At 70.7% G+C, this 85,383-nt stretch carries 85 protein-coding genes, 3 tRNA genes and 3 pseudogenes; 29 read left to right on the plus strand and 62 right to left on the minus strand.

All coding sequences use genetic code 11. The features are described 5' to 3' along the window. Positions 1–348 precede the first annotated feature (348 nt). A complete protein-coding gene (locus tag J4573_RS49980) occupies positions 349–1,263 on the minus strand; it encodes a tyrosine recombinase XerC (protein WP_208263519.1) in 915 nt (304 codons plus the stop codon). Between the two features lie 152 nt (positions 1,264–1,415). Between J4573_RS49980 and J4573_RS56505 the strand changes: the two genes are divergently transcribed. The 3 genes from J4573_RS56505 to dprA are packed head-to-tail and all read left to right on the plus strand — an operon-like array spanning position 1,416 to position 4,813. Beyond that, positions 1,416–2,129 (plus strand): YraN family protein, encoded by a 714-nt coding sequence (locus tag J4573_RS56505; protein ID WP_208263520.1) that lies wholly within the window; start codon positions 1,416–1,418, stop codon positions 2,127–2,129. After that, positions 2,130–3,671, plus strand: coding sequence for a YifB family Mg chelatase-like AAA ATPase (locus tag J4573_RS49990; RefSeq protein ID WP_208263521.1), 1,542 nt, complete (start codon positions 2,130–2,132; stop codon positions 3,669–3,671). It abuts the gene before it with no gap. After that, a complete protein-coding gene (dprA, locus tag J4573_RS49995) occupies positions 3,668–4,813 on the plus strand; it encodes a DNA-processing protein DprA (RefSeq protein ID WP_208263522.1) in 1,146 nt (381 codons plus the stop codon). The genes J4573_RS49990 and dprA overlap by 4 nt, the downstream gene beginning before the upstream one ends. 683 nt (positions 4,814–5,496) lie before the next feature. Here the strand turns inward: dprA and J4573_RS50000 are convergent. Beyond that, positions 5,497–5,811 (minus strand): DUF2469 domain-containing protein, encoded by a 315-nt coding sequence (locus tag J4573_RS50000; protein ID WP_208263523.1) that lies wholly within the window; start codon positions 5,809–5,811, stop codon positions 5,497–5,499. Positions 5,812–6,091: 280 nt separating this feature from the next. On the opposite strand from J4573_RS50000, the pseudogene J4573_RS50005 reads away from it, so the two are divergent. Next, positions 6,092–6,439, plus strand: a pseudogene (locus tag J4573_RS50005) (VanZ family protein); the annotation flags it as partial. Here the strand turns inward: J4573_RS50005 and J4573_RS50010 are convergent. The 11 genes and pseudogenes from J4573_RS50010 to ffh form a co-directional block, all read right to left on the minus strand. Beyond that, a complete protein-coding gene (locus J4573_RS50010) occupies positions 6,395–7,189 on the minus strand; it encodes a ribonuclease HII (protein ID WP_243774888.1) in 795 nt (264 codons plus the stop codon). The pseudogene J4573_RS50005 and the gene J4573_RS50010 sit on opposite strands and share 45 nt — an antisense overlap. Positions 7,190–7,273: 84 nt before the next feature. Continuing rightward, the gene (locus tag J4573_RS50015) at positions 7,274–7,423 is read right to left on the minus strand and encodes a hypothetical protein (RefSeq protein WP_208263525.1); all 150 of its coding nucleotides are present in this window, start codon (positions 7,421–7,423) and stop codon (positions 7,274–7,276) included. A 14-nt stretch (positions 7,424–7,437) separates the two neighbouring features. Further along, entirely contained in the window at positions 7,438–8,316 is an 879-nt protein-coding gene (gene lepB, locus J4573_RS50020) for a signal peptidase I (RefSeq protein WP_208263526.1), read from the minus strand. 1,057 nt (positions 8,317–9,373) lie between these two features. Then, complete coding sequence (lepB, locus tag J4573_RS50025) at positions 9,374–10,303, minus strand: signal peptidase I (RefSeq protein WP_307797528.1); 930 nt, start codon at positions 10,301–10,303, stop codon at positions 9,374–9,376. Positions 10,304–10,515: 212 nt separating this feature from the next. Next, positions 10,516–10,869 carry a 50S ribosomal protein L19 gene (gene rplS / locus J4573_RS50030; RefSeq protein WP_208263528.1) on the minus strand — a complete coding sequence of 118 codons (354 nt, stop codon included), beginning with the start codon at positions 10,867–10,869 and terminating at the stop codon, positions 10,516–10,518. Between the two features lie 131 nt (positions 10,870–11,000). Beyond that, positions 11,001–11,567: pseudogene (gene trmD, locus J4573_RS50035) on the minus strand (tRNA (guanine(37)-N(1))-methyltransferase); the annotation flags it as partial. 408 nt (positions 11,568–11,975) lie between these two features. Further along, a pseudogene (locus J4573_RS50040) lies at positions 11,976–12,221 on the minus strand (tRNA (guanosine(37)-N1)-methyltransferase TrmD); the annotation flags it as partial. Further along, complete coding sequence (gene rimM, locus J4573_RS50045; RefSeq protein WP_208263529.1) at positions 12,221–12,733, minus strand: ribosome maturation factor RimM; 513 nt, start codon at positions 12,731–12,733, stop codon at positions 12,221–12,223. The pseudogene J4573_RS50040 and the gene rimM, both read right to left, overlap by 1 nt. 149 nt (positions 12,734–12,882) lie before the next feature. Then, positions 12,883–13,125: an RNA-binding protein gene (locus tag J4573_RS50050; RefSeq protein ID WP_151568089.1), complete on the minus strand. Its 243-nt coding sequence runs from the start codon at positions 13,123–13,125 to the stop codon at positions 12,883–12,885. Between the two features lies 1 nt (position 13,126). Further along, entirely contained in the window at positions 13,127–13,600 is a 474-nt protein-coding gene (rpsP, locus tag J4573_RS50055) for a 30S ribosomal protein S16 (protein ID WP_208263530.1), read from the minus strand. 195 nt (positions 13,601–13,795) lie between these two features. After that, complete coding sequence (ffh, locus tag J4573_RS50060) at positions 13,796–15,367, minus strand: signal recognition particle protein (RefSeq protein WP_208263531.1); 1,572 nt, start codon at positions 15,365–15,367, stop codon at positions 13,796–13,798. A 311-nt stretch (positions 15,368–15,678) separates the two neighbouring features. Between ffh and J4573_RS50065 the strand changes: the two genes are divergently transcribed. Then, positions 15,679–16,356: an RNA polymerase sigma factor gene (locus J4573_RS50065; protein WP_307797529.1), complete on the plus strand. Its 678-nt coding sequence runs from the start codon at positions 15,679–15,681 to the stop codon at positions 16,354–16,356. 51 nt (positions 16,357–16,407) lie between these two features. Then, entirely contained in the window at positions 16,408–17,496 is a 1,089-nt protein-coding gene (locus tag J4573_RS50070) for a hypothetical protein (RefSeq protein ID WP_208263532.1), read from the plus strand. 73 nt (positions 17,497–17,569) lie between these two features. On the opposite strand, the gene J4573_RS50075 is transcribed toward J4573_RS50070, so the two are convergent. From J4573_RS50075 to smc, 9 genes are all read right to left on the minus strand, one after another. Further along, positions 17,570–20,101 carry a [protein-PII] uridylyltransferase gene (locus J4573_RS50075; protein ID WP_208263533.1) on the minus strand — a complete coding sequence of 844 codons (2,532 nt, stop codon included), beginning with the start codon at positions 20,099–20,101 and terminating at the stop codon, positions 17,570–17,572. Between the two features lie 8 nt (positions 20,102–20,109). After that, positions 20,110–20,448: a P-II family nitrogen regulator gene (locus tag J4573_RS50080; protein ID WP_208263534.1), complete on the minus strand. Its 339-nt coding sequence runs from the start codon at positions 20,446–20,448 to the stop codon at positions 20,110–20,112. A 2-nt stretch (positions 20,449–20,450) separates the two neighbouring features. Continuing rightward, entirely contained in the window at positions 20,451–21,830 is a 1,380-nt protein-coding gene (locus J4573_RS50085) for an ammonium transporter (protein WP_208263535.1), read from the minus strand. A 325-nt stretch (positions 21,831–22,155) separates the two neighbouring features. Continuing rightward, on the minus strand, positions 22,156–23,319 hold the full coding sequence (gene ftsY, locus J4573_RS50090; protein ID WP_208263536.1) for a signal recognition particle-docking protein FtsY: 1,164 nt from the start codon (positions 23,317–23,319) through the stop codon (positions 22,156–22,158). A gap of 117 nt (positions 23,320–23,436) precedes the next feature. Beyond that, positions 23,437–24,372, minus strand: a complete 936-nt coding sequence (locus J4573_RS50095) for a DivIVA domain-containing protein (RefSeq protein WP_208263537.1) — start codon at positions 24,370–24,372, stop codon at positions 23,437–23,439. A 4-nt stretch (positions 24,373–24,376) separates the two neighbouring features. Continuing rightward, positions 24,377–25,576, minus strand: coding sequence for a globin domain-containing protein (locus tag J4573_RS50100; protein WP_208263538.1), 1,200 nt, complete (start codon positions 25,574–25,576; stop codon positions 24,377–24,379). Between the two features lie 238 nt (positions 25,577–25,814). Continuing rightward, a complete protein-coding gene (locus J4573_RS50105) occupies positions 25,815–26,249 on the minus strand; it encodes a globin domain-containing protein (protein ID WP_208263539.1) in 435 nt (144 codons plus the stop codon). A 157-nt stretch (positions 26,250–26,406) separates the two neighbouring features. After that, positions 26,407–27,231, minus strand: coding sequence for a glycoside hydrolase family 16 protein (locus J4573_RS50110; protein ID WP_208263540.1), 825 nt, complete (start codon positions 27,229–27,231; stop codon positions 26,407–26,409). A 192-nt stretch (positions 27,232–27,423) separates the two neighbouring features. Beyond that, positions 27,424–31,098, minus strand: coding sequence for a chromosome segregation protein SMC (gene smc, locus J4573_RS50115; RefSeq protein WP_208263541.1), 3,675 nt, complete (start codon positions 31,096–31,098; stop codon positions 27,424–27,426). Positions 31,099–31,369: 271 nt separating this feature from the next. Here smc and J4573_RS50120 point away from each other — a divergent pair, with 271 nt between their 5' ends. Then, entirely contained in the window at positions 31,370–32,263 is an 894-nt protein-coding gene (locus J4573_RS50120) for an alpha/beta hydrolase (protein ID WP_208263542.1), read from the plus strand. A 128-nt stretch (positions 32,264–32,391) separates the two neighbouring features. Here J4573_RS50120 and J4573_RS50125 read toward each other — a convergent pair whose 3' ends face one another. The 9 genes from J4573_RS50125 to rsmD all read right to left on the minus strand — a co-directional run bounded on the left by J4573_RS50125 (position 32,392) and on the right by rsmD (position 38,684). Continuing rightward, a complete protein-coding gene (locus J4573_RS50125; RefSeq protein ID WP_208263543.1) occupies positions 32,392–32,589 on the minus strand; it encodes a hypothetical protein in 198 nt (65 codons plus the stop codon). Positions 32,590–32,766: 177 nt separating this feature from the next. Then, on the minus strand, positions 32,767–33,069 hold the full coding sequence (locus J4573_RS50130; protein ID WP_208263544.1) for an acylphosphatase: 303 nt from the start codon (positions 33,067–33,069) through the stop codon (positions 32,767–32,769). Positions 33,070–33,084: 15 nt separating this feature from the next. Next, a complete protein-coding gene (gene mutM / locus J4573_RS50135) occupies positions 33,085–34,026 on the minus strand; it encodes a bifunctional DNA-formamidopyrimidine glycosylase/DNA-(apurinic or apyrimidinic site) lyase (protein WP_208263545.1) in 942 nt (313 codons plus the stop codon). Next, positions 34,019–34,867 (minus strand): ribonuclease III, encoded by an 849-nt coding sequence (rnc, locus tag J4573_RS50140; RefSeq protein ID WP_307797530.1) that lies wholly within the window; start codon positions 34,865–34,867, stop codon positions 34,019–34,021. The genes mutM and rnc overlap by 8 nt, the downstream gene beginning before the upstream one ends. Before the next feature lie 300 nt (positions 34,868–35,167). Then, positions 35,168–35,347, minus strand: a complete 180-nt coding sequence (gene rpmF, locus J4573_RS50145) for a 50S ribosomal protein L32 (protein WP_208263546.1) — start codon at positions 35,345–35,347, stop codon at positions 35,168–35,170. Positions 35,348–35,350: 3 nt separating this feature from the next. Next, positions 35,351–35,941, minus strand: coding sequence for a YceD family protein (locus J4573_RS50150; RefSeq protein ID WP_208263547.1), 591 nt, complete (start codon positions 35,939–35,941; stop codon positions 35,351–35,353). A gap of 85 nt (positions 35,942–36,026) precedes the next feature. Further along, the gene (gene coaD, locus J4573_RS50155; protein WP_208263548.1) at positions 36,027–36,506 is read right to left on the minus strand and encodes a pantetheine-phosphate adenylyltransferase; all 480 of its coding nucleotides are present in this window, start codon (positions 36,504–36,506) and stop codon (positions 36,027–36,029) included. Between the two features lie 86 nt (positions 36,507–36,592). Beyond that, entirely contained in the window at positions 36,593–38,032 is a 1,440-nt protein-coding gene (locus tag J4573_RS50160; RefSeq protein ID WP_208263549.1) for a penicillin-binding transpeptidase domain-containing protein, read from the minus strand. 70 nt (positions 38,033–38,102) lie between these two features. Then, entirely contained in the window at positions 38,103–38,684 is a 582-nt protein-coding gene (gene rsmD / locus J4573_RS50165; RefSeq protein WP_208263550.1) for a 16S rRNA (guanine(966)-N(2))-methyltransferase RsmD, read from the minus strand. A 147-nt stretch (positions 38,685–38,831) separates the two neighbouring features. Here rsmD and J4573_RS50170 point away from each other — a divergent pair, with 147 nt between their 5' ends. Beyond that, entirely contained in the window at positions 38,832–39,725 is an 894-nt protein-coding gene (locus J4573_RS50170; RefSeq protein ID WP_208263600.1) for a hypothetical protein, read from the plus strand. A gap of 65 nt (positions 39,726–39,790) precedes the next feature. On the opposite strand, the gene J4573_RS50175 is transcribed toward J4573_RS50170, so the two are convergent. From J4573_RS50175 to J4573_RS50195, 6 genes are all read right to left on the minus strand, one after another. After that, positions 39,791–41,581: a serine/threonine protein kinase gene (locus J4573_RS50175; RefSeq protein WP_208263551.1), complete on the minus strand. Its 1,791-nt coding sequence runs from the start codon at positions 41,579–41,581 to the stop codon at positions 39,791–39,793. Positions 41,582–41,811: 230 nt separating this feature from the next. Beyond that, positions 41,812–42,693 carry a HEAT repeat domain-containing protein gene (locus J4573_RS50180; RefSeq protein ID WP_243774889.1) on the minus strand — a complete coding sequence of 294 codons (882 nt, stop codon included), beginning with the start codon at positions 42,691–42,693 and terminating at the stop codon, positions 41,812–41,814. 34 nt (positions 42,694–42,727) lie between these two features. Beyond that, on the minus strand, positions 42,728–42,808 hold the full coding sequence (locus J4573_RS56865; RefSeq protein WP_372443047.1) for a putative leader peptide: 81 nt from the start codon (positions 42,806–42,808) through the stop codon (positions 42,728–42,730). A gap of 125 nt (positions 42,809–42,933) precedes the next feature. Next, complete coding sequence (locus J4573_RS50185; RefSeq protein ID WP_208263553.1) at positions 42,934–44,373, minus strand: MFS transporter; 1,440 nt, start codon at positions 44,371–44,373, stop codon at positions 42,934–42,936. A gap of 116 nt (positions 44,374–44,489) precedes the next feature. Beyond that, positions 44,490–46,679 carry an ATP-dependent DNA helicase RecG gene (gene recG, locus J4573_RS50190; RefSeq protein WP_208263554.1) on the minus strand — a complete coding sequence of 730 codons (2,190 nt, stop codon included), beginning with the start codon at positions 46,677–46,679 and terminating at the stop codon, positions 44,490–44,492. Between the two features lie 32 nt (positions 46,680–46,711). Continuing rightward, positions 46,712–48,307 (minus strand): DAK2 domain-containing protein, encoded by a 1,596-nt coding sequence (locus tag J4573_RS50195; RefSeq protein WP_307797531.1) that lies wholly within the window; start codon positions 48,305–48,307, stop codon positions 46,712–46,714. A 371-nt stretch (positions 48,308–48,678) separates the two neighbouring features. Here J4573_RS50195 and rpmB point away from each other — a divergent pair, with 371 nt between their 5' ends. Further along, complete coding sequence (rpmB, locus tag J4573_RS50200; RefSeq protein WP_208263556.1) at positions 48,679–48,873, plus strand: 50S ribosomal protein L28; 195 nt, start codon at positions 48,679–48,681, stop codon at positions 48,871–48,873. 94 nt (positions 48,874–48,967) lie between these two features. Here rpmB and thiD read toward each other — a convergent pair whose 3' ends face one another. The 3 genes from thiD to J4573_RS50215 all read right to left on the minus strand — a co-directional run bounded on the left by thiD (position 48,968) and on the right by J4573_RS50215 (position 52,149). After that, a complete protein-coding gene (gene thiD / locus J4573_RS50205; protein ID WP_208263557.1) occupies positions 48,968–49,783 on the minus strand; it encodes a bifunctional hydroxymethylpyrimidine kinase/phosphomethylpyrimidine kinase in 816 nt (271 codons plus the stop codon). Between the two features lie 98 nt (positions 49,784–49,881). After that, the gene (locus J4573_RS50210; RefSeq protein WP_208263558.1) at positions 49,882–51,123 is read right to left on the minus strand and encodes a hypothetical protein; all 1,242 of its coding nucleotides are present in this window, start codon (positions 51,121–51,123) and stop codon (positions 49,882–49,884) included. Between the two features lie 102 nt (positions 51,124–51,225). Continuing rightward, on the minus strand, positions 51,226–52,149 hold the full coding sequence (locus tag J4573_RS50215; RefSeq protein WP_208263559.1) for a thiamine-phosphate kinase: 924 nt from the start codon (positions 52,147–52,149) through the stop codon (positions 51,226–51,228). Between the two features lie 120 nt (positions 52,150–52,269). Between J4573_RS50215 and J4573_RS50220 the strand changes: the two genes are divergently transcribed. Both J4573_RS50220 and J4573_RS50225 read left to right on the plus strand, forming a co-directional pair. Continuing rightward, positions 52,270–52,503: an Lrp/AsnC ligand binding domain-containing protein gene (locus J4573_RS50220; protein ID WP_208263560.1), complete on the plus strand. Its 234-nt coding sequence runs from the start codon at positions 52,270–52,272 to the stop codon at positions 52,501–52,503. Positions 52,504–52,516: 13 nt separating this feature from the next. Beyond that, on the plus strand, positions 52,517–53,005 hold the full coding sequence (locus J4573_RS50225) for a DUF3515 domain-containing protein (protein ID WP_307797532.1): 489 nt from the start codon (positions 52,517–52,519) through the stop codon (positions 53,003–53,005). 7 nt (positions 53,006–53,012) lie between these two features. On the opposite strand, the gene J4573_RS50230 is transcribed toward J4573_RS50225, so the two are convergent. The 6 genes from J4573_RS50230 to J4573_RS50255 form a co-directional block, all read right to left on the minus strand. Further along, the gene (locus J4573_RS50230; protein WP_243774890.1) at positions 53,013–53,567 is read right to left on the minus strand and encodes a hypothetical protein; all 555 of its coding nucleotides are present in this window, start codon (positions 53,565–53,567) and stop codon (positions 53,013–53,015) included. Further along, complete coding sequence (locus J4573_RS56510; protein ID WP_208263561.1) at positions 53,564–53,761, minus strand: ferredoxin; 198 nt, start codon at positions 53,759–53,761, stop codon at positions 53,564–53,566. The genes J4573_RS50230 and J4573_RS56510 overlap by 4 nt, the downstream gene beginning before the upstream one ends. After that, a complete protein-coding gene (gene cyp51, locus J4573_RS50240) occupies positions 53,758–55,086 on the minus strand; it encodes a lanosterol 14-alpha demethylase (protein WP_208263562.1) in 1,329 nt (442 codons plus the stop codon). The genes J4573_RS56510 and cyp51 overlap by 4 nt, the downstream gene beginning before the upstream one ends. Continuing rightward, positions 55,083–55,862: an SDR family oxidoreductase gene (locus tag J4573_RS50245; protein WP_208263563.1), complete on the minus strand. Its 780-nt coding sequence runs from the start codon at positions 55,860–55,862 to the stop codon at positions 55,083–55,085. Before J4573_RS50245 ends, cyp51 begins: the two co-directional genes overlap by 4 nt. Continuing rightward, positions 55,862–56,743, minus strand: coding sequence for a cytochrome P450 (locus tag J4573_RS56515; RefSeq protein WP_307797533.1), 882 nt, complete (start codon positions 56,741–56,743; stop codon positions 55,862–55,864). Before J4573_RS56515 ends, J4573_RS50245 begins: the two co-directional genes overlap by 1 nt. Before the next feature lie 331 nt (positions 56,744–57,074). Next, complete coding sequence (locus J4573_RS50255) at positions 57,075–57,644, minus strand: TetR/AcrR family transcriptional regulator (RefSeq protein ID WP_307797534.1); 570 nt, start codon at positions 57,642–57,644, stop codon at positions 57,075–57,077. Positions 57,645–57,742: 98 nt separating this feature from the next. On the opposite strand from J4573_RS50255, the gene J4573_RS55820 reads away from it, so the two are divergent. Beyond that, the gene (locus J4573_RS55820) at positions 57,743–58,324 is read left to right on the plus strand and encodes a class I SAM-dependent methyltransferase (RefSeq protein WP_208263597.1); all 582 of its coding nucleotides are present in this window, start codon (positions 57,743–57,745) and stop codon (positions 58,322–58,324) included. Here the strand turns inward: J4573_RS55820 and J4573_RS50265 are convergent, their stop codons facing one another. From J4573_RS50265 to J4573_RS50275, 3 genes are all read right to left on the minus strand, one after another. After that, positions 58,325–58,813 (minus strand): GNAT family N-acetyltransferase, encoded by a 489-nt coding sequence (locus J4573_RS50265; protein WP_208263566.1) that lies wholly within the window; start codon positions 58,811–58,813, stop codon positions 58,325–58,327. 76 nt (positions 58,814–58,889) lie between these two features. Next, on the minus strand, positions 58,890–59,114 hold the full coding sequence (locus J4573_RS50270; RefSeq protein WP_208263567.1) for a hypothetical protein: 225 nt from the start codon (positions 59,112–59,114) through the stop codon (positions 58,890–58,892). A gap of 222 nt (positions 59,115–59,336) precedes the next feature. Next, a complete protein-coding gene (locus J4573_RS50275) occupies positions 59,337–60,797 on the minus strand; it encodes a hypothetical protein (protein ID WP_208263568.1) in 1,461 nt (486 codons plus the stop codon). On the opposite strand from J4573_RS50275, the gene J4573_RS50280 reads away from it, so the two are divergent. Together J4573_RS50280 and J4573_RS50285 are read left to right on the plus strand one after the other, a co-directional pair. Further along, positions 60,796–61,125 (plus strand): hypothetical protein, encoded by a 330-nt coding sequence (locus tag J4573_RS50280; RefSeq protein ID WP_208263569.1) that lies wholly within the window; start codon positions 60,796–60,798, stop codon positions 61,123–61,125. The two genes, J4573_RS50275 and J4573_RS50280, sit on opposite strands and share 2 nt — an antisense overlap. A gap of 145 nt (positions 61,126–61,270) precedes the next feature. Next, on the plus strand, positions 61,271–62,113 hold the full coding sequence (locus J4573_RS50285) for a helix-turn-helix transcriptional regulator (protein WP_208263570.1): 843 nt from the start codon (positions 61,271–61,273) through the stop codon (positions 62,111–62,113). 9 nt (positions 62,114–62,122) lie between these two features. On the opposite strand, the gene J4573_RS50290 is transcribed toward J4573_RS50285, so the two are convergent. From J4573_RS50290 to J4573_RS50300, 3 genes are all read right to left on the minus strand, one after another. Next, positions 62,123–63,574, minus strand: a complete 1,452-nt coding sequence (locus J4573_RS50290; protein WP_208263571.1) for an MFS transporter — start codon at positions 63,572–63,574, stop codon at positions 62,123–62,125. A 71-nt stretch (positions 63,575–63,645) separates the two neighbouring features. Further along, positions 63,646–64,443, minus strand: coding sequence for an aminoglycoside phosphotransferase family protein (locus J4573_RS50295; RefSeq protein ID WP_208263572.1), 798 nt, complete (start codon positions 64,441–64,443; stop codon positions 63,646–63,648). A 22-nt stretch (positions 64,444–64,465) separates the two neighbouring features. Continuing rightward, positions 64,466–65,071 (minus strand): TetR/AcrR family transcriptional regulator, encoded by a 606-nt coding sequence (locus tag J4573_RS50300; RefSeq protein ID WP_208263573.1) that lies wholly within the window; start codon positions 65,069–65,071, stop codon positions 64,466–64,468. A gap of 91 nt (positions 65,072–65,162) precedes the next feature. On the opposite strand from J4573_RS50300, the gene J4573_RS50305 reads away from it, so the two are divergent. Continuing rightward, positions 65,163–65,789 carry an FMN-dependent NADH-azoreductase gene (locus J4573_RS50305; protein WP_208263574.1) on the plus strand — a complete coding sequence of 209 codons (627 nt, stop codon included), beginning with the start codon at positions 65,163–65,165 and terminating at the stop codon, positions 65,787–65,789. Here the strand turns inward: J4573_RS50305 and J4573_RS50310 are convergent. Then, positions 65,677–66,933 carry an MFS transporter gene (locus J4573_RS50310; RefSeq protein ID WP_307797535.1) on the minus strand — a complete coding sequence of 419 codons (1,257 nt, stop codon included), beginning with the start codon at positions 66,931–66,933 and terminating at the stop codon, positions 65,677–65,679. The genes J4573_RS50305 and J4573_RS50310 overlap by 113 nt on opposite strands. A 56-nt stretch (positions 66,934–66,989) precedes the next feature. On the opposite strand from J4573_RS50310, the gene J4573_RS50315 reads away from it, so the two are divergent. From J4573_RS50315 to J4573_RS50335, 5 genes are all read left to right on the plus strand, one after another. Beyond that, positions 66,990–67,526 carry a CGNR zinc finger domain-containing protein gene (locus J4573_RS50315; protein WP_243774892.1) on the plus strand — a complete coding sequence of 179 codons (537 nt, stop codon included), beginning with the start codon at positions 66,990–66,992 and terminating at the stop codon, positions 67,524–67,526. Between the two features lie 191 nt (positions 67,527–67,717). Further along, positions 67,718–68,848 carry a Cmx/CmrA family chloramphenicol efflux MFS transporter gene (locus J4573_RS50320; RefSeq protein ID WP_208263576.1) on the plus strand — a complete coding sequence of 377 codons (1,131 nt, stop codon included), beginning with the start codon at positions 67,718–67,720 and terminating at the stop codon, positions 68,846–68,848. 51 nt (positions 68,849–68,899) lie between these two features. After that, positions 68,900–69,091, plus strand: a complete 192-nt coding sequence (locus tag J4573_RS50325) for a hypothetical protein (RefSeq protein WP_208263577.1) — start codon at positions 68,900–68,902, stop codon at positions 69,089–69,091. Next, complete coding sequence (locus J4573_RS50330) at positions 69,091–69,678, plus strand: TetR/AcrR family transcriptional regulator (protein ID WP_208263578.1); 588 nt, start codon at positions 69,091–69,093, stop codon at positions 69,676–69,678. Before J4573_RS50325 ends, J4573_RS50330 begins: the two co-directional genes overlap by 1 nt. A 264-nt stretch (positions 69,679–69,942) precedes the next feature. Next, the gene (locus tag J4573_RS50335; RefSeq protein WP_208263579.1) at positions 69,943–72,216 is read left to right on the plus strand and encodes a glycosyl hydrolase family 18 protein; all 2,274 of its coding nucleotides are present in this window, start codon (positions 69,943–69,945) and stop codon (positions 72,214–72,216) included. Positions 72,217–72,257: 41 nt separating this feature from the next. On the opposite strand, the gene J4573_RS50340 is transcribed toward J4573_RS50335, so the two are convergent. From J4573_RS50340 to J4573_RS50355, 4 genes are all read right to left on the minus strand, one after another. Beyond that, on the minus strand, positions 72,258–73,616 hold the full coding sequence (locus tag J4573_RS50340) for an FAD-binding oxidoreductase (protein ID WP_208263580.1): 1,359 nt from the start codon (positions 73,614–73,616) through the stop codon (positions 72,258–72,260). A gap of 10 nt (positions 73,617–73,626) precedes the next feature. Continuing rightward, entirely contained in the window at positions 73,627–74,436 is an 810-nt protein-coding gene (locus J4573_RS50345) for a tetratricopeptide repeat protein (RefSeq protein ID WP_208263581.1), read from the minus strand. Further along, a complete protein-coding gene (locus J4573_RS50350) occupies positions 74,429–75,628 on the minus strand; it encodes an MFS transporter (protein WP_208263582.1) in 1,200 nt (399 codons plus the stop codon). Before J4573_RS50350 ends, J4573_RS50345 begins: the two co-directional genes overlap by 8 nt. Positions 75,629–75,701: 73 nt before the next feature. After that, on the minus strand, positions 75,702–75,923 hold the full coding sequence (locus J4573_RS50355) for a hypothetical protein (protein WP_208263583.1): 222 nt from the start codon (positions 75,921–75,923) through the stop codon (positions 75,702–75,704). Positions 75,924–76,100: 177 nt separating this feature from the next. Here J4573_RS50355 and J4573_RS50360 point away from each other — a divergent pair, with 177 nt between their 5' ends. Together J4573_RS50360 and J4573_RS50365 are read left to right on the plus strand one after the other, a co-directional pair. Then, complete coding sequence (locus J4573_RS50360) at positions 76,101–76,763, plus strand: winged helix-turn-helix domain-containing protein (RefSeq protein WP_208263584.1); 663 nt, start codon at positions 76,101–76,103, stop codon at positions 76,761–76,763. Further along, positions 76,760–77,938 carry an MFS transporter gene (locus tag J4573_RS50365; protein ID WP_208263585.1) on the plus strand — a complete coding sequence of 393 codons (1,179 nt, stop codon included), beginning with the start codon at positions 76,760–76,762 and terminating at the stop codon, positions 77,936–77,938. Before J4573_RS50360 ends, J4573_RS50365 begins: the two co-directional genes overlap by 4 nt. Before the next feature lie 26 nt (positions 77,939–77,964). Here the strand turns inward: J4573_RS50365 and J4573_RS50370 are convergent, their stop codons facing one another. Beyond that, entirely contained in the window at positions 77,965–78,594 is a 630-nt protein-coding gene (locus J4573_RS50370) for an HNH endonuclease family protein (RefSeq protein WP_208263586.1), read from the minus strand. A gap of 297 nt (positions 78,595–78,891) precedes the next feature. Here J4573_RS50370 and J4573_RS50375 point away from each other — a divergent pair, with 297 nt between their 5' ends. Then, positions 78,892–79,851, plus strand: coding sequence for a hypothetical protein (locus J4573_RS50375; RefSeq protein WP_208263587.1), 960 nt, complete (start codon positions 78,892–78,894; stop codon positions 79,849–79,851). Here J4573_RS50375 and J4573_RS50380 read toward each other — a convergent pair. From J4573_RS50380 to J4573_RS50395, 4 genes are all read right to left on the minus strand, one after another. After that, complete coding sequence (locus tag J4573_RS50380; protein WP_208263588.1) at positions 79,795–80,880, minus strand: ornithine cyclodeaminase family protein; 1,086 nt, start codon at positions 80,878–80,880, stop codon at positions 79,795–79,797. The two genes, J4573_RS50375 and J4573_RS50380, sit on opposite strands and share 57 nt — an antisense overlap. Positions 80,881–80,910: 30 nt before the next feature. Next, a tRNA-Tyr gene (locus tag J4573_RS50385) sits at positions 80,911–80,997 on the minus strand. Between the two features lies 1 nt (position 80,998). Further along, a tRNA-Leu gene (locus J4573_RS50390) sits at positions 80,999–81,075 on the minus strand. A 1-nt stretch (position 81,076) separates the two neighbouring features. Then, positions 81,077–81,153: transfer RNA gene (locus J4573_RS50395), tRNA-Leu, on the minus strand. Positions 81,154–81,450: 297 nt separating this feature from the next. Here J4573_RS50395 and pqqA point away from each other — a divergent pair. Genes pqqA through J4573_RS50425 form a run of 6 tightly spaced genes read left to right on the plus strand, consistent with a single transcriptional unit; the run spans position 81,451 to position 85,126 of the window. Further along, positions 81,451–81,591, plus strand: coding sequence for a pyrroloquinoline quinone precursor peptide PqqA (gene pqqA, locus J4573_RS50400; RefSeq protein ID WP_208263589.1), 141 nt, complete (start codon positions 81,451–81,453; stop codon positions 81,589–81,591). 3 nt (positions 81,592–81,594) lie between these two features. Next, positions 81,595–82,473 (plus strand): pyrroloquinoline quinone biosynthesis protein PqqB, encoded by an 879-nt coding sequence (gene pqqB, locus J4573_RS50405; protein ID WP_208263590.1) that lies wholly within the window; start codon positions 81,595–81,597, stop codon positions 82,471–82,473. A gap of 5 nt (positions 82,474–82,478) precedes the next feature. After that, a complete protein-coding gene (gene pqqC, locus J4573_RS50410) occupies positions 82,479–83,192 on the plus strand; it encodes a pyrroloquinoline-quinone synthase PqqC (protein ID WP_208263599.1) in 714 nt (237 codons plus the stop codon). Then, positions 83,189–83,446, plus strand: coding sequence for a pyrroloquinoline quinone biosynthesis peptide chaperone PqqD (gene pqqD / locus J4573_RS50415; RefSeq protein WP_208263591.1), 258 nt, complete (start codon positions 83,189–83,191; stop codon positions 83,444–83,446). Before pqqC ends, pqqD begins: the two co-directional genes overlap by 4 nt. Continuing rightward, a complete protein-coding gene (gene pqqE, locus J4573_RS50420) occupies positions 83,443–84,585 on the plus strand; it encodes a pyrroloquinoline quinone biosynthesis protein PqqE (protein WP_208263592.1) in 1,143 nt (380 codons plus the stop codon). Before pqqD ends, pqqE begins: the two co-directional genes overlap by 4 nt. A gap of 58 nt (positions 84,586–84,643) precedes the next feature. Further along, positions 84,644–85,126, plus strand: coding sequence for a hypothetical protein (locus tag J4573_RS50425; RefSeq protein WP_208263593.1), 483 nt, complete (start codon positions 84,644–84,646; stop codon positions 85,124–85,126). Positions 85,127–85,383 lie beyond the last annotated feature (257 nt).

Consider the following 85,383-nt stretch of genomic DNA (forward strand, 5'->3'; position numbering starts at 1 on the left):
CCACCCCCCCCCCGGGGGGAAAGAGGCCCCCGTGGCCCTCTAGCCACGCCACCCCCGCCAGAAGCAGCCCCGCACCGCCACAACCCCTCAACAGACGCACACCGCCGCAGCCCCCCTAACAGGCGCCCCCGCAGCCCTGACGGGCGCACCCCCACAACCACTGACAGGCGGTCGCCTACAGCCCCAGGCGACCGCACACGCACGTACGGTCGCCCCACTCACGGGCCGCCAGCCACACACGGCGGGGCACTCATGCACCCGTGCCATTACAAGGTTCCTCGGCGCTGGCGAGACACCACGCACTGCAGCGCCACCAAGGATCGACGCGCGCAACGAAATCGCGTGCGACTAGTCGGAGCCGCGGGGATGTGCCTGGCGGTGGACCTGCTTAAGCCGTTCGGCCGATACATGCGTATAGAGCTGGGTGGTCTGAAGGGAGGCGTGACCAAGAATCTCCTGCACGCTGCGAAGGTCGGCGCCGCCCTCCAGCAAATGGGTGGCCGCGCTGTGACGTAGCCCGTGCGGGCTCAAGTCAGGAACTTCCCCCACCTCGGCTATCCGGTTGTGGACGATCCGCCTGGCGCTTGTCGGGTGCAGCCGACCGCCTCGCGCGCCCAGGAAGAGCGCTGGCCCGCTCTCATCGTTGGCCAGCACCGGCCGTCCCACCCGCAGCCAGTCCTGCACCGCCCGGACGGCGGGCTCTCCGATGGGCACCGTGCGTTCGCGACCACCCTTGCCCAGCACGCGCGCGGTCAGACGCCCCATGTCGAGGTCATCAATATCCAGCCCGCAAAGCTCGCTGACCCGTACACCCGTGCCGTACAGCACCTCCAGGACCGCCCGGTCCCGCAAGCCGAGCGGACCGTCCGGGTCGGTCCCGTCCAGCAGCCGCCCCGCCTCGTCCTGCGCCAGGACGGCCGGTAGGTCGCGCACCTGCTTGGGCGTGCCGAGCAACGGTCCGGGGTCCTTGGCCATCAATCCCCGCCGGTACAGGTGGTGGGTGAAGGCTCGTGCGGCGGCTGTACGACGCGCCAGCGTGGCGCGAGCCCTGCCCTTTGCATGCTGCTGGGCCAGCCACCCGCGAAGCACCCCGATGTCCAGCTCGCTCGGCCCCTGCACACCCACATCATCCGCGTACCGGCAAAGGTCGTTCAGGTCGCCCATGTAGGCGCGCAGCGTGTGGGGCGAGACGCCCCGGTCGGCCCGCAGATGGCGCTCGAACTCGGCCAGGGCCTCGAGCGCCCAGCCGTCGTCACTGGTCACGGTCGCCACGCTGCGCGAACGCCCGCGGCAAAGCAAGCACCGCAAGCCGGTTTCGGCCGATAAGCCGGTTCCTCGAAAAGTTATCCACAGAACGGGATTCGGCTTCCTTCGGCTCGCCGCCCCCGGCAACGTCAAAGGCGGAGGTGAGCCCGATGAACGCGAACACGAGTCTCGGCCGCCGCGGTGAGGACGCTGCGGCCCACTACCTGAACCTGATCGGCTGGAAGGTCGTCGATCGCAACTGGCGATGCCGCCTGGGAGAGATCGACATCGTCGCCCACGACGGCCGCGCACCCGTCGTCTGCGAGGTCAAGACCCGAAGCAGCGACCAGTTCGGCAGCCCGTTCGAGGCGATCACACACGAGAAGGCCGTCCGGTTACGCCGCCTAGCCTGGCGCTGGGCAGCCGAGCACGGCGTCCCCGGCGCCTCGATCCGCGTCGACGTCCTATGCCTGATCCCCGCACCCAATCCGGGCGCCCGGCGATCAGACCGGGTCATCCCAACTCAGAACCGGAGCGCTCACGCACGCAACCGGGGCGTCCCCGCACCCTGCGGCGGTGTCCCCGCCCCAAGACCACCAGGCTACGCAGGCCGCCTAGCCGCAAGCCACCCACACGAGAGCCGCCTAGACGAAGCACGCTCGACGTCACCCCGTTCAGCAGCAGACCCGCCGAGCACGGATCGGTCAAGCACAGGTGAGCCAAGCACGGGCCTGCCGGACCCAGGTTGGTCGAGCACGGACCAGCCAAACGCGGGTGAGGAGCCGGGTCGGCCGAACGCGGGTCGGCCGGGCAAGGGGCGGGCGAACGCGAGCCTGCCGGTCGTCGATGGCTTCGAGGTCGAGCACATCCGGGAGGTGATCTGAATGGCGCTCGCCAAGACCCGTTCCGTGGCCCTGGTCGGCGTCGAGGGGTTCGTGGTGGACGTCGAGGCCGCGATCACCAGTGGCGTGCCGGGCCTGCATCTCGTCGGCCTGCCCGACGCCGCGCTGAACGAGGCGCGCGACCGCGTGCGGGCAGCGATCTTCACATCGACCAGCGAGGACTGGCCCAATCGCCACGTCACCGTGTCGCTGTTCCCCGCGAGCCTGCCCAAGCGTGGATCGATCTTCGATGTGGCCATCGCGATCGCGCTGCTGGCCGCCGCCGAGGCCATACCGGCGCGGGCGTGCGCCGACCTGGTGATGATCGGCGAACTGGGGCTGGACGGCAGGATCCGCGCCGTTCCCGGCGTCCTGCCCGCCGTGCTCGCCGCCGCGAACGCCGGTTACGGAGCGGTGGTCGTGCCTCAGGCCAACGCCGCAGAAGCCGACCTCGTGCCAGACCTCAAGGTGATCGGCGCCGCCTCACTCCGCGCCCTCCTCTGCCACCTGCGCGACGAACCGCCGCCCGCAGAGGACGAGGAGGAGACACCCGACTCACCAGCTGCCCGCGTGCGCGACCAGCGCCCAGGTCTCGACCTGGCCGACGTCCGCGGCCAAGCAGAAGCACGCCGAGCACTCGAGATCAGCGCGGCCGGAGGACATCACCTCTACTTCTCCGGCCCACCCGGCTGCGGCAAGACAATGCTCGCCGAACGCCTCCCGACCCTCCTCCCATCCCTAGAACCAGAAGCAGCCCTGGAGGTCACCGCGATCCACTCCGTGGCCGGAGCACTCCCGCCCGGCCAACCGCTGATCACCAAACCGCCGTTCTGCGCCCCACACCACACCGCCACCCGCGCGGCCATGGTCGGCGGAGGCTCCGGTCGCGTCCTGCAACCCGGCGCCGTCTCACTAGCCCACAGAGGCATCCTCTTCCTCGATGAAGCACCCGAGTTCATAGGCGGCGTCCTGGACGCGCTCCGCCAACCTCTTGAGGAGGGCGAGGTCCGCATCGCCCGTTCCGAAGGCACCGCCTCGTTCCCAGCCGCCTTCACTCTCGTCCTCGCTGCCAACCCATGCCCCTGCGCCGCCGCCAAAGACGTGGACTGTTCGTGCGCACCATCCATCAGGCGCCGATACCTAGCCCGCATCTCCGGCCCGCTCCTCGACCGCATCGACCTGAAGCTCGAACTCCACCCCGCCACCCGCGCCGAGCTCCGTTACGACCTGGAGTTCGCGGAGTCCAGCGACGTGGTGGCCGAACGGGTCCTGATGGCACGCCAGCGCACCGCCGACCGGCTGTCGGACACCCCCTGGCGTTCCAACTCCGCGATCCCAGGCCCCGAACTGCGCCGCCGCTTCACTCCCCCACCTGAGGCGATGAAGTCGGCTGACGATGCGCTCTCGAACGGCACGCTCAGCGCTCGTGGCCTGGACCGCGTGCTGCGCGTCGCCTGGACCATTGCCGACCTGGCCGGTCGCGACCTCCCGAACGCCGACGACGTGGGCGGCGCGCTCGCTCTCTGGAGCGGGAGGCGTCCATGAACGACCGACTGGCCCGCGCGACCCTGACCGCGATCGCCGAGCCCGGCGACACCCTCATGGGCCGCCTGATCCATGCCGCCGGCCCGACCGGCGCCCTCGAAGCCGTACGTACGACCCAACCCCCAGAGGAGCTGACGACCAACCGGCAAGAGCTCAAACGCCTCATCACCCGCTTGGAGTCGTGGCGCATCAAGCTCTCGGCCTGCGATCCCGCCGCCGACCTGGCCATCGCCGAACGACTCAACATCCGCCTCGTCTGCCCAGGCGAGCCCGAATGGCCGACCACCCTGGACGATCTGCATCACGACCGCCCGTACGCTCTCTGGATCCGCGGCTCAGGCGATCTCCGCTACACCTGCCTGCGTTCGGTCGCCGTCGTGGGTTCCCGCGCAGCCTCCGCGTACGGCATCCGTGTCGCGTCCGAGCTGGCCTCCGAGCTCGCCGAGCAAGGCTGGGCGGTCATCTCGGGCGGCGCCATGGGCATCGACGCCGCAGCCCACCGCGGCGCCCTGGCCGTCGACGGCCCCACAGTCGCCGTCTTCGCCAACGGCGTCGACGTCCCCTACCCGGCCTGCAACGACGGCCTCTTCACCGAGATGGCGGCCCGTTCGCTCCTGGTCAGCGAGTCGCCCCCGGGCGTACACCCCACCCGCCTGCGCTTCCTGGTCCGCAACCGAGTCATCGCCGCCCTGTCCCGAGGAACGGTCGTGGTCGAAGCAGCCCGCCGCAGCGGCGCCCTGGGCACCGCCTCCTGGGCCCGCAAACTAGGCCGAGTCCTCATGGCCGTCCCCGGCCCCGTCCACTCGATCGCCTCCGTCGGCTGCCACAGACTCATCCGCGAGGACGCCACCCTCGTCACCTGCCCTGCCGAGGTCATCGAAGCCGTGGGCCGCATCGGTGCCGACCTGGCCCCCGAACCCGCAGCTCCAGTCCTGCCCCGCGACAAACTCGACCAGACCACCCGAGCCGTACTGGAGGCCATCCCCGCCAGAGGCCCCACAGGCCCAGCCCAGATCGCCGCCAAGGCCGGCGTAGACCTCCCCACCGTCAACGGAAAGCTGGGCCTCCTATCAGCCGCCGGCTTCGTAGAACGAGCCCCCGGCGGCTGGCGCCTAACAAAAACCGCCAAATCCCGCCAGTAGCGCCCTCGCTAACCAACGCACCGCCGTCGCCATGCACTCCTACCAGTCAACGCGCGCCGAACCCTCACCGCCAGGTACGAGGCGCGGCGCGGGCCCTCAAGACGCGTCACGCCCCCACGGCTAGGTGGGAGAACACGGCACGGGCCGCTCAAGACGCGCCGCGCCCTGACCGTCCTGGTGAGAGCGCGGCGGGCCACTCATGAGGCGCCGCGTGCTGATGCGCCCGAGCCCGCCTACGTGAGATTGAGCTGGTCGAGCGCGAGGCTTTGGCCAGCCAGGCACAGACGTGTGGCTCTTGGCACGGTGTTCCTTGGAGCGGAGCTTGGGGCGGGCGCAGCTGGGTCTGGGTGTGAAGGCGTTGGGCCTCGGGCGTTGAACCTCGGGCGTCGCGCGTCGCGCGTCGCGCGTTGGGCGTCGCGCGTTGGGCGTCGCGCGTTGGGCGTCGCGCGTTGGGCGTCGCGCGTTGGGCGTCGCGCGTTGGGCGTCGCGCGATGGGCGTCGCGCGTTGCGGCCTTGGGCGTTGCGGCCTTGGGCGTTGCGGCCTTGGGCGTTGCGGCCTTGGGCGTTGCGGCCTTGGGCGTTGGGTGTTGAACCTCGGGCGTCGCGCGTTGCGGCCTTGGGCGTTGGGAGTGTGGGGTGAGGCGCTGTGGGCTCGAGTGGAGGGGGCCTCCAGGGCTCGGGGATTACTGGTCGGCGGGGAGTTCTAGGTCGCTGGTGGCCAGCTCTTCTACGTTGACGTCCTTGAAGGTGACCACGCGGACGTTCTTGACGAAGCGAGCCGGGCGGTACATGTCCCAGACCCAGGCGTCCTGCATGGTGAGCTCGAAGAAGACTTCACCGTTGTCGGTGTTGCGGACCTGGAGGTCCACGGAGTTGGTGAGGTAGAACCGGCGCTCGGTCTCGACGACGTACGTGAACAGGCGCACGACGTCGCGGTACTCGCGATAGAGCTGCAGCTCCATCTCGGTCTCGTACTTTTCAAGATCCTCAGCAGACACCGCTTACCCCCTCGGCCACTCGTTCCGGCTCGCCCCTAGAGACGTTAGCCAGCTCCACCCGTAGAGGGTATGGGAGATCCCGGACCAGCACCCAGAGTAGTCGGCCGATCCGGTCCAGGAAACGATCTTGAGGAGGAGTGGTATTGGGGCGAATGGTCCATGGGGATCGCTGCATGGGCCTTCGAGTAAGGGGTAAAGACCTGGCGGCGCGCAGGCGGTGGGCGGAGGAGCGGACATGGACACGCAGGTCGAAATGAACCAACCCGGGACGGCGGTCGGGATGCCCCGGTGGTTCATCACCGGGCTGCGGGTCCTGGCGGTTCTGGCGGCGCTGGCGTTCCTGGCCGCCTTCTCGTACGTGGCGTACAAGATCACACTCACGCCCGTTCATGATCATGGGCAGGCGGGTGGCAACACCGATCCGGGCAAGTCGCTGCGGTTCTACCTGGACCGGCCGACGAAGGAGACGATCGTCCAGGTCGGCGGCAACCTCATGCTGCTGGCGCCGCTCGGGATCCTGCTGCCGGTCGTGTCCACGAGGCTGCGGGGGCCGCTCAGGCTCGCGCTGGTCAGCGGGCTGATCTCACTGACGATCGAGACCGCCCAGGGGCTGTCCGTGGACGGGCGCGCTTTCGACATCGACGACGTCATTCTCAATACCGCGGGCGTCGTCATCGCCTATCTCTTCGTCGGGCGGAAGGTCTCCCGGCTGGTTCGGGGCCGCGACTAGCCGGGCGGCGCGGCCGACGTTGACGAACGAGAAGCGGTGCTCGGGGCATGGGCCGTGTTCGGCCAGCGCGGCGGTGTGCTCGCGCGTGCTGTAGCCCTTGTGCACGTCGAAGCCGTAGTCGGGATAGACCTTGTGCAGGTCCTTCATGATCCGGTCTCGGGTGACCTTGGCGATGATCGAGGCGGCGGCGACGCACGCGGCCACCTGGTCGCCCTTGATCACGTTCAGGCTCGGAACCTCCAGGCCCGGCACGCGGAACCCGTCGCTGAGCACGTACGCGGGACGGCGATCAAGCGCCACCAGCGCGCGGCGCATGCCGGTCACGTTGCACCGGTGAACGCCGATCCGGTCGATGTCGTGGCACGGGATCACGATCGCGCTCCAGGCCTCGGCGCGCTCGACGATCTTCTCGTACAGCATCTCGCGGCGGGCCGGCGTGACGAGCTTGGAGTCGGTCAGCCCTTCGATCTTGCCCTTGGCGCCGCGCCGCAGGATGACCGCGCCCACGACCAGCGGGCCGGCGCACGCGCCCCGCCCCGCCTCGTCGACCCCGGCCACCGGGGTGAAGCCCGCGTGCTCCAAGGCCCGTTCGTAGGCGTGGAGACCCGCGTCCCGGCGCGGCGTGTAGCGGAGGGGACGACCGTTCATGCTTCGAAGCGTACGTGGCCACAAACCCGCAAGGCCCCCCGAATCCCCCGTTCCGCAAGGGCGGATCGGGGGCGGGCCTCGCCATCAGCGCAAACGCCGTTCAGCCTCGGCAACGTCTGCGACGGTTGCCCGGTCAGCCGCAGTGACGTCTGCGGCGGCGTTCGCCCCGTTCAGCTTCAGCCGCACGGCGTCCGCGGCGTTCAGCCGCACGGCGTCCGCGGCGTTCAGCCGCACGGCGTCCGCGCCGTTCAGCTTCGGCGGCGTTTGCGGCGGCGGTTGAGGAGAGCGACCGGCGTTGCGCCGACAAGCCCCAGCGCGAACGGAGCTGAGGGCGCCAGAGCAGCGTTCACGCCGGGCTGATCGAAGGTCTTGGGGATCGGCAGCGTGCCCATGTGGTTGAACGGCCAGACGATCACGAACGCGCGCCCGATCACGCGATTGATCGGGATCGTTCCGCCGCCCGGATCCTCGCGGTGGTTACGGGAGTCGTACGACACCTCGCGGTGATCTCCCATGACCCACAGCTCGCCCTTGCCGACAGTGACCTCGAACGGGATCTCCGACGGCTTGTTCTGCTCACCGGTCTGCGGGTCGGTGTAAAGGTAGGACTTCTCATCCAGCGGAACACCGTTCACCGTGACCCGCCCCTGCGCGTCGCAGCACTTCACCCGATCGCCCGGGACTCCGATGACCCGCTTGATGTAGTCCTTCTCCCCCGGCACGATGCCGAACGCGCTACCGAGCCAATGGAAGAACTTCGACACCGGGTTGGACGGCTTGGAAACGTTCGCCTCAGGGCTCTGGTCCCAAGAGTCGACGCCGTTGAACACCACGACATCCCCGTGCTTGATGTCCCGCGTATGGAAGACAATCTTGTTGACCAGCACGCGGTCGCCGACCTGGAGGGTGTTCTCCATAGACCCGGACGGGATGTAGAACGCCTGCACGGCGAACATCTTGATGAGCAGCGCCAAGGCCAGCGCGACCCCGATGAGGACCGGCAGCTCTTTCCAGAACGAGCCCTGCTTCTTCCTACGTCTCCCCCGGCTCGGCGGAGCATCATCCGCGTCGCCAGAGGCCACAGCCGACTCTTCTTCAGGTGCCGTGTCCTCGGCCTCGGAACGCACGATTCCCCGCTCCCCCTCGCCTCAGTCCCGCCAACATCCTGACACGAAAGGTCCACCCCCCAGGCCCACCATCCCTACCAACACCCGACCAATCCACCCCCACCCAACCCCACCGCCGCAAAGCCCAGCCCCACGTTCCTGCCGCAGGCCTGCCCGCACTGCTCCACCTCACTGGCTGGGCACACCCGCCCCGTGCAGCGCACGGCCGCTCGACCGCGAATCGCACCATCGCTTCGTCCCCGCGCCTGCATGGCGTCTCCTCCCCACGACAGTCGCCGTGGCTGCCCGTACCGTCGTGCTGTAACGGCACCACGCAGTGGGTCTCCGCCGCGTGCCCGCCATGCATCCGCACCCCGCTTCCCCCGCTGCACCGCCCCAACATGCTCCACGCCACCACGCACCGTGCCCCCACCCGGAGCAACGCACCTGGGCGCATCTTCAAGGTGTTGTGCACAGCCGCCCAACGCGCGTGCTTGTCTGCTCCGCACCGTCGCGCATGTCTCCGGCGTCGGCGAGCCCGGCCAGATCGCGTGTGGGTGTCGTGTACGCCCGCGTGGCTGTGCACCACCGTGCCTGCGCGCAGCAAGCCGACGCGCCCCGCTGGGAGCCTGTACGCCGCTCTACCAGCGCGCCCCGTGCAGACAGACATCGCCACCCTCGCGTCTGCCGCACCGCCGTACACCGTCGCACGCAGGGACGCCGTCGCGCGCACGAACGCCGCCGCGCGTGCGCCGTTGCCCACGCTCGCGTCTGCCGCACCGCCGTACACCGTCGCGCGCGGACACCGCTGCGCGCACGAACGCCGTGGCGCGCACGAACGCCGTGGCGCGCACGAACGCCGTGGCGCGCACGGACGCTGTTGCGCGTACGGACGCCGTTGCGCGTGCGCCGCCGTGTCGAGTGAGCCGCTCTGCCGACCCGTGACTATGCCGATCCGCGACCGATCTGGAACGCCCCAAGCCAACCGGGTGGCCACGCCGCTCATGTTCGGCTGCGGGGCTGGCCGGCCTTGGCCCTGCCGCGCTGACGCGCGCCGGAAGGGCGGGTGCGTGCCGGGTTAGGGGGTTCGGCGGCGGGGGCGTAGGCGGCGGTAGAGGAGGGTTACGGGGAGGGCGCCTATGAAGCCCAGGGCCAGTGGGGTGGCGGGGGCCAGGGCGGCGCTCAGGGCGGGCTGGTCGAAGGTCTTGGGGATCGGGAGGGTGTCGATCCGGTTGAGGGGCCAGACGATGACGAAGGCGCGGCCGATGACGTGGTCGATCGGGATCGTTCCGCCGCCGGGGTCGCCGCGGTGGGCGCGGGAGTCGGAGGAGACCTCGCGGTGGTCGCCCATGACCCAGAGCTGGCCGGGCTGAACGGTGTGGTCGAACGTCTCGTTCGACGGCTTGTTCTGCTCGCCGGTCTGCGAGTCGGTGTAGAGGTAGGACTTCTCGTCGAGCGGGACGCCGTTGACGGTGATGCGGCCCTGGGCGTCGCAGCACTTCACGCGGTCGCCGGGGATGCCGATGACGCGCTTGATGTAGTCCTTCTCGTTGGGCGCCACACCGAACGCGCTGCCGATGGCGCGGAAGAACTTCGAGACGGGGTTGGACGGCTCGGCGTAGTCGACCTCGGGGTCCCACGAGTCCAGGCCGTTGAACACCACGATGTCGCCGCGCTTGATGTCGCGCGTGTGGTACACGATCTTGTTGACCAGGACGCGGTCACCGATCTGCAGGGTGTTCTCCATCGACGCGGACGGGATGTAGAACGCCTGCACGGCGAAGGTCTTGATGAGCAGCGCGAGGACCAGGGCGACGCCGATGAGGACCGGCAGTTCCTTCCAGAACGAGCCCTGCTTCTTCTTGCGCTTACGGCGGCCGCGGAAACCGAGGGCGCCGGAGGACGTGTCGTCCTGCTTCTCTTCGGAGGACGACGAATCCGCGGTGTCCTCGCTCGAGGTCACGGTCTGCTGCTCATCGGGCACCGCGCCCTCGGCTTCGGATCGCACGTCTCTCCGATCGTCCTCATCTGTCATCAGAGCGAAAGCCTATCGGCGCCGGGGCCCGCGCACCGTGCGCACGGCCGTGTCGTGCAGCAACACTTGCCTCCACCCCCGCTCTCCAGGGACCTGTTCGAGGCCCGCAAAGGGCAACGCCCCGGTCACCTCGAAGGGTTCCCGGGGCGTTCGCGGCCACGTTCCCGCCGGGGCGGGAGGGTGGCTCAGAAGTCGCGCTTCTCCTTGATGCGCGCGGCCTTGCCGCGCAGGTTGCGCAGGTAGTAGAGCTTGGCGCGGCGGACGTCACCGCGGGTGACGACCTCGAGCTTCTCGATGTGCGGGCTGTTGAGCGGCCAGGTGCGCTCGACGCCGTACCCGCCCTTGCTCACCTTGCGCACGGTGAAGGTCTCGCGGGCGCCGCCGCCCTGGCGCCGGATCACGACGCCTTCGAAGATCTGGACCCGGGTGACCTTGCCCTCGGTGATGCGCGCGTGGACCTTCACCGAGTCGCCGGGACGGAAGTCCGGGTGGTCGGCGCGGAGCGCGGCGTTCTCGATCTCCTGGATCAGGGTGTGCATGACAGGCGTTCCTCATGGGTCGAACGCGGACATCGAGAGGCCCCGGTGGAGCTGAGATGGGGGGCGTCGCGCCGCGTGATGCTGATCTATCTTGAAGTCTGCGCGCCGCGTGTGAGAAACACGGCGACGCTCTAGTGTGCCATATCTTCGCCGTCAACCGGAAAACCGGCATCCCGCAGGACCTGGCGATCATGCTTGTCCAGCGCGTCGGGGTCCAGGCGAGCGGCCAGCTCCGGACGGTTGGCGGCCGTACGCCGCAGAGCCTCGTCCCGCCGCCACCGCGCGATCGCGCCGTGGTTGCCCGACAGCAGGATCTCCGGAACGGCCCGCTCCCGCCAGACCGGCGGCTTGGTGTAGACGGGCCCCTCCAGCAGGGATTCCATGGCTCCGGGGGCGAACGAGTCGTCCGTCACAGAGTCGGCGTTGCCCAGAACCCCAGGAAGCAGCCGCCCGATGGCCTCCACCATGACCAGCACGGCCACCTCACCCCCGGCCAGCACGAAGTCCCCGAGGCTGACCTCGTCCACGATCATCCGGCCCCGAGCCTCGGCCACGACCCGCGAGTCGATGCCCTCGTACCGCCCGCACGCGAACATCAACCACGGCTCCGCCGCGTACTCCACCGCCAGCGCCTGAGTGAACGGCCGCCCGCTAGGAGTAGGAACGATCAACCGAGGCGCCCGCCCCGCCGGAAGATCCTCCGGGCCGCCCCCTGAGCCGCCGAGCTCGCCGCCCGCTGGGCCGCCGAACTGGCTGCCCGCTGGGCCGCGGAGCTCGCCGCCCCCTGGGCCGCCGAGCTCGCTGCCGACTGGGCCGCCGAGCTGGCTGCCCGCTGGGCCATGAGCCGGGCCGGCGGCCGCGCCGCCGGACGGGCCGACCGCCGAGTGCTCTGCCGGGCCGTTCGCCTGACTGCCTGCTCGGCCCTGAGCCGAGCCGCCCGCCATGCCGCCCGCCGCGTGGCTCGCTGAGCCCTCGGGCGGGCCTCCGGTCGAGGAGTCTGCCGAGCCGCCTGCTAGGCCCTCCGGCTTGGTGCCCGCTGAGCGGCTGGGCTGGATGCCCGCTTGGTCTTGCGCTGGGCTGACGGCCGTGCCGCCTGAACGGTTGGCTGGCGCGCCGTCCGGGAGGGGCGGGGCTAGGGCGTCTAGGGCTTCGCCCCAGGGTTCGGGCTTCATGACCATGCCGGGGCCGCCGCCGTAGGGGGTGTCGTCGACGGTGCGGTGTTTGTCGTGGGTCCACTGGCGGAGGTCGTGGACGTGGACGTCCAGGAGGCCGTTGCGGCGGGCCTTGCCGAGGAGGGAGACCTCCAGCGGGGTGAAGTACTCCGGGAAGATCGTGATGATGTCGAATCGCATCAGGCGTCCAGGAGGCCCTCGGGCGGGGCGATGACCAGGCGGCCGGCGGCCACGTCGACCTCGGGGACCAGGGCGGCGACGAACGGGACCAGGGCCTCGCCGCCGTCTGCTCGGTCGATCACCAGGAGGTCCTGGCCGGAGTGGCGGATCTCGGTGACCACGCCGACGGGGGTGCCGGTGGTCGTGACGACGTTGAGGCCCACGAGTTCTTGGTCGTGGAAGTCGTCGGGGTCGTCGGAGGTGGCGATCTCGGTGGGGTCGACGACCAGCCAGGTGCCGCGGAGGTCTTCGGCGGCGGTGCGGTCATGGACGCCGGTGAACGTCAGGAGAAGGCGGCCCGAGTGCCACCGGATGCGTTCGACGGTGAGCGGGCCGGTCGTGGCCGGGTCGGTGGCCAGCTCGGTGCCCGTGGCGAACCGCGCGTCGGGCTCGTCGGTGCGGACGTCGATGGTCAGCTCGCCGCGGATCCCGTGCGGGCGCCCGATTCGGCCGACCACAAGCTGGTCTTCCATCACATCACTTACCTGGAGAGATCGTCTGGAAACAGGAGACCGGCCCGGCGGCTGGGCCGTCGGGCCGGTCGTGAAGCCTGGCGGACGGAACGGCCGGGGCCGTCCGTCCTCGAGGTACGTCGATCATGCGGGCCGGCAGGCCCGCACGGTCAGCGGACCTCGTTGACGTCGAGCAGGTCCACACGCACATAGCGGCCTCCGGAGAGGGCGCTGATGACGGTGCGAAGGGCCTTGGCGGTGCGTCCGCTGCGGCCGATGACCTTGCCGAGGTCCTCGGGGTGCACGCGCACCTCCAGGACCCGGCCACCCCTGATGCGGCGGGCGCGGACCCGGACGTCGTCCGGGTGCTCCACGATGCCGCGCACCAGGTGCTCGAGCGCTTCTTCGAGCACGTCAGTCCTCGCTCTTGGCTTCGGTGTTCTCGTCGGCGGCCGGCTCCTCGGCCTTCGCCGTGTCGTCGGCCTTCTTCTTGGGCTCGGCCTTCTTCTTGGACTTGGTCGCCGTGGCGGCGGCCTCGTCCTCCTTGAAGGCCTCCTTGACGGCGGCCTCGAAAACGGCCTTCTTGTCCGGCTTGGGCTCGGCCTGCCTCAGCGTGCCCTCGGCACCGGGCTCGCCCTTGAACTTCTGCCAGTCGCCGGTGACCTTGAGGAGGGCCATGACGGGCTCGGTCGGCTGCGCACCGACGCCGAGCCAGTACTGCGCGCGCTCGGAGTCGATCTGAATGAGCGACGGCTCCTGCTTCGGCTGGTAAAGGCCGATCTCCTCGATGGCCCGACCGTCACGCTTGGTGCGGGCATCGGCGACGACGATCCGGTACTGCGGGTTCCGGATCTTCCCCAGACGCTTGAGCTTGATCTTGACTGCCACGGGTGTGGTGTTCTCCAGACTTAATACAGGGCTGAGCGGGCCTCGCCAGGTGGGGAACACCGGCACCGGCCGCTCAAAGGACTCCGGGCCGCGCAAGACGAGAGAGGGCGCCTGTACGGTTCCGGGATTTCCAGCCTGCCATTCTGCCAGACGATCGAGCCAAAAGCGCAATCGAGCGATGACACGCGGCCACGTCTACTTCTTTTTGCGTCCCTGCAGCTTGCCGAGGTCGGGCATCTGGAAGCCGGGAGGCAGCTGACCACCGCCGAGACCTGGGGGAAGCTGGCCGCCGAGGCCCGGAGGCAGCCCCTGCGGGGCGTCGGCGGCCGCCGGCTGGTCCGCGCCCTTCTGGGGGCCGCCGGCGCGCTTGCGCGGGTCTCCGCTGCGCTGCTTGCCCTTCTTGTTCTTGGCGTTCTTCGCGGCCTTGGCCGCTTTGCGCCGCCCCGGCATGCCGGGCAGGCCCATGCCGCCGGCCATCTGCCGCATCATCTTCTGCGCGTCGAAGAACCGCGTGACCAGGCTGCTGACCTCGCCGACCTGAACGCCCGAGCCCTTGGCGATGCGGGCCCGCCGCGAGCCGTTGATGATCTTCGGGTTGGAGCGCTCGCCCGGGGTCATGGAACGGATGATCGCCGCGACCCGGTCCAGGTCCTTGTCGTCGATCTGGCTGACCTGCTCGCGGACCTGGCCCATGCCGGGCATCATCCCGAGCAGGTTCCCGATCGGCCCGAGCTTGCGGATCATCATCATCTGCTCGAGGAAGTCCTCGAGGGTGAAGTCCTCGCCCGAGGCGAACTTGGTGGTCATCTTCTCGGCCTGCTCGGCGTCGAACGCCTGCTCGGCCTGCTCGATCAGGGTGAGGATGTCACCCATGTCGAGGATGCGACCGGCCATCCGGTCGGGGTGGAAGACGCTGAAGTCCTCGAGCTTCTCACCGGTCGAGGCGAACATGATCGGCCGGCCGGTGATGTGCCGCACCGACAGCGCGGCGCCGCCGCGCGCGTCGCCGTCGAGTTTGGTGAGCACGACGCCGTCGAAGCCGACGCCCTCCATGAACGCCTGGGCGGTGTTGACCGCGTCCTGGCCGACCATGGCGTCGACGACGAACAGGATGTCGTCGGGCTTCACCGCGTCGCGGATGTCGATCGCCTGCTGCATCATCTCGGCGTCGACGCCGAGCCGGCCGGCGGTGTCGATCACCACGATGTCGTGCTGGGCGTGCTTGGCCTGCTCGATCGAACGGCGCGCCACGTCCACCGGGTCGCCGACGCCGCTGCCGGGCTCGGGCGCGAACACCTGGACGCCGGCGCGCTCGCCGACCACCTGAAGCTGCTGCACGGCGTTCGGCCGCTGCAGGTCGGCGGCCACCAGAAGGGGCGCGTGGCCCTCGGCCTTCAGCCACTTGGCGAGCTTGCCCGCCAGCGTGGTCTTGCCCGCGCCCTGAAGACCCGCCAGCATGATCACCGTGGGCGGGTTTTTGGCGAACCGGATCCGGCGCGTCTCGCCGCCGAGGATGTTGATGAGCTCCTCGTTGACGATCTTGACGACCTGCTGGGCCGGGTTGAGCGCCTGCGAGACCTCCGCCCCGGCCGCCCGTTCCTTGATCTGGGCGATGAAGTCCTTGACCACGGGCAGCGCGACGTCGGCCTCGAGCAGCGCGACACGGATCTCGCGGGCAGTGGCGTTGATGTCGGCCTCGGAGAGCCGGCCCTTGCTGCGCAACGACGAGAAGACCGTCGTCAACCGGTCGGAGAGCGTCTCGAACACGTGTCTGGACCCGTCCTTGGAAAGCTTCTGGGATCGCCTATCAGACTATCGGGTCACCGGCCGCCTCCCGCCCGATCATGACCGCGCCCCGTCTGCGGATCCTGAACGTCCTCTGACCGCAGACCCTGAACGCCTTCCGTCCATAGATCTTGGGCGGGGCTGTCCACTGGGCTCGGGGGTGGCGGAGTGGTGCGGTGGACCAATGTGGCCGTGGCCCTTTTCCGAATGTGGGCGGGACATCCTGGACTGGACATACGCTGGTTCGTTCAAGGCCCCCTTAATCATGCCGAGAAGGACCCCCAGGTGAAGACGTGGCCGCGCCTGCACGGGCGCCCATGAACGGACGGGTGACGACCCGGGTCGAGCCGTACGACCAAGGCCTCGAACAGGCGCTGAGCGCCGCCCAGGCCGGGGACGAGGGCGCCTTCCGCATGCTCTACCGGGACCTTCAGCCCAGGCTGCTGCGCTACCTGCGCGCCCTGGTCGGCTCGGACGCCGAGGACGTGGCCGGGGACGCCTGGCTGCAGATCGCACGCGACCTTCACACCTTCACCGGCGACTACGACAAGTTCCGCGGCTGGGCGTCCACGATCGCCCGGCACCGCGCCCTGGACCATCTGCGGCGCCTGAACCGGCGGCCCGACACCAGCATGCGGGTGGACGACCTCACCGACCTGATCGGCCAGGACGACACCGAACGCGACGCGCTGGACCGCGTGTCGACCGACGCGGCCGTCGCGCTGATCGGCGCGCTCCCCCGCGACCAGGCCGAGGCGGTGCTGCTGCGGGTGGTCATGGGCCTGGACGCCAAGCAGGCCGGGCAGGTGCTCGGCAAGCGCGCCGGGGCCGTCCGCACGTCCGCCTACCGGGGCCTTCACCGCCTGGCGGAACGATTGCGCGAGCATGATCACGGCCTCGCGGGCGAGCAGGATCGGAGCCGAGCCGGCGAACACGATCACGGCCTTGCGGGGCGGCCCGTCGATGAGTGACCGCGGGACAGGTGTGACACGAATCCTGACCACGACGCTGAGGGGAGTGAGATGAGTACGGACAGCCGGGATTTCGACCGATTCACCGCCGAGCGCATGCTGGGCGGCGAACCAGCCGTGCCGCCGTCCTCCCTCGACCCCCTCGCCGACCTTCTCGCCGCCGCGTCTGCCCCCGGACGCGAGGCCGAGCTCGCCGGTGAGGAGGCCGCCGTGGCCGCCTTCCGCGCCGCACTTTCGCCGCACGCCCTGTCACCTCAGGAAAGCCGGTCGAACAGACTCCCGTTCGGCCGGTTCTTCACGGCGAAGGTCGCTGCTGTCGCTGTGGCCGCCACGGCGGCCGGTGGGGTCGCCGTCGCGGCGACCACCGGCGCCCTGCCGATCCCCAGCGTCACCGACCCCGGCGGGCCGACCACCACTGTGAGTCCGGCCACATCGGGTTCCTCCCGGGGAACGGCCGCTCCGACCAAGGGTGGGAACGGTACGAACCCCACCTCCAAGCCCACGCCGGGAACGCCTCAGTCCACCCCGGCCGCGCTTTGCCGCACTCTCGCGTCCGGTTCCCTCAAGGACGGCGCCCGCGCCCTGCGCTCCCCCGCGTTCGCGGCCCTGGTGGCCGCCGCGGGCGGCGCGCAGAACGTTCCCGCCTACTGCCAGAAGGTCCTCAAGCCCGGCCAGGCCCATGGCAACGGTGACAAGGGCAACAACGGCAAAGGCAAGGGGAACAACGGCAAGGCGGGCGAGAACGGCGACAACAAGGGCGGCGACGACACCCCTAAGAAGGACGACGACAAAGGAGACGGCGGCGGGAAAGGGAAAGGCGGCGGGAACGGCTTCGGCAGCGGAGGCGACGGTGGGCACGGCGGCCACTGGCACGGTCCTCGCTGGGGAGACGACTCCCAAGGGGACGGCGACGACCAGCGCGCCCCCGGCACCTATGACCGCCCAGACCGAACCCCCGGCCAGCGCCCCGGCCACCACGGGTTCCGGCCCGGATTCCACCTCCCCCGCATCGCACCCCGCGTTCCCCACGTCCCCGGCACCTGGCAGCAGCAGGAGCAGCGCCGGGCCGAGCAGCCCGCAACGAAGCGGCACTCAGCGAAGCGGCACTCAGCGAAGCAGCAGCACCGCTCAGCGGGCTGACCCCTAGACCGGCGGAGAGGCGGTCGTGCCCCCGTGGCCGCCTCTCCGCCTTCCACTCCCCTAAACACATGGGTTATGTGGTCAGGGCGTTGAGGACTTCCTGCCGGACCGCGGCCAGCGAGTCCGGGTCGGTCAGGGCCTCTCCCGAGTCGTCCACGACGTAGAAGACGTCCACCGCCTCCGCGCCGAGCGTGTCCACCTGCGCGGCACGCACCTGAAGCCCGCATTCGCCAAGGGCCTGCCCGATCCGCCAAAGGAGCCCTGGGCGGTCGTGGGCTCGGACCTCTACAACGGTCGCGGTGCTGGAGGCGTCGTCCACGATGGTCACGCGCGGCGGAGGTACGGGCACTCCTGGACGAGGCCGTACCGAACGCGCACGACGTTCCAGGCGGGCGGCCACATCGAGACGGTCAGCCAACATGCGCCGCAGATCCGCCTCCAAGGCTGCGGGCTCGGGCGGGTTGCCGTACTCCGGAACGGCTGTGAAATCGAGCACAGCCGTTCCCTCACCGGCCGAGGCCGAAGGGGCCGAGGAGGACGAAGAGGACGCGGAAGCCGAAGATGCGGAGGATGCAGGAGAGGCCGAGGAGGCCGAGGAGCTGCGCACGCTCCGGACCACCAGCCGGTGCAGGGCGAGGACCCCGGCGGCCCTCCAGAGCAGGCCTGGACGGTCAGGGGCGGTGATCGTGATCCGCGATCCGGCGACCCGTACGCCGGCGCCGTCGAAGCGCGCCAAGGCGAGCTGTTCGGGCGCCAGGATCGGCGGCGGTGGCGGGGTCCCTCCGGCGAGGGCGGCGGCCACGCGGCGGGTCAGTTCGGCGATCTGGCGGGCCTTCCAGCCGCCCCACGCGGCGGGCCCGGTGGCCTGCCCGTCGGCGACCGCGATCGCGGCGAGGAGCTCGACGACCTCGCGCTCGCGGCCCGGGACAGCGGAGACGGCCTTGGCGACGGTCTCGACGGTCACGGGATCGTCGAGGTCGCGGCGCGTGGCGGTCTCGGGCAACAGCAAATGCTGCCGTACGAGCAGCTCAAGGACCTGAACGTCCTCGTCGTCGAAGCCCAGCCGTTCACCAAGATCGCGAGCCACCACGGCGCCGGTGACCGAATGATCGCCGGGCTGTCCCTTGCCGATGTCGTGCAGCAGCGCGCCGATCAGCAGAAGGTCGGGACGCGCCACCTCACGGGTGAGCGCGGCAGCGCCCGCGGCGGCCTCCACCAGGTGGCGGTCGACGGTGAAGCGATGGAACGGGTTGCGCTGCGGACGGTTGCGGACCCGTTCCCAATCAGGCAGCAGCCGCACGATCAGGCCGACCTGGTCCAGGGACTCCCAGACGCCGATCGCGGCCGTTCCCGCGCCCAGCAGCGCCACCAGCGCGTCGCGGGCCTCGGCGGGCCACGGAACGGGAGGGAGCGCGGCACGTTCGGCCAGCACGGTCAGCGTCGCGGGCGCTAGCGGCAGGCCCTCCTGGGCGGCGGCCGCGGCCATGCGCAACACCAGCGCGGGGTCGGAGAGGCCGGCGCCGCGAGCGAGGACGACCTCGCCCTCCTGCTCGACCGCGCCGTCTGCGACGGGGGTACGGGCCGTGGCGCTGGAACGGGAACGCCGTGGCGCGCAGAACCGGTCCACGCGCCGCCACAGATCGTCCTCGGCGTAGCTGATGGTCCGGGCGGCCTCGGTGATCGAACGGAGCAGGGCGTCGGCGTCGGGCATCCCGAGGGCGTGCGCCACCGCCTCCTGCTCCTGCATCACCAGGCGGTCGGTGCCCCGGCCCGTGGTCTCGTGCAGCGCGTGCCTGATGTCCAGGAGAAGGTCATGGGCGCCTCGTACGCGCGCGTCGGGGGCGGACGCCACCCAGGACGTGGCCACGGCCTGCATCACGTGGACGTCCCGAAGGCCTCCGTGGGCCTCTTTCACATCCGGTTCAAGGAGGAACGCCAGCTCCCCCTGCGTCTCCCAGCGTTCGCGGCACATCACGCCCAGCTCGGCCAGGCGCCGCCGCGCGTCGGCCCGCCAGTCCGCCAGTACGGCGGCACGCAGCTCGTCGACCAGGGCGCGGTCACCGGCGATGCGCCGCGCCGACAGCAGCCCGAGGGCCGCCTTCATGTCCGTACGGGCGACGCTCCGAGCCTCCTGAACGGTGCGGACCGAGTGATCAAGCCGCAGTCCGGAGTCCCAGATCGGATACCAGACCCGGTCCGCGATCTCCGCGACGTCCGGCCTGCCCCGGTGCACCAGCACCAGGTCCAGGTCTCCCCCGGGCGTCAGCTCGCGCCGCGCAAGGCTCCCGACCGCGACCAACGCCACATCCGCAACATCAGCCGCCTCCACAGCGCCAACGCCCGCAAAGCCAGCGCCCGCAGTGTCAGCGCCCACAGCGCCAACGCCCGCAAAGCCAGCGCCCGCAGTGTCAGCGCCAGCGGCAACAGCGCCCGCATCCGCAGCGTCGGCGTCCGCAGCTCCGGTGTCCGCAGCGCCAGCGGGACTCGGGGTCAGGAGGGAGGACAGCCAGGCGTCCAGTTCGTCGGCGCGAGAGGCCCGCGCAGCCGCGAGGGCTGCGCGGGCCGTTTCGCTCGTTCCCCCGGACGTTCCGTGAGCGAGAACCACTCGACTCCCTACAGGGCCTCGGCGCCGGTCTCGCCCGTGCGGACGCGGACGATGGTGTCCACCGGGACGGCCCAGACCTTGCCGTCGCCGATCTTGCCGGTCTGGGCGGCCTTCACGATGACGTCGATGATGTCGTCGGCGTCCTCGTCGTCGACCAGCACCTCGACCTTCAGCTTGGGCACCAGGTCCACCTTGTACTCGGCGCCGCGGTAGACCTCGGTGTGGCCCTTCTGCCGGCCGTAGCCGCTGGCCTCGCTGACCGTGAGGCCCTTGACGCCGAAGGTCTCCAGCGCCGCCTTCACCTCGTCGAGCTTGAACGGCTTGATGACCGCCGTGATGAGCTTCACCCTTATGCCTCCACCTTCTTCGTCGCGGCCGAGCCGGCAGAGCCCGCCGAGCCGGAGCCGGATGAGGCGGCCGATTCGCGCACGGTGCCCGTGCCGCCGCCGATGCCCATGCCGGACGGACCGAGATCGTACGCGCTCTCCGCGTGCGTGCTGACGTCGATCCCGTTGACCTCGTCCTCGGGATCGACGCGGAACCCGATCACCTTGTCGATGATCTTGCCGAGGACGAACGCGACGACGAACGAGTAGAGCCCGACGGTGAGCGGGGCCACCGTCTGCCAGCCGAGCTGCTGCAGGCCGCCGCCGTAGAACAGGCCCTTGTGCTGCTGCGGCAGGAACGGGTAGGCGGCGATGAAGCCGAGCGAGACCGCGCCGACCAGACCGCCGACCAGGTGCACGCCGACGACGTCGAGCGAGTCGTCGAAGCCGAGCTTGTACTTCAGGCCGACCGCGTACGCGCAGATCGCGCCGGCGACGACGCCGAGCAGCACCGCGACCCAGGTGTCGACGAAGCCGCACGCCGGGGTGATCGCGACCAGGCCGGCGACCGCACCCGAGGCCACGCCGAGCGTGGTGGCGTGCCCGTCGCGCAGCTTCTCCACCACGAGCCAGGCGCCGGCGGCCGCGGCGGTGGCGACCTGGGTGTTCATGAACGCGAGGGCGGTGGTGCCGTCGACCGCGAGCTCGGAGCCGGCGTTGAAGCCGAACCAGCCGAACCACAGCAGGCCCGCGCCGAGCAGCACGAACGGCATGTTGTTGGGCCGCATGGGCTCCTTCGGCCAGCCGCGCCGCTTGCCGAGGACCAGGGCCAGCGCCAGGGCCGCCGCACCGGAGTTGACGTGCACGACCGTGCCGCCCGCGAAGTCCTCGATGCCCTTGGTGAACAGCCAGCCGCCGCCCCACACCCAGTGCGCGACGGGGAAGTACACCAGCGTCGCCCAGGCGACCGTGAAGACGACCCACGCGCCGAACTTGGCGCGGTCGGCGATCGCGCCGCTGATCAGCGCGACGGTGATGACCGCGAAGGTCAGCTGGAACGCCGAGAAGACCAGCTCGGGCATGTTGTCGGTGATCGCGGTCGGGCCGGAGGTGATCAGGCCTTCGTAGACCGACGTCGCCGTGCTCTTCAGACCCCAGTCGGAAAGGCCGCCGATGAAGTTGTTGAGGCCCGAGTGACCGTTGGTGCTGAACGCGATCGAATAACCGTAGAAGACCCAGATGATGCTGACGGTGACGATGCTGACGAACGACATCATCATCATGTTGAGGACGCTCTTGGCCCGTGCCATGCCGCCGTAGAAGAAGGCCAGACCGGGTGTCATGAGCAGTACGAGGGCGGTGGCCGCCAGCATCCAGGCGGTTGTACCGGTATCGATTTTCATCTCGAAGAGAGCCCTCCTCGGCACGGAACGTTGGGAATGCTCAGAGATTCGAGGAGGGCCGTTTCACCTGGAGGGCTCTCGTGTTTCAAGGGTGTGAAACCCCGTCACATGATGTTTCGGCGGTGTTTCTGAACGCTCACTCCATTACCTCGGGGATACCGCGAGCGGCCGGAAGGGGCTCGGTGTTGCCCATGTTCTGCCTGTGACCAGAACGACCGACGCCCCGGCGGCTATGAGGGCCACCGGGGCGTCAAAACGCAACTGCGCCGGAACGATCAGTCAGAGTCGCGGTCAGACATCACCGAGACTCAGACATCACCGAGACTCAGGCGTCGCCGAGGATCGCGTCGACGAACGCCTCGGGCTCGAACGGGGCGAGGTCGTCGGGCCCCTCGCCCAGACCGACGAGCTTCACCGGGACGCCGAGCTCGCGCTGCACCTGGACGACGATGCCGCCCTTGGCGGTGCCGTCGAGCTTGGTCAGCACGATGCCGGTGATGTTGACGACCTCGGCGAACACGCGGGCCTGCTGCATGCCGTTCTGCCCGGTCGTGGCGTCCAGGACGAGCAGGACCTCGTCCACCTCGGCCTGCTTCTCGACCACGCGCTTGACCTTGCCGAGCTCGTCCATCAGCCCGGTCTTGGTGTGCAGGCGGCCGGCGGTGTCGACGATCACCGCGTCGACCTTGTCGTCGATGCCCTGCTTGACGGCGTCGAACGCGACGCTGGCGGGGTCGGCGCCCTCTTCCTTGCGGACGACCTTGGCGCCCACCCGCGCGCCCCAGGTCTCCAGCTGGTCGGCCGCCGCCGCGCGGAAGGTGTCGGCGGCGCCCATCACGACGGTGCGGCCGTCGCCGACGAGCACGCGGCCGAGCTTGCCGCAGGTGGTGGTCTTGCCGGTGCCGTTCACCCCGACGACCATGATCACGGCGGGCTTGTTGCCGTGCCGCTCGGTCTTCAGCGACCGGTCGATGTCGCCGCCGATCTGCTTGACCAGCTCCTCCTTGAGGAGGGCGCGCACCTCCTCGGGCGTACGGGTGCCGAGCACCGCGACCTTGGTGCGCAGGTCCTCGGTGACCTGACGGGCCACCGCGACGCCCATGTCGGCGCCGATCAGGGTGTCCTCGATCTCGTCCCAGGCGTCGTCGTCGAGCGTGTCGCGCGACAGCAGGCCGAGCAGGGTCTTGCCGAAGCCGCTCTGGGAGCGGGCGAGGCGGGCCCGCAGCCGGACCAGGCGCCCGGCGCCCGGCGGCGGCTTCTCGATCTCGACCGGCGGCGCGGCGGGCGTCGGCGGTGCCCGCTCGATCGTGGGCGCCGCCTGATCCTCCTTCGGGGGCGCGGTGGTCGTGCCACCCGGCAGGATGTCGGCGGGCCGCTCCGCGGGCTCCACGGGCGGGGTGGGCTTGCGGCGGCTGGGCCGCAGAAGTGCGATGCCCCCGATGATCAGGGCGAGGGCGGCCAGCCCGGCGATGAGGATCAGATATTCCATAGCGATCCCAGTTTTCCAGACGGCCGCCCATGCACCGAACAAGGTCGAGCAACCGGCTGCTTGCTCGGCCGAATCGTGATCAACTCTTCACGGTCCGTTCCAAGGCCCGTTGAGAGCTCAGCGGGCCGGGGGTTGGGTGGGAACGGGCAGCGCCGACCGCTCTGAGTTCTCCCACTCGTCGACGTTCTTCAGGAGCGCCTCCAGGTAGGACCGCAGGTGCGTGCGGTAGACGTCGCTGTAGGTCCGCAGGTAGGCGATCTCCCGTTCCATGGCCTGGCGATCGCCCTCGGGCACCGGCGAGGCCCCGCTCGGGACGGGCGAGGCCTGAACGACGGTGCTCGGAACGACGGAGGCGCGCCGGGCGGCCTCCTCGGCGACCGCGGCGGCCCGCTGGTGCGCCTCCTCCATCATCAACTCGGCGCGCCCGCGCGCGTCGGACAGGATCGCCTCGCGGTGCAGGCGCGCCTCGTGGGCGAGCTCCCGCGTGTAGCGCTCGGCGTCGGCCACATAGAGGTCGGCGGTCTGCTGAGCCTGCGACAGGATCCGTACGGCCTGGAAATGCGCCTCCTCCGGCGGCATCCCACCCCGCGAGCCACCCGACGAGAGGCGCTGGCGCAGCCCCTGGACCTCCTCGGCGAGCGCGGCCTTCTCGTTGCCGAGCTGCGAGATCTCGTTCTCCACACGGTCGAGGAAATGACGCACGTGGTCCTCGTCGAGGCCGCGGCGACCGAGCCCCGCGCGCGAAAAGGAGGCGGAACGCACCTCACTGGGCGTCAACCGTTCGGATCGCTGGACCAGGAAGCCCCCAGGGGTGCCGGGCGCCGGCGCGGCCACGTCGTGCGCGCCGCCGCTCATGGTCGCCGGCGCACCATGACCGGAAGCGTGGCCGGGCGCGTGGCCGGAAGCTTGGCCGGGCGCGTGGCCGGGCGCGGGGGTCACGGCCTGGGCGGGCGGCGCCCCCGCCATCGGATATCCCTGGCCCTCCGCGGACTCGAAGGCGGCCAGGTACGGGTTGTTCTCGCCGGCCGGGTCCGGAACGTTTGGCGGGTTCAACGGTTCACCTCTGTGTGTCAACGAAGGTTTCCTGGCGGACGTTGGAGGGTTCGACACCGAGCTGGAGGAGCCGTTCGGCCGTGTTGGTGACCATGGCCGCCGGTCCGCAGATGTAGGCGTCGTGCCCCGCCCAGTTGCCCCGCCGGGCCAGAACGTCGGGAAGCGCGCCGTACTCCAGGTCGGCGTCCTCGGCCGGCGGGCCGTGACTCACCTGCGCGAGCGAACCGTCGGGACCCGGCCGTACGTCGATGAAGCCGGGACGCGGCGGGCCCTCGTCGGAGATCGCCGGGATCACCGTGAGCCACGGCAGGTCGGCGGCGAGCTTGCGCAGGTCTTCCAGGTCGTAGAGGGCGTCGCGGGTGCGCGCGCCGAAGAACAGGTGGACGCGCGGAGGTGGCGCGGCCCGCCTGTGGATCTGTTCCAGGATCGCCTTGATGGGCGCCAGGCCCGTGCTCCCGGCGACCAGCAGCACGTCGCGCGGCGAGCTCTCGTTCAGCACGAGCGTGCCGATCGGCGCTCCCATGCGCATCCGGTCGCCGGGCTGCATCGCGCGGACCATCACCGGGCTGACCGCGCCGCCGTCCACGAGACGTACGTGGAAGTCGACCGTGTTGTCCGGGCGCGGCGCGTTCGCCATCGAGTAGTAGCGCCACTGCCGCAGGCGCGAGGGCAGCTCGACCGCGACCGACTGCCCCGGCAGGTAGTCCAGCGGCCGGTCGGGCTCCACCCGTACGACGACCAGGTCGAAGCGCCGCCGCTCGACCGCGAGGACGCGCCCCTCCCACCAGGGCGGGGCGGCCATCGAGTCCTCGGCGGCGGCCTCCTGCATCACCTGGGCCACCACGCCGTACGCCGCGCCCCAGTCCGCTTCCAGCTCCGGCGTCCAGTCGGCGCCGGAGAAGTACTTGAGCGTCCTGACGAGGCTGGCGCCCACGTGCGGGTAGTGCTCGGCGACCGTCCCGAACTTGCGGTGGTCGCGCCCGAGCTGCTGCAGGAACGGGACGAGCTCGGGCAGGTCGTCCACGCGCGAGACGATCATCCCGAGGGCGCGCAGCAGCTTGTCGCGCTGCCCCATCATCCCGATCGGGAACATGTCCCGCAGGTGGGGATTGCCCACGAACAGGTCGCTGTAGAAGAACAGGGCGACCGCGTCCCCCTGCTCCGCCACCTTCGCGAAGTTGTCCTTCAACCGCTGTGCGTCCACACGATCTCCCGGTCGCGGTCATGATCAAAGGGGGACCCTACAGGGACAAAAGCCTGGAAACCAGACAAAAGCCTTATATAAGCCCTGTCGTCCCACCGCTCCCAAGGCGGCTTCGGGCATGCGAGACCCGGGCGCGCCAAAGCCCGGCGCGCCAAGGCAGGCCCCGCGACGGCGGGGCATGCGAAAGCCGGGCGCGCGAGGCGGGCTCGCGCGCCGGAGGGCCTGGCCGGGGGAACGGTCACGCCGTCGGCTCGGCACCCTGCCCACCGTTGGCGGCCTCAGCCGCGGCCTCGGCCATCACCTGCGCGACCAGCCCGTACGCCGCCGCCCAGTCCTGCTCCAGCTCCGCGCTCCACTCGGGACCGCTGAAGTAGGCGAGCGTGGCCAGCAGGCTCGCGCCGACCTGCGGGTAGTACTCGCTGACGACGCCGAACCCGTTGTGGCGCCGCCCGAGGTCCTGCAGGAACGGGACCAGCGAGGGGGTGTCGTCGACGTGCGACACGATGTGCGACAACGCCGTCAGGAGCTTCTCCTCCTGCTTGGCCATGGAGGCCGGGAAGAGCTTGCGCAGTTGCGGGTCGCGCTCGAAAAGGTCGGAGTAGAAGTAGGCGGCGACGTCCCCACCATTGCCGCCGACCAGCGCGAAGTTGTCCTTGAGCCGCTGCGGGTCCATTGCGATGCCTCTCCGGGCCGTCACCGTCTGTGCCGAACAGGACGCTCAGCGCGGGGAGCAGAGAAAACGGCCGGTCCACATGACTAGTGGATGAGTCGATCATGCACAAGGGATTCCGCGTACAAGTGATTGTTAAGAACTTATGTCCACGAACTGGTCACGGAGCGTACATGCGAATCCAGTCAACCTGTAGCGACGCGGGTGCTGAGCGCGACACTCCCCTAGCGGTCCGTCCGGTGTCTTCTGGAAACCAATCCAACTGAACGGTCTGCCCCATTGGTCCGGGCGGCTGCGCGCGTTTGTCCGCTGTATAGAACCAACGGCGGCCGTCGATGTACCCGCTGATGCTCCGCGGCGTCCAGTCGACGGCGAAGGTGTGCCAGCGGGTCATGTCCGTGCGCACCTTGGCCTCGATCTGGTGGTCCTGATTCTCCGGGCCGTAGTGCAGGAAGAAGTGCGTCGAGCCGCGCCGCCCGTCGTCGATCGTCTCGGTGTAGTCGATCTCGCCGCCCCCGCCCTTCGGCGCCACCCCGCTGCCGCCGCCGGTCGGCCACAGCAGCAGTACGGGGTGATAGCAGGCGCAGGCACGCGACACCCGGATGCGCGCCTCCCAGCGGCCGTACTTGCGTTCCCCCTGCTTCCACGCCATTCCACCGGTCGTGCCGTCCCGCCTGCCGGTAATGGTGAGCAGACCGTCCCGCACCGTCACCGCGGCCGGACTGCGCCGCCCGTTCCCCGCGTGTCCCTCGGAGTCGTAGACCGCCCACGCACGCGTGTCGACGGCCGAGCCGGAGAACTCATCACTGAGAACGGGCCGCCCCCACCCGTACTCGGCCGCGGCGGACGGCCCCACGCCGGACGGTACGGGCAGCGGCTTGCCCTGCCCCGCGGGCGCCTCGTCGTCCTGGGCGACCAGCACCCCGATCGCCACCGCGAAACCCACCACGACCGCGCCTCGCGCGAACCCGGTCACGTCCGTCATCTCCCCTTGCCCGTGAGCACCGAGCAACACCCCTCCCGCGAGAATCCACGAGAAAGCGCCGCCTGTCACGGACAAGTTCGGCCGAATTTCCTCAGAAAGGAGCTAAGAATCTTTCCCGAATCAGGCAAGAAAAAGCCCCGGCAAGGGCCTGGATAAACGCCTGCCGAGGCTTATCGAAGCGCAGTTCGACCGTTAGGCGGGTTCGTGTTCGCGGAGGCGCTGGCTGACGACCTGGGTGACGCCGTCGCCGCGCATGCTGACACCGTAGAGGGCGTCGGCGCCCTCCATGGTTCGCTTCTGGTGGGTGATGATAATCAGCTGCGACGACTCGCGCAGTTCCTCGAAAACGGTGAGGAGCCGCTGGGTGTTGGTGTCGTCCAGCGCCGCCTCGACCTCGTCGAGGACGTAGAACGGGGAAGGCCGGGCCTTGAAGACCGCGACCAGGAAAGCGATCGCGACCAGCGACCGTTCGCCGCCCGACAGCAGCGACAGGCGCTTGACCTTCTTGCCGGGCGGCCGGGCCGAGACCTCGACGCCGGTGGCGAGCATGTCCTCGGGCTCGGTGAGCGAGAGGCTGCCCTCGCCGCCCGGGAACAGCCGGGCGAAGATCCGCTCGAACTCGCGCGCGGTGTCGTCGTAGGCGGAGGCGAACACCTGCTGCACGCGGTCGTCGACCTCCTTGACCACGTTCAGCAGGTCGCGGCGCGTCTTCTTCAGGTCTTCCAGCTGCGTGGTCAGGAACGCGTGCCGTTCCTCCAGCGCGGCGAACTCCTCCAGCGCCAGCGGGTTGACCTTGCCGAGCTGGTTCAGCTGCCGCTCGGCGCCCTTGGCGCGCTTCTCCTGAACGGCCCGCACGTACGGAACGGGCTGGGCGTCCTCGGGGGCCTCAGGGCCGGGCGGCACGAGCTGCTCGGGCCCGTACTCGTTCATCAGCGCCTCGACCTCGAGGCCGAACTCCTCCAGCGCGCGCTGCTCGAACTGCTCCAGCCGCAGCCGCTGCTCGGCGCGTGCGACCTCGCTGCCGTGCACGACGTTGACGAGGCGTTCCAGCGTGCCCGACAGCTCGCGCACCTGGCCGCGCACGACCTTGAGCTCGGAGTCGCGGGCGGCGCGGGCGCGTTCGGCGGCCTCGCGCTGGGCGACGGCGGCGTTCAGCGACAGCTCGATCCGGTCGAGGGCGATCTCGGCGCCCTTGAGCACGGCCGCGGCGGTCTTGGCCTGGCGCTCGCGGCGTGCCCGGCGGCCCGCGGCCCGTGCGCGCTCCTCGCGCTCGCGCCGTGCGCCGCGTTCGAGGGCGTCGGCGCGGCCCGAGATGGCCTGCACGCGTTCCTCGGCGGTACGGACCGTCAGGCGCGACTCCATCTCGGCGGAGCGCAGCCGGCGGCACCGCTCGTCCAGTTCCTCGCGCGCCTCGGTCTGGTCGCCCATCTCGTTCGCGGTTTCGACCTCGGCGGCCTCCTCGGCCTCCGCGAGCCGCATGGCGAGCTCCTCGGCGGCCTGCGCGTCGCGTTCCAGCGACTCGCCGGCCGCGTCCAGCGCCTTGGTGAGCCGTTCGACCTCGCCGCGCGCGGCCCGCACGCCCGCCTCCAGCCGGGCGGCGTGCTTGGCCTCCTGCGCGGCCTTGGCGTCGAACTCGCGCAGCCGTCCGCGCACCCGGTCGAGCTCGGACTGGGCGTGGTTGACGCCCGCCTGTGCCTGGTTGACGGCGACCTGGGCGGCGTCCAGCGCGGTCTGCGCCTCCTGCTCGGCCTCCACGGCCGACGCGAGCGCCTCGGCGCCCTGCTCGGAGCCGGTCTCGGCGGCGGCGAGCTCCTCGGTGGCCTGGTCGAGGGTGGCGCGCATCTGCAGCAGGCCCTGCCCGCCGCCGGACGCGCCGCCCTGCACCCAGTGCGCGCCGAACAGGTCACCGTCGCGCGTGACCGCCCGCAGCTCCGGCTGCGACCGGACGAGAGCCACCGCCGCACCGAGGTCGTCCACGACCACCACGTTCCGCAGCAGGTGCTCCAGCGCGGGGCGCACCGCCTCCGGCACGGTCACCGCGTCGATCGCGTAGTCGGCGCCCGCGGCCCGGGAGACGTCCTCGCCCTTTCCGCCGCCGACGACCAGGCCGGCGCGGCCGGCGTCGTGGGCGCGGAGCATGCCGAGCGCGGCCTCGGCGGTGTCGAGCGAACCGACCGCGATGGCCTCGGCGGCGTTGCCGAGCGCGGCGGCGACGGCGGTCTCGTAGCCCGGCCGTACGGTCAGCAGCGACGCGACCGTGCCGAGCACCCCGTCGAGGTTGCCGCCCGCGTGCGCCGCGAGCAGCGCCTCGCCACCGCCGGCAGCACTGGCCAGGGTCAGCTCCAGCGCCTCGATGCGTGCCTGCAGCCCGGCGACCTTCTTCTGCGCGGCCTGGTCGGCGGAACGGGCCGCGGTCACGGCCGCACGCGCCGCCTTCAGCTCCTCGCGCGGGCCCTCGACGCCGGAACGGGCCTCCTCGACGGCCTCCTTCGCCGTCGCGAGCGTCTCCTGCGCCAGCTCGTGCTCGGCGGCCAGCGCGGGGTCCTCTGCGACCTCGGAGTCGAACGCCTCGTATTCGGCCTGCGCGGCCCCGGCCCGCTGCTCGGCCTCGGTGCGGGCCTCGGCGAGCCGGCCGATCTCCGACTCCCCCGCCTGGGCCTTGCTGCGCAGCGCCTCGACCCGGCCGCGCAGCCGGGCCAGCTCCTCGCGCCGGTCGGCGGCGGCGCGCGCGGCGCTCTGCAGGCGGCGTTCCTCCTGCGCGAGCGCGTCCTCGGCGACCGTACGTTCCTCGACCGCCCCGGCGAGCGCGTCCTGCGCCTCCTCCAGGGCGGCGCGCAGCAGCTCCTCCTGCTCGCGGATCGCGACGGCCTCGCGTTCCATGTCCTCGGGGTCGCGGCCGCGCCGCTCCTCCTCGCGCGCCTCGGCGGCGTTGCGGTGCCGTTCGGCGGCCAGGTCGGCCACGCCGCGCAGCCGCTCCTTCAGCGCCGACAGCTGGAACCAGGTGTCCTGCACCTGCGCGAGCCGGGGCGCCTCGGACGCCTCCTCGGCCTCCAGCGCGCCCTCGCGCCGCTGCGCCTCGGCCAGCGCGCGCTCGGTCTCGGTGCGGCGCTCACGGATGGCGGCCTCGTCGGCGGCCTCCTGGTCGAGCCTGGTCGTCAGCGTCACCAGGTCGTCGGCGAGCAGCCGCAGCCGGGCGTCGCGCAGGTCGGCCTGGATGACGGCGGCGCGGCGGGCGATCTCGGCCTGCTTTCCGAGCGGCTTCAGCTGGCGCCGCAGCTCACCGGTGAGGTCCTGGACGCGGGTCAGGTTGGCCTGCATCGCGTCCAGCTTGCGCAGCGCCTTCTCCTTGCGCTTGCGGTGCTTCAGAACGCCCGCGGCCTCTTCGATGACGGCGCGGCGGCCCTCGGGGCCCGAGTGCAGCACGCGGTCGAGCTGGCCCTGGCCGATGATGACGTGCATCTCGCGGCCGATGCCCGAGTCCGACAGCAGCTCCTGGATGTCCAGCAGGCGGCACGGGTCGCCGTTGATGGCGTACTCGCTCTGCCCCGACCGGAACATCAGCCGGCTGATCGTGACCTCGGTGTAGTCGATCGGGAGGGCGCCGTCGTGGTTGTCGATGGTGAGGACGACCTCGGCGCGGCCGAGCGGCGGCCGGGTGGCCGTGCCCGCGAAGATGACGTCCTCCATCTTGCCGCCGCGCAGGGACTTGGCGCCCTGCTCGCCCATGACCCAGGAGAGCGCGTCGACGACGTTGGACTTGCCCGATCCGTTGGGCCCGACGACCGCGGTGATGCCCGGCTCGAACTTCAGCGTGGTGGAGGACGCGAAGGACTTGAAGCCGCGCAACGTCAGGCTCTTCAGGTACACGCGCTCGCTGTCCTCCTCCAAGAGATAGCGCAGGGAGAAGCAGCTCCCCGAAACACGGCTCGAACCCGGTGTTCCCAGAGGGTCCAGCCCTCTGTCGCCGCCCGGCCATCTGGCCGAAGCCTGTCGAACGATACCGGCAGGGGCCTGCGAGACCCCGTATCCGCGCGGCCGTTCACCTCCCAATGTGCCATGAACCGGTCCTGTGTATGCTCCCTCCCCCGGAAAGTCCCATGTCGTGCCCCGGAAAGCCCCAAGTCGGAAGGCTGATCCAATGATCGACAGGCGCCGCTTCCTGATGTGGGGAGCGGGTGGCGCGGGCGCGCTCGGCGCCGCGGTCCTGGGCGGCGCGGGCCTGGTGGAGGCCGAGGTGCTGCCCGGCAAGATCAGGCTGGACCGCGCGCTCGGCCGCTGCGGCGACGTCCCGGCCGTGCCGGACGCGCGTTCGACGGTACGGGAGGGGACCTTCCGTTCGGCCGCGCGCGGGCGCGAGGTGCGCATGGTGATCGCGACGCCCACCCCGCAGCCCAGGGGCCTGCCGGTGGTGATCGCGCTGCACGGCAACGGCGGTACGGCGCGGGACCTGCTCAACCTGAAGGTCGATCGCTACCTCGCCAAGGCGGTCGCGGACGGGGTGCCGCCGTTCGCCCTCGTCGGCGTGGACGGCGGCGAGACCTACTGGCACCGGCGCGCGAACGGCGACGACCCGCAGAAGATGATCACCGACGAGGTGCTGCCGCGGCTCGCCCGTGAGGGCATGCGAACGGGGCCCGCCGACCGGATCGGTCTGCTGGGCTGGTCGATGGGCGGGTACGGGGCATTGCTGACCGCCGCGATGCTGGGCCCGGGCAGGGTCGCCGCCGTGGCGGCCTCCTCACCGGCGATCTTCGGGTCGTACGCCAGGGCGCACGCCGCCAACGCGCGCGCGTACGACGACGCGGCCGACTTCGACCGCAACGACCTCATGCGCATGCTGGAGCCGCTGAGCAGGGTTCCCGCCTGGATCGACTGCGGGCGCAGCGATCCGTTCGCCCCCATGGTGACCAAGGCCCGTGGCAGGCTCCATCCCACCCCGGAGGGTGGAATGTTCGAGGGCTGCCACGACGGTGCACACTGGACCCGGCATACGCCGGGGCACCTGGCCTTCCTTGGCCGTCATTTCCGGTAAGGAAGTTATGACCCTGCCGTTAGGTTAGGCAGGTGGCCCCCGCGCCTTTCGCGACGCGCGGACCGAGGGCAAACAGAAGGGACGCCACGTTCGGCGTCCCTATCGTTTCCTTGAAAGAAAGGCGCCGATCAGGTCAGCGCCGGTTCGCGGTCCTTCACTCCGAGCGACACAATGCCATCGTCGGGTGCCGTCGCGAGCGCGTCGTTCTCTTCCTGAAGCCGTACGAGCTCGGCCTCCAGATCACGTACGCGCCGCTGAAGGCGCCGCATCTCCGCGACCATCCGGGGGTCGGGACCGCCGACGTGGCCGAGTAGAGCCTTCGCCATGACTAAGGGTCCTCCACGCTGAGTAACCAGCAGGATCGCGCACTAAGTGCAACTGATTGCGGTGCGCGTATCGTCTAGAGTCGCACCGGCCGGTGTCCTGGTCAAGACGGACATCTCAGGCCGGTAACAACCTGTCGTCACTAGTTTAGCAGGTACAAACCGGAAAACCCTACCCGGTCACCTTTCCACGAAACCGGCGCTCTCACCGCGTGCCTGTGACCACCGCTCGGTCACGCCCGAAACCCTCCCAGGGGTCCCGCTCCCGCGCAGGAGCTCCAGCAACCGCTCGCACGCCGCCCGGGGCCCCTCGGCGACCACCTCGACCCTGCCGTCGCTGAGATTGGTGGCGCTGCCGGCCAGGCCGAGCTCCAGCGCCCTGGCCCTCACCCACCAGCGGAAACCCACGCCCTGCACGCGGCCCCTGGCCCATGCGGTCAGCCGTACGGTCTCGCCGGCGCCCGCGTCCATCGCGTCGTCCATCGCTGCCCCGGCCGCCTAGTAGCGGGCCCGGCGCGGGCGCGGCTGGCAGGTCGGGCAGCTGTAGGACGAACGATTCATGAACTCGTCGCGCCGGATTAGGGTCCCGCAGCGCCGGCAGGGCTCGTCTCGCCGTCCGTACGCGTCGAGTGACCGTTCGAAGTAGCCGCTCTCGCCGTTCACGTTGACGTAGAGGCTGTCGAACGAGGTTCCGCCGACCGCCAGCGCCGCCCCCATGACCTCGCGGGCGGCCTCCAGGACGCGCGCGGCCTCGTTGCGGGTCATCGTCTCGGTCGGCCTGGCCCAGTGGAGCTTGGCCCGCCACAGCGCCTCGTCGGCGTAGATGTTGCCGACGCCGCTGATCAGGGACTGGTCCAGCAGCGCCCGCTTGATGCCGGTCTTGCGGCGGCGCAGCGCCGTGAAGAACGCCTCGTCGTCGAAGGCCTTCTCCATCGGGTCGGCCGCGATGTGCGCGATCGGCTCGGGCACCCAGTCGCCGAACGCCCCGGGCACCAGATCGGTCGCCATCAGGTGGCCGAACGTGCGCTGGTCGACGAAGCGGAGATCGTTGCCGCCGTCGGTGAAGGTGATCCGCACACGCAGGTGCTTCTCGCGCTCCCTGCCGGGCTCTCCCACGAGGAGCTGCCCGCTCATGCCCAAATGCGCCAGCAACGCCTCTGTGGCGCCCTCAGGGCCCTGCGGAGCGGCGTCGTCCCGGGCGTCGCCCTCAACGCGCGCCTCGGCGGCCTTCGGCTCGGCGAGCGGGAGCCACATGTACTTGCCGCGCCGCCACGGGGTGACGACCGTACGGCCGGTGAGGCGGCCGGCGAAGTCGTCCGCGCCGGCCACCTGCCGCCGTACGGCCCTCGGGTGCAGCACCTCGACGGCGTCGATCGTGCGGCCGGTCACCCAGGACTCCAGACCGCGCCGGACGACCTCGACCTCGGGCAGCTCAGGCATCCTCGGAGGCCCCGGCCTTCCCGTCGCCGCTCGCGGCCCGGCCACCCTTGCCCTGCCTGACGTGCGCCGAGCCGTTCGTGCCGCCGCCACCGCTGCCACCGCCCGGGCCGGCGTTGCCGGCGGACTCGCGGGCCACGACGATCTCGCGGATCGCGTTCCAGGCGGCCTCGGCGGCGTGCTGCTCGGCCTCCTTCTTGCTGCGGCCCTCGCCCGCGCCGTACGTGGAGCCGCCGACGCGCACCGAGGCGCGGAAGGTCTTCTGGTGGTCGGGGCCGCTCTCGGCGACGTGGTACTCGGGGACGCCGAGCTCCTCGACCGCGGTCAGCTCCTGCAGCGAGGTCTTCCAGTCCAGCCCGGCGCCGAGCCCGGCCGAACGGGTGATGAGCGCGTCGAAGAGCCGGTGGACCAGCGCGGACGCCTCGTCCAGGCCGCGGTCGAGGTAGACCGCGCCGATGAGCGCCTCCAGGGTGTCGGCCAGGATCGAGGCCTTGTCGCGGCCTCCCGTACCCTCCTCGCCGCGGCCCAGGCGGATGTGCGCGCCCACGTTCAGGCCCCGCGCGACGCCCGCGAGCGCGCGCATGTTGACCACCGCGGCGCGCAGCTTGGCCAGCTGCCCCTCGGGCAGGTCGGGGTGGCCGCGGAACAGGGTGTCGGTGACGACCAGCCCGAGCACCGAGTCGCCCAGGAACTCCAGGCGCTCGTTGGTCGGCAGGCCGCCGTTCTCGTACGCGTAGGAACGGTGCGTCAGCGCGCGTTCCAGCAGGTCGGGGGTGACCTCGACGCCGAGGGCGTCGCTCAGCTCCGCGCGATCCGGTGCCGGATCCGTAGTCTTGCCGCTCACAGTGCCCCTCCTCGCAGGGCTCACATCGCAGGGTGCGATGGCCGTTACGGCGTGTGACGGCGCGGGGGGCGCGGAGTCGCGGCACGAGGAGCGGTCCGCGAAGACGAGGTGCGCGCCGGTCGCTGATTTCCCGGCATGCACCACGGCCTCGGGCTCGGTTCCTGTGCCGGTCGCCACGCCGGAGTCACTCGCCGGGGTGGTCTTCCAAGCACGTACTCGTTCACGCACTTGTTCGTTCAAGCACCGCGAGGGGCGGCCCGCGGCTTGCGCGCGGATCCGCCCCCCGGGGATATCAAACGATCAAGCCGACGGAGCGATGACCTGCCGCCGGTCGTAGGTGCCGCACGTCGCGCACGCGGTGTGCGGGAGCTTCTGGTCGCGGCAGGTCGGGCACTCGACCAGGGTCGGCGCCGAGGTCTTCCACTGCGAGCGCCGGTGCCGCGTGTTGCTGCGCGACTTCTTCCGCTTGGGGACGGCCACTGGTCAGCCCTCCTGCTTTCCTTCTCGTAGGTCTTCTTGCTTCAGTCCTTGCAACGCGGCCCACCGAGGGTCGGCCGCGTCGTGGTGGTGATCAGGCCCGGCGTCCGCCAGCCGCACACCGCAGTCCGGGCACAGGCCCGGGCAGTCGTCCCGGCACAGCGGTGACAGCGGCAGTGCGAGCAGCACCGCGTCCCTCAGTACCGGCTCGAGGTCGAGCAGGTCGTCCTCGAGGCGGAGCTCGTCGTCCTCGGCGTTCCCGCCGGAGCGGGTGTCAGGATAGACGAAGAGCTCCTGGAAGTCCGCCTCGAAGGTCGAGGCGATCGGGTCCAGGCAGCGGCCGCACTCCCCCTCCAGGGGGACCCATGCCGTGCCCGTGACGAGCACGCCCTCCAGCACCGCCTCGAACCGAAGATCCAGTTCGAGCTCGGCGCCCTCGGGCACGCCCACCATCTCGACACCGAAATCCTCCGGCGCCGGCACTTTCAGGCTCTGCTCCCGAGACGACCCGGGTTGCCTGCTGAGAGCTCGGGTGTCGAGCACCAGTGGGGCATTGGGGTCGAGGCGAGACAGCGGAGTCCTGCTTTCGTGAGGCATGGCGAATTGCGGCCGTCGGTCGTGGCCGACTCCCCAGGGTACCGTCCGCAGGCCGGTACCCCCAACTTGAAGTGCGGGCCGGGGCTCAGGACTCGCGGAGGCGCTCGACGAGGCGGTCGTGAACGAGCTCGGGAACCAGGCCGGAGATGTCCCCGCCGAACTTCACGACCTCCTTCATGAGACTGGAGGACAGGAAGGCGTACAGCGGGTTGGTGGCCATGAACATGGTCTCCACGCCCGCGATCCGGTGGTTCATCTGGGCCATCTGGAGCTCGTACTCGTAGTCGCTGACCGCCCGCAGGCCACGGACGATCACCGGGATGTCGTGTTCCTTGCAGTAGTCCACCGTCAGGCCGTAGAACTTGTCGACCTTGACGTTGCCGTACTCCTTGGTGACCTCGGCGATCATTTCGGCCCGCTCGTCGACCGTGAACAGGCTCTTCTTGTTCTTGTTGATGAGCACGGCCACGACGACCTCGTCGTAGAGGCGGCATGCCCGGCTGATGATGTCGAGGTGTCCGTTGGTGACGGGATCGAACGAGCCCGGACATACGACACGGTGCACGGGAAGGCTCCGTCCTTCGATGCAACTGGTGACCTGCGGCGCGACCGTACCAAACCGGATTCGGTCGCCCGGCACCCGACCCGAGACTAGTCGCCGAGCGCGTCGATGATCTTGGCGGCGATCGGTGCCGACTCCCTTCCGTACCCGTCGGCCTCGGTCATCACCGCGACCGCGTACCGCGAGTCCGGGCCGCCGAAGCCGATGAACCACCGGTCGTTGTAGGGCGCGTTCTCGACGTCGGCGGTACCGGTCTTGCCGCCCTCCACCGAGGTGCCCTTCACGACCGTGCCGGTGCCCTTCTGGACGACGGCCCTCATCATGTTCTTCATCTCGTCGGCCCGTTCGGAGGTCAGCGCGGTCTTCAGGCGCTTCGGGTTCGCCGACTCGACCTCCGAGCCGTCCGCGCCGCGCAGCTTGTCGACCAGGTAGGGCTGCATGACCTTGCCGCCGTTCACCACGCCCCCGGCGACCATGGCCATCTGCAGCGGGGTGGCGACCGTGCTGCCCTGTCCGATCGAGCCGAGCGCGCTCAGCGAGGGCTGGTCGGTCTTGGGGAACGAGCTGGCGGCGCTCTTCATCCCGTCGGCGATCTCGATCTTGTCTGAGAAGCCGTAGCCGGCGGCCTGGTCGCCGACCGCGTCGTTGCCCGGGTTCTGCGCGCCCATGTAGGCGAACGTGGTGTTGCACGACTGCGCGTAGGAGTCGATCAGCGACAGGACCGCCCGGTCGCAGTCGCCGCCGATGTCGCCCGCGTCGTTGTTGATCGCCTGGCCCGCGCCCGGCGGCTTGTAGCTGCGCCCGGCCCGCACGGGGCTGTCCTGGTTCTTGCCGGCGGTGAGCGAGGCCGAGGCGACGACGGTCTTGAACGTGGAGCCGGGCGGGAAGACCTCGCTGATCGCCTTGTCCAGCAGGGGCTTCAGCGGCTCGGCGTTGAGCTTCTCGAACTGCTTGGCGGCCTTGTCGCCGTCCAGCCCGGACACCGAGTTCGCGTCGTAGGACGGCGTGGAGGCCATCACCAGGATCGCGCCGGTCTTGGCGTCCAGGGCGACCGCGGCGGCCCGGCGCGCGCCGCTGGACCGCAGCGCGTCATAGGCGACCTGCTGCGCCTTCACGTTGACGGTGGCCTCGACGGTGCCGCCGGGGGTCTTCTTGCCGAGGATCTTGTCGATCAGGTTGGTCGTGGTGAGGCGCTTGTCGGTGCCGTCGAGGATGTGGTTCTCGGCGCTCTCCAGGGCGCTCTGGGAGAAGACCGAGAAGTAGCCGGTGATCGGGGAGAACACGTCGCTGTTCCAGTAGCGGCGGCGGAAGGTGCCGGTGTCACCGACCTTCTCCGACCAGGCCAGGCGCTTGCCGGACGCCACGATCGGGCCGCGTTCGATCCTGTTGCGGTTCTGGTACTGGCGGGCGTTCAGCGGGTCGTCGCGCAGCTCTTGGGCCTTGAAGCCCTGGACGTAGGTCACGTTCGCCATCAGGGCGAGGACCATCAGCAGCGTCAGGATCCACGTCAGTTTGACGGCCTTGTCCATGTCGAGCCCCACCCCCCGATGTAGCGCGACTACACATCGTAACCACCCGGCAGGGGGCGGCGCGGGATCATCAATCCGTGACGGTACCCACAGGAGCGCGGCCGTACCAGAAGATGGCCTCTCCATAACGCCTGTCCCGTAGGGCCTCATAGCCCTCAGGCCACTTCAGCTCGGGCCCGCGCGCGGCTCGTTCGACGACCACCAGCGCGTCCTCGGCGGTCCAGCCGTGGTCACGCAGCGCTTCCAGAAGCTCGGTGACGGCGTCGTCGGGCAGCGCGTACGGCGGGTCGATGAAGATCAGGTCGTACGGGTCGCCGGGGGGCGGACGGCGGGTGATCCGCTCGACCTTGTCGGCGGCGGGCTGGGCACCGGGCAGGCCGAGCGACGCGGCGTTCTCCCGGACGACCTTGATCGCGCGCGGGTGCGACTCGACCAGGAGGGCGTGCGCCGCCCCGCGCGAGAGCGCTTCCAGGCCCACCGCGCCCGACCCGGCGTAGAGGTCGGCGACGCGCAGCCCGTCCAGCGGCCCGAGGAGCGCCAGGACCGTGGAGAACAGGCCCTCCCTGGCACGGTCGCTGGTCGGCCGGGTGTCCCTGCCCGGCGGAACTGCCAGCCGGCGTCCTCCTGCGCTTCCCGCGATGACCCTGGTCATCCCCCAAGTATCCCGCCACCGGTACGCGGGCTGTCCGGAGCCGGTCATGGAATACAGGACCGAATCGTCCGAATCCCATTCACAGCGACTACAACACGTGTCACTGTGCTCGCAGGTTGTCGATACCAGCGATACCCAGGAGCTCCCGTGCACCAAGGTAGAAGACTGGCGGTGACGGCCGGCGCGACGATGCTCGGCATCGCCGCCATGGGCGGCATTGCCCAGGCTGAAACCGCCGAACCCGCCAAGCCTCTCAAGTCCCCCGCCACTCGCAAGGCCCCCGCCAGGACCCCCGCCACGACCACGCCGAAGCTGTTGAAGAAGGCCCCGTCGGCGGCGCCCGCCGCGCCCCCTGGGCTGGCCCTCGACATCAAGGCCTACCTGACGTACGACCAGCGGACGCAGACCGCGCGTGCGGGCCTCGACGTCGGCGCGGGCCTGAACACGCCGGCGGGCGGCGGGTCGGTCCGGTTGCGCACCGACGGCGCGTTGAACCTGAAGCAGGGCGGGGTGAAGGGCGGTGCCCGGCTGGACACTGGCGCCCACTCCGCGCTCGGGTCGGCCGGGGTGAAGTTGACGACAGGCGGCGAGGTGAACCTCGCCAAGGGCGTCGTGCGCGGCAGCACGGGCCTCGGTGTCGGCGTGCAGCCCGCGACGGGCAAGGGCGCGACGCTCAAGGTGGAGCTGGGCGGCTGTGTCGGCGCGTGCGGACAGGCTCCGCCCAACCCGCCGACGCCGCCCACTCCCCCGACACCGCCCACGCCGCCGACTCCCCCGACGCCTCCCGGTCCGGGCCCCGGCCCGACGCCGCCGCTGCCGGAGCCGCCGCCCTCGTCGCCGCCGCTGCCCGACCTGCCCGGTGGCGGCAGCCACCTGCCGGGCGCGTCGAACGCGTCGCTGCTGCCTAACGGACTGCCGAACGGCCTGCCGTTCACCGGCACCGAAGCGCTGCCGCTCGCGGCCCTCGGCATCGTCTCGGTGCTGACCGGCGGGGTGGCGGTCGCCTCCTCGCGGCGCAGGCGGGCCAGGAACGCTTCCTGACCTTCTCCGCTCAACGTTCTGACCCGTACGAGCTCCGGCTCGTACGGGTCAGAACGTTCTTACGCTCAGAGCGTCTCCGTGCGGCCGACCTTCCAGGCGCCGCCCGTACGCTGCACCACGATCCGGTGGACGCTCAGCTTGTCGGCCGCCTTGCAGCCCGCGCCGCCGCACTGAGCGGTCACGACCATGGCCGTGACCTGGTCCTGGGTGCCGCCGGGACGCAGCCCCGCCTCGACCAGGCTGCCGCCCGCCGACGAGGTGGCGGTCGTTATCGCGGCACGGGCGTCACCGCCCGGCCACGGCCCGGAACCGGACCCGAGCGGCACCGACTGGCCGTTCAGCGGGTACGCGGTGTCCAGCAGCCATGAGCCGCCGGCCTGCTTCACCATTGTGATCCGCATGGGCTCGAGGGTGTTCTGCGGCGCCGCGTTCATCCAGTGCACGTCCTGCTTGACGTACGCCAGGACCGAGACGGTGTCGTTCTCGGCGCCGACGACCGCCGAGTCCATCACGTCGGCGGTCACCGTTCCCTGGTAGTCGCGCAGCGCGACCTTCCAGTTCTTGTCCTGGATGCGCTGGTCGTAGCCCGCCTGGAACGACTTGGTCGAGCGCGCGTGCGCGGTGGCGATGTTCTGGTCGACGGTCTTGTAGTTCCAGCTGAGCACGGACTTGACCGCCTCGTTCGCCTGCGGGACGACCGCGACGGCGGTGGCGGGCGGCGCCGCCGAGTCGTCGGATGGCGATCCCGCCGACGAGCTGTCCGGCCACAGCGCCCAGGTCGCTCCGGCCAGGCCCAGCACGAGCAGCGGCGCCGCCACGATCGCGGCGAGCCGCCAGCCGCGGTGCCGGCGCGGCGGGGGTGGGATCGTCGACGGCGGCTGCGCGCCGGAGGGCCGGGCCGGGGTCGAGGGGGCGGGCGTCGCGGCTCCCATCACCGAACCCGGCTGCTTGGCGGCGGCTCCCGGCTCGGTGGACGGGGTGCGGTCGTCGCCCGCCAGGTGCGCGCCGGTACTGAGCGCCGCGACCGCGCCGCCGGTCTCCGGAGCGGCCTCGCGGCCCAGCAGGCTGAGCAGCGCCTCCTGCGCGGACGGCCGTCCCGCCGGGTCCTTGGACAGGCACGCGGCGACGACCTCGCGCAGCGAGTCGGGCAGCGCCGACATGTCCGGCTCGTAGTTGACGATCCGGTGGAAGACCGCGGAGATCGTGTCGTTGCCGAACGGCTGCCGCCCGGTCGCCGCGAACAGGATCGTCGAGGCCCAGGCGAACATGTCCACGCCGGTGCCGAGCTCGCCGTCGGTCACCTGCTCGGGTGACATGTAGGCGGGCGTCCCGACGACGCCGCTGGCCTTGGCCGCCGCCGCGCCGAGCACCCGCGCGATACCGAAGTCGATCACGCGCGGGCCGTCGGGCCCCATCAGGACGTTGGACGGCTTGAAGTCGCGGTGCAGGATCCCGGCCCGGTGGATCGCCGCGAGCGCGGTGACCGTACCGATCGCCAGCCGGTCCAGGTCGGTGCCGGTGCGCGGCCCCTGCCCGGTGACCAGTTCGGTGAGCGAGGGGCCCGGCACGTACTCGCTGACCACGTACGGCAGGTCGCCCTCGACGTCGGAGTCGATGACCTGCGCGGTGCAGAACCCGGCCACCCGGCCGATCACCTTGAGCTCGAGCTCGAACCGCGCCCGCCATTCGGGGTGCCGGCTCAGCTGGGCGCGCAGCAGCTTGACCGCGGCACGCCGGCCTTCCTTGTTACGGCCCAGGTAGACCACGCTCTGGCCGCCCTCTCCAAGGCGTCCCACCAGTTCGTACGGGCCCAGCCAGACCGGGTCGTTCGGCTGCAGGGGGCGCACAGCCGTCATCGGCTCTCCTCCGTCGCTGGTGACCCGACAGGAGGACCTCTACCCGCCCGAGCACCGGATGGCGCCTTTCACCACCACTCGTTAGACGCCTGTGATCGCCGCAGTGTTCTCGCGGCGTGTCGTCCTTCTCACGCGGCGTCGCGACTCTCATGGTGCCCCAGACATGACCGTGGGCGGAATGCCCCACCCCGGAACATCCCGCCCACGTCCTATGACGCCGGACCTTCGCCCTAGGCGAGGGCCCAGCGAACCTGGGTGCGCACGCCCGGGTCGGGGTCGGCCAGCGACTCGGTGAGCGCGGTGACGACCTCGGGCCGGTCGCCCGCCCACTGCTCCAGCGACTGCACGGCCGTACGGCGGACGTCGACGATGCGGTCGCGCAGCGCGCGGATCAGCGGCCGTACGGCGATCTCGGCGTCCGCCTTGCCCAGCGCCAGCGCCGCGCGCTTGCGGACCTGCCAGCTCGTGTGCGCGACGGAGGTGATCACGCGGCCCGCCAGCGGCTCCGGTACGCCCAGGTCGGCGGCGGCGTCGATCGCGGCCATCCGTACGACCGGATCGTGGTCGGCGAGCAGTTCCTCCAGCACGGGCAGCCCGGCGGGATCGGCGAGCCGGGCCAGCCCTTCGGCGACGGCGATCCGCACCTCGCGGGCCGGGTCGTCGGCCGCGTGGGCGACCTCGGTGACGGCGCGGAGCGCGACCAACCCGAGAACGGCCTGGATGCGTACCTGCGTCTCGCCGTCGTTCAGGCCCTGGTCGTAGAGTTCGGCCGCGCCCTCGATGAGGGTGCGCAGCAGGTTCCCGGCGGTCTCCCGTACGTCACTCTCGCCGTCGGCCACCGCCAGCAGCAGGGCCCGGACGCCGTCGTCACCGAGGTACACCTCGGGCAGGTCGCGCAGCGCCGTCGCGGCGATGCCCCTGACGCGTTCGTCGGCGTCGGCCAGCGCCCAGGCGAGCGTGTCGCCGAGCCCGCGCACGGCCTCACCGCCGAGGATCAGCGAGCTCAGCGCCGCCGCCCGGACGGTGGGATCGGGATCGCTCAGCCTGCGCTCGTCCTCGTGGGCGCCGGTATCAAGAATGTCGGTCGTCTCGGTGGTGTGGGTGATGGTCATGAGGTCCTCCATGGGTGTGTTCGGGCTGCGGGAATCAGCGACCGGAACACAGCGCGCTGGCGACCCGGCGGAGGTCGACGTGCCGGCGCGCGGTGAGAAGCTCATGCGGAATCACTCCCTCATCGTGACCGCACTCGGCACAGATGTCAACTTTTCGAGTAGGAAATACAGAGAAGCGCTGAAGTGAAAGGGGATGCGCATGGGCGCATCCCCTTCACCAGCTAGGACAACAACAACCGGTCATGACACCGTCTCCGTCTCGGTCTCGGCCTGCTTCACAGCCTCCGGCCTCTGGGAACGGCTGCGGCCGCGCAGCAGGACCAGAGCGAAGACCGCACCGGCGCCGGCGATGACCGCGGCCACCACGAACGCCGCCCGGAACCCGTCGGTCAGCTCGGCGACGTCACCAACGCCGCCCTGCGAGGTCGCCAGCGCCGTGGCGACGGCCAGGCCGAGCGCCGACCCCACCTGGTAGGTGGTGTTGACGATCCCGGAGGCGAGCCCGGCCTGCTCCCCCGGCACCCCGGAGATCGCCTGCATCATCGTCGGGATGTAGGCCAGGGACATGCCGAGCGCCGCGATCAGCGAGGCCGCCAGGACGTCCACCGCGAAACTGCCGTCGGGCCGTACCAGCGTCAACCCGGCCAGGCCGAGCGCCAGCACCGCGAGCCCGGTCACCGTGAGCGGCTTCATCCCGAACCGGCCCATGAGCCGCCCGGTCACGCCGACCATGAGGACCATGATGGTCACCGTCATCGGCAGCAGCGCCGCGCCGCTGGCGAACGCGCCGAACCCGAGCACCTGCTGCAGGTAGAGGTTGAGGAAGTACCACGCGGGGATCCACGCCCCGCCGAGCAGCAGGAACACCAGGTTGGCCGCCGCCAGGCCCGGCGTGCGCCACACCGACAGCGGCATCAGCGGCTGGCGCAGCACCCGCTGAACGATCCCGAACACCACCAGCAGGCCGATCCCTCCGGCCAGTTCCAGCAGCGTCGCGGCCGATCCCCAGCCCTGCTCCGGCGCCCGTACGATCGCGAAGACCGTCAGCGCCAGGCCCGCCGTGACCGCCACGGCGCCGAGCACGTCGATCGAGCCGCGCCGGGAGCCGACCGCCGGCAGCACCGCCGGAACCGCCGCGAGCGTGGCGAGGCCGATCGGGATGTAGACGATGAAGACCCAGGGCCAGCTGAGCCACTCGGTGAGGACGCCGCCGAGAAACACCCCGGCCGTACCGCCGGCCGGTGCCGCCGCCCCGTAGAGCGCCATCGCCTTGGCCAGCTCGCGCGGGTTCGATCCGAAGATCGTCATGAGCAGGGTCATGGCGGCCGGGGCGATGAGCGCGCCGCCGACGCCCTGGATACCCCTACCGAGTATCTCCACCCCGGCACCCTGGGCCGCCGCCGCGACGACCGAGCCGGCGATGAGGATCGCCCAGCCCGCCGCGAAGACCCGCCGCGCGCCGAGCAGGTCCGAGAGCCGCCCGCCGAGCAGCAGCAGGCCGCCGAAGACGATCACGTAGGCGTTGAACACCCACTGCAGGCCGCCCTGCGAGAACCCCAGGTCGCCCTTCATCTCCGGGAGCGCGACCCCGATGATCGACGTGTCCATGATGACCATGAACTGGGCCGTGGCGAGCACGAGGAGCGCCCACCACCGCCGTGAACCGTGTACCGCGGACATCGTTCCGCCTCCACATACCTATAGGGGGTATTTATCTCCGACAAGCCGAGAACCTAATGAACCCCCAGGGGGTATGTAAAGGTGACGTCGGTCACGCCCTCAGACCATGATCGGACTCAGGCCTTCTCGAGGAACTCCGTACGGTCCTCGTCCAGCAGCGCGGCGAGCTCCTCCGCCAGCGCCGGGTTGCCCTCAAGATCCGGATCGGCCTCAATGAGCGCCGTGGCCTCTTCCCGCGCGGCCAGGATCACGTCCTCGTCCCGCTGCAACGTCAAGAGCCGCAGGCTCGACGACCGCCCGGCCTGCGAGGCGCCCAGCACGTCGCCCTCGCGCCGCTGCTCCAGGTCCAGCCGCGACAGCTTGAACCCGTCCGTGGTCGAGGCCACGGCGTCCAGCCGTTCCCGCGCCTTGCTGCCCACCTCGGCATCGGTCACCAGCAGGCACAGCCCCGGCAGGTTCCCGCGCCCGACACGGCCACGCAGCTGGTGCAGCTGCGACACCCCGAACCGGTCCGCGTCCATGATCACCATCACGGTCGCGTTCGGCACGTCCACGCCGACCTCGATCACCGTCGTCGCCAGCAGCACATCGAGCTCGCGCTCGGTGAACCGGCGCATGACGGCCTCCTTCTCGTCCGGATGGAGCTTGCCGTGCAGCACGCCGATGCGCAGCCCGTCCAGCAGCTCGCCCTCCAGCCGGGGCAGGACCTCCATGATCCCCAGCGGGGACCGCCGTTCCCCCTCCTCTTGGACGACGTCACCCTCGTCGCCCTCCTGCTCCCCGATCCGGGGGCACACGATGTAGATCTGCCGCCCCTGAGCCGCCTCTTCCTTGATCCGTTCCCACGTCCGCGCCAGAAAGGCGGGCTTCTCCGCCGGCACCACGTGCGTCTTGATCTCCGCACGCCCCGCCGGAAGCTGCCCGAGCACCGACGTCTCCAGGTCCCCGAACACCGTCATCGCGACCGTACGAGGAATCGGCGTCGCCGTCATGACCAGCACATGCGGCCGCCCACCGGTGACCTTCTCCCGCAACGCGTCCCGCTGCTCGACCCCGAACCGGTGCTGCTCGTCCACCACGACAAGCCCCAGATCCGCGAACTGCACATGGTCCTCGAGCAGCGCATGCGTCCCGACCACGATCCCCGCGGCCCCCGACGCCGCGTCCAGCAGCGTCGCCTTCCGCACCTTCGCCCCCTGCGACCCGGTCAGCAGCGCCACCCGCGTAGCGTGCTCGGCCCCGCCCAGCTGCCCCGCCTGCCCAAGCTCCCCGAGCATCCCGGTGATCGACCGAAAGTGCTGCTGCGCCAGCACTTCCGTAGGCGCCAGCAGAACGGCCTGCCCACCCCCATCCACCACCTGCAACATCGCCCGCAGAGCGACCACGGTCTTGCCGCTGCCTACGTCGCCTTGGAGGAGGCGGTGCATGGGGTGTTCCAGGGCCAGATCTTCGGAGATCTCGCGGCCTACGTCGCGCTGGCCTTCGGTGAGGTCGAAGGGGAGGCGGGCGTCGAAGGCGTCGAGGATGCCGGCCTCGATGGCGGGGCGGGACTTGGCGGGGAGGGCGGCGGCGGCCAGGCGGCGCTGGGCCAGGGCGATCTGGAGGACGAAGGCCTCGTCCCACTTGAGGCGCTTGCGGGCGCGGCCCAGCTGGTCCCAGTCCTTGGGGCGGTGAATGCCCTCGTAGGCGTCGCGGAGGTCGATCATGCCGCGGCGCTTCAGGGTGAGCTCGGGCATGGGGTCGGCGCCGAGTTCGAGCTGGTCGAGGACCATGCCGACGGACTTGGTGATGGCGTCGATGTCCAGGCCCTTGGTGGCCGGGTAGATCGGGATGATCTCGTCGGCCCACTCCTGGGCGGCGGCCTCGGCGTTCTTGGCGGCGACGACCTTGTACTGGGGGTGGGCGAGCTGGCGGACCGGGCGGCCGGAACGGGGGCGGTACGTGCTGATCTTGCCGGCGAACAGGCCGCGGGTGCCCGGGGAGAGGTCGCGTTCGGGGATGTAGGAGCCCTTGCGGCCGAAGAAGCTCAGCTTGAGCTCGCCGGTGCCGTCGGTGACGGTGATCTCCAGGACGTAGCCGGGGCTGCGGGTGAGGGTACGGCCCTGGACCTTGGTCACCTCGGCCATGACCGTGACGTGCTCGCCGTCCTCCAGGCTCGCGAGCTCGGTCAGCTCGCCGCGGTGGGCGTAGCGGCGGGGGTAGTGGTGCAGGAGATCCCCGACCGTGTGCAGGTCGAGACCGGAGGCCAGCACCTTGGCCGTCTTGTCGCCCAGGACCTTGCGCAACGGCTCGTCGAGTTTCGCCACCGTTCTTTTCTAGCCCATCGGGGTGTCCGGGTTCACTCCACGCCGATGAGAAGGGGGTAGCGCTCCTGCTCGCCCGCGTAGACGCCCAGCTCGATGTCGGGGTGGCTCCGCCGGAGGTGATCTTCGAGGGCGGCGGTCAGCTCGGGGGGCGCGTACACGCCGATGATCAGGGTGACCAGCTCGCCGCCGCCCGACAGCATGCGGTCGATGAGGTGGCTCGCGGCGTCGGCGAGATCGGAGGCGATCATGGCCACGTCGCCCTCGATCAGGGCCAGGACGTCGCCGGGCTGGCAGAGGCCGACGCTGGTGAACGCCTCTTCGGTGGCGATCTCCAGGTGGCCGAACCGGGTGGCTCCGGCGGCGCGGGTCATGGCGATCACGTCGTCGGGGAAGCGTCGGAGCGGGTCGTGCACGGCGAGGGCGGCCAGGCCCTGGACGGAGGCCTTGGTGGGAACGACGGCGATGCGGGCGCCCGCGTCGCGGGCTCGTTCGGCGGCGGCTTCGGCGAGGGAGAGGACCTCCGGCTCGTTGGGAAGCACGACCACCTCGTCGCCCGCGGCGAGGATCGCGTCGGCGAGGACCGCGAGGGGCGGGACCGCGCCGGGTTCGCGCCGTACGACGTTGGCGCCGCTCTCCTCGAAGAGGGTCGCCAGGCCGTCGGCGGCGGTGACGGCGACCACGGCGCGGCCGACGTGCGGGGCCTGGGGCTGGTGCTCCTCGTAGGGGGTGTGCAGGTAGGTGACGCGGATCCGGTACGGGCGGCCCGCCTTCAGCCCGGCCTCGATGGCCGCGCCCGCGTCGTCCACGTGGACGTGGATGTTCCACAGGCCGTCGCCGCCGACCACCACGAGGGAGTCGCCGAGGCCGTCGAGGGTCTCGCGCAGGTCGGGGACCTTCTCGTCCGCGCCGTCCAGGAGGTACATGACCTCGTAGCCGGGGCCCGGCGCCTCGGCGGGTGATTCCGCGGCGGGCTCTGACGCGCCCGTACGGGCGGGGATCTCGTAGCGTTCGGGGAACTCGTCGGTGATCACGGCGGCCAGGGCGTCCAGGACGACGCAGAGGCCAGCCGCGCCCGCGTCCACCACTCCGCTGCGAGCCAGGACGTCGAGCTGGCCGGTGGTGAGGCGCAGGGCCTGCCGGGCGCCGGTCGCGGCGGCCCTGGCGGCGGTGGTGAGGCCGTTCTGGCCCGCTCCCCCGGTGGACTCGGACGCCGCCTGGAGCACACTCAAGATCGTTCCCTCGACGGGGTGCTCGACGGCGTTGCGGGCCAGGACCGAGGCGTACTCCAGCGCCTCGGAGAAGATCTCGCCGTCACGCGGCACGCCCGGGCGGCCGAGGATCTCCGCCAGGCCCCGGAAGACCTGGCTGAGGATCACCCCCGAGTTGCCCCGCGCGCCGATCAAGGCCCCCTGGGCGAGGGCGCGCCAGGCCGCCGTGTCCCCGGCGTCCTCCGGCAGCCCCTCGACCGCCTCGGCCGCCGCCAGGACGGTGAGATGCAGGTTGGTGCCGGTATCCCCGTCGGGAACGGGGAAGACGTTCAGCGCGTCGATCTCCCCCCGGGTCCTGCCCAGCGCGTCGGCCGCGAGCCTGGACCACCGCCGTACCGCCGCCCCGTCGAGGACCTCCACAGTGTTTCCTTTCCTTGCGGCCTCGTCCCCTCGCCTGGCGGCTCGGGGGCGAACCGCAAAAGCGGCGAGCGCGACATCGCTTCGCGATCTTCGCGGGAAGCATCGCCTCCGGCTCGCTTCCCGCTCAGGTGGCGCGCTCGCGTGCATGGCCAGGTCGACACAAATCCTGAGCGATACTTCCCTATCGCGCGCATCATCCCCTTGGGAACCAGTTGCAGGACGGAATCCGGTGGTCGATTCGCCTTGGTGACTCGAGGTCGGCTACTCTGATCCATGCGCCTCCTCCGAGGCGCCTTCAGCGAGCGCTCCGAACGCCCCTTCCGGGCCGGTTCGCTCCGTTCCACAGCATCGACACCCACTTGGAGTTTCCCGTGGCTTCCGTCTGCGACGTCTGCGGCAAGGGACCCGGTTTCGGCATGAGTGTCTCCCACTCGCACCGCCGCACCCCGCGCCGCTGGAACCCCAACATCCAGCGCGTGCGCGCCGTCGTGAACGGTGGCACGAAGCGGATCAACGCCTGCACCTCGTGCATCAAGGCCGGCAAGGTCGCCAAGCCGACCGTCTGACGGTTCGGCGTCGGCCCTCGGGCCGGGTTCTGAGCTTTCAGCCTGCTCACCGGAACGTCGGTGAGCAGGCTTTTTGCATGCCCTGCTCCGTGCCCTAGTGGTGGGTGTGCAGGTGCCAGCCGTGGTCGACCGGGCCGATGCCCGAGCCGAGCGGGAAGCCCGCGGCGATCGCGCCCGTGACGTACTCCTTGGCCTTCTCCACGGCGGTGGGGACGTCCTCGCCGTGCGCGAGGTAGGAGGCGATGGCCGAGGCGAGCGTGCAGCCGGTGCCGTGGGTGTGGCGGTTGTCGTAGCGCCGGGCGGTGAAGCGGTACTCCTGCGTGCCGTCGAAAAGCAGGTCGGCGGGCTCGCCGGGCAGGTGACCGCCCTTGATCAGCGCCCACTGCGGGCCGAGCGCCTTGATCGCCTCGGCCGCCTCGCGCATGCCGGACTCGTCCACCACCTTGACGCCGGTGAGCTGCTCGACCTCCCACAGGTTGGGGGTGACGACGGTCGCGGTGGGCAGCAGAGCCGTCCGTACGGCGTCCACGGCGTCTCCGGCCAGCAGCGTGTCACCGTGCTTGGAGACGCCGACGGGGTCGACGACCACGGGCGCGTCGGCGTCGGCCAGGACCTCGGCGACGGTCTCGACGAGGGCGGTGGACGCGAGCATCCCGGTCTTGATCGCGTGGGTGCCGATGTCGGAGAGCACCGAGTCGAGCTGGGCCCGTACGGCCTCGGGCGGCAGCTCCCAGTAGCCCTGGACGCCGAGGGAGTTCTGCGCGGTGACCGCGGCGATGACGCTCATGCCGTGCGTGCCGAGGGCCAGCATCGTCTTCAGGTCGGCCTGGATGCCGGCGCCGCCGCCGGAATCGGAGCCGGCGATGGTGAGGACGAGCGGCGGGGCCTGGACTGCGGCGTTCTGCGTCATATCGCCAACTCTAATTGGCATGCAAAGGGTCGGAGAAACCACGCCAGAACGGGTCAGGAGCAGTCAGAACGATCAGAACCGGCAGCGTCGCCAGGACGCTAGAAGCGGTCGCAGGTCCGGTAGTTCAGCTTGCAGAAGGTCGGGCCGTGCAGCGGGCCGCGGGCGACATAGCTGACCCGGACGCTCTGGCCGGGGGCGATCGGGGCGGCGCCCGGCGCGCTCCGCATCCAGAAGTACGGGCGGTACTGCTTCATGACGCCGCCCGGGGCGGTCGCCGACAGGACCTGGACGTTCGGGATGGAGAACGCGAACGTCCACGCGGGCACGGCGTTGGTGCCCCGGTTGACGATCGTCGCGGTGCCCCGGAACCCGGTCGGCGTCTTGACCGCGCGGAACGCCACGTAGAGGTGGTGGTTGCGGGAGGCGTTGCGGCTCGCCCTGGCCTCCGCGCCCGGGCCGCGCTGGGAGACCTGGTTGTCCTTGGGCTCGGTCGGCTCGTGCGCGCCACCGGCGAAGTTGAGGGAGATCTGGCCGGTGCTCGCCGAGTAGGCGACGATCCCGACCACGATCGTGAGAAGCAGCACCGGCAGCGGGGCGACGAAGACGACCTTGCGCTTCCAGGAGGCCGGCCCCGAGGCCTTCCCGGTGGTCTTGTCCTCGGTCTTGCCCTCGGCGTCGGCGTCAGAGGTGGCCGCGGCGGCGACCGGATCGGCGCCGTTGGCCGGGGTCGCGGCGAACTGCGCAGTGGGCGCCCCAGAGGCCGATGCGACGCCCGGGCCGGACGCGGGCGGTACCCCGGAGACGGCCGACGGGCCGGTGAACGTCGCGGTCGGCGAGCCGGTGGGCGGCGCGGCGGCGAGCGGATCGGACAAGGGCAGGGCGCCGGTGGCGACCGGTGAGCCGGTGGCGACCGGTGAGCCGGTGGGCGGCGCGCTTGGCGGACCGATGGGCGGCGCGGCAGCGGGCGGGCCGGACACGGGCGGCGCACCGGGGATGACCGGAGGGTCGGCGGGCGGCCACGGTGCGGAGAGCGGCGCCGAGGCGGACGGGCCGACGACGGGCGGGCCTGAGGCGACAGGTGCGGAGAGCGGCGGGGCAGCGGGCGTGCCGGCAGGCGGGGCCGAGGGGACGGGCGCGGAGAGCGGCATCGTGGGGGGCGCTGCGGGGGGCGCCCCGGACGTGGCGGCGGCTGCGGCGGCGGCCGCACGGGCCGCGGCGATGGCGGGGCCCGCGTCGGGCATGGTGACGTCGGACGACGGTACGCCGTCGGGCTCAGGCGACGGTACGGCCTCCGGAGCCGTGTCCCCGCCCTCGTCCTGGAGCTTGTTGTGTCGTCCCATCCCATCCCTCATTGATCACAGGAATGTATACCAAACCGGCACCAAACATGCCTACCAGATGAGTAAAGGAGTACGACTCGCCACATCCGGTTTCACATGGGTTTACGCGCGGAAATGGTCCCATCCGCCGCGTTCGTACGGGCGTCCGTCGACCAGCACCCCGTGCCCCTCGGCGACCCTACCGAGGACTGTCCAGGACGGAGGCAGAACGGCGTCCTCGGGGAACGTGGCGGCGAAGGCGTGGTCCTCGCCTCCGGTCAGGACATGATCCAGTCCGGCGGACCCGAGCAGGCCAGGAACGGGGACGTCCGAGCGGGTGATGTCGATCCGTACGCCGCTGGCGGAGGCGATGTGGCCGAGATCCTGCAGAAGCCCGTCGCTGACGTCCATCAGCGCGGTCGCGCCCGCCGCCCGGGCCTCCTCCCCCGCCTCGTACGGGGGCTGGGGCCGCCGGTGCGCCTCGACCAGCTCGGCCGGCTCGTCCCGGCCGGAGGCGAGGAGCTCCAGGCCCGCCGCCGAGTAGCCGATTCGGCCGCGTACGGCCACCAGGTCGCCCGGCCGCGCGCCGGAACGGGTCAGCGGCGGGCGTCCGCCCAGGTCACCGAGGGCCGTGACGGCGATCGTGATCTCCTCGGAGGCCCCCACCACGTCCCCGCCCACCACCGAAGCGCCCGCGCGGGTGCACTCGTCGGCGAGGCCGTCGTAAAGGCGTTCGGCCCACTCGACCGCCGTGTCCACGGGGATGGCGAGCCCGATCAGCAGGGCGGTCGGGGCGGCGCCCATGGCGACCACGTCGGCCAGGTTCTGGGCGGCGGCCTTGATCCCGATGTCGTACGGCCCGGACCAGTCGCGGCGGAAGTGCCGGCCCTCCACCAGAAGATCGGTGGTGGCGACCGTCCGCCCGTCCGGCGCGGCCACCACGGCCGCGTCGTCGCCCGGCCCCAGCTCCACCGCCGGGCCCTGCGGCAGCCGCCGCGTCAGCCGGGAGATCAGCCCGAACTCGCCCAGCCCGCCGATGGTGCTCATGCCCCGTAATCCTCGCCTTTTCCGCCCCCGGGACCGCTTGACCGCCCCCGGACCCCCGCCTCGACGCGTAACACGATACGGTGACCATTCGACGGGAAAATCTTCGCCCGGGAGGACGTGATGGTGCAGGCCTACATCCTCATCCAGACCGAGGTCGGCAAGGCGGCCGCCGTGGCACGCGAGATCGCCGGGATCACGGGGGTCAAGCTGGCCGAGGACGTGACGGGCCCGTACGACGTCATCGTCCGCGCCGAAGCCAACAACGTGGACGAGCTCGGCAAGCTCGTCGTCGCGCAGATCCAGGCGGTCGAGGGCATCACCCGGACCCTCACCTGCCCGATCGTGCACATCTGAGGATCTCTGCTCGGTGCTTGATCGCGTCCGCTCCGTCCCGTCGTTCGCGGGGACCCTGCTCGGGGTCAACCTGCTCGGGGTGAGTCTCCTCGCGGCGGGGTGCGGTGAGGGCGCGGTCAAGGTGCCGGTGCCGAAGCCCGACGCCGCCACGGCCCGGCTGTGCTCGGGGTTGCGGCTGCCCGACAAGGTGAACGGGCTGAAGCGCCGCGACACCAGCCCGGACTCGTCCCTGACGGCCGCCTGGGGCTCGCCCGCGATCGCGCTGCGCTGCGGCGTCCCGCTGCCGGCCGGCCTGCAGGCGACCTCGCAGCTGCAGACCATCAACGGCGTGAGCTGGTACGGCGTGCCCGTCGACCGGCCGATCACCTGGACGGCGGTCGCCCGGCAGGCCTATGTCGAGGTCACGATCCCCGTCAAGTACAGCCCGCCGGGCGACATCCTGATCGAACTGGGCGACGATCTGAAGACCACGATCCCGCCCAAGCCCGAGGGCGAGATCTAGATTCGGCCTACCAGAGGGGGGCGGGGCTCTCGCCTCGCTTGTAGTAGCCGGGGATCGGCTCGCCGGAGGCGGCGCGGTCCAGGCGCCCCTTCATCCCGTCCGACAGCACCTCGGCCTTCATCATCTCGACGAAGACCGACGTGACGTTGCCGAGGTCGAACCAGTCGCGCTGCCAGGACCACTGCCGGTTGCCGGCGTACCGGAACCAGCTGCCGCCGATGCCCGCGACCTCGTACGGGCCGCTGCCGTCGGGGCGTTCGGCGTCGGCGACCTGCTTCCAGAAGCCGACCACCTCGCCCTTGCGGTCGTCGATCAGCAGGCTCTGGTACGGGTAGGACCAGCCGTCCAGGCCGCCCATCTCCGAGCCGAGGGCCAGGTCGCGGATCTGGTCGCGGCCGACCGCCATGAAGTCCTGGTGCGGCCCGATGTTCCAGCCGTAGGTGGCGTCCTCGGTGTAGAGGTCGGCGAGCGGGCGCCAGTCGCCGATCTCCTCGCAGTGCCGGTTGGTGTCGAGCCAGTGCTGCACCATGTCCTCGAGCTCGTCGCGGGGGAACGCGGTCACGGTGACTCCTTCAGCTTGAGCGCCTGGGTGGGGCAGTAACGGACGGCGGCCTCGATCTCGGCACGCTGGTCATCGGAGGGCTCGGGGTCCAGGACGCGGACCTTGCCCTTGGGCGGGACCTCGAAGACGTCGGGCGCCTCCAGCTCGCACATCGCGTGGCCCTGGCACAGGTCCAGGTCGGCTTCGACCCTCACTGGCGCCTCCGGCGATACCGGACGGCGCAGGGCTGGGCGAGCTGGACGACCATCTTGGAGTGGTCGTTGCGGTAGGTCTCGGGCGGCTGGGCGGGCTCGAACTCCCAGTCCCGCAGCAGCACCGAGAAGATCGCCTTGAGCTGGATCATCGCGAAGTTGGCGCCGACGCAGCGGTGCCTGCCCGCGCCGAACGGGACCCAGGTCCACCGGTTGAGCAGGTCCTCCTCGCGCGGCTTGGCGTAGCGCTCGGGGCGGAACGCGTCGGGCTCGGGGAAGTCCTCGGCGATCCGGTTGGAGATCGCGAGGCTGCAGCCGATCATCGTTCCGGCGGGGATGTGGTGGCCGAGGACCTCCTGGTCGCTCTGCGCGACCCGGAGCACCAGGATCAGCGGCGGGTGCAGCCGCAGCGCCTCCTTGATCGCCGATTCGAGCCTCGGGATCTCGCGGAGCGCCTGGAAGCTGACCTCGCTGCCGTCGGAGTAGAGGTCGTCGAGCTCCTTGACCACGTTCTCCAGCGCGTTCGGGTGCCGGAGCAGCTCGATCAGCGTCCAGGCGGCCGTGCCGGACGTGGTGTGGTGCCCGGCGAACATCATCGAGATGAACATGCCGGTGACCTGGTCGGCGCTGAACTTCGGCGTGCCGTCCGGCTCCTTGATCGACATCAGTACGTCGAGGAGGTCGCGGTCCTCCTTGGGCGGGCGCGGGTCGCGGGCGTTCATGATCCCCTGGACGAGCTCCACGAGCGCGGCGCGTGCCTCGTCGCGTTTGCGGAAGCTCTCGATCGGGGCGTACGGGTCGACGTAGGCGATGGCGTCGGTGCCGCGTTCGAGGTCGTGATAGAGCTCGGCGAAGCGGCCGTCGAGCTGCTCGCGGAACTTCTTCCCGATGAGGCAGGCGGACGAGGTGTAGATGGTCAGCTCGGCGAACCAGTCGAGCAGGTCGATCTCGCCCTCGTCGCCCCACCCCGCGACCATGCGGTCCACCTCGGCCGCGATGGTCGCCGCGTGACCCTTGAGGAAGGAGCCCTTGAGCGCCTGGTTGTGCAGGGCTTCGCGGCGCTGTTCGGGGGTGGCGTCGAAGACGACCCCCTCGCCGAAGATGGGCGTCATGAACGGGTAGGCCTCGGCCTGGTCGAGCTCCTCGTCCGGGGAACGGAAGAAGAACTCGTTCGCCTCGGCTCCGGACAGGAGCACCACGCGGCGGTCGGCGAGCTGGAACTCCCCTACGTCGCCGCACTCCTCCCGTACGCGCCGCATCAGCGCGATGGGATCGGTCCGCAGTTCGTCGAGATGGTCGGGACCACCCGACACGACGGGAATCGTCATGGCTTCTCCACGGGTGCTTCGGGCTGGATCTCAACGAGGGAGAGGTGCGCGCCGCGCGGCGCGGAGATGACGGCCGCGACCGCCGCCGCCACATCGGAGGGACGCAGGAAGTAGGGATGGCGGGCCATTCCCCACTTGACCCACTCCTCTAGGACTTCGCCGGTGGTCTGGGCGTCCCAGCCCATTCCCATGCCGGTCATGGTCGGGCCCGGGCGCACGATGGACGCCCTTACGCCGGTGCCCTCAAGCTCCATCTGCATGGCGCGGGCCATGCCCTCGACGCCGTTCTTCGCGGCGACGTAGGCGCCCATGCGTGTGCGCGGGGCCCGTACGACATCGGAGGAGATGAAGACGATGTCGCCACGCGTACGTGCGACCATCCCCGGAACGAGCTGCGAGACCAGCCTGTGCGCACCGATGAGGTGGACCTGCACCTGGGCGAGGAATCCATCGCTATCAAGCTCGTGAATCCGGTCGGCGGCCAAATCACCTGCCCCGGAGACGACGACCTCCATCGGCCCGAGCGCTTCCTCTGCCGCCGCGGCGAAAGCCTTGACCGAGTCGGAGTCGCCCACGTCCAGAGAGTGCGCGAACGCCTCTCCCCCACCGGCCCGGATCGTGGCGGCCAGTTCCTCCACCTTTTCCAGCCGGCGCGCACCGATCGCCACCGGATGCCCGGCCATCGCGAGCGCGGTCGCCGTCGCCGCGCCGATGCCGGAGGACGCCCCGGTCACCAGCGCCGGGCGCCGCTCGGGGTGTGGTTCGAATCTGGGCACTACCGCCGCCTCTCCAGCCGTACGGGCAAGGTCGCGAACCCCCGGACGTTCACCGAATGCACGCGCTCGGCGCGTTCCCCGTCGATCTCGTACGCGGACACCTGGCCGGCGAACTCCTTCAGCGCGATCCGCGCCTCCAGCCGTGCCAGGTTGGCGCCGAGGCAGAAATGCCGCCCGCCGCCGAAACTGATGAGCTGCGAGGTGTCCCGGTCGATGTCGTAGGCGTCCGCGTCCTCGAACGCGCGCGGATCGCGGTTGGCCGAGCCCACGAGCAGCAGCATCCGCTCGCCCGCAGGGATGGTCTGGCCGTGCCAGGTGGTCTCCTGCGCGACCGTGCGGGCGAGCATCTGGCTGGAGGTGTCGTAGCGGAGCGTCTCCTCGATCCAGTCGTCCACCCGTTCCGGATCGCCCAGCGGCTTGGCCACCTGCTCTTGGTTGCGCCAGCCCCAATACAACGCGTTGGCCAGCAGTTTGGTGGTCGTCTCGTTCCCCGCGACCACCATCAGGAAGAGGAACGCGATGATTTCGCGCTCTTCCAGCTTGTCGCCGTCCACCTCGGCGTCCAGCAGAGCGGAGGTGAGGTCGTCGGTCCGCTTCTTCCGCCGTTCGGCGACCATTTCCTCGTAGTAGCCCGCGAGGATGAGCGCCGCCTCCATACCCGCAGGCGGCACATCATTAAGTCCCTCTTCCCGATGCACGACAGTGTCGGCCAGCCGCCGAACCTCTGCCCTGTCGCTCTCGGGGACGCCCATCATCTGGGAGATGACGTCCATGGGCAGCTTGCCCGCGAACTCGGCGATGAAGTCGGCCTCCCCGGCCTCGATCACCGGCCGCATATACCGCCGCGTCAGCTCAAGGATCCCGTCTTCAAGCTCCTTCACCCTTCTCGGGGTGAAGCCCTTGGACACCAAGGCCCGCATCCGCGTATGCCTCGGAGGGTCGAGAGCCAGAAACGACATCGTCTTGTGCGCATGAGGGCCCCAGGCACTGGGCTCCAGGGAAACACCGTTGATGCTGGAGAACGTCGCGTGGTCCCTGAAGGCCGCGGCGACATCGGCATGGCGGGACAGGGCCCAGAAGCCCAGCTCCTCATTGCGATACAGAGGAGCCTCGTCCCGAAGGCGCGTGTAGGTCGGGTAAGGGTCTTCGTGGATGGCGTAGTCGTACGGGCTGTAAGAGACCTGGGGGGCATGGCCCACAGCCGTCACCTCGCTATGTGTTGTTCAGGATGAGTTCTGCCATCTCGGCAAGCCGATCGGCCATGCGGGCGTACGAGGTGTAGCCCATGCCCGCATGCACCAGCGCACCCGCGTACGCCAGCTCCAAGGCCCCGAGAACCTTGGGGTCCGCGCCAGACCCCAAGGCGGCCTCGAGCCGTTCCCGGATGGCGACCCCGATTCGCACGCGCAGCTCGCGCACGTCGGGATCGGTGCCGAGCATCGCCGTCGTACAGGCACCCGCAAGCTCGGGCTCGTCGGAGACCAGCAGCGCTATCTCGCGCAGGACCTCCACCGCCTTCGCCTTGCCGGTCCCTTCAACAGGCGCCAAAGCGCTCAGCCGCCGCCAGAAGACCTCGGTGATGAGGTGGTTCTTGGAGGCGAAGTAGGTATACGCCGTCGCCGGCGCCACTCCGGCACGCTTGGCGACGTTCCGCACGGTCAGCCCCTCGTAGCCGGCCTCCCGTACCTCTTCGACCGCGGCGTCGGTCAGCCGCCGCACGGTGTCGGCCTGCCGCTCGGTCAGCCGTCGCCTCGTGGGCTCGGTCGTCAATTCTCCGGACACGTGTCCAGACATTAGTTCAGACACCCGCCCGTGACAACCTGGCGGCCTGAAGCTCCCGCCTGGAAAGCGATCGCGTCTCATAGGGCTACGCCGTTCACCTGGTCGATCCGGTGGAGCGGCACATAGAGCAGGCGCTGGCGCGATGCGACTGCACGGCCGAGCTCGGAGACGCCCGTACCCTCACGGCGGCGGACCGTTCGTACGACGCGGTGCTGCTCCTGGGGCCGCTCTACCACCTGCCCGAGCGCTCGGAGCGCGTCCAGGCGCTGCGGGAGGCGCGCCGGGTGCTGCGTCCCGGAGGCCCGGTGGCCGCCGCGGCGATCAGCAGGCACGCGGCGGTGCTCGATCTCGCGGCCGTCGATCGGCTGGCTCCGGAGTCGAGGATGCGGGAGACCCTGGCCACGGGACGTCATGACCGCGCGATCGGCTTCACCACCGCCTACTTCCACACCGCCGAGGAACTCGCGTCAGAGCTGGCCGAGGCCGGGTTCGAGGACGTCCGGCTCAACGGGATCGAAGGCCCGACCTGGACCGTCCTCAAGGGAGTGGAGGCGCACACCGGAGAGTCCCTGGCAGCGTCCGGGCTGCTGGACTCCGCGATCAGGGCGGCGCGGCTCACCGATGGCGATCCGGCGCTCGTCGCGGCCAGCTCCCACCTGCTGGCCGTCGGGCACGCGTGATCAGAGCTTGCGGTACATGATGTGCAGGCCTACGTAGCCCTCGGTGGGGTGCTTGAAGCCCTCGGAGAGGGTGCCGACCACGTCGAAGCCGAGGGATTTGTAGAGGTTCACGGCGTGGGTGTTGGTCTCGACGACGGCGTTGAACTGCATGGCGCGGTAGCCGGACTCGCGGGCCCAGTCGAGGGTGTACTGGCAGAGTGCGCGGCCGACGCCCTGGCCGGTGTGGGCCGGGTCGACCATGTAGCTGGCGCTGGCGATGTGGGACCCGCCGCCCATGTGGTTGCGGTTCATCTTCGCCGTTCCGAGGACTGTGCCTGAGTCGTCCACCGCGACGATCGTGCGGTCGGGGGCGGGCAGGATCCACCAGTCCCGGCCCTGGTCGTGGCCGAGGTCGAGCGGGTAGGTGAAGGTGTCGCCCGCGCGGACGATCGTGCGGAAGAAGGGCCAGATGGCGTCCCAGTCTTCGGCGTTCGCTTCCCTGATCAGCATGCGGGAAGGGTCGCACAAGGCCGCCCGGACGGCGGCACCCGCCTCCAGCCGGAGGCGGGTGCTTCACAGCCGTGGGTCACCGGATGAGGAGCTCCCAGCGCGGGTTGCTGCCGCTGCCGAGGTCCTTGCACCAGTACTCGTTGAAGCCCTCGCGCACGTACTGCTGACCGGCGTCGACGCAGGCGTACTTGGTCTTGTAGCCCCCGATCTCGATCCAGTTGGCCGCCTGGGCCGGAACGGTCAGGGAACCTACCGCGATGGTGGCGATGCCGATGCTCGCGACTGCCGTACGAAGGCGCATCCGCTTTCCTTTCGTGGGGAGCAGATTTCGGCCGCCCGCCATTTCACCGGTCCGGCAAAACGATCTTGGCGTCCGCGGCTAAATGATCACTCCGCCGTATGTGAAACACAAGACGCCCAGGGGGTTGATCTTGGAACCGTCATCGGGTGGGGGCCGGGGTGCCTTCGTGATGCCACGGATCCCCGCCGGGGTGTGGGCCCGGCGGGGATCTCTGTGGGTTGGTCAGGGGCCGGTGATGACGGCGGCGGGCAGCTTGCCGCCGTCGTCCCAGGCGGCGAAGCTCAGCGTCGCCTTCTGGCCCGGGTTCAGGGTGAACGTGGCGCTCTTGGCGGTGCGCTCGCCCTTGGAGTCGGTCCGTTCGACCGTCACCGTGTAGGTGCCGACCGAGCCGGGCTTGGACGAGGTGAGCGAGAACGCGTCGCCCTGCAGCGGGAGCTCGGCGGTGAACGTACCGCCGCCCTGCACGTCGGCCGCGACCGTGAACGTGTGGGAGTCCGGCGCGTCCTTCACGCCGAACTCGATCGTGGGCTTCTGGGCGGACGTGGTGGTGTAGCTCAGCTTGGTGCCGTCGGTTCCCGGGTCGAGAGTCTGCTTGTCGCCGGGCTTCAGGTGGATGCCGCTGACCGTGTACTCGTAGCCGTCGCCGATGACGCCGACGGTGGCGTTGTCTGCCGGGTCGTCCATGTCTGTGGCGTCGAGCGTGACCTTCACGTGCACGCCATCGGGGATGTAGTAGTCCGGCTCGGACCCGGATGTCGTGCCGACTCTCGGGTAGTCGACCCGCGCGCCCGGGATCTCGTTGTAGTACTTGCCGCCCTGATAGCCCGTACGGCGGCCGGAGTCGTCGGTGAGCAGCAGCCGCGCACCGTCGGCGTTGTCGACGTAGTACTCGGTCGGGTCGGCGTCCTCCTGCCGCTTGCCGGCCGTTCCGCGGGTGTCGTCGAACGGGGAGGGCTGCACGCCCAGGCCCGGCGAGATCGGGTCGAAGTCCATGGTCTGGGTCTTGGAGGTGCCCGACCACGCGCCCACCGGATTGTTGGGGTTGGTGGTCGTGTTGTACCGCCAGGTGTCGGCCTTGCGGTCGACCAGGACCGCCCGTTCCTCGTTCGGGAAGTTGTTGTCGTACACGAGGATGCTGTAGGTCCCGTTGCGGTTGTCGCGGACGGCGTACGGCGTGACCTCGTGCCCGCCCTCGCCCGCCTGGAGCACCCCGAGTGCGTACCGCTCCGGGTTGTTGCGCGTCAGGGCCTTGATCAGCTTGTCGGTGACCTGGTTCGGGGTGCCCGTGACCCGCTTGGAAACGACGCTGGGCAGCCACTGGAAGGCGAAGTTGTAGGCGATCTGGCGCTGCAGTGCGTCGTTGCGGGGCAGGCGTAGTGCAGGCGTGGTCGCTCCGCGGAACGTCTGCGGGTCGAGCTTCCGTTCGCGCAGCAGCTCGCTGGCCATCGCCATGCCGTAGCAGTGGCCGCCGTCCATGCCCTTGTTCTTGTGGCGCATCCACCGGTCGGCGGCGTCCGAGAGGTGGCACGCGCTTTGGTCGATGTAGCCGCACACCGAGTCGCCGAAGAGCTTGCGCAGCTCGACGACGGTCAGGTTGGTGGGCGCGCCCACGCCGTCGGACTTGCCGTAGTTGGCGAACGAGAAGCCGTCCTTGGGAGCACGGAATCCGCTGTCCGCCAGCATGCGCGTCGCGGGCTTCGGCTTCGGCTTGGGTTTTGGCCTGGGCTTCGGCTTGGGCTTGGGTTTCGGCCTGGGTTTCGGCTTCGGCTTCGGCTTGGACGTCGGTCCGGTGGCGGCGGTCGCGGTGGCAGCGCGATGGGCCGTGGTGGTCCCGGTGGCCGTTCCCGCCGACGCGACCGTTCCTGCGGCGACGGCCGGCATCATGCTCACCGCGGCCGTGACCGCGATCCCGACGATGACGCGCGGTCTGCCCCGCCCTGGTCCGCGTCCGTCCGACGCGGGCGTGTTCTGGTTCATGAGTTCCCCGTGTGGTGCCCTGGAGCGGCCATGACGCCTGCTCCACGTGGTCGGGGACCCTACTAATGATCATGCTCCGACCAGGGCGTTCATGATCGGCTTTGCGGGATCATGGGGCGCGGCACGGGTCATGGAGAGCGAAGACCTGCCGTTAAGGCACATATGGCAGTCTTGATCGCATGTACCCCTCATCTGCGCTCGGGGAGTTCCTGCGATCGCGCCGGGCCCGGCTCCGGCCTGAGGACCTCGGGCTGAACGCCGGGGTGAAGCATCGGCGCGTGGCGGGACTGCGGCGCGAGGAGCTGGCTCCGCTCGCCGGGGTCAGCGTCGGGTACTACACGCGGCTGGAGCAGGGCCAGAGCCCGAACGTCTCCGACGAGGTCCTCGACTCGCTCGCCCGCGTTCTGCGGCTCAACGGGGACGAGCGCGACCACCTGCACCGGCTGGCCCGGATCGTGCGGGTGAAAGAGCAGGCCAGGCCGGAGGTGCTGCGGCCCGGCATCAGGCTCATGGTCGACTCGTTCACCGAGGCGCCCGCGGTCGCGGTCGGACGGCGCGGCGACTTCCTGGCGTGGAACCCGCTCGGGCACGCCCTCCTCGCGCCACACTGGCCGTTCGACGGCGACGAGAAGCCGAACTTCATCCTCATGGACTTCCTGGAGCTGGACTTCTCCCGCGCGCTCTACCCGGACTGGGAGCAGAAGGCGCGCGACGACGTCGCCTACCTGGAGGGCTCGCTGAGCCGCTTCCCCGGGGACGAGGGCCTGACCGCCATGATCGACGAGCTGCTGGAGCTGAGCCCCGAGTTCCGCGCGCTGTGGAACGAGCATCCGGTCAGCAACTGCGCGTCCATCTCGCGGGACTACGACCACCCCGAAGTCGGGATCATGACGCTCACCGCCGAGCTCCTGCGCACGCCCGACGACGAGGGTCAGGGCGTGACGATGTTCCAGGCCGTGGAAGGGCCGTCGGCCGAACGACTGCGACGGCTCACCGAGCTGGTGGCCGCCGCGGCTCGCTGAGCTGATCGTTCAGCGCCTCGCCCGTCGCGACGCGGCCCCTGGCAGCAGCGCCGCACCCGCGGCACCCGCGGCGCCGGCCAGCAGAACGGCTCCGGCCACCAGGAACGCGGCGTGCAGCCCGCCGAGAGTCGCCAGCGCCTCGCTGGTCGTCGACGCCAGCGCGTCACTGCGCGCGGCGACGATGGCGGTCAGTCCCGCCACCCCGATCGCCCCGACGAACGTGGGCATCTGCGCCAGGCTGCCCGCCACGCCCTGATCGGCCTCGTCCAGCCCGGACGTGATCGTCGTGACCACCGACACCACCGTCAGCACGTGCCCGAACCCCATCGCGACCGACGTCACCAGCAACACGGCCAGCCCGCCCTCGACCGGCAGGAACACCATCGCGGCGGTCCCGGCCGCCTGAACGGTCAGCCCGACCATGATCGTGAAGACCGTCCCGCGCGCGCTGATCAGCCGCGCCACCACGGTCCCGCCGGCCAGAGCCGCGAGCCCCTCACCCAGGAAGCCGAGCCCGGTCTCCAGCGGCGAGTAGCCCAGCACGTCCTGCATGTAGATGCTCAGCAGCAGCGTCGCGCCGCCGCACATCCCGAACGTGACGATCCCGAGCGTCATCCCCCACTTCACCGTCGGCCGCCGCAGCAGCCGGAGCGGCACCAGCGGAACCGCGCTCCGCGCCTCGACGACCAGGAACGCGCCCAGCATCACGACCGCGCCCACCAGCGTCGCCAGCGTGGGAGCGCTGCTCCAGCCCGCCTGGCCGCCGGTCGAGATCCCGTACACCAGCGCGAACAGTCCGCCGCTCGCCAGGATCGCCCCCGGCACGTCGAGCCGCGCCCGCACCCGTTCACCGGTCTCGCGTACGACCGCCACCGCGCCCGCCAGCACCACCAGGCCCATCGCGGTCAGGATCAGCATGGTCCAGCGCCAGTTCAGCCCGCTGGTGATGAGGCCGCCGCCGATCGTCCCGATCACGAAGCCGAGCGACAGGAGCGCGCCGTTCACCCCCAGGGCCCTGGTCCGCTGCGGCCCCTCGGGGAACGCCGACGTCATCAGCGCCAGCGCCGTCGGGCCGATCATCGCCGCCGCCACGCCCTGCCCGGCCCGCGCCGCGATCAGCACCGCCGGGACCGGCGCCGAGGCCGCCACCAGCGAGAACGCCGTGAACAGCACGACCCCCGCAATGAACAGCCGCCGCCTGCCGATCATGTCCGACGCCCGCCCGAACAGCGGCATCAGCGCCGCCGTCGGCAGCAGGCACGCCGTCGCCACCCACTGCAGCGCCGACGCGCTCCCGAACCCCAGATCCCGCCCGATCTCCGGCAGCGCCACCGTGATGATCGAGTAGTCCAGCCCAGTCATGAACGTCGCGCCGCACAGCGTCAAGAGAACGAGCCAGCCCCGCAGCCCCAACCGCGCCACGGGCTCCCCGGCCTTGCCTTGAATGATCTCTGTCGTCATGTCGACAAGACTGCGGCGGCGCCCCACCACCAACCAGCGCCGTGCTGGGGGTACATCTGCCAGGTGCACCCTCAGAGCAGGCCGAGCACCCGTTCCGCCTGACGGCGCAGCGTCCCCGCCGGATTGCGGGCATGCGCCGGGCCGCCGGGCTCCAGGAAGCAGAGCCACGTGAACGCCAGCAGCCGCCGCAGCTCACGCAGCCGAGCCGGATCGTCCACCTCCACGAGCGCAAGCAGCCCGTCCAGCGCGGAGGCGCGCGCGGACAGGTGCTCTACCAGCTCGGCGAGTTCGAACGCCGCGTCGCTGCGGCCGGAGTCCTCGAAGTCGAGCATCCGTACGTGCGGGTCGTCCCACAGGTAGTTGGCCAGGTTCCCGTCGGCGAGCCCGAAGACGGGCTGTACGGGCTCGGCCGCCAAGCCCTCCAGGTCGGCGGCGTCCAGCCAGCGGACCCCGTCGGCGAAGGCCTGCTCGACGATCGGGTCATCCCCCAGATCAGCAGCGGCCGCACGCAGCGAACGGGCCTTGACCACCGCGTCCGCGGCGTTCCATGGCGCAGGCGGGATGGCCCGCAGGACGTCGGCGGGCACACAGCCGTGCAGCGTGGTGAGCGCGGACGCCATCCCCTCCAGGTGGCGCGGCTCCAGAGCGAGCCCTCGCAACGAAATGCCGGCCAGCCGCGTCATCGTCACGGCGGGCGGCACGGCGGACAGGTCAGCCCGTACGGGCGCCGGAGCCAAGCCGGGCGCGTGCCCGGCGAGGAGTTGGAGCGCTTGCCATTCGCGGGCGGGCTCACCCCGTTCCCACGAGGTGAACCGCTTGGTCACGGTCGTCGCGCCGAACTGAAGGTCGTGCGTGAAGGTGTGCGCCACGTCGGACGAACGTAGTTGACGGCTAGGCGCAGATGCGTTCGATCAGGGCCTGCCAGCTGTCGGCGAGGCGTTCGATGTGCCGGGTGATCTCGGCGGGCGCGGGTGAGGAGAGGTAGAGCAGGATCGGGCCTTCGAGGGCGGCGGTGAGCTGGATCGCGAGGCTGTCCAGGTCGGGCATGCCGGGCTGCGCCTGCCTGAGGAGCGCGCCGATGTGGAGCCGGGAGATGGTGGCCGCGCCGGCCGGGATCGGCTGGGCACGGTCCAGCGAGGCGCGGGCTACCGCAAGGCGTTCCAGGAGGAACGTGATCCGACCGCGCCCGTAGGCGACGAGGCGTTCCACCGGGTCGGCGCCCGGTCCGAGGGGCGGCGGGCCCGTGAGCACCAGGGTCTGGAACGAGTGCTCGTCCTCGTCGATGAGCGCGGCGAAGATCCCCGCGCGGGTGCCGAAGCGGCGGAAGACCGTCCCCTTGCCCAGCCCGGCCCGTTCGGCCAGGCCGTCCATCGTCACCTTGTCCACGCCGCACTCGGCGATCATGTCGCGCGCCGTGTCCAGCAGGTGCAGGCGGTTGCGCGCCGCGTCCGCGCGCTCCGGACGAGGCTTCCCCAGGGGTATGACGGGCCGATCCACGGCATCCAACCTACCGGCGGAATAATAAACGGGGTAAAGTCCGTTTGGCAGTCGACGCCGGACGCACCGGCACTGAACCTGGGAGAATTCGATGAGCCTGTTCCGCCTGGACGCCAGCATCCTTCCCGGCACCTCGGCCAGCGCCGAGCTCGCCGACATCGTTGAGGCCAACTGGACCGAGAAGCGTCCGGACGCCTCGATCACCCGCCGCAACCTGGGCACCGACCCGCTGCCCGCCGACGCCTGGGCCCTCGCCACCACCGGCTCGTTCACGCCCGAGCCCGACCGTTCCCCCGAGCAGCGCGACGCCCTGACCCTTGCCGCCGAGCTCGCGGGCGAACTGGAGGCCGCCGACGCCGTCCTGCTCGCCGTGCCGCTCTACAACTACGGCGTGTCGCAGCACTTCAAGACCTGGGTCGACATGGTCATCGCCGGAGCCGGTCTGGACCCCGTTCTGAAGGACAAGCCGACCGTGCTGGCCACCGTTCGCGGCGGCGGCTACGGCCCCGGAACGCCGCGCGAGGGCTGGGACCACTCCACCCCGTACCTGCGGCGCGTCCTCGCCGACATGTGGGGCGCCGACCTCACCATCGTCGAGCGCGAGCTCACCCTGGCCGCCACCACGCCCGGCATGGAGAACCTCCGCGACCTGGCCGCCGACCTCCACTCCGACGCCCGCGACGCGGCGCACAGCGCGGGCCGCTCCCTGGCCGCCTGACCCTCCCACTGTTCCACGCGGCCGGTACGCCCCGCGTACCGGCCGCGACCAACTGGGTCGCCGCAGCGACGACGAGCGTGCCTGCCAGCGAGCGTGAAACCAGCAGCCCGGCCACGGCCGCACCGACCGCGAAGCCGGTGATCTTCAGACTGGCGCCCGTGGTGAAGATCTGGCCGCGGAGCTGCTCGGGCGCCTCCCGATGCCGTACGGCGAACAGGGCGGTGAGCTGCGGCCCCTCCCCCACGCCCGCCACCACGGCCGCGCCGATCACCGCGGCTGGATGCCGTACGGCCGCGAGCAGGAACGCGCCGCCCATGACGAGCGTGCTGAGCCACATCACAGTGTCAGGCCTGGTTGTGAGGCGAGACATCACAACATTCGCCGCAAGCGCCGAGGCCGCGATGACAGCCAACAGATAAGCCCCACGTTCAGGCGAACCAAGAGCCTGGGCGCCGAGCAGCGGCGTGCAGGCGACGAGCATCCCCTGCCCCACGCACGAGATCACCGAGACCCTCGTAGCGCGGGCAAGCGGACGAATCCTCGCGATCGCCTTGAAGCCCGCCGCCAGGTCAGCACCAAGCGGCTGAGCACGTCGCCCCGGTCGCGCGGGAAGCATCCGAGCCGCCGGAATCGCCACACAGATCAAAGCAACGGACGCGGCCACAGCCGCCGACGCCCCGAAAACACCCGCGACACCCCCGGCCAGCGCCGGTCCTGAAAGAGCGGCGACGTTGAACGTCATCGCATCCAGATCGCTCGCCCGGCGCAGTTCCGGTCCCGACGAGATCAAAGCCAGCTGAGACGTCCACCCAGCAGAGAGCGCCGGCCCCAGCAGCCCAGCACCCAGCGCGATCAGGATCGTCACCACAGGGTGAGCCCGACCCAGCACGACCAGGATGGCCCCAAGCGCCGCGGCATAAGCGGCCAAGGCCTGCGCGAGAAGCCGTCCCGGCCTGGCCGAACGATCCATGAGGACACCAAGAAGCGGACCGCCGATCGCCGCAGAGATCGTGATCGCGGCCAACAGCGACGACGCAGTGGCACTCGACCCCGTGATCATCAGCCCCGCGAGAAGCAGAGCAGGAGCCGACATCTCATCCCCCGTGCGGGCAGCAGCCGCACCGGCAAGGTAACGCTTTATCACCTCAATGACGTTACTTTCGTAACGTAACACTAGTCCAGATGCGTTACATTCAACCAATGCACGACGACTGGACCACGAGGCACCCCGTACAGGCCGCCGCCCTGCGTACGGCCGCCCTGATCAACTGCCTGAACGACGGCGGTTCGGTCGTCGACGTCCTGCGCGAGCACGGCGAGGCCGAGCCCATCGAGGTCTCGGCCGCCGACCTCACAGAAATGCGCGCCGCCGCCGTGAAGCTCCGCAAGGTCTTCGCCGCCGAGGACGTGGACGCGGCCGCCGCCGCGCTGAACGAACTCCTGGCCAGGAACGCCGGATGGCTGCGGCTCACCTCCCACCACGGTCGAACGCCCTGGCACCCGCACCTAGACCGTGACGACGACGCCCCCTGGGGCGAATGGTTCCTCGCCTCGTCCTGCCTGGCGCTGACCGTGCTCGTCTGGGATCGCCAACGCCCGCCCGGCGGCGTCTGCGCGTCCCCCACGTGCCAGAACGTCTACATCACCCAGGGCAGCGGCCTCCCGAAGCGCTACTGCTCCCGCCGCTGCGCCACCCGCGAACGAGTAGCCGCCCACCGAGCCGCCACCAGGGCATAACCGACTCGATCTTTCGGCGGGGAACGGCTAACCTGCGAGGCATGTCCAGCCCCGAGGCGTCAAGACGCTAGCCACCGGTCGTCCGGTGGCCAGTCGCTGACGTGGGGCTTCTTCTCTTTGAGGCCTTCGCTTCGCGCTGCCCTGCGACCAGATGCTGACCTCTGGCCCTTCGTACGTCGCGGAGCTGTGCTGTGCCCTTCGCTCTTTACCTGCTCGCCCTGGCGATCTTCGCTCAGGGGACATCCGAATTCATGCTCGCCGGGCTCGTTCCGGACATCGCCGGGGACCTCGGCGTGTCCGTGCCGGCCGCGGGAGCGCTCACGTCGGCGTTCGCCGCCGGGATGGTCGTCGGTGCGCCGGCGATGGCCATGCTGAGTCTGCGGTGGCCCCGGCGCCGCGCTCTGCTGGTCTTCCTCGCTGTCTTCATGCTCGTTCACGTGCTGGCGGCGGTGACCAGCAGTTTTCCGGTGCTGCTCGCCACGCGGGTCGTCGGTGCGCTCGCGAACGCCGGGTTCCTGGCGGTGGCGCTGGCGACCGCGTCCTCGATGGTGCCGGACGCCAAGGGCCGCGCCACCTCGATCCTCATCGGCGGCGTCACGCTGGCGTGCGTCGTCGGCGTTCCGGCCGGGGCGCTGCTCGGCCAGGCGTGGGGCTGGCGCGCGGCGTTCTGGGCGGTGGCCCTGATCTCGGTGCCGGCGCTCGTCGCGATCGCGCGGGTCCCCGAGTCCGCGTCGGCTCGGCCGCGGGTCGGCGCCGAACTGCGGGCGCTCAGCGAACCGCGGGTGGTCGTGAGCCTGCTGCGGGCCGCGCTGCTGAACGGGGCCACGTTCTGCACGTTCACCTACCTCGCGTCGATCGTCACCGAGGTCGCGGGGCTGGCCGAGGGGTGGGTGCCGGTTGTGCTGGCGCTGTTCGGGCTGGGGTCGTTCGCCGGGGTCACGCTCGGCGGGCGGCTGGCCGACACGCGGTCGGGCGAGCTCGTCGCGTTTGGCGGTGCCGCGCTGCTCGTGGGGTGGGCGCTGTTCGCGGTCGCACCGGGGAACGTGATGATCGCGCTCGTGTTCCTGCTGGGGGCGCTGTCGTTCGGCGTCGGGTCGACGCTGATCAGCCGGGTGCTGTACGCGGCGCCCGGCGCGCCGACGCTGGGCGGCGGGTTCGCCACGGCGGCGCTGAACGTGGGGGCGGCGCTCGGGCCGTGGCTCGGCGGTCTCGCCATCGGCGCCGGGCTCGGGTACCGCGCGGTGCCGTGGGTGAGCGCGCTTCTGGTCGCGCTGACGCTGGCGGTGGTGTGGCTGCCTGAGAGGGTTCGAGCCCGGAGCTGACAGATTACAGAATTTGTCATCTGTCAGTTTGGGCGCGTACGGTCGGATCCCATGGAGACCAGAGAGCTGGGGTCCGGCCGGCGCGTCGGCGCGCTCGGGCAGCTCGCCGAGGCGCTGCCCGCGGCCGGCCTCTTCCTGACCTGCGAGGAGCTGGAGGCGATCGAACGGGCCGTGCCCCGGGACGCGGTCGCGGGCACGCGCTACCCGGCACCGCTCATGAACCTGCTCGACAGCGAACGCTGATGGCCCTCGACGCGGAGCAGATCCTGGCCGCCACCGAGGACGTCCTGCGACGCCACGGCCCGGCCAAGGCCACGGTCGTCGACGTCGCGCGCGTCCTGGGAGTGAGCCACGGAAGCGTCTACCGCCACTTCCCCTCCAAGACCGCCCTGCGTGAAGCGGTGACCCGCCGCTGGCTCCAACGTTCCGAAGACGAGCTGGCCAGGATCACAGCGGATGAAGCTGCTGGTGGCGGGGTGGGGGCGGAACGGGTTCGGGGATGGTTGCGGGCTTTGTTCCTGGTGAAGCGGGCTAAGGCGTTGGAGGAGCCGGAGCTCTTTGAGACGTTTCGGGTGCTGATCTCCGAGCACAGCGAGGTCGCGGTCGAGCATGTCGAGGGAATGCTGGCTCGGCTGCGGGGGCTCATTGAGGCAGGGGTGGCGAGCGGGGATTGTGCGGTGGCGGATGCGGGGGTCGCGGCGCGGGCGGTGTTTGACGCGACGGCCCGTTTTCATCATCCGGCTCATGTGGGTGAGTGGGAGCTGCCGGGGATTGAGGCGGACCTTGATGCCGTGTGCACGTTGATCGTTGACGGACTGCGGGCGCGGTGATCGGGGCAGGTCAGGCGGGGTAGTTGCCAAGGAAAGGGCGGCTGGATCGGCAGAGTGTGCTGAAGTTCTGGGGCGGTCCGACTGGCCCTGTCTCCTACTTGGGGTGGTTGGCGGAGGCTCTGACAGGGGGTCTTGTTCAGAGTTGAACCAGCGGTTAGCGTGCGGCTAATTAATTAGGAAAGCTTCCTATGGAAGCACGGACAACGGCATCCGCATCGGGGTTCGGGGGACATCCGCGCGTTCCCACCACCTTGAGGAGCTCGCATGCATCGCCATGCCGCCCGCTCTCGACTCACTCCCCTCCGCGCACTGCTCACCTCCCTCGCCCTGCTGCTGGCGCTCGCGACGGCCGTGCCCGCGCACGCCACAGCGGCGGCGGGCAAGCTCATCGCGACGTTCAGCCTGTCGGGCACCACCGGCAAGTACGTCGTCAAGAATCCCGGCACCGCCGCGGTGACCGGCTGGACGATCACGTTCGACCTGCCCGCGGGGGTCACCGCGAGCAACCCGCAGAACGCCACGATCGCCCAGTCCGGCAGGTCGGTGACCGTGACGCCCGCGTACTACATCAACACCGTCCAGCCGGGCCGCGACACCGAGCCCTACAGCCCCGCGTTCACGCTCAGCTCGGCGACGACACCGACCAGCTGCCGCATCCTCGACGAGAACTGCGACGGCTCGGCCGACACCCCGCCCGGGGCGCCCGGCGGGCTGCGCTCCCCCGCCAAGACGACCAAGTCGGTCTCGCTCGCGTGGAACGCGGCGACGCCGGGGAGCCTGCCGATCGCGGGCTACGAGGTCTACAACGGCACGACGCTCGCGACGAGCGTCACCGGTACGACGGCCACGGTGACGGGACTCACGCCCAACACCGAGTACTCGTTCACCGTCAAGACCAAGGACCGCAAGGGGAACCTCTCCCCCGCGAGCGACGCGCTCAAGGTGAAGACCAACAACCCCTCCGACGACACCACGCCGCCCTCGGCCCCGGGCGACCTGCGCAGCACGGGCAAGACCTCCGCCAGCGTGGACCTCGCGTGGAACGCGTCCACCGACAACAGCGGGATCGCCAGTTACGACGTGCTCGTGGACGGCACCGTCGCCACGTCGGTGACCGGCACGACCGCGACGGTGACCGGTCTCGCGCCGTCCACGGCGTACACGTTCACCGTCAAGGCCCGCGACCTGTACGACAACCTGTCGGCGGCGAGCAACGCGGTGAAGGTGACGACCAGCGACGTCGTCGAGAACGGCTATGCCCGCGTCGGCTACTTCGTGCAGTGGGGCATCTACGGCCGCCAGTACTTCGTCCGCAACCTCGACACCACCGGGAACGCGGCCAAGCTGACCCACATCAACTACGCGTTCGGCAACATCGACCCGACCAACCTCACCTGCCTGCAGGGCGTCACCCGCGGCACCACGCAGAACCCGCAGGACCCGAACCAGGGTGATGGGGCCGGGGACGCCGACGCCGACTACGGCCGCCCGATGGCCGCCTCTCAGTCGGTGGACGGCGTGGGCGACACGGGCTGGGAGAAGCTGCGCGGCAACTTCAACCAGCTGAAGAAGCTCAAGGCCAAGTACCCCAAGCTCAAGGTCCTGATGTCGATAGGCGGCTGGACGTACTCCAAGTACTTCTCCGACGTCGCGGCCGCCGACGCTTCGCGCAAGAAGTTCGTCGCGTCCTGCATCGACACCTACATCAAGGGCAACCTGCCCGCCTACAACGGCGCGGGCGGCCCTGGCACGGCGGAGGGAATCTTCGACGGGCTCGACATCGACTGGGAGTGGCCCGGCGCCGAGGGGCACGCGGGCAACCACATCAGCACGAACGACAAAGCCAACCTCGCCCTGCTTCTCGCCGAGTTCCGTAAGCAGCTGGACGCGCTGACCACGACGACTGGCAAGCGTTACCAGCTCACCGCGTTCACCCCGGCCGACCCTGCCAAGGTGTCCGCCGGCTGGGACCTGGCTCAGGACGCCAAGTCGCTCGACATCTTCAACGTCCAGGGCTACGACTTCCACGGCGCGGGCAGCGACAACTCCTGGGAGCCGAACCGTACGGGCCACCAGGGAAACATCAACACCGACACCGACGACCCCTACTCGTTCCACTTCAGCGATGAGAACGCGATAGCGCCCTACCTCACCGCAGGGGTCAGCCCGCGCAAGCTCACCATCGGCCTGGCCTACTACGGGCGCGGCTGGCAGGGCGTGACCGACGGCGGTAAGTACGGCGAGTGGCAGGCCGCCAAGGGCGCGGCGCCCGGCCAGTTCCAGGAGGAGGCGGGCACCCGCGGCTACAGCAACCTGGTGGCGAGCGTGCCCGGCTGCACCGTACGGCACGACGAGCAGGCCGTCGCGACGTTCTGCTTCACCGGCGACGGCGGGCAGTGGTGGACGTTCGACGACGCCTGGTCCATCGGCAAGAAGGCCGCGTGGCTGCGCAGCAAGGGCCTGCTCGGCGCGATGGTCTGGGAGATGTCCGGTGACACCGGCGTCCTCACCACCGCACTGGACAACGGCCTGAAGTAGCCAAAAAGGAGTTGCCCAATAGGAAGGCTGGATGGTGCGGGTCAGCGGCCGAGCAGCCCCTCGGGGTCGTAACGCCGCTTGACCTGCACCACTCGGTCGCGGTTGCCCAGGTGGTACGCGGGCGACAGCGGTCCGAGCTCGGGCTGCGGGAAGTTGGCGTAGACGCCGCCGGTCGACCACGGCCGCACCGCGTCCCAGCCGTCGGCGAGCCAGCCGCTCGGCTCACACCCCTGCGGCACGGCGGCGGTCAGCTTGAGCAGGAACCGTTCGCGCCGGTGAACGAAGGCCGTGGCGTCCTCGGCGACCGCGTTGTAGGCGCCGAGCCACGGCGAGAAGTCCAGCTCGCGGGCCTCGCCCGGCGCCCGGTCGGCCGCGAAGCCCCGCACGAGCTCGGCGATGGCCTCGTCCGGGATCGTCCGGCGGAAGAACCCCGACCGGATGTAGCCGTGCGACCCGGGCGCCGCCTCGCCCTCCACCCCGTACTCCGCGAGGAAACGCTTGGTCTCGCGGAACGGGAGCGTCCGCAGCAGCACCGAGCGCGGCGCGACGCCGATGTGCCCGACCAGCTCGTTCAGCCGTACGCGCGTCTCCGCCTCGCCGCCGATCATGGCGCCGAACAGGTGCACGGTCGCCGGGCTCAGGGGATCGCCGTCCGCCCTCACCAGCAGGCTCGCCGCCATCTCCGCCGGGGCGTCGGGGACGTGCTCCTGCCAGCCCGAGATCAGTGCGGCCCCCTGGTCGGCCTGCCAGCTCAGGTGGAGCGTCGTCGCCTCCTCCGGCGCCGGCAGCGTACGGAACGTCAGCGAGGTCACCACGCCGAACCCGGCGGCGCCCGCGCCGCGCAGCGCCCAGAACAGGTCCGGCTCCCGTTCGGCGTCGCAGTCCACGGTCCGCCCGTCCGGCAGGACGACCCGTGCCGCCTCCAGGCTGTCGCAGGTCAGGCCGTGCAGCCGCCCCAAGATCCCGATCCCGCCGCCGAGCGCGAGACCCGCGATACCGACGGTCGGTCCACAACCCGCCGGGATCGTGACGCCGCGCGCGGCGAGCGCGTCGTAGACATCGCCCAGCCGCGCCCCCGCGCCGATCACAACCCGATCGCCCCGGTCGCCGTCCACCTCCACCGCGTTCATCGGCGTCGTGTCCAGGACGATCCCCTCGGCCGACGAGCGCCCGGCGAAGCAGTGCCCGCCTCCGCGCACCCGGACCTGGATCCCCTGCTCGCGGGCGAACGCCAGCGCCTCGGTCACATCGTCATCGCCGGTGCAGCGCACCACGGCCTTCGGCCGCACCCCATGGAAGCGATCGATCGCGGGCTTGCGCGCCACCTCGTACGCGTCCGCCTCGGGAAGGAAGACCTGGCCCTTGATCGCATCGCTCAGCGCACCCCACGGATGATCCATGTGACCCATTTCACCCCATGTCGGCCTGCTGCGCGACGATCACGGCCGCGAGGGCGTCCCTGCTGGCCGTCAGCGTGGGGTGATCCGGCTCCACGGCGGGTTCGAGCAGCGCCACCGCCCGTTCGTACAGCGCCTTCGCCTCGTCGGCCCGCCCCGTCTCCGCGCACAGCGTGGCGAGGTTGTGAACGGTGACGGCCAGCTCGGGCTGATCGGGCCCGCACACCCGTTCCCGCTCGGCCAGCGCCCGGCGGTACATCGGCTCGGCCTGGCGAACGTCCCCTCGCTTGTGGAGAAGGGAGGCCAGGTTGCTCATCGTGATGCCGACCTCAAGGTGATCGGGCCCGAGCTCCCGCGCGAAGACGACCATCGCGTCGCGCAGCAGCCTCTCGGCCTCGTCGTCCTCCCCCAGCGAGTCCAGGATCGCCGCGAGGGCCGCACGATCCGCGGCGACGTCGACGTGATCGTCGCCCAGCGCATCACGCCTGATCTCCACCGAGAGGCGGGCGTGCACGGCCGCCCGCGCGTAGTGGCCGCGCGCGTGCTCCAGCCCTCCCAGGTTGTGATGCAGCCCGGCCACGTCGACCGGATCCTCCACGATGGCGAGCGCGCGCTGGTAGAGCTCGAACGCCTCGTCAAAGCGCCCCGAGTACTTGAACGTGACACCGAGCTCGTTCAGCAGGTAGGCGACCTCGAGCGTCTCCGGCCCATGCTCCTTCTCGGCCACCGTGATCCCGTCCCGCAGGAACGCCTCGGCCTCCGCGTATCTCCCCTCGACACGGGCCGCCTGTCCGAGGTCGAAAAGCTCTTCGGCGTCAGGCATCGTCCGCACCATCCCCATTGACGTTCGCAGGAAGAAGTCGTTCAAGGGCAGGGGTCGCGGCACCCGCCAGGCACAGAACCGCGGCGCACCCCACCAGGAACGCCGCGTCCGCACCCACCGCGAAGACAAGGCCGCACACGGCCGGCCCGACCACGAACCCCGCCGTGAAGGCCAAGGCGTAGAGCCCGTTGTAGCGCCCTCTCAACTCACCAGGCGCCAGGTCGTTCACCAGAGGAGCGGCCGTGGGCGCCAGAAACGTCTCGCCGACCGCGAAGACCACCATGGCCAGGGCGAAGAGCACCAGCCGCCCACCTGCCAGGAGCGTGATGGCCCAAGCCGCTGCCCAGCAAAGGCAGACGACCGCCATCCCCCGCGTTCTGCGCCGTCCCTCCATCAACCGCAGGACGGGCAGCTGAAGTACCAGCACGGCAACAGAGTTCGCCGCGTAGACGACGCCGAGCCTGCCCGCGCTAAGCCCACCCTCACCGGTCGCATAGGCGGGGAACGCGGCATGGAACTGCGCCACCCCGGCCGCGACCATCAGCAGCGCCCAGACCCACACCCACCGGAAGGCCCGATCCCTGGCGACCTGCCGGTAACCGCCCCCGGAGCGCTCCCGCGCCACCGGCGCCGGCCCCACAAACCTCAACAACACCGGAACGAGCACCAAGAAAGAAAAGGCATCCAGCAGATACAGCCGCACGAAGCTCGACGGATCCGACGCGTTCGCCAGCAACCCAGCCGAAGCAGCGCCGACCGCGAGCCCGAAGTTCATCGTCGCGTGCCGTACGGCGAAGACGCTCGACCGCTGCCGCTCCCCCGCGAGCTCGGCCAGCAGCGCGTCCTGCGACGGCCAGATCATCGCCACGCCCACACCCAGCAGCCCGCACGCCGCGAAGGCCGTTCCGACAGAACCGACGCCCGCCAGCGCCGCGCTCCCGGCCGCCGCCACGCCCAGCCCGCACACCAGCGCGTTCCGCGCACCGATCCGATCGGCCAGATACCCGCCGACCGGATTGCCGAGAATCCCCGCCAGCGCCACCGCGGAGATCGCCAACCCCGCCCACCCGATGTCCAGCCCGCGCACCCGATGCAGGTAGACCAGCAGGAACGGCAGCGTGAGCCCGCTCCCCACCGCGGACACCGCGTCCGCGCCGAGCACGACCCACACCGCCCGCGGCAGTTCCGGCACGAGCCGAGGGATCCGGACGACCCTGGCCCCCGTTGTCGATGCCATGACCGGCCTTCCGGATCCCCGTCAGTCCTCAGCGCAGCGTCTCGTTGTGGTTCACCGAGATCCCCCGGCGCCGCAGCCCCTCGTTGTGGTTGAACGAGACGCCTCGCCGCCGCAGGCCCTCGTTGTGGTTGAACGAAACTCCCCGCCGCCGCAGGCCCTCGTTGTGATTCACGGAGATGCCCCGCCGCTTCGCCACGTGCTCGTTGTGGTTGAGGGAGATCCCCCGCCGCTTCGCCTGTGAGTTCGCCATCTCGCGACCCCTTTCTGAGTTCCTGGACCCACCCTCACCCCGCCACCGGCCCCACCCTCAGAGCCGAAAGACCCTCATATTCGAGGCCGAGTCCTGAACCACCCCCAATCCCCACAAACCATCACAATTCGTGGAAAGGGTCTTTCGAAAGACTCTTTCCAGGGTTACGGTCGGGCCATGGGTGATCTCGAACGGCGGAGGCTCCGGGAGGCCGGCGAGCTGCGCGTGCTGGCCCATCCGCTGCGGATCCGCATCGTTCAGGTGCTGCACGAGCTGGGATCGGCGACGGCCACCGAGGTCGCGGAAAAGGTCGATGAGAGCCCGGCCAACTGCTCGTGGCACCTCAGGCAGCTGGCCAAGCACGGGTTCGTCGAGGAGACCGGCGAACGCAAGGGGCGGCAGCGGCCTTGGCGGCCGGTGAACGCGTTCCTGGAGTGGGGCAGGCCCGACGAGGCGGGCGATGTCGCGGCGGCGGGTGACGAGCTCAACTCCGCGCTGCTGGAGCATGAGGTCGGCGGGCTGCGCTCGTGGCTGGCGTGGCGGCGCACGGATCCGCCCGAGTGGCAGGACGCGGCGGACTTCACGCAGTGCGTGACCTGGATGACGGCCGACGAACTGGCCGAGGCCAACGCGGAGATCCAGCGGGTCCTGATGCGCTATCAGGGGCGCACCGCCGATCCCGGCGGCAGGCCGGAGGGTGTGCGGCGGGTCCGCATGTTCGCCTGGGCGGTACCGGCCGCGCCGACAACGCGGGCCGAGCGGACGACGCGGGCCGAGCGGACGACGCGGGCCGAGCGGACGACGCGGGCCGAGCGGACGACGCGGGCCGAGTCGCCATGAGGAACGTGCGGCTGCTCATGACGGGGCTGGCGGTCACCATGGCCGGCGACTCGCTGATGCTGCTGGTGTTCGCGATCTGGATCAAGACGCTGACCGGCTCGACCGGGGCAGCGGGGCTCGTGCTGCTGTGCGTCTCGCTGCCGTTCGCGCTGTCCCCGGCGTTCGGATGGCTGGTCGACCGCGTGCGGCACCGGCGGTTCCTCGTCACGGTCAACTGCGCCTCGGCGGTGATGCTGCTGCCGCTGCTCGCCGTGCGCGGGCGGGACGACATGTGGATCGTCTACGTGGTCGCGGTGCTGTACGGCACGTCGATGGTCGCGTCGAGCGCGGCGCTGAACGGGCTGCTCAAGGAGCTGTTCACCGAGGAACGGCTCGCCTCCGCGAACGGGAGGGTGACCACCGTGCAGGAGAGTCTGCGGCTGGGCGGGCCGCTGGCGGGGGCGGCACTGTTCGGAGCGTTCGGCGGCGGCACGGTCGCGGTCGTGGACGCGGCCACGTTCCTGGTGGCGGGCGGGGCGATCGCGCTGGTGCGGGTTTCCGAGCGGACGCCGGAACGGGTTGAGGCGCACTGGCGGCAGGAGGTGTCGGCTGGGGTGCGGCACCTGTTCGCCGAGCTGACGCTCCGCCGGACGGTCCTGGTCGCGGCCGTCGCCTGGCTGTCGATCGGGCTCGTGGAGTCGGTGTCGTTCGCGCTGGCCGACCAGGGGCTGCACCGGCCGCCGGAGTTCGTCGGCGTGCTGGCCTCGGCGCAGGGAGTGGGCGCGGTGATCGGCGGGCTCGCCGCGGCGCGCGCGTTGGCTCGCGTCGGCGACGTGGCGGGTACGGGGATCGGGCTGGCCGGGTTCGGCGTGGGCAACCTGGTGTGCGTTTACGCGTGGCTGCCCAGCGTCCTGGGCGGGCGGGTGGTCAGCGGGTTCGGGCTGGCGCTCTTCCTGATCGGCTTCACGACGATCCTGCAGCGCAAGACGCCGCGACCGCTGATCGGACGAGCCTCCACGGCGGCGGAGACTCTCACCTCGGGGCCGCACTGCGTGGCGATGGGAGTGGGAGCGGCGCTGATCTCGCTCGTCGACTATCGGGTGCTGCTGGTGATGACGGGGATCGGGACATTGGGCTCGGGGGTCGTGCTCGCCGCGGGCCGCGGGGCCCCGGCCGGGGAGCCAGACGCCACGTGACGCCTGCGGCCGGGGCCCGCGGTCGCTCAGCAGGTGTCGAGCATGCTGCCGATGGCGGTCTTCTCGGCGCTGTCCACGGTGAGCGCCCACGCGTGCTTCACGTGCGTGTAGGCGCGCGCGTAGGTGCAGTAGAACGACGTCGTCGGCGGCTTCCAGTTCGCCGGGTCGTCGTCGCCCTTGGCCTGGTTGACGTTGTCGGTCACCGCCCACAGCTGCGGGTCGGTGAGGTCGTTGGCGAAGTCCTGGCGCTTGGCGGTCGTCCAGGCCCACGCGCCCGAACGCCACGCCTCCTTGAGCGGCACCATGTGGTCGATGTCGACGTCGGAGGCCGCGGTCCAATGGCCTCCGTCGTACGGCGAGTCCCAGGTGCCCGAGGTGGCCGCGCAGTCGGAACCGGTCTGGACGTTCTGGCCGTCCCGCTTGAGCACGGTCTCGCGGGTGTTGCAGGAGCCCGAGATCGTGATCCAGTGCGGGAACAGGGAGCGGTCGTAGGTGTCGTCGTGCGTCTCGGCGGCGACGGTGAGGCCGGCCAGCTCGGTACGGGCGACGCTCGCGGACGGGATGTTCGGCGGGGTGGCGTTGGCGGTGCCGGACAGTCCGGCGGTGAAGACGAGCGCTGCCGTCGCCGACAGCGCGCACGCGGTGACTCGTATCACGAGGCACTCCTCCTGCCCGTGCCCCGGCCAGGAGGGGGACCCTGGTCACTGCGGGGCAAGCGGGTCAGAAGGGACGTTCGCATTCCTTGCAATTGCTGTTAAATGTCACCAATTGCCCAGCCTTGTTGATCTCGTTCGTTAGATCACGCCGGTGGGGCGTGCGTGAGCTGGGCGAACGCGCTCCGCAGGCGACGGTGAACGGAATGAATTTCCTGTGAATGCACTCCCCCGTTCAGGGGACGCGGTTCACCCGGGGGCGGGAGGCCCGAGGAGGGGCGCGAGGCGAGGCTGAGGGCCATGACACCTCAGCGCCTGTGGAGGCTCAGGCTGTTCGTCTGTTACGCGACGGCCGCCGCCTGCGTTCCGTATCTCTTCCTGAAGGTCGTGTGGGTCGCCGGGGGCGATCTGGGCGTGAAGGGGACGATGGACATGCACAGCGGCGACGTCGTGGCGGCCAACGTCATCACGCTGGGCATGGACGCCGTGGCCGTGGTGATCGCGCTGGCGTTCGCCTACCCGTGGGGCATGCGCGTCCCGGCCTGGCTGATGCTGGTGCCGATCTGGGTGGGAACGGGGCTGCTGGCGCCGTTCGTGCTCGGCCTGCCGCTGGGGCTCGCCGTACAGGCGGTCGTCGGGGGTGCGCCCGCGCCCGACGACCACGGCAACGGGCTGCACGCGTGGGTGTTCGTGGTGGTGTACGGCGGCTTCATCCTGCAAGGCGTCACGCTGCTCGCCGGGTTCGTGCTGCACGCACGTGTGCGGTGGGCGGATCTGTTCGCGATGCGGACGCGGGAGCTGGGGCAGGGGCCGACGCGCGCGCTCCAGGTCTTGGCGGTGAACGGGGCGGCGGTCGTCGCCGCGGTGTTCGGGGTCGTTCACCTGGTCTGGGCGTTCGGCGGTACGGCGGCGGGCGGCGACCCGGGGTTTCAGACCGCGACGCAGCGGACGTTCGTCGGGGTGAGCGGAGTGCTGGCGTTCCTCGGCGCGGCGGGCGCGCTCGCGCTGGTCCACCGGCGCGGGCCTGAACGGCTGCTGCCAGTGCTGGTCGCGACGTGGCTCGGCGCGGGCGCGATCTTCGCGGGAGGGCTGCTGGGGAGCGGTGCGTCCGGGTTCGCGAGTGCGGTCGCCACGTACGGGACGATCGCGGGGCTGCTGCTCGGGATCGCCGGGCTGCTCGCCCTGATCGAGGGGCGCCGGGGACTAGAGGGAGACCTCCCGGCCGCGGCCCTGCTCGCGGGCGGCCCTGAGCACCAGTGAGGTGGCGGCCGCGTCCTGCACGATCGAGCCGACCGACTTGTAGAGGGAGAAGGGCTTGGTGCGGCGAGGTCTGCTCGTGATGACTTCGCCTAGCTCGGTGACCGAGTCGGCCGAGATGAGGCCGGCCGCCAGGGCGTCGGCCAGGTCGCGGTTGGGCGGAACGGCCTCCAGGGCGGCCTTGCGCGCCTCGACGAAGACGTCCGCGTCGGCGATCGTGGCGTCGTCGATCTCGCGGCCCTGCGGGTTGTAGCCGACCGAGGTGATGTGGGCCCCGTCCGCCAGCCACTCGCGCCGTACGACGGGGTCGACCGCATAGGTCGCGGCGCTCACGACGTCCGCGCCGTCGAGCGCCTCCGCGTAAGTCGCGACGGCCCGCACGGGCACGTCGCCCCGGACGGACGCGTCGCCACGCACGGGCGCGTCGCCCCGCACGGACACGTCGCCCCGCACGGACACGTCGCCCCGCACGGACACGTCGCCACGGACGGGCGCGTCGGCCGACAAGCCTTTGACGATCGCCAGGTCTTTCACGAACACGGTCGTCCGGTCGAGGTCGCGGCCCGCGACGCGTACCTCGCGGAACGGGCGTACGCGGGAGACGGCCTCCACGTGGGCGGCGGCCTGCGGTCCGGTGCCGAGCACGGCCAGGACCTCGGCGTCGTCGCGGGCGAGCAGGCGTGCCGAGAGCGCGGCGCAGGCGGCCGTGCGGATCGCGGTGATGTAGGTGCCGTCGATCAGCGCCGCCGGTTCGCCGTTCTCCGGATCGAACGCCACGATGACCGCCTGGCGCACCGGCGTCGGGCCGCCGGCGTTGCCGGGGAAGACCGAGACGAGCTTGCTCATCACCGCCCCGGCCGAGGCGCCCGGCATGTCCACGAGCATCGAGCCCGTGCCGGGCAGGAGCGCGGCCGTGCGTTCGGGCACCGAGGCCCGCCCGTCGCTGAGCTCGGCCATCGCGTCCGCCAGCGCGTCGATCAGTGCGTCGACGTCCAGCAGCGCCTCGACGTCATCCCGAGAGAGAACGATCACGCCGAGGACGCTACCGGTCGCCTACGACAGTGGTGGGGCGGGTGGGATTCGAACCCACTCAGTACGAGACACCTGGTTTACAGCCAGGCCCGGCTCTCCCCGCTCCGGCGCCGCCCCTTGGTCCCCCCGGCAGGATTCGAACCTGCAACCTCCAGCACCTCAGGCTGGTACCTCTACCCATTGGGCTACGGAGGGATGGTGCGGCTCCCGGGATTCGAACCCGGAACATCCAGTACCTGAGACTGGCCCCTCTACCGATTGGGACAGAGCCGCATGTGCGCGTCGAGGTGGCGTCACTCGGACCATGCGGCCGGGGATATCAGGAGATGCGATACCGGCCGTGGCTGGCGAGAGAGGCCTGGGGCAGTCGATATAGCTGCTGGCTCATGGCCGGTCCTCCTCACTGACCTTCGTTCGAGCTTCGCTCGAGTCCCGCTCTAGCTGACGTTTCTAAGGTGCCAGCCGGGAGCTCGCGCCGCAATGCATTTAATTCATCCGGTCTTTGTGGCGAGGTTTCACTGTCCTGGGGCTCCTGAGCTAGCAAACAGGGACAAAGGTCGGATGTATCCGTTGACAAAAGGATGTCCAGAGGCGCTGACTGGAGAGGACATCCGCGACCCGAAGGGTGGCCACATGGCCTGGACGACGCCCGACTTCGAGATCATCGAGACCTCGATGGAGCTCACCGCCTACTACTTCACGGCTCGCTAAGAGATGGAAGTACGGCTGCTGGGAACGGCGGCCGGCGGCGGGGTGCCGCAGTGGAACTGCGCGTGCGCCGGTTGTTCCGGCGCACGTCAGCACCCCGGCCGCAGGCGCCTGCACGCCTCACTGGCGGTGCGGGCCAGAGGCGGAGATCGCGGGAGCGGGCGCTGGTGGCTGGTGAACGCGACGCCGGACATCGGCGAGCAGGTCGAGGCGTTCGGGCTCTGGCCGACGTCGGGACGTGACTCACCGATCACCGGGGTGGTGCTGACCGACGCCGAACTGGACCACACGCTCGGCATCGCCCGGCTGCGCGAGGCCGACCGGATCGAGGTGACCGGCACCGGCGCGGTACGGGACGCGGTCTCGGGCCGGCTCGGCGGTCTCCTGGAGCAGTACGCGGAGCTCAAGTGGCAGGGCTTCCCCGTCGTGGACGGGGACCTGGTCATCGAGTCCGTGCCGATCTCGGGCAAGCGGCCCCGGTACGCGCGCGACGCGCGGGCCGGGCCCGACGACGTCTGGGTCTCGGCGCTGAAGATCACCGATCGTTCGACGGGCGGCGTGCTCGTCTACGCGCCCGCGGCCGGCGACTGGCCGGACGCGCTGCAGGAGGCGATCGACGGAGCGGACTGCGTCATCGTGGACGGCACGTTCTGGGACGACGACGAACCCCGCACCACCGGGATCTCGGAGCGGACGGCCACGCAGATGGGACACCTGCCCATTGCGGGCGGGACATCCGACCGCCTCGCCGAGCTGCGCGGACGCCGGCTCTACACGCACCTCAACAACACCAACCCTCTCGTCGACCCGGGCGCGCCCCAGCACGCTGCGCTGGCCGAGCTCGGGCTCGAGGTCGCCCAGGACGGAATGGTCATCGAGCTGTGAGCACCATGAGCATCGTGGAACGCCTGCGGGCCGTCGCCGAGGAGCGCTACCACCACCGGCACCCGTTCAACCTGCGGATGCACGCCGGTGAGCTGGACAAGGAGGAGATCCAGCGCTGGATCCTCAACCGCTTCCACTACCAGCGCCACATCCCCATCAAGGACGCGCTGATCCTGGCCAAGCTGGAGACGCCCGAGCTCCGGCGCATGTGGATCAGACGGATCCAGGACCATGACGGGACCGGGCCCGACCAGGGCGGGCTGGAGCGCTGGCTGCGGCTGGGCGAGGCCGCGGGCCTGGACCGCGATCTGCTGCTGTCCGGCGAGGACGTCCTTCCGGGCGTACGGCTGGCGGTCGAGGGCTACGTCAACTTCTGCCGCCTGCGTTCGCCGCTGGAGGCCGTCGCGTCGTCGCTGACCGAGATGTTCGCGCCGAACCTGATGCGGACGCGGATCGGCGCGTTCGAGGAGCACTACTCCTGGCTCGACGCGGCCGGGCTGGAGTACTTCCAGAGCCGCGTGTCCCAGGGCGAGCGCGACAGCAAGGAGGCGCTCGACCTCGTCGTCCGGTGGACGCGGGACGAACGCGACGCCGAGCTGGCCCTCGCCTCGCTCGCGTTCAAGTGCGACGTGCTGTGGTCGCTGCTCGACGCGGTCGACCACGCAGGTTCTCACGTCGACCACGCGGGCGCACGCCCGGCCGAACGGAGCGCCCGATGACCGACTGGAAGCCGGCGCTCGCGCCGTCGATCATCCTGCGGCACGACGACGTGCGCGACGCCGAACTGCTGGTGATGCCCGAACGCGTCGTCGTGCTGACCGCCGAGGCCGCCGCGATCGTGCGGCTGTGCGACGGCGCCCGTACGACCGCCGACATCGTGGACGCGCTGGGCCGCGCCTACCCCGACGCCCCGGTCGCCGACGAGGTGCCGAGGTTCCTCGACCGCGTGCGCGAGCACGGCTGGGTCCGATGAACGCGCAGGACTCGACGAAGCCCCAGGAACAGACGGAGCCGCAGGGGCCGCTGCGGCCGCCGTGGGCGATGCTCGCCGAGCTCACCCACTCCTGCCCGCTGCACTGCCCGTACTGCTCCAACCCGGTCGAGCTCACGCGCCGTTCCCAGGAGCTGAGCACGGGCGACTGGGCGCGGGTCATGCGGGAGGCCGGCGGGATCGGCGTGGTCTCCGCGCACCTGTCGGGCGGCGAGCCGCTGCTGCGGAACGACCTGACCGAGATCGTGGCCGCGACCGCCGGCGCCGGCATCCACTCGCAGCTGATCACCAGCGGCTTCGGGCTGGGCGAGACGCGCCTCAAGGAGCTCATCGACGCCGGCTTGAACAGTGTGCAACTCTCCGTCCAGGACGCGACCGCCGCGAGCAACGACCTGATCGCGGGCGCCCGCTCGTTCACCGCCAAGGAGGAGGCCGCCGCGCTGGTCCGGGACGCGGGCATCGCGCTCGGGCTGAACGTCGTCCTGCACCGCCGCAACCTCGCCAGCCTGGACGCCATCATCGATCTCGGCGTCGCGTGGGGCGTCTCCCGGATCGAGCTGGCCAACACCCAGTTCCAGGGCTGGGCGATGCTCAACAGGAACGCGCTCCTGCCGACCCGCGAGCAGCTCGCGGAGGCCGAGGCGACCGTTGAACGGCGCCGGACCGAGCTGGCGGGCCAGGTGGAACTGATCTGGGTCCTGCCCGACTATTTCACCGGCGTGCCGAAGCCCTGCATGGGCGGCTGGGGCGCGATCTCGCTGACGGTCGCGCCGGACGGCACCGTGCTGCCGTGCCAGGCGGCGGGCGTGATGACCGACCTGGACTTCCCGTCCGCCCGCGACCACTCCCTCGGCTGGATCTGGGAGCACTCCCCCGCGTTCCAGGCCTACCGGGGCACCGAGTGGATGACCGGGCCGTGCGTCGAATGCCCGCGCCGCGAGCTGGACTTCGGCGGCTGCCGCTGCCAGGCGTACGTGCTCACCGGCGACGCGGCCCGCACCGACCCGGCCTGCCACCTGTCCCCCGACCACGCGTTGATCGACCAGGCCATCGGGACCGCGCGGACGGCGGCGAACGCGACGGACAAGGAGGTCGAGTTCGTCCCACGTCGTCCCCGGTGAGGGTAAAGATTGGCATTCCTGACGATTCCCTCGGGGACCGCCGGGGCACGAACGCGGCATGAGCAGGGGAAACGCGCCCGAGGCCAAGAACGCCCGGCGGCGCAGGCTGATCGAGTCCGCGAAGGCACGGGGACGGCAGCTGGAGATCGCCCTGGACCGGGCCCGCGTCCGGGCCGCCCAGGCGATCGCGCCGCACGACGAGGAGACGATCACCGCCGAGCGCGAGCGGTCCCGCTACGTCGTGAAGACCTACGTGCACCGGCAGACCGGCAGCCGCATCCGCATCCTCGACACCGAGGCCGAGGACGGCCCGCGCGAACGCCTGCTCCCCGCCACCGACGGGCACGGCGAGATCATGCGGTACGCCGTCGAGTGCCTCGACCACGACAGCGAGCCGCAGTACTACGCCACCCTCAAGGACGCCACCAAGGGCGTGCGCAACTCGGCGAAGTGGTGCAAGGGCTGCCGCCAGACGAACGTCCCGGAGATGCGCCCGAAGGTCAACGCCCGCAACAAGCAGCTAGCCCAGCACCGCCTCTAGCTCAGCACCGCCTCTAGCTCAGCACCGCCTCTAGCTCAGCACCGCCTCTAGCTCAGCACCGCCTCTAGCTCAGCGCGGCTCCTAGATCTGCTCGGCGGCCGGGTCGGCCAGCGCGCGCGTGTGACCTCTCGCGTCGAAGATCAGGGGTGCGTGCTTGATGAGCATCTTGGGATCGTACGCACCGTGCGCCGCCAGCACGATCGCCAGGTCCACCGCGCCCAGCGCCGCCGGCAGGTCGTCACCGGCATGGGGTACGG

The sequence above is a fragment of the Actinomadura barringtoniae genome (assembly GCF_017573505.1).
GTDB classification, from domain to species: domain Bacteria; phylum Actinomycetota; class Actinomycetes; order Streptosporangiales; family Streptosporangiaceae; genus Spirillospora; species Spirillospora barringtoniae.

Coding starts and splice junctions, on each gene's coding strand:
- J4573_RS50305 (WP_208263574.1), top strand. CDS start 65,163: ATGAGCCTGTTCCGCCTGGACGCCAGCATCCTTCCCGGCACCTCGGCC.
- J4573_RS50125 (WP_208263543.1), bottom strand. CDS start 32,589: ATGGCGAAGGCTCTACTCGGCCACGTCGGCGGTCCCGACCCCCGGATG.
- J4573_RS50180 (WP_243774889.1), bottom strand. CDS start 42,693: ATGACCATCACCCACACCACCGAGACGACCGACATTCTTGATACCGGC.
- J4573_RS50185 (WP_208263553.1), bottom strand. CDS start 44,373: ATGTCCGCGGTACACGGTTCACGGCGGTGGTGGGCGCTCCTCGTGCTC.
- J4573_RS50340 (WP_208263580.1), bottom strand. CDS start 73,616: ATGGATCATCCGTGGGGTGCGCTGAGCGATGCGATCAAGGGCCAGGTC.
- J4573_RS50325 (WP_208263577.1), top strand. CDS start 68,900: ATGGAGACCAGAGAGCTGGGGTCCGGCCGGCGCGTCGGCGCGCTCGGG.
- J4573_RS50425 (WP_208263593.1), top strand. CDS start 84,644: ATGAGCAGGGGAAACGCGCCCGAGGCCAAGAACGCCCGGCGGCGCAGG.
- thiD (WP_208263557.1), bottom strand. CDS start 49,783: ATGACGCAGAACGCCGCAGTCCAGGCCCCGCCGCTCGTCCTCACCATC.
- J4573_RS50335 (WP_208263579.1), top strand. CDS start 69,943: ATGCATCGCCATGCCGCCCGCTCTCGACTCACTCCCCTCCGCGCACTG.
- J4573_RS50010 (WP_243774888.1), bottom strand. CDS start 7,189: ATGAACGGTCGTCCCCTCCGCTACACGCCGCGCCGGGACGCGGGTCTC.
- J4573_RS50120 (WP_208263542.1), top strand. CDS start 31,370: ATGATCGACAGGCGCCGCTTCCTGATGTGGGGAGCGGGTGGCGCGGGC.
- J4573_RS50275 (WP_208263568.1), bottom strand. CDS start 60,797: ATGCTGGCGGACAGCGGATTCCGTGCTCCCAAGGACGGCTTCTCGTTC.
- rsmD (WP_208263550.1), bottom strand. CDS start 38,684: ATGACCAGGGTCATCGCGGGAAGCGCAGGAGGACGCCGGCTGGCAGTT.
- J4573_RS50315 (WP_243774892.1), top strand. CDS start 66,990: ATGCACGACGACTGGACCACGAGGCACCCCGTACAGGCCGCCGCCCTG.
- J4573_RS50355 (WP_208263583.1), bottom strand. CDS start 75,923: ATGGCGAACTCACAGGCGAAGCGGCGGGGGATCTCCCTCAACCACAAC.
- rplS (WP_208263528.1), bottom strand. CDS start 10,869: ATGCACACCCTGATCCAGGAGATCGAGAACGCCGCGCTCCGCGCCGAC.
- J4573_RS50175 (WP_208263551.1), bottom strand. CDS start 41,581: ATGACGGCTGTGCGCCCCCTGCAGCCGAACGACCCGGTCTGGCTGGGC.
- J4573_RS50265 (WP_208263566.1), bottom strand. CDS start 58,813: ATGCTGATCAGGGAAGCGAACGCCGAAGACTGGGACGCCATCTGGCCC.
- J4573_RS50345 (WP_208263581.1), bottom strand. CDS start 74,436: ATGCCTGACGCCGAAGAGCTTTTCGACCTCGGACAGGCGGCCCGTGTC.
- pqqE (WP_208263592.1), top strand. CDS start 83,443: ATGAACGCGCAGGACTCGACGAAGCCCCAGGAACAGACGGAGCCGCAG.
- pqqB (WP_208263590.1), top strand. CDS start 81,595: ATGGAAGTACGGCTGCTGGGAACGGCGGCCGGCGGCGGGGTGCCGCAG.
- pqqD (WP_208263591.1), top strand. CDS start 83,189: ATGACCGACTGGAAGCCGGCGCTCGCGCCGTCGATCATCCTGCGGCAC.
- J4573_RS50105 (WP_208263539.1), bottom strand. CDS start 26,249: ATGGACCCGCAGCGGCTCAAGGACAACTTCGCGCTGGTCGGCGGCAAT.
- J4573_RS50330 (WP_208263578.1), top strand. CDS start 69,091: ATGGCCCTCGACGCGGAGCAGATCCTGGCCGCCACCGAGGACGTCCTG.
- J4573_RS50270 (WP_208263567.1), bottom strand. CDS start 59,114: ATGCGCCTTCGTACGGCAGTCGCGAGCATCGGCATCGCCACCATCGCG.
- J4573_RS50375 (WP_208263587.1), top strand. CDS start 78,892: ATGACACCTCAGCGCCTGTGGAGGCTCAGGCTGTTCGTCTGTTACGCG.
- J4573_RS50085 (WP_208263535.1), bottom strand. CDS start 21,830: ATGAAAATCGATACCGGTACAACCGCCTGGATGCTGGCGGCCACCGCC.
- J4573_RS50210 (WP_208263558.1), bottom strand. CDS start 51,123: ATGGGACGACACAACAAGCTCCAGGACGAGGGCGGGGACACGGCTCCG.
- ftsY (WP_208263536.1), bottom strand. CDS start 23,319: ATGGAATATCTGATCCTCATCGCCGGGCTGGCCGCCCTCGCCCTGATC.
- J4573_RS50110 (WP_208263540.1), bottom strand. CDS start 27,231: ATGACGGACGTGACCGGGTTCGCGCGAGGCGCGGTCGTGGTGGGTTTC.
- J4573_RS50220 (WP_208263560.1), top strand. CDS start 52,270: ATGGTGCAGGCCTACATCCTCATCCAGACCGAGGTCGGCAAGGCGGCC.
- J4573_RS50365 (WP_208263585.1), top strand. CDS start 76,760: ATGAGGAACGTGCGGCTGCTCATGACGGGGCTGGCGGTCACCATGGCC.
- J4573_RS50070 (WP_208263532.1), top strand. CDS start 16,408: ATGAGTACGGACAGCCGGGATTTCGACCGATTCACCGCCGAGCGCATG.
- rimM (WP_208263529.1), bottom strand. CDS start 12,733: ATGGAAGACCAGCTTGTGGTCGGCCGAATCGGGCGCCCGCACGGGATC.
- pqqC (WP_208263599.1), top strand. CDS start 82,479: ATGAGCATCGTGGAACGCCTGCGGGCCGTCGCCGAGGAGCGCTACCAC.
- J4573_RS50290 (WP_208263571.1), bottom strand. CDS start 63,574: ATGACGACAGAGATCATTCAAGGCAAGGCCGGGGAGCCCGTGGCGCGG.
- cyp51 (WP_208263562.1), bottom strand. CDS start 55,086: ATGACGATTCCCGTCGTGTCGGGTGGTCCCGACCATCTCGACGAACTG.
- J4573_RS50280 (WP_208263569.1), top strand. CDS start 60,796: ATGCGCGTCGCGGGCTTCGGCTTCGGCTTGGGTTTTGGCCTGGGCTTC.
- J4573_RS50150 (WP_208263547.1), bottom strand. CDS start 35,941: ATGCCTCACGAAAGCAGGACTCCGCTGTCTCGCCTCGACCCCAATGCC.
- J4573_RS50215 (WP_208263559.1), bottom strand. CDS start 52,149: ATGAGCACCATCGGCGGGCTGGGCGAGTTCGGGCTGATCTCCCGGCTG.
- dprA (WP_208263522.1), top strand. CDS start 3,668: ATGAACGACCGACTGGCCCGCGCGACCCTGACCGCGATCGCCGAGCCC.
- J4573_RS50130 (WP_208263544.1), bottom strand. CDS start 33,069: ATGGACGACGCGATGGACGCGGGCGCCGGCGAGACCGTACGGCTGACC.
- J4573_RS50285 (WP_208263570.1), top strand. CDS start 61,271: ATGTACCCCTCATCTGCGCTCGGGGAGTTCCTGCGATCGCGCCGGGCC.
- J4573_RS50160 (WP_208263549.1), bottom strand. CDS start 38,032: ATGGACAAGGCCGTCAAACTGACGTGGATCCTGACGCTGCTGATGGTC.
- J4573_RS50360 (WP_208263584.1), top strand. CDS start 76,101: ATGGGTGATCTCGAACGGCGGAGGCTCCGGGAGGCCGGCGAGCTGCGC.
- J4573_RS49990 (WP_208263521.1), top strand. CDS start 2,130: ATGGCGCTCGCCAAGACCCGTTCCGTGGCCCTGGTCGGCGTCGAGGGG.
- J4573_RS56505 (WP_208263520.1), top strand. CDS start 1,416: ATGAACGCGAACACGAGTCTCGGCCGCCGCGGTGAGGACGCTGCGGCC.
- mutM (WP_208263545.1), bottom strand. CDS start 34,026: ATGCCTGAGCTGCCCGAGGTCGAGGTCGTCCGGCGCGGTCTGGAGTCC.